Origin of the sequence: Helicobacter sp. MIT 00-7814 (assembly GCF_003364115.1) — a bacterium.
Taxonomy (GTDB): domain Bacteria; phylum Campylobacterota; class Campylobacteria; order Campylobacterales; family Helicobacteraceae; genus Helicobacter_F.
In genome coordinates this window covers 1-82,931 of record NZ_NXLL01000006.1, presented here as the reverse complement: position 1 = coordinate 82,931, position 82,931 = coordinate 1, and the positions used below count along the sequence as shown (strand labels likewise).

Sequence of the window (82,931 nt, the reverse complement as noted above, 5' to 3'; positions counted from 1 at the left end):
CGAAGTCGCTCCCCTTATCCCCCTTACAACCCCCAAACCCCCGACAACGCTAGAAGGTGCGTGCCGCACACTGCATTTGGATTCTGATGAAAAATTTGCTTTGCAAATTTTTAGGGATTTTGGGGTGCAAAATCTCGGTTTGTGTGTTAAAACACTCGCGGTTTGAGCTTATTTGCCTTGCTAAATTCCACGATTTTGCCATGAAATCGCGCGAAAACCTGCGCTAGAGAAATATCAAAGTCATAAGATTCTATCGCGCGCTCCATACCGCTTGCCACAAAGCTTTGCAACTCTTCATAATCGTAAAACTCAAAACCAAGCAATCCCAAAAGCCTTTGCGTGTAGGAATCCACAACCATTTCCTCGCGTTTAAGCGCGTAGTTTAGGATACTAGAGGTGCTCTCCTGCCCTATGCCTTTTTGGGCAAGTAGCCACTCTTTCTCTACCTGCGCGCTGAAGGTTGCAAAGTCCCCAAAATCCGCGATAAGATTACGCGCAAAGAGCGAGATTCTCTGCGCTTTTTGATTGTGAAAGCCTGCCTTGTGGATATATTGCGCCAGCATATCAAGCGGTGTATCAATAAGAATCTCTAAAATCCTATCAGCAAAAACTTCTTGCGAAATATAGGCTAAATGCGGATACTGACACTGCGAAAACTGCGCCATATCAGGCGTAGAGGCATCGCGCGCAATGATTTTATAAAAATACTCATAAAGCGCAAGTTGCGCGCTGTATGCGTTTTCATACTTTGTATTTTGCCCCAAAAAGCTTGCAATGCAATGCTCAAGGCTTGGGGTTTTGCAGTCTCGAGCGCCTTTTAGCTCTATGCCATTTTTTACTTCAAGCGAGCGCAGGCTCGGCCACCACCAGCTGTTTTCATCGCCGACATAAAAATGCGTTTTAAGAATCTTAAACAAATCATAGCCGTTTGTAAGCGTGATGTCTTTTAAAATATCTTGCAAATTGAAAAACTCCTAAATTTTCACAAATTCAAAAAGCCCGGTCGTGCCGTTATTTCGATGCTCCGGGATAGAATCTAGCGCGTTTTTATCGATTTTAAGCTCACCAGATTCATAGCGCATGACATTTTTCACATCAAAACCATCGATATAGCCAAACTCCAAAAGCTGCATAGAATCTAGCGTTTGGATGATAAGATCTGGGTGAAACACACGATGCGCGTTAAAGCACACCTTACTTACTTGCCCCACTGGCACGCTAAAATACAGCCTCCCGCCTTTTTTCAACACGCGCTGAAAGCTTTTGAGCGCCTGTTCCCACGCGTTTGGATTGATAGGATCGCCATAACGCCCTAAGCCAAAATGCTCCACACTGCAAAGGGCTGAGAGCGATTCCACGCTTTCATCAGCGATATTTTCGAGATTTGTCGCATCGGCGCAAATGTATTCAATCCCGCCTTGAATATCTCTGCTATTTTGCCCCCCCCCCCATTTAGAATTCTAGGCTCTTTGAGGAATTTTGTATCAAAGTCGTTGTTCATCTTGCGGACATCAATAAGCACGATTTTTTGCTTCATCCCCAGCAAATGCGCGATAAATCCCGCCACATACGAGCCCACATCATAATGCACGCTTGGCATATTTTCAAACACCTTGCGCGCACCCCAAATATCTTGGATAAAGTATTGATTGTCTAGTTGTCCGTTTGGCGCGTATTTATCAAAGCGACAAATATAGTCATATTTTTTGCCGAGCTTAAAGCGCGTATCGGTATTGAGACGCTCATACATAGCGCGGTCAGATTCTAACTCTTTATTAGACATTGAAGGCTTTATTAAGCGAAAACCTAAGTCTTTTAACATATTGGCAAGCTTTTGATTCATAGAATACTCCTTGTTTTTGTGAAAATTAGTCCGCCATTTTAGCAGATTTTTCCCCTTATGCAAGTGCGCTTGCGCTCATATCCCACATAGGCACAAAGATCCCTAAAGCCAAAAGCAAAATCATTCCGCCCATTAGCAAGCTCAAAAGTGGCTCAAGCAGGTGCAGGAGGATATCGACTTTTTCCTCGTATTCGCGCTTTTTGTTTTGCGCGATTTTGAAAAGAATCTCACCCAAACGCCCGCTTTTCTCGCCAACATTAAGAAGCGCGAGTGAAAGGGAATCTAAAAGCCCTAGATTTGCCAGCGCGCTATTTAGAGGCTGAGACAGCTCGAGCAAAGGAAGCAGTTTTTCATAGCGTTTTTTAAGCGCGCTATTTTGCACGCATTCAATGCTTGGGCGCAACGACTGCCCTAGACTTAGCGCACCTTGCAACATACAAGAAAGCCCAAAGCAAAAATTATAAGATTCTTTGAGCGCGATGAGCTTCCCAAAAAGTGGCAAGCGCAAAAGAAGCGCGTCAATATGTTCTTTTATGTGCGTGGTTTTTTCATACGCTACACGAAGGGTAAAAATCGCGCCCAGCGCAAAAATCGAGCTTATAAGCCCAAAAGATTCAATAAAATTTGCTACCCAAATGAGAATCTTTGTATAAATTGGCAGTTCCACGCGCAGCTCATTAAAAAGCTCCAAAAATGGTGGCATTACAAAATAAATAATCGCCACAAATGCCCCGATGAGCGAAAAAAGAAGCACAGATGGATATAAAAGCGCTTTTTTAGTTTTGGCATTAAGCTCGGCTTTTGCGCTAAATTCAAGTGCGAGCATTGAAGCGATGGCTTGCAAATCGCCACTTTTTTCACCCAGTCCTAAACTCACGCAGGCAAGATTCCCAAATATTTCCCTATGGCGCGCAAATGCCATCTCAAGGCTTAGCCCATCTTGTAGGCGTTCGCAAATATCTTTCATAGCCACTTTTAAGCGCGGACTTTGCACTTGCAATGCGCGCATACACTCCATCAAATCCACACCAGAATCTAGCATCAAAGCCATTTGATAAAACAGCGCGCTAAGCTCCTTGTTTGAGGCTTTTTGCAAGGAAAAAATGCGCGTTTTAAAGTGCGAAAAAAAATCCTGCATATCCTACCCCCAAATGCGATAAAGCTCTTCAACGCTTGAAACGCCCTCTTGCAGCAGCCTTTTCATCGAGCGCTCTTTGTCAAAAATCGTTCCCGCGCACTCTTTCATCTCATAGCTAGGCGCGTGGGGCAAAATCTCATAAAGTATCGTGCGCCCTGCAAATCCTAGATTCTTGCAATACGCGCAACCCTTTTGGCGGTGCATTTTTTTAATCCCCAAACGCGCCACAAACTCCGCATACAGCGCGCTAGATTCATAAAATGCGCTTGAGACCTCCTCTTTGCAATGCGCGCAAAGCTTACGCACGAGGCGCTGGGCGATAATGAGTGAAAGCGCGGAATCTAAAACCTCCATTTTGCCCCCGAGTCCTAAGATTCTCTTCATCGCGCCGCGCGTGTCGTTTGCATGCAAAGTCGCTAGCACCAAATGCCCGGTGAGTGCTGCTTGCAGGGCAAGCTCAAGCGTTTGCTCATCGCGGATTTCACCTATCATCATCACATCGGGATCTTGACGCAAGCACGCGCGCAAGGCATCTTTGAAGCCAAAATTATAATCGCGATTAAGCAAAACTTGCGTGGAAAAATCCAGCTGATATTCGATCGGATCTTCGATGGTGATAATTTTTTTGCTCTCACTTTTTAAGGATTCTAGCATTGCGTGCAAAGTGGTGCTTTTCCCGCACCCTGTAGGTCCCACGAGCAAAATCACACCGCTATTTTTACTAAGGCTTGGCGTGATAAGTTGCAGGGCATTTTCACAAAATCCCAGACTTTCAAGGCTTGTGATTTGAAGATTTTGCTCCAAAATCCTAAGCACGAGCGATTCGCCTTGTAAAGTCGGAATAGAGGAAAGCCGAAAGTCATATTCTTTGCCAGAAAAATTTTTCGAAAAGCGCCCATCAAGGGCTTTGCGCTTTTGTGTCATATCAAGGGCGCATTCAAGCTTTAGGCGTGCAGAGAGAGCATTAAAAAGTATAGATTCTAGGCTAAAAACTTTATGCAAGATTCCATCACAGCGCGCGCGTATAAGGGCATTTGAAGCGTTTTGTTCAAAATGTATATCGCTACTTTTTTCCTCAATGCAAGTTTGCAAAATAAAATCTAAAAGCGCGCAAACTTCTTGGGAATCTTTTGTAGCATTTTGCGTGGCGTGGCTTTGCAATAAGGTAAGTTTTTTAGCGAGATTTTCGCATAATTCAAAAAATCGCGCCATTTTAAGCGCATGCGTGAAATGCACTTCAAAATCACTCAAATTTTTATACGCCACTTTTGCAAATCTTTTTTCTAAAGAAAAGGCGCGCACATGGGAATCTGCAGAATCCTTATGGGCTTTGTCAATGGCGATGAGCGCTTCATTTTTTTCATTCAGCGCAAGGCAAAAGCAGTGGAATTTTTGCATAAAAGCTATCTCTAGCGCACAAAGCGCGTGTTTTTTAAACTCCATCTCCCCTCCTTTTTGCCTTTTACTTTTTAAAATCCTAGATTCACTGCATAAAGTCAATTTCAGTCATATCCTCATCAAATTCCGCTAAAGCGCTTTGCATAGAATCTTGAGCTTTCTCAAAAAGCGCGCTTTGGGCGGGATTTGCATTGAGAGATTGCGTAGAATCTGTAGGATTTATGATATTTGGCGTGATGATAATCACCATTTCTTTGGTGAGCTGGGTATTTTTGTTGTAGCTAAAGAGGTATTTTAGAAGCGGGATATCGCCTAGGATTGGCAGTTTTTTGGTTTGCTTGATTTGAGTTTTGTCAATCAAACCTCCCAAAACAATTTTTTGCCCATTTTCTAGCGCGACGAGAGAAGAGAGCTGCTTTGTGGAAAGATTTGGCGGGGAGGAAAGCGCAGTAGTTTGGTTTTCCACAGCGTTATCTTTGGTTTTGGTGATGGAGGGATTTATCTTTAAAATCACGCGGTTATTTTCAATGCTGGGCGTAACATCAAGCAAAATCCCCGCAAAAACCGAAGGGAAAGATTCCGAAGCATTTTGTATCGAAGTGCCTTGCGTGGTGGTCTGAAAAGTCGTGCTTTGCTGATAGCGCAGGACTGAGCCTACACTTATAATTGCTGGCTGATTATTGAGTGTTAGCACGCGCGGGTTTGAGAGTGATTCCACCTTGCCATAAGTTTGTAAAAATTCCACAATGCGCTCAATACTCACGCCTTGCGAAAAGACATTGATACCATAGGAATTCCCCGCGCTTCCTAGATTTAAAGAGCTTGCATTTTCATTGCCAAGTGGCGCAGTCGCAAAGCTAAAAAGCCCAAAAAACTGCTCCCAATCCACGCCATTTGTCTGCACATCGCTATGCTCGATATTAAAAATATTCACATCAATAAGCACTTGAGAATGGATTTTTTGCTTTAGCGCCTCAAGATAGCGCTCCACACGCTCGATTTGATTTTTGCTCCCTGTGATTGTGAGCAGCCCCGCACCTTTGTTGATGATAATATCCTTGCGCTTAGAATCTTTGGCGTTTTTGGAATCTGGCAAATACCAATCGCCCGGGCGGTAGGCGATATTATAAATTTCATTTTCCAACTCGCCCCAAAAATCCATCTCATCGATTGAATAAATTTTTGTCCCACTTTTGCCATTGCCTAGCGTGTGGCTTGCGGCTTTGTTGAGCGCCATTTTATGCGCTTGCGAGTTATCCTCCCAGCCAAATGCGCCCATTCCTGTGGTGTGGAGATTTTGATACGACATAAGGGAATTTTGAGAATCCTGCGAGAAAAACACATCTGTATTGCTTGAACCCACGCGCGCGGTGGAAATGTAGTTGATACTAAAGGTTTTTGTTTGCAAAGTAGAGATGTATAAAATATTTTCTTTTAAATCATAATGCAAATCACTTTGCGCAAACACCACTTCTAGCGCATTTTGCAAAGGTGCTTGAAGTAGTCGGATTTGCAGTTTTTTAGAATCCAAATGCTTTTTAGAATCTTGCAAATACACAAGGCTTACATTGCATTCCCGCGCGATTTCTTCAAGGATCTGCGAGGGAAGCGCGTAGGCATTAAGCGTGATATTTTCACAAGCAAAAAGAGGTGGGCAAAAGAATAGCGCCTGCGCTAAAATGCACCCTAAAAATTTCTTGCCTTTAGTCTTGTTTCTAAGCTTATTTTTTGGCATTTCCCCTCCTTTAAGTTTGTGGAATTTAAGAATCTCGCAAATACAGCCTTTGAGTTTTCTTGCCTCTTTTTAGTAAGATAGAATCTTGCGTGATTTCAAGCAGTGTGAAGTCCTTGTGTGCGCCTATTTCATACCAGATTCCATTGATAAGCGCCTTTTTGTTGATAATGGCTTCTAAATGCAAAGGATCTAGCTTTTTGCTCTGTGGCTTTGGAGATGGCTGAAGTGACGATGGTGGTGGCATAAAAGGATTATAAAGGGGGTTGTGAGGGGCATTGTGAATATGTTGCGTGGGGCTAGATTTTTGGGAGAAATTTTTTAAAAGCTCTTGCCTTGCTTGCGCGCAATTTATATCGCATGGGATTTGTGCATTTGCTAGGCAAAGTAATGTAAAAAGCGCGATTTGTGGAAGTTTCATTGTGGTAACCGCATATCTTGAAGTAGGGTTTCAAAGGTGATATTCCCTTCGTCTGCGGATTCTAAATGCAAAAAATCTAAGCTTATAAATTGCGGGCGTAGAGATTCTAGCTTATTGATAAACTCCATAACACGCGCAAATTCCCCACTGCCTCTAAGTGTGATAATATGCAAACCATCATCGCTAAGCTTAATCTCATAAATCTGCAAATCCTGCATAAAAACCAAAACAGAATCTAGATTTTCAAAAATCCCAACATGTGCGATTTGAGACATAAGCGCGTGCAAGATGGCGTTTGCAGAGATGAGGTTATTAAGATTTTCTTGCGTGGCGCTAAGATTTGCGCTTTGGGAAAGTTCAAAATCAAGCCCATCTTTTGTATCTTGCAAAAGTTGGTGATGAAGCATTTGAGAATCCCGCAATTGCGCGCGCAAGGGATTGATAACAAATGAAAAGCTTAGGAAAAATGTAATAAATATAAGGCAGATAAAAAGCAGGAGTTTTTCGCGTGGTTGGAGCTTTTGGGAGAGTTTCATGGCGTTGTGCGCGCTGGGTGGGATTTATTTTGAGAATCTAGCGCGCTAGATTCCGCGTTAAAATCTTTTTGCAAAAGAAGCAAAATTTCAGCATTTGCGATAGTGTCTTTGTAATCTATGCGCGAGAGCGTGGCTTGAGTATGCGCGGAGGAGAGGGATTTTAGCAGTTTTGTGATGTCTGTGTGGGCTTTTGCATTTGCTTGCATTTTGAGCGCGAGCATTTTTTCGCCCCTTGCGATGCTAAAGGTATCAATCCACACGCCTTGTTTTTGCAAATGCTCAAAAATATCATGCGTGATGGATTCTAAATGTGGCGCGAAAAGATTTGGGATAAATGCGCTTTTGTAAGCAAGCTCTTTATTTTGCTGTAGCGTCGTATTAAGCGCGCTTTGCAGTTCTTGCAAGGTGGAATTAAGGGCAGAATCATTTGTGCGCGCAAAGAGATTTTCATTTTGCAAGGAGTTGATGTCATTTTGCAAAGAATTTAGCGCAAAGAAAAGCATAAGTGGATATATAGCGCACACACCAAAGCAAAGTGCCACAAGGCTTTTGCGTGCAAGTGCAAATTCTGCTGGAGCAAAGATTCCAAATTTTGAGCACAAAAAATAATGTGTGTTTTTAAGCCTACAAAGATATTCTCTCAATTCGCTAATAATGCTAAAAGAGAGGTTGCAAGGTGCTTTGGCACAAAGCTTTTCCACACAAAAAGGCAAAATAAGCTCTTGCAGAGAATCTAGCTCGTAAAATTCTGCCTCGCCAAAAAGCTGTTTGAGCGCCTCATATTTTTGCTTCGCCTCGCTTTGCTCACATTCTTGTGTGCTTAAAAGTTTGCCATTTTGCACCACGCATAAAATCCCAAACGCGCCCACATACACAAATCCATTTTGCAAAATTTCACCCAAAAGCACAATGTCCGCGCTCACAACTTCAAATTTTTGAGAATCCTTGCTCAAAAACGCGGGCAAAAAATACGCCTCGCATTCATAGAGATTCTCATCATAAAGGTGCTGGTGCAGGGAAAAATAAAGCTTGTATTCACAATTTGCGTGCAACAAGCCCTTTTTTCTTGCTTCTGTGAAAAGCGTGTTGCAAAGTGTGGAATTTAAATTTTGAGAATCTAAAAAGTCTTGCAAAGAGGAATTTTGAGGAAGTGGCATTTCAAGGCGCAGGCGCACTAAATCCGTGAAACTTGCGATAGCGATATTTTTATATTTTCGTGGCAGATTCTCTATCTTTTGCTCATATTGTGTGTGTTGGTAAAGGATATGCAAAACACGCGCCATCGCTTGCCTTTAAGCTAAAATATCAACTTCTATCCCGATAAATCCTCTCTAACAATAAAGCTTTAAACTAAGATTCTAATACTAAATTATAAAAGCTATAAGCCTGCTAAAAAATTTACATCGCCTTAAATGAGCGCTAAAAAATGTATATAATGGTAACATTTCTTAGATTTTATTCCTTTTTGGTTGATTAGGCTTTTTGCATTCTTGTTGCGTTAGGTAAAAATTTAAATTCCACTTTGCCTCGCCGCATTTAGCCAAATATTAAGCGCAAAAACGCAATAATTGCGCGCAGGATTTTAAGAAAACACAAAGGAGCTTGCAAATGAATGTGTATGCAGAGCTGTTTTCCTCGCTTGGCGGGATTTTGAGTAATATCAATGTGATTTTTTATCTTTTGGCGTATGTGTTTGGGGGCATTCCTTTTGGGCTGGTGCTTGTGAAGCTTTTTTACAAAATCGATATCCGCTCGATTGGCTCTGGGAGCATAGGCGCGACGAATGTCTATCGCGCGGTCAAAGAGATCAATCCAAAAAGTGCGAAAATTTTAGGCGCGGTGGTGATTGTGCTTGATGCGTGCAAAGGGACGATTATGATTGCGCTTGCAAAGGGCTTTGGGCTTAGTTTTGAGGCGCAGTGGCTTATCGCGTTGCTTTGCATTTTGGGGCATTGCTATAGCCCATTTTTGGGCTTTAAGGGTGGCAAGGGCGTTTCGACTGCTATTGGCTCGACGATTTTGCTTATCCCAATTGAAGGCGCGCTTGGACTTGTGGTGTGGGGCGTGGTTGGGAAGGTGTTTAAAATCTCATCGCTTTCTTCGCTTCTTGGCGTGCTAAGCGGGATTTTGCTTACTTTTGTCGTGCCTTATATCTTGCCATTGCCAGATTCTATAAATATCCTTTCGCAAGTGCATACACATACGCCCGTGGTGCTTATAGGGTTGCTTATCCTTTATACGCATATCCCAAATATCAAAAAACTTCTAAGCGGACAAGAAAGCAAGGTGCTGTAGGCTTTGCTAGGGGTTTTGGGCGTGGATTCTGATAATTTGTCACACAATACAAAAAATACAAAAGAAGTCAAAAAAGAAGCCACGCTTTTGTGCCTTGAGATTGAGAATCTGCGCCTGCAGGCAATTATTGGCATACTTGACTTTGAGCGCACCACACCACAAGCACTTCTCATTGACGCAAAAATTTTTTATTACTATGATGGGAAATTTCTTGATTACGCGCGCATTGTGGAGTTTATCAAAAATGACTTGGTAAGCGAAAAATATGGCTTGGTTGAGGAATTGCTACTTTCGCTAAGCGCGAAATTAAAGGCAGAATTTAGCGAAATCCACAAACTCCACCTTTGCGCCAAAAAGCCTGATATTTTAGAATCTTGCATCGTGGGTGCGAGCTTGTGGAAAGAGTTTTAGCTAAGGGTTTTTTAAAATAATTTTTGCAGAGATAGATTCTCTATCGCGCTTGCTTTAGCTAGAAATTCTAAGGTTAGAAATTCTAAAAAGTATGCGCTTAAAGCAAAGCCCTTAAACCTTAGCGCACTTTCTCATAAATATATGGCACAGAGTTAATGCCTGCTTGCGTTACTTTGTGATTGATATTCATCACGCCTGAAACATCGAGATTCTCATACTTTTTGGGGAGCTTGTAGCCTCTTTTATACACTTCTTGCAAAAAGGCGATTTTTTCATCGTTAGTTTTAAACTCACCCGCGCGCTCTTTAAGCATTGCCGCCTTTAGCACAGAATCCGCGCCCAAAAATCCCACCGGCAAAACATACACGCTAGCATCTTGCGTGAGTTTTTTAAGCTCTAGCATTTCGCGCTGGCATGAAGGGCAATTCGCATCAGCCACAATATACACAATCTTGCTACTTTTATTTTGAGAATCTAGCACGATAAAATCGCTCGTTTTCAAACTTGCAAAAAGATTTGCAATCGCCTCATTTGCGGGCTTTTGCGCGGAATTTTGCGTTTGCTTGATAAAGTTTGAAATGTTGATTCCATCATTATCATTGCTTGCAAAAAACACATTGCTAGCCCCCAGCACCGCCTCACCATCGCTACTTACAAAAAGTGGCACTTGCAAATCGCCCGCCTTGATGACGACAAATTTCACCTTATCCGTGCTTTGCAAATCCTGGATTACTAGCACTTTGATTTGTTGGGAGGTTTTTTGCGTTAAAAGTTTTGTGATCTTTTGCTCTAAATCGCTATCCGCGCCAAAGGCACTCACGCACGCGACACAACAAAACGCGAGCAAAAATCTAGTAATTTTTAGGGATTTCATGGCTTATTTCCTTTTTAGATTCTATAATTTTGGGCTTGCAATTGTAATTCTTTTTAGCAAACATATAAAGCCGACAATAAGGAAGCGCTAGAATAATGTATATCCACGCAGATTCTCTCTATCCGCGCGCATTTTCAAAGCCACAAAAAGCAAAAAGCAAAAAGCAAAATTTCGTGCTTTTGGGCATTGGTGGGAATAAACCAAAAACTTTGCGCAGCTTTTTTTATCTTTTTAAAAAACTTCGCGCACACCCAAAAATCCGCGCGATTCAAAGCTCGCCGATTTTGCATAATCCTGCCTTTGGTTACATAGAGCAAGCGGATTTTGAAAATGCTTTACTTGCTTTGCATTCGAGTTTGAGTCTTAATGAAATCTATGTGCTTATTTTTTATTTGGAGCGCGTTTTTGGGCGCGGGCGCGTGAGGGAATTTAAAAATGCGCCTAGAATCTTAGATATTGATATCATCTTTTATAACAAAGTGATTTTAAAGCGAGCTTATCTTACAATACCGCATAAAAATTGGAAAGAGCGCGCGAGCGTGTGCATTCCGATGAGTTTTTTAGATATTTCAAAGACAAAAGGCGTGTAAATGGCAAAAAAACTCCATACTTTTGCGGGCGAGACTGCCGCGCATGCGATGCAAAAGGCAAAAGATGCGTATGGTGAGAATCTCCTTATCGTAGAGACAAAAGAAATTAGAAAGCGCACTTTATCCCAGCCCGGGCTTTATGAGCTTGTCGTAGAAGTAGAGGGCGAGGATAATGCAAATACTAGAAATCAAGGCGAAGAGCAAATCTCGCCAAATAAATTGCAACAAAAAATCGATGAAATCGCCCTAAAAGAGCTTGCCAAAAAAAGATCACAAAAAAATAATCCCGGCGTAAGTTTGCAAATAAGCGATGTGGCGCAGATTAAAAGCATGGTTGGCGAGGTGGCAAATATCGTGCAAAATGACTTGCATATCCCGCCTCAAAAGCCACGCGTTGCGCCTAAAAAAGTCATCACGCCCGCAAATCCTTACAAAAGCGCCATTGCAGAATCTAGCGCAGAATCAACTATCAACCAAAAAGAGCTGGATTCTAAAATTGAGGATATGCAAAGAATGCGCATTAACCAAACGCAAGCCGAACGCGTGGAACTACGCGAAATCCGTCAAGAGCTGGATAAAATCAATGACAAAATGAAAATCATCCAAAATATGTTTTGGGAGGAGCGCGCACCTGATGGGCTTTCTATCCCGCAGGAATTTGCTGAAATTTACCGCCTTGCTAAAGCAAGCGGGATGAATAAGGAGCATTTGGATTCTATCATGCGCCTAAGTTTGGAGCTCATGCCTTTAAGGATGCGCGAAAACTCTGTGACAATCAAGCGCTATTTTAGGGAAGTGTTGCGGAAGATGATTTTTTGTCGATCAGAAAATCTACCTTTGGGGCAAAAAAAGATTCTCATGCTTGTAGGTCCCACAGGTGTGGGGAAAACGACGACTTTAGCAAAGCTTGCCGCACGCTATAGCATTATGTTAGAAAAGCGCCATAAGGTCGGAATCATCACGCTTGACACTTATCGCCTTGCTGCGGTGGATCAGCTTATGGCGTATGCGCGTATGATGCGCTTAAGTATTGATACGGTGGTGGAACCTGATGAGTTTGGTAAGGCTATAGATTCTCTGCGCCATTGCGATGTGATTTTGATTGACACAGCTGGGCATTCCCAGCACGATAGGCAAAAGCTAGAGGCATTAAAAAGCTATGTAGATAATGACTATAAAATCGATGTTTCGCTTGTGCTTGCGCTCAATGCCAAATACGAGGATTTGCGCGATACTTACAATGCCTTTGGCGGTATGCTTGATATTGATACGATTATTTTTAGCAAGCTTGATGAGTCAAAGAGCTTTGGGAATATGTTTTCGCTCATTTATGAGACTAAAAAGCCAATTAGCTACCTCTCAATCGGGCAAAGCGTGCCAAATGATTTAATTTTAGCGACAAATGATTATTTGGTGGATTGCTTGCTTGATGGATTCAAAAAGCCAGAGGAAAAAGGACTCCTTTAAAAAGTCATTCTAAGGAAAATTATGCCAAATCCCCCAAAACACCAAGCCGCCGAGCTTGAAACACTTTTCCAAAAAAACGCTAAGCGCAATTTCTCACAAACGCGCTTCATTGCCATCACAAGCGGTAAAGGCGGTGTGGGGAAATCAAGCATTAGCGCAAATCTTTCTTACGCGCTATGGAAGCTAGGCAAAAAAGTCGCGGTTTTTGACGCGGATATTGGTTTGGCAAATTTGGATCTAATCTTTGGCGTGAAAACAAAATATAACATTTTGCATGCGCTTAAAGGCGAGGTAAATTTTAGCGAAGTGCTTCACACGATAGAATCTGGATTGTATCTTGTGCCCGGCGAAAGTGGGGAGGAGATTCTCAAATACGCAAATAGCGGGGTTTTTGAGCGTTTTTTAGAGGATTGCAACATTTTGCAAGATTTGGATTATATGATTATTGATACGGGGGCTGGCATTGGCGGGGGGACGCAGAGGTTTTTAGAAGCAAGGGATATGCTTGTGGGGGGGACGATGCGCGATCCTTCCGCGCTTACTGACGCATACGCGACGATTAAGCTTAATGCAAAAAGCAAAAGCGACATCGCCCTTATTGTCAATATGGCGCAAAATGCCAAAGAAGCACGCGCGACTTATGAGCGCATTAATGGTGTGGCGAAAGAAAAAATTACAAATTTGCATTTGCATTATTTAGGCTATTTAGCCCAAAGCGCGACAATCTCAAAAGCCACGCGCGCAAGAGAGCTTTTTTACAAAGCAGAGCCGCTAAGCCCTTCAAAGATTCAGATTGATAGCATTATTAAGCATTTGCTCAATTTAGAATCTAAACTTTTTGCGCCAAATGCCTCGCGCATTATGGAACAAAATATGCTTTCAGAATCCCAAAGCGCGTTTGGCTCTTTTTTTAAGCGAATGTTGGGCTATTTGTAGGATTTGCTAACACCACAAAAGAGGATTGCAAAAAGGAATGAAACCTGATAATTATATGAGCTTTAGCATTGTTGCTGGGTTTTTTATTGGGCTGGCATTTTCTATTGTGAAGTTTGATGAGCCCGCATTTATGGTGATTTGGACGATTATTACAACAATTGGGATTTATCTCATTGTAGCAATGTCAATCGCGTTGTATTTTTGGTTTTTGGATTATGAGAAATCAAGGGTGAAAAAAGATAAGCTAGAGAAAAATCTCGAATATTATCGCTTAGAATTTGATAGGCGCGAGAAAGAAGCGGCAAAAATCAGCACCTTCTTAAAAAGCATAGAATCCGAGCAAGAAGAAGAGAGTGCAAGCGCATAAAGGAGCGGCAGTGGAAAAAAACGCATATAAACAAAATATCAAATATGCTCAAGATGAGCTAGCTACGCAATATCTCCCTGCTGTGAAAGCGATGGCGTTTCGCCTAAAAGAGCGCCTGCCAAGCTCTATTGATGTGATGGATTTGGTTTCTATCGGCGCAGAGGAACTAGTCAAACTCTCACGCCGCTATGATAGCTCGATTAATGATTCCTTTTGGGGCTATGCCAAAACGCGCGTAAATGGCGCAATGCTTGATTATTTGCGAAGCCTTGATGTGCTCTCACGCTCAAATAGGAAGCTTGTCAAAAGTATAGATTCTGAAATTTCAAAATATTTCAACGAGCATGAAAGCGAGCCAAGCGATGAATATCTTGCAAAAGCGCTCAATGAGGATATACAAAAAATAAAAGAAGCGCGCGTGGCGAGTGATATTTACGCGCTTGTGCCAATTGATGAGCAGTATAATGCCATTGTCGGCGATACGATTTTGGAGGAATTAGCCCAAGAGGAGCTTATTGAAATCATCTCAAAAATCCTTAGCAAACTAAGTCAGCGCGAACAAATGATAATCCAGCTGTATTATTTTGAAGAGTTGAGTTTGAAAGAAATTAGCGAGATTTTGGGCATTACAGAATCTCGCATTTCTCAAATCGCAAAAGAAGTCATTAAAAAAATCCGCACAGGGCTAGGAGAAGGCAGTGGCTGATATTCTAAGTCAAGAAGAGATTGACGCGCTACTTGAAGTAGCCGATGATGGCGCGGACGCCGAAGCGCTAGAGAAAGAAGATGTCCTTCATCAAAAAACGGTTACACTTTATGACTTCAAGCGTCCAAATCGCGTTAGCAAGGAGCAATTGCGCGCGTTTAAAAGCATCCATGACAAAATGACGCGCTCGCTTTCCTCGCAGATTTCAGCGGTGATGCGTTCAATTGTGGAGATTCAGCTTCATAGCGTGGAGCAGATGACTTATGGGGAATTTTTGATGAGTTTGCCAAGCCCAACAAGCTTCAATGTCTTTTCAATGAAACCGCTTGAAGGCAGTGGCGTTTTGGAGATAAATCCTAGCATTGCGTTTCCGATGATTGATAGGCTTTTGGGCGGGAAGGGCGATCCATATGAGAGCTCGCGGGAATTTAGCGATATAGAGTTAAATTTGCTTGATACTATTTTGCGCCAAATGATGCAAAATCTCAAAGAAGCATGGAGCTCTGTAGCAGAAATTTATCCTAGCATTGACGCTAAAGAATCTAGCCCAAATGTCGTGCAAATCGTGGCGCAAAATGAAATTGTCATTATGGTGGTGATGGAGATAATCATCGGGCATAGTAGCGGAATGATGAATATTTGCTATCCTGTGATTGCGCTAGAATCTGTGCTTTCACGCCTTGCGACAAGGGATTTGATGCTAAGTGATACCAGCTCGAAAAAATCGCGCAATAAAGAATTGCAAGCATTGATTGCGGGGGCAAATGTGATTGTGTCAGCTTATATTGGCGATACGACGATTACGCTAAAAGAATTGCTTGATTTAGAAGTGGGAAATATCGTGCGCCTTGATAGGGTGGCAGATGATAGCGTGGTGGTGACAATTGATGAGAGGGAAAAATATATCGCCACCATCGGGCTACAGCGCTATCGCAAAAGCATACAGATTAAAGAAATGATTGTTACTGAAAAAGATCAAGTCAAAGAAGTGCTCGAAGTGCTTGAAGCGCAGAGAAAAAATCGCGTCATTGATGTCGAACAAGAAGAAAGCGAGTAAAAATTATGAAAAAATTCATTGATTTAATCATTACCGAAAGTATCGCTACCATTGAAGGTTTGATGGGTAAAACTGCGAGTATCACGCATACACGCGATGATAATGTGAGCTTAGAATCCTTGCCAAGCTCTTATGCCATCGCCATGCTTGAAGTCAGCGGTGAAGGAAGCGGGACAATCGCTATCGTGGTGCCAACAGATATGGGAAGTGCGCTGGCAGATATGATGCTAGGGGGTGATGGCGCGTCAAAAGATACGCTTGATAGCGATGATTTGGACGCGTTAAAAGAGATCATCTCAAATGTTTTTGGCGCGATTTCTACAAACTTGAGCTCGCAAAAAGACTTGCCAAAGCTTAGTTTCAAATGCACAAATATTGAGTTTGTCTCACAAAGCATGGATTTAAGCAAGTTTCAAAAGGCGTATATTTTTAGCTTTGATTTAGATTCTATTCATTCAGATTTTATTTTGCTTTCTTCAGAATCTTTTGCCAAACTTTTTGATGCGCCTCAACCTAGCGCCCAAAACACGCAAAATACAGAATCCACGCCCGCGCTAAGCCCGACAGAATTTAAAAATATCAATATGATTTTAGATGTGCGCTTAAATGTGCGCGTGCGTATCGGGCAAAAGCGTATGCTTTTGAAAGATGTCATTTCGATGGACATAGGAAGCGTGATTGAGCTTAACCAGCTCGCAAACGATCCGCTTGATATACTTGTCGATGATAAGGTGATTGCGCGCGGGGAAGTAGTGATTGTCGATGGGAACTTTGGAATCCAAATCACAGATATAGGCTCGCGCAAAGAGCGTTTAGAGCAACTTCGAGGAAGCTAAATAGATTTTTCATGCCACATTTTTATGCTACAAAGTCTTTGGATTCTCAAACCCTGCCTTTTCAAAGCGGGGATTTTGAATTTCTCCTTTGCGCCACAGATTGCCTTTTTGAAACAAGCTCGCTTGTTTTGGTGCGCTACAAGGGCAAAGAGGAATTTTTTATTAGAATCTTACTCAAGCAAGAAAATACACCAAAACAAAAAGACGCACCAAAGCAAGAAAGCACAGATTCCAACCCGCGCTATTTGTATAAATGCCATAAGCACACCACGCCAACGCCCATTGGCATTGCAAAAGACGCCTTGCAAGCTCTTAGCGCAAAGCTAGATTCTACAATTTCGCATAATCTCTCGCCAAACACGCTCGCACAAAGCACGCAAAGTGAGTTTTTGCTCACACCCCAGCAGGTTTTTGCCTTTTTACAAGATTCTTATAATTTTGAAAATCTTAGCCTTGAAATTGGCTTTGGCAGTGGCAGGCATTTGCTAAATCTCGCCACAAACGCGCAAAAAGAAAAAAGCAATGCGCGCTTTTTGGGACTTGAGATTTATAAGCCCGCCATCGAGCAAGCCTTGCGTCAAATAAAACTTCTTAATTTAGAAAATCTCTATATCTCAAACCTCGATGCGCGCTTGCTTTTAGAGCTTATGCCACAAGATTCTTTAAATGCGATTTATCTGCATTTCCCTGTGCCATGGGGTAAGAAACCTCATCGCCGCGTATTTAGCAAAACCTTCTTGCACCACGCATTGTGTGCGCTAAAAATAGGCGGATTCTTACATTTACGCACTGATGATGTGGGGTATTTTGAAGATTCTTTACAGATTCTAAAAAACGCGCAGGCTGAATACCGCGTGGAAAAAAACGCAAGCCTTAGCGTGGTGAGCAAGTATGAAGCGCGCTGGAGGAGGCAGAAAAAAGATATTTATGATGTGTTTGTGTATAAAAATACGCCAAGCCAAATACGCGCGCAAACAAGCGGGGATTTTGAGTTTAGCAAAGCCCAGCAAAGCGCGTTTTATAAAAAAGCGCAATTTTTTGCAAAAAATCCACAAAATTTGCCAAAAGTGTTAAAAAAGGATTACTTTTTGCATATCAATAGCATATATAAAAACAAAGACTGCTTTATTGTGAGCGTGAGTTTTGGGGATTTTTACCAGCCTCAAAATAGCTTTATTTTGATTCAAAATCACGCAGCGCGCTATGTTGGCAAGGATTTGCTCCCTACAAATGCTGCTTTGAGCGCGCATAAGCTACTTTGTGAAATCCTAACTTCAAAGGAAGAATTGTGAGCACAATCATCGAAGCAAAGAATCTCAACTTAGGCTACAAAAATGATGAAAATGTCATAAAAAATGCAAGCTTTAGCATTAATGCCAAAGAATTTGTCTTTATCACCGGGGCGAGCGGTAGCGGGAAAAGCACAATTTTAAGCTCGCTTTATGGGCATTTGCCTGTCAAAGGTGGCGCGCTAGAAGTCTATGGCATTAATATGCCTCGCGCTTCAAAGTCAAAGATTCACTATTTGCGCCAAAATATAGGCATTGTCTTTCAAGACTATAAGCTTGTGAAAGAATGGAATATCGAAAAAAATGTCATGCTTCCAATGGTGATAAATGGCTACAAAAAAGAGATTTGTAAATCTCAAGTCGAGCGTCTTTTGGTGCATATCAAGCTTTCGCATAAGGCAAATAAATTCCCCCTAGAGCTTAGCGGTGGGGAACAGCAACGTGTAGCAATGGCGCGCGCACTCGCGCATAATCCAGCCATTATCCTAGCAGATGAGCCAACAGGGAATCTTGATGATTACTCAAGTGAGCTTATTTGGGGACTTTTAAAAGGCGTAAATGAACAGCTTGGTATAACCGTGGTTGTGGTGACGCACCGCCTGCCAGAGCGCTTAAATGTCAATTACAGACGCTTACATATTGAAGAAGGGGTAGTATATGAATTCTCTTAAAAGACATCTTGCCTTAATCATTCCACTGCTTGCGCTACTTTTTGGGTTGGAGAGTATTTTACTTGTCAATCGCGCCATTGCTACGCATGAGCAAAAACTTGCAGAGAGTTATTCTATCGTTATTGCCTCAAAAGAAGTGCTTACCTTGCAAAAAGTGCAAAGTTTCATACGCGAGGCAAGCGAGCTAACGCCTACGGCTACAGATTCTCTAATGAATGATTTGCGCAAGGATTTGAGCAAAGAAAGTGTGGAATCTATCCAAAAAGAATTGCCTTATTTTTATAAACTGCGCCTATCTACTTTCCCAGATCAAGAGCGTTTGGATAAAATCCGCTCGACTTTATTAAAGCTTAATGGCGTGCTAAAGGTTGAGGCGTTTGTAAAATCGCATTCTCAAGTGTATAAACTTTTGCTTATTATCAAAGGTTCAGTAGTGATTTTCTCTGTGCTAATTGCGCTTTTAAGCGCGCTTTTGATGGTGAAGCAAATCGAAGTATGGAAGTTTGAGCATAGCGAGAGAATGGAGATTATGAGCTTTTTAGGCGCACCTTCTTGGATGCGTAATAGCATACTTTTTAAACTTGCCATTATAGATTCTTTTATCGCCACAATTTTAAGCATTGTCGCGCTTATTTATTTCAAAGATAGCGCGCTTGCACTAAGTATTGCCGATGCGTTAGAAGTGACTTCAGAGATTGTAAAAGTGTGGAGCGATTTATTTATTTTACTTTTCTCTTCTATTGTGATTTCGCTCGTGTCCGTGGCATTTGTGATTTTAAAGCAAAAAGATTTGTAATGCGCGCTTTTAGTAGGCTTTTTTTCTGTATTTTTTTTGCGACAAATGCCTTTGCAAATATCGAACAAGACATTTCGCTAAACACCCAAAAACTCGCACAAAATGACAAGGAAAAAACCCAACTTAGCCAAAAACTAGAAGTGCTTGGAAAAAATATTCAAGCTAAAAATAACGAGGTGATAAAGCTAGATTCTCAAATTGAAAGCTTGCAAAAAGAAATCAACCAAAATAAAAATAAATATTCCGCACAAGAGCAAGCTTTGCAGGAAAATCAAAAACGCCACAAACAGCTTTTAGAGCGACAAAGCGCGCTAGAAAATGAGATTATTACGCTTTTTTCGCAAGGGCTGGCATTTTATATGCTTAGCGAACATATAGAATCCCCTGAAGATGTGCTTTCCCGCGAAGCATATATGATACTTTTTGCCAACACAAAAAAGCATATAAAAACACTCAATGCGCAAAAACAAAAGCTAAGTAACGACATTATCGCGGTGTCAAAAAATATCGCGCAGATTCAAAACTCAATCGATGAAGGCACAAAGAAAAAAAGCGAGCTAGAATCTATTAAGATTAAGCAAGAACAGATTCTTTTTTCTATGCAAGGTGAGCTAAAAATTTATAATCAAAAATTGCAAGAAATCAACAATGAGCGAAAGAATCTAGATTCTATTTTAAATAATCTCAAAATCACCCAAGCACAAAATCAGAAAAAAATCGAAGAAAAAATCAAAAAAGAAGAAGAGGATAACGCCAAAAAGCCACAGCCAAAGCGCACAATCACTGCTGATAAAAATATAAAAATCGCTTCAAGCGCGTATAAAGATATCTCTACCATCGCTTATAAAGGCGCAAAGACTATCGCGCCGCTAGATTCTTTTGTGGTGGAGCAGAAGTTTGGTCCGACATTTGATCCAGTGTATAAGATGAAATTTTTTTATGAAAATGTGATTCTTGTGCCAAAAAAGAAAAATGCTGATGTCAAAAGCGTAATGGACGGCAAAGTCGTCTTTGCGAAAGAAAATCCTGTGATTAAAAAAGTCATCATTATCGAGCATGCAAATTCTCTCTACACCGTGTATGCGTATTTGGATAAAATCTCTGCGACAATCAAACCCGGTGTGCATATCAAAAAGGGCTACATTATAGGAAAAGTCAATGAAAAGCTAAGCTTTGAAGTAACCCAAAAAGACAAGCACATCGATCCGCTCCAGCTTATTAAGGTTAATTAAGAAATTTTCAAAACATTTAATTTTAAAAAAGTTTTGTTTAGTCGATACTGCACGCCACAATCCTTCAATTAAGTTTCAAGTTTCAAGGAGGAGGCTAGAGATGAGTATTATTACAAATGATTTGCAGGCAACACAGCATCGTCTTGTTGATATGGTTAAAGCCATGCCTCAAGATTCAAATAAAGAGGTGCATAAGCTACAAAGCGCGCAAGAAATTGTAGATGATCAATCAGCAAAGGAAAGCAAAAAACAGCTAGAAAATGAGCTAGTCGAGCTAAGCAAAAAGCTCAATGACGAAATGAAGCGCATTGGCACGAGCATTAGCTTTGCGTATAATGAGACTTTACCCGGGCTAACGGTTACGGTGAAGGAATATGGCGGGGAAAAGATTATCCGCGAAATCCCTAGCAAAGAGGCAATCGAGCTTATGAAGCGCATGCGGGAAGTGGTTGGCGTTATCTTTGATAAAAAAGGTTAGGCAGGATTCTTAAAATAATATTCTTTTAAAGAAGGCACACAAAGATGGCACTAGGCAAACTTAGCTCTCTAGGCATTGGGAGCAATGTCCTTAATTATGATACGATTGAAAAATTACGCAAAGCCGATGAAGCATCCCAAATCAAGCCGCTTGAAAAAAAGATGGAAAAAAACCTCGAAAAGCAAACCGAGCTTGTGGAGCTTACAAGTGCTGTGCGAGAAATCAAATCTTATACAAGCAAGCTTGCGGATTATTCTACCTATTTGGGGCGCTCAAGCAATGTCGTAGGTGATGCGGTCAAAGCCACAATCACTGCTGGCGTGCCGGTGCAAGATATCAAGCTTGATATAGAATCCATCGCAAAATCCGATATAAACGAAGTTGGCACGAAGTTTGCGGAGAGAGATTCTGTCTTTACGCAAAAAGATGCAACGCTTAATTTTTTCACAAAAGGCAAGTTTTATGAGATTGAGATAAAAGCGGGAATGGCACTTGATGAGGTCGCCCAGCTTATCACTGATAAGACAAATAGCGAAGTGATTGGCACGATTATGAAAACCGGCGGGAGCAATCCTTATCAATTGATGATAAATTCCAAAGAAACCGGCGAATCAAATAGAATCTACTTTGGCGCGCTCATTAATGGCGATACAATCAAAAATGGCGCGCTAGATATCAAAGATGATGACTTTAGCATAACGCTTGCCACGACAAAAGGTGCGAGCAAAACGCTAAATATTAGCCTAAAAACTAGCGCGGATTCTAAAACAAACGACAACGCAAGCGCGCTTAAAGAAGCGATAGTTAAAGCGATAGAGGCAGATTCTGATTTTGAAGGTTTGCTAGAAAATGGGGATCTTAATATTGGGCTTGGGGCGAAGGGAGATTCTCTTATTATCAATGATAGGAGGGGGAATGAAGTTCAAGTAGGTGGCGCAAAGGCAAGGGAGCTAGGCTTTAAATCCACGACAAGCAAAGATAACCTTGAAAATAAAGATCTAGTTACCACAAACCCTATCAAAGCAGGCTTGCTAAAAGGCACAATCACCATTGGCTCTGTCCCGCTTGATCTTTCAACCATTACAAAGAAAAATAACACTTCTTATGACAATGCCAAAGCCATTGCAGCGGCGATTGATAATATCGCGGGCTTGCATTCAAACGCGACACAAGATGGCAAGGTGATTATCAACTCTGACACGGGCGAAGTCTCTATCATACCAGCAAATGACAGCGCGAGCAAAGAAGCGCTAGAATCTTGGGGCGTAAGCAGTGGCTCGACTATGGATTACACAAAAACGCAAAATGATCTTTTTAAGATTAAAAATATTCAAGCCGCGCAAGATGCGGAGTTCAGCTACAACGGCATAAAAATGCGCCGCCCGAGCAATAGCATCGATGATGTGGCAAGCGGGATTACGCTTGAGCTACTTTCTACCACGGAGCCGGGCAAGCCAGCGATTATTAATGTTACGCGCGATGATGAGGCGATTATCGAAAGTCTCACAAAATTTGTAGAATCTTACAACGCGCTAAGCATGAAAGTCGATGAACTCACGCGCTTTGATGAAGATTCTAAAATCGCGGGCGTGTTTAATGGCGATAGCGATGTGAGAATGATACGCCCCACACTTAATAAGATTTTTTCCTACACGATGGGCGGGGGGATTGAGCGACAATCGCTTGTCAAATATGGCATAACTATCAATGAAAAGGGTGTTATGTCGCTTGATACTTCAACCTTGCGTAATGCGCTAAATAGCGATCCAGAGGGCGCAAAAGAGTTTTTTCAGGGCAAAATGACAACGAGGGAATTTAGAGAAATCGAAGTTGATGGCGTTTTCAAAATGCTTGATAAAGAACTTGCAAAATTGGTCGATGGTAGCAACTCGAGATTGAAATTGCTTGAGGAAAGTCTCACAAGAGAAGATAAAAAACTCAAGGAAGATAAAAATAAGGCAAATGCTATGCTTGATACGCGTTATGATTTGATGGCACAGCGTTTTGCAGCTTATGACGGGCAGATTTCAAGAACGAATAATTCTTTTAATAGTGTGCAGATGATGATTGACCAATCTGTGGCAAATAACAAAAAATAAGGGGACACAATGAGAAGCAACAACGCCTATAATCTGTATCAGCAAAGTGCTGTAATGGTAGAATCTCCGGTTAAACTTGTGGAGATGTTGTATGAAGGGATTTTGCGTTTTTGTGCGCAGGCAAAGCGCTATATGGAAGCAGGCGACATTGAGAAAAAAATCTACTACATTAACCGCACGACTGATATTTTCACAGAGTTGCTAAATACCCTTGATTACGAAAAAGGCGGCGATGTGGCTGTGTATCTCACAGGGCTTTACACGCATCAGATTAAACTTCTCACACAAGCAAATGTCACTAATGATACAAGCAAAATTGATATTGTTACAAATGTCGCAAGAGGCTTGCTTGAGGCATGGCGCGAAGTCAATGCGCAAGAGCTTTTGCATATGGATTAATTTTTGAATTTACAAACTACGCGCTGGCTTGATGAGCTCAAAATCGCACTTTTGCAAAAGGACGAAAAGCGCGCGTTTGAACTCTCAATAAATCTCCCAGATGATCTTTCACAAACCCCTTTAGAATCTAAGCTTCAAGCAAGAGAGCTACTTTCTCAAGTTATCAAACTTTTAGAGCAAAAAAAGCAAGAAAGCAAGCACGCAATGGAGCAAATCCGCGCCGCGCAGGCGTTTTTACAAAACTAATATTTACTGCAATTTCCGCGCGTTTAGATTCTAAAAAACGCTTATTAAAGCCTTTTTATCTCATTATCGGCTTATTTTTTTTATCAAATAATTGACTGCCATAAAACATGCACTCCATATTCCCCGCGCTGCTAGTATCCCACATGGTAAGCGGGTGGTTAAATCTATAAGCTTCATAAAACATATATGCAAAAGACTTTACTTTTGAGACATTCCATTTATCTAAAGGCTGATTAAAACTCTTTGCACCTTTAAACATAGAAACCATACTTACCACATTGCTTGTATCCCAATCATTAAGGCATTGATTAAACGCGTGCGTTTCCTTAAACACAGCCTCCATTTTTGTAACCTTGCTTGTATTCCAAGTCCTTATATCGCGGTTAAATGCCTCCGCGCCTTCAAACATAGAGCTTATATTTTTTGCCTTGCTTATGTCCCATTTATAAAGGGCTTGATTGAATTTCTCTGTTTTTTTAAACATCGCTTCAAAGTTTTTTACTTTGCTGACATTCCACCCGCTTATATCTTGGTCAAAGCTCGCCGCAGAGCAAAACATATCGCTCATATCCTCCACATTGCCAACATCCCATTTATCAAGTGGGCTATCAAATCTACTTGCACCATTAAACATACCAGACATATTTTTTACTTTGCTTACATTCCATGAATTTATATCTTGGTTAAACTTCACCGCATTGCAAAATATATTACTCATATCCTCCACATTGCTGACATTCCAGTTATTAAGTGGTCTGTCAAATTTACTTGCACCTTTAAACATGCCAGACATATTTTTGACATTGCTGACATTCCACTCACTTATATCTTGCTTAAACTTCGCCGCATTACAAAACATATTACTCATATCCTCTACACTGCTTGTATCCCAGTTATCAAGTGGGCTATCAAATTTACTTGCACCTTTAAACATGCCAGACATATTTTTTACTTTACTGACATTCCATGAGTTTATATTTCTGTCAAATTTCTTTGAATCCGCAAACATTTTACTCATATTTGTAACATTACTCGTATCCCACGCGCTTATGTTGTGGTTGAAATATTTAGCCCCATAAAACATAGAACTCATATTTGTAACATTACTCACATTCCACTTTTCAATCCCGCTAAAATCATCTTCCCAGCTATTGAAAAAAAGCCCACTCATATCAGTAATAAGGCTAGTGTCAATCTCGCCTAATGGGACTTCTTTATATAGCAAGTCTTTAAGCTCGTATTTATTTTTTGGCGTATATTTACTCATTTTTTCTCCTTAAATTCTATCTTAGCGCGTATTTTGTATGCGAGTGATATACCATTGTGGTAGTTCTTTCATACTGGTGTCTTTAAATGTATCCATTAAGTGCATCCGGGTGCTCGTCTCGCCTAGCTTATCTCCCCAAGTATCAATATTTTGATTAAATTTCTTTGCGCCCTCAAACATTCTTGTTATATTTGTAACTTGAACGAGCTCCCATTTATCTAAAGGCTGGTTAAATTCCTTTGCACGCACAAACATACCTCTTACTTCTTCTACATTGCTGACATCCCAGTCATTAAGCGGTTGATTAAATTCGTATGCACTCAAAAACATTCCCCGCATAGTTTTTACTTTTCTTACATCCCATTTATCAAGCGGTTGGTTAAAATCATACGCACACGAAAACATAGATTCCATATTCTCTACTTTGCTAACATTCCAAGAGTTAAGTGGTTGGTTAAATTTTGATGCGCAGTCAAACATTTCTCTCATATTTGTAACATTGCCAACATCCCAAGTATCTATATTTTGGTTAAAATTTTTTGCAAAATGAAACATCCACACCATATCTTTTACCTTGCCTGTGTTCCATTTACCAAGTGGCTGATTAAATTCTTCTGCATATGAAAACATACTTCCCATATCCTCTACGCTACTGACATCCCAGTCATTGAGCGGTTGGTTAAAAACTTTTGCATGGTGAAACATTCCTCCCATATTTTTTACCTTGCCAACATTCCAAGAGTTAATGGGCTGGTTAAATTTATATGCGTAGTGAAACATGCACCTCATATTTGTAACGCTGCTTGTATCCCATTTATCAAGTGGCTGGTTAAAAGCTTCTGTGAAGGAAAACATGTTCTCCATATTTTCCACCTTGCCGACATTCCAAGAGTTAATGGACTGGTTAAAAACTGGTGTCATATAAAACATTTCAAACATATCTGTAACGCTGCTTGTGTCCCAAGAATCTAATGGTTGGTTAAAAGATTGAGCGTTGCAAAACATAGAACGCATATTTTTTACTTTGCCTACATTCCAAGAGTTAAGCGACTGGTTAAATTTCCTTGCACTGCAAAACATTTCTTTCATATTTTCTACATTGCTAACATCCCACTTATCAAGTGGTTGGTTAAATCTTCTTGCACCCTGAAACATAGATTCCATATTTTTTACTTTGCTGACATTCCATGAGCTTATATTGTGGTTGAAATACACCGCATCATGAAACATATTATGCATATCCTCTACATTGCTCGTATCCCAGCTATTAATGCCCGCAAACTTCTTGCGTCTGCTTTGTCTAAAAAGATTACTCATATCTGTAATAAGACTTGTGTCAATCTCACTTAAATCCAACTCAAAGTCATCTAAAATCACCTGTAGTTCAAATTTGTCCTTTGGCTTATACTTTGGTGGGTTCTTTAGTTTTTGTGTTTTTGTTGCCATTTTTGCTCCTTTTTTGTTTTAGTTTTTATCTTTCCAGCTTGTTTCTTGTAGTATTTTTCGCCATTTTTCATCGATTTGCTTGTCTCTTATTTCATGTTCTCTACACCATGTAGGTTTTTTTGCCTCTGGCATACATGAACATTCAAATATACAATACATATGTTTTACCTTAGATACATTCCATGATTCCAAGTCTTGAGAAAAATCCTTTGTGCCAAAAAACATCCACTCCATATTTTCTACATTGCTAACATCCCATTTATCAAGCGGCTGGTTAAATCTATATGCGTGCTCAAACATATGGCCCATATCTGTAACATTACTCACATCCCATTTATCAAGTGGGTGGTTAAATCTGTATGCACTCTTAAACATACCAGACATATTTTTTACCTTGCTGACATTCCATGAGCTTATATCACGATTGAAGTAATAAGCATTACTAAACATATTATGCATATCCTCTACATTGCTTGTATCCCAACTTTCAATCCCCTTATAAGATCTGCGTCTGCTAGAAGCAAAAATCCCACTCATATCAGTAATAAGGCTCGTATCAATCTCATCTAGCTTTATTTCCTTATCATTTGCAAGATCTTCTAAAGCTGCTTTGCTTTTGGGCTTGTATTTTTCCCCTTTTTTCCTACCTTCCCTTAGCTCTTTTATCTCTTCATCTAGGGATTTTTGGGCTTCTTGTTCTGCTAAGATAATGTTTTTTTCCCTTTCTGTTAGGTTTTCTATTTTTCTATGAAACCATTTTGGGCGCACTTGCCGGCTGTTATCAAACATATTGTTAGTTTTTACATGTGGCTTTACTTCCCAGCTATCAAGATTTTGATTAAAAGAACTTGCGGAAGAAAACATTCCCGTCATATCATTTACCTTGCTAACATTCCATTTATCAAGTGGCTGATTAAAGGATTGCGCTCCTGCAAACATTCGATACATTAGTTTTACATTGCTGACATCCCAGCTATTTAGTGGTTGGTTAAATTGAGTATGCGCAAACATTTCGCCCATGTTTCTAACCTTGCTAACATTCCAATTATTTAGCGGCTGATTAAAATCAGAAGCATGGCAAAACATACCGCACATATCTACAACATTGCTAACATCCCACGCGCTTAAATCCTCATTAAATCCCTCGCAGTAGTAAAACATAAAGCTCATATCTGTAACATTACTCACATCCCAAGTCTCAATGCCTTCAAAACTTTGACGCAATCTCTGCTGAAAAAGCCTACTCATATCAACAATAAGGCTCGTATCAATCTCATCTAGCTTTACTTCTTCATCCTCTAGAATCTCCCATAACTCAAATTTGTCCTGTGGCTGGTATTTTTTTCCCGAATTTGTAGGTTTTGACTGTGCCATTTTTGCTCCTTAAACTTTTCATAAAGGGAGCAATTCTACCATAAGTAGAAAAAAAAAAAAAATAAGCATTTGGGATTTTTTCTAAAAATTTTCTTTCACTAGCCTAAAAGGTAACACAATTTTTTCAAAGTCGCTATTTTCATAAAAAGCCTGCGGGAATAAATATTCCCCAGAAATTATAGGCGCTGAAATTTGCGTGTAAGGCAAAGAGATTGACATATGTTTTGCAATGAGAGTTTCTAAAAAGCTCGTGCAATACAACCTCGAATCGCTTGTATCAAGCACAAAAGCGCGGTGCAAATGCTCTTTAGAATCCATTGCTAGCATTTCTCGCATGCTTTGTGGGGCTTTTAATCTCAAAAGCGCAAAAACCTTGCCTTGCTCCAAAAACTCTTCTAATGGGCTTATGATGACTTGATTTGGGAAGTTTGGATTATCATCAGTGGTAGCGTGGATTATCAAAAATGGATTTGTAGAAACCACCATTCCAATGTGTGAAAAAAGCGAATCGCTTAAACGCGCGATTACCACGCTTTCGGTATTGCGCCCTTTGCGCAAAATAAAATCACCAGATTCTGCATTTTGAGAGAGAATCTCCACTGCTTGAGAAGTAGAAAATGCCGGAAGCTCATCAGTAGTATTTTGAGAGTTTATAGAAGTAGAAAAATAAAGCGCGCCAAAACAGATGAAACAGATTCCCAGCACAAAAAGCCCGATAATCACAGGCTTTTTGAATGAAAATAAGAATCTTAAAAATCCGCGCGCCTTCACTTTGTGAATTTATATATCTAAAGCCTTATTTAAAAACGACTTTCCAGCCATCTTTTGTATATCTAAGACTTGCATGATCTGATTTGACTGTGTCATCTTTAAAAGTCACTTCAAGCATCACACGCGCAGTTTTTGGCTCGCCCTCTGTGATATCTATTTTGGTAGCTTTGATACTTTTCACACCGCCTAATTTATCAGCTTGCTCTTTTGTGCTAGCAGCAAGCATTGTAAATTTCCCATCAAGCATTTGCTTTTCTTCATCGGTTAGCTCTTTGTCAATGTAAATGTAATCCAATGCCTTTTTCGCATCGCCTTTATCATAAAGTGCTTCCATAAAAGCCACCGCTACTTCATCTGCCTTTTTCTCACCACAACCTGCCATAAATAGCATGCCACAAAGCGCACCAAGCGCTAATAAAAACTTGAAACCTTTCACTTGTGATCCTTTCAATTTTTGGAATAAGGCGTGGATTATAAAAGTTTGGCGCTTAAAATTTTGTTAAAATAAGCAATATTCACAAAGCCTACACATTTTGCATTTACAATTCCCTTTGCAGAGTGCAAGCTTTGTAATTTTAACCCTTAAGGAGAAACCATGAAAAAGTTTCTTGCATTAATTGTTTTAGCATTTGTAAGTGTCGCTCTAAGCGCGGATTATAGTAAAAAAAGTGATAAAGAGCTTATCAGCATCGCAGGTAGTATGGAGCCAAAAGATGTGCCAAGCTATTTTCAAGAAATTGAAAAGCGCGTGGAGGAAATGACGCTCAAAGAGGCGAGGGAATTTAAAGAAAAAATCAAAGCCCAAGAGCAAAAAGTTTTTGATTCTATGAAAGTTAAAGACTTCAAAGCGCGCAAAAAAGCCATACACGAAGAGTTTGAAAAACTTTGCAAAGATAAAAAAGAAGGTTGCAAAGCACCGCATGATTTTGCGCCGCATGCTATGCCACCAAAACCACGCGACAAAAAATAACCGCGTGTAACTCTATAAAACAAGGAAGTAAGTTTGACAAAGATTCTACTTTTGGAAGATGACTTTGTGCTTTCTGAGATTCTTTGCGAATTTTTAGAAGAGCAGGGCTTTGAAGTGACTTTGTGCGAGGATGCTTCAAGCGCGCTTGATTTGGCTTATCAAAAGAATTTTGATCTCTGGCTTTTGGATGTCAAAGTGCCTTTGGGGCGAGATTTTGCAAATCTTTGCGAAGAAAGTGAGAAGGTGGAAAATCCCGGATTCTCACTCTTAGAGCTTTTGCGTCAAGCGCGTAAAAATACACCCTGCATTTTTATCACTTCACTTTCAAGTATGCAGGATTTACAAAAAGGCTACAATGTCGGCTGTGATGACTTTTTGAAAAAACCTTTTGAGCTTTTAGAGCTAAATTTACGCATACAAACGCTGCTTAAACGCACATTTTCTCACAAAAAAGAAGAGTTTGAGGATTTGGGCAATGGACTGCGTTTTGAATTTATCTCCAAAAACTTATACAAGCAAGATACGATGATCCCGCTTACGCAAAAAGAGGGCAAGCTTTTAGCGCTTTTGTTGCAAAATGCAAATCACTATGTGCCAAATGAGCGCATTTTTGAGGAATTGTGGGATTTAGGACAAGAGCCTAGCGAGCTAAGCCTTCGCGCGTATATTAAGAATCTGCGTAAGCTTATCGGCAAAGAAAAGATTCTCACGCAATACAACAAAGGCTATTGCTATGTCAGCTAGCTCCAGCACAAAGACGATTGCAAAGATTCTCACGCTTTATCTTGGCACGAGCATTGTGCTTTTGTGCTGGGTGTTTTATTTTTTACACAAGAAAGAAACGCGCAATATTTTTTTGACACAAGTCGCCACCTTGCGCGAAGTCTCCACTGAAATCAATGAGATTCTAAAAAAACATAAATTTGAAGTCCAAAGCGCGCTCCCTGAAATTCTCAAAAATCACGCGGATATGTCGTTTGGGATTTTTGAGCGCGATGGTGAAGTGCTGTATTCAAGCCTTTTGGCAAACCCTGACAAAAAGCAGTTTAATGAAGGCATTTATGATGTCGGCAATAAGGTGATAATGGACCCTGAAGGCTTCCCGCATCGCAATAAACGCGTAAAATACAGAATCTTTATCCAAGATGATAAGGTGGATTCTGAAATTATGCTAAATAATATCAAGCTGGGCGCGTATTTTGTGGCTATTTTGCTTCTTATGGGCGCGGTGGCATTTGTGCTTGTCAAGCTGTTTTTAAAGCCCATAAACGCGCACATCCAGCAACTTGACACTTTCATAAAAGACGCTACGCATGAGATAAACACGCCCCTTAGCATAATTTTAATGAGTATTGAAACGCTAAAAACGCACAACCTCGAGCAAGAGGATAAGAAAAAAATTGCACGCATTAAGCTTGCTTCTTTGCAGCTAGGGCAAGTGTATCAAGCCCTTGTCGCGTCAAACTTCCCGCATAGCATCGAGCAAACGCGCAATATTTTAGAGCTAGATTCTCTATTAAATGAGCGCTTGGAATTTTTCGCGCCATTTTTTAGTCAAAAAAAATTGCAGATTCAAAGCGACATTAAGCCCACACAATTGCGCGCCAGCCGGGAAAAAATCATCACGCTTTTTGACAATCTCTTAAATAACGCCATCAAATACACAAAAAAAAGCGGACTTATCAGCCTCAAGCTAGAATCTGGACTTTTTGAAATCACCAACACAAGCGCAGGGCTTGGCGTGGTGGATACAGAGCGGATTTTTGAACGCTACGAGCGATTTAATCGAGAATCTGGAGGCTTTGGCATAGGCTTAAGCCTTGTTAAGCAGATTTGTGATGAATACAAAATCGCAATTAACGCGCAAGAGCTCATCGCACAAAATAGCGAAATAATGGTGCGCTTTAGCCTACGCTGGGGAAATGAAAGGTAGATTCTAGCTCACCACTTTTCACAAACGCATTTTCATAAATACATTTTTTTGCAAAATACGCTTTTTATCTAATTCTAGCTACAATACCGCCTCAAAAATAAATCATAGATAAACGCCAAGGACGCGCAAATGTATCCTCTAAAAATTTCTGAAGAAGAGCTTAAAAACAAAGTCGCAAGGGACTTTTTTACAGGTTTTAATCACACGCAGATTCTAGGGAGAATCGACTTTTGCATTTCCTATTCTGACAAAACGCTTTTCGAGCATATCAACTTCCTTTGGGCGGAGGCAAAAAAGGGCAAAGACAAGGACATTATAGAATCTTTCGTGCAGTTAATCCTCACCATTGGCAAAGAGCGCAGTTTTGAAGATACGCTCCCGCCACTTTTCCTAGGTGCATTTGATTGTGAGAAAATCGCCTTTATCCCCTACCACGAAGTGATGCATGTTTTTAGTCAAAATGATTTTAATTGGAATGTAACGCCCAGCGATCACACAAGCAAGGAGTTTAAACAGCTTTACACACTTACAAAAGATTTACTAGAATCTAAGCAAATGCGCTTTTATTTTGAATCTGACAGCGTGCATTTACGCGAATTTATCGCCGCAAATTTCACCCTTGAAAACAACGGCTTAAGCAAAATCCAAATCACAAAAAATAATTTTGTGAATATTTATTTGAAGTGGGTAAATGTCGTCAAGCCAGCAATTAGCATTGATTGGGATGCGGAGAGTCCATATATTTTAGATTCTGATTTTTTCTTAGCGGATTTATTGAGCTACAATAACACGACTAAAGATATTTATGAGAATCTCAAAATTCTTTTAATGAGTGATTACTATAAAGTCAAATTGGCGCAAACAACGCAAGGTGGGAAATTTTCCTTTACTGAAGTTAATTTTAACGATAGACAAAAGGCGCACACGCAGTTTTGGAATATTTATGAGCGCCCGCCAAAAGAGGAATTTTGGGATTATATATTAGAGCGACGCGATTTGCTTGTGCCCCAAGATATCCGCGAGTATAAGGGCGCATTTTTCACCCCGCGCGTTTGGGTGGAAAAGTCGCAAAGCTATCTAGCAAAAGCGCTAGGCGAAAACTACCAAGATGAGTATTATATTTGGGATTGCGCGGCTGGCACTGGGAATCTACTAGCAGGGCTAAGTGATAAATATAAAATCTTTGCCTCAACGCTTGATAGCGCGGATATTGATATTTTAAAAGAGCGGATAAAAAACGGCGCGAATTTGCTAGATTCTCATGTATTTCAGTTTGATTTTTTGAATGATAGCTTTTTTGATGAGGTGGATTCTAAGGGCACAGTGAGAAACAAATCCAAACTTCCAAAAGATTTGCAAGAGATTCTAAAAGATGAAGCTAAACGCAAAAAGCTGATAATTTATATCAATCCGCCTTATGCAGAAGCCACGACAAAAAGGACAATCGCAAGCACTGGGAAGAATAAAGATGGCGTGGCTACAACAAATCTAATTTATGAAAAATACAAAGGCATTATGAATGGTGCAAGTAATGAGCTTTTCGCGCAGTTTTTTATGAGAATCTATAAAGAATTAGATAGCTGTGTGCTAGCAAGCTTCGCAACACTAAAATATCTAAATTCCACAAATTTTATAAAATTTAGAAATATTTTCAAGGCAAAATTTTTGAAAGGCTTTATTTGTCCTGCATATACTTTTGATAATGTAAGAGGAAGTTTCTCTATTGGATTTTTGGTGTGGGATACCGCGCAAAAAGTAGAGCTTAAAAAGGTGCGCTTAGATATTTTTGAGACTGGCAATGAAAAAATAGGGGTTAAAAAGATTAATTCCAAACTTCCGCCTAGTATTAATAGGTGGATAAAAAATTATGATAAGGCGCAGAGCGGCATTGTGGGATATATGGGAAATTCTGCACCAGATTTTCAGCACAATGACCAAATTTATATTTCAAACAATAAAGGGAGTGAGCATTTTAATTTTTACAAACTTAATGTGCAAAATATATTTTTTGGCACAATATATTTTGCTGCACGCTACTGTATAAGACAAACTTGGATAAATAACAGAGACCAATTTCTTACGCCCAAAAAAGCATGGAAAAAAGATAAGGAATTTCATAATGATTGTTTGGCTTTTACTATTTTTCACAGCAAAAATCGCATCACTTCACGCGAGGGAACAAATCACTTTATCCCTTTTAGAGAAAAGGAAGTAGATTCTAAAGGCATCTTTGAAAGCCACTTTTTAAGCGATTTTATTGCGGGCAAACTCAAGGCAGATTCTCAAAATGACAATCTCTTTGGCAATGATGAAAATAGCTTTATCCCCACAAGCCCGCTTAATTTTAGCGAGGAAGCAAGCGCGGTTTTTGAAGCAGGTAAGAATCTTTGGCGCTACTACCACGCGCAAGATTTTGGTAAAAATGACATTTGGCACACAGGCGATTTTGCCTATCTCAACGACTACAATGCCAACGCCTCGCTGTATGACATAAAAGCGTATTTTCAAGGGTTTAATGAAAAAGGCAGAATGAATGCGCGAAGTGAAGATTCTCACTATAATGACTTAATCGCAAATTTGCGCTATGCGCTAGAATCTTTGGCATCAAAAATCGCCAAAAAAGTCTATGAATATGAGTTTTTGGAAAGTTAGCTTCGCTTTTTGTAGCTCATTATCGCCCAAAGGTTAAAAAACACAGCAAATATACAAAGAATCGCAAAGTTTAGCCACAGCGCGCTAAAATCGCTTCCTTTTAAAAAAATAAGGCGCAAGGATTCTATAAAATATTTTAGCGGATTGAGCGCGCTTAGAATCTGCGCCCATTGTGGCATGGATTTAGTAGAGGTGAAAAGCCCGCTCATCAAAATCAAAATAAGTATAAAAAACCAACACACAAACATCGCTTGTTGCATGGTGTTTGAATAATTTGAGATCACTAGCCCAAGTCCTGCCACCACCAGCACATACGCCATTCCAAAGGTGAAAATTAGCCCAAAACTCCCGCGTGGCGTCAGCCCATATACCAAAAATGCCAGCAAAAAGCATAAGCTCAAAATAAAAAACCCTATCAGCCAATAAGGAATGAGCTTTGAAAGGATAAAGTGAAATTTTGAAATGGGCGTGACATTGATTTGCTCGATATTCCCGCGCTCCTTTTCACCTACGATATTAAACGCGGGCAAAAACCCGCACACAAGCGTCAAAACCATCACCATAAGGGCAGGAATCATATAGATTTTATAGTTTAGATTCGGATTGAAACGATAGGTGGTGAGAATCTGCGCGCCAAAAGTATTTGAAGTATCAAGCATATTTGAAGCACTAGAAGTGGCGCGCGAGGCGGCAGCAGAGAAAATGGCAGATTCTCTTCCAAGCCCGGCACTTGTGATAATATTTGCCAAATAGCCACTGCCAAGCGCGCCTTTGGTGCTATTTATGGCGTTGGCGTAGATTCCGACATTTGCGTTTGATTCTTTTTGTAAATCTTTTTCTAGCCCATTTGGGATTTCAAGTATGATATCGCATTCCCCGCTTGAAATGCATGCGTGCGCCTCCTCCAAACTAAGCGCGTATAAAGTCGTATCAAAATAGCTAGAGCCTTCAATGGTGGAAAGTAGATTTTTAGAAGTTGCTGTCTTGTCCCAATCAAGCACGGCGAGATTTACGCCTTTTATCTCCATATTTGTAGCCCATGGGATTATCAAAATCACCGCTATGGGGAAGGCAAAAATGAGCTTTGGCAAAAAGGCATTGCGGAAAATCTGCTTAAATTCCTTTTGTATCAAAAACCACATATTTACAGCCTTATTTTAAAAGTTTTTAGGCTCACTATCAGCACCACCGCAAACATACCAAATAAAATCGCAAATTCTTTCACCACCAGCCAAAATCCAAGCCCTTCTATCATAATCTTTTTTATCCCAATGATAAACCACTTCGTAGGCACGATATGTGAGAAATACTGCAAAATAGCAGGCATACTCTCAATGGGAAACATCATGCCAGAAAACATCATAATAGGCATCATAAACACCATTCCACTAACTAGCATTGCCACAAGTTGCGTTTTGGCGAGATTTGAGACAAGAAGCCCAATGCTTAAAGTCAGCACAATATACAGCGCGCAAAAGAGCAAAAGCAAAGCCAAACTTCCAACAATCGCAATATCTAATAATGTCACGCTAATGACTAGAATCACGCCCAAAATCACGCAACTAAGCACAAAATAAGGCACAATCTTTGCGGTGATGATAAAAAGCGGTGGCAGTGGCGTGATAAGCAAAATCTCCATCGAGCCCTGCTCCTTTTCGCGCACGATAGAAATCGAAGTCATCATCGCACAAATTAACATCAAAATCATACCCATAAGCCCGGGCACGAAAGAATACGCACTTTTACCTTGAGGGTTGAAAAGCATGGTGGTAAGGGGCGTTATTTTTGCGTTTTGTGCTTGTGTGGCGCTTGCGTTTGCGTCCGCACTTTGCGTTTGTGTCGCCACCACTTGCATGGAGGGCGCGGAAGGTGTGGAGGGTGCGGACTGCGCGGAAAGAAGATTTTTAGATTCTACCAAAAGGCTTTGTGTGAAAAGATTTTGCGCGTAGAGATTTATCGTGCTTGCGTAGTTTGGATCGCTCGCATCGATGATAAACTGCGCTTTTGCCTGCCCGCGTGCTAAGTTTTGGGAAAAATTTTCATCAAAATTTAGTAGTAAATCCACTTTGTTTGTATCAAAAATGCGTTCAGATTCTGCGCCTTTTTGCACGAATGAGTGAAAGTGAAAGTAAGGATTTTGCGAAAAATGTGCGATGATTTTGCGCGCGGTAGGATCATCGCTCGCACTTGCGCTAAAATTTATGCGATTGACATCCACACTAAGTGCGAAGCCAAAAAGCAAAATCTGCATGATTGGCATCAAAAGCAAAATCATCATCGTGCGCACATCGCGGAAAATATGCAAAAATTCCTTTTTCACAAACGCCCAAAAACTCCGCAAATTGCCATTTTGTGAGAATCTCGCTTTGATTGTGGTGTGGATTCTCGCGTGCCGAAATTTTGCAAAAATAGACTCTCTAAAAGTGGATTCTCTAAAATCTATCATTCTCCGCCCCTTTGTGCGCGCCTAGCAAGGATATAAAACACCTCGCTCATAGAATCCACACCAAACGCGTTTTTAAGCTCCTTTGGCGTGCCAAGTGCTTCGATTTTGCCATCTACCATGATGCTTGCGCGGTGGCAGTATTCCGCCTCGTCCATATAATGCGTGGTGACAAAAATGCAAGTCCCGCGCGCCGCGGCTTTGTGGATGAGCTCCCAAAACTGCCGCCGCGTGATAGGATCGACGCCACCTGTAGGCTCATCCAAAAACACCACTTTTGGCGCATGAAAATTTGCCACGCAAAAAGAGAGCTTTTGCTTCCAACCTAGCGGAAGATCGCCCACAAGGACATTTTTCTTATCCAAAAAATCAAGCTCGCTTAAAAGCGCGTCAATCTTTGGCATAATCTCTTGCTTTTTCATACCATAAATGCGCCCGAACAAATAGAGATTTTCCCACACCTTGAGATCATTATACAGCGCGAATTTTTGACTCATATAGCCTATATTGCGCTTTATCTGCTCGCTTTGCGTGTAGATATTAAATCCCGCCACGCGCACGCTTCCGCCACTTGGCATACTAAGCGCGCAAAGAATCTTCATCGCCGTAGTTTTCCCCGCGCCATTTGCACCCAAAAAGCCAAATATTTCGCCCTCACGCACTTCAAAGCTAATATTATCCACCGCTCTAAAGTCGCCAAAGACTTTTGAGAGATTTTGCACGCTGATGATTGGGGGCTTTGTGGATTCTGTCAAAATGCCAGAATCCGCGGGCTTTAGATTCTCTACATGCGCGCTCATCGCACAAACTCCATAAAGCTATCTTCTATACTAGCGGGGATTTTTTTATATTGTAGATTTGCAAAATCCGCGCTTTTTAGATTCTGTAATGATTCCACAAAATACGCGATTTCAAAGCCCTTTTCAAACGCGATATGATAGCATGTGCCAAAAAGGAAGCAGGATTTTACCGCGCTTTGCGCGCGCAAGGTATCAAGTGCTTTGATTGGGATATTATAAAACTCATACAAATCGAGCGCATAATGCGTACAAATCTCGCTCGGCGTGCCGATATGCAAAATTTTCCCGCTATTTATCAAAGCGATTTTATCACATAGGCTTGCCTCGTCCATGTAAGGCGTAGAGACGATTATCGTCATTTGGGATTTTAGCGCGCGCAAAATCTCCCAAAACTCCTGTCTACTCACCGCATCCACACCAGTGGTCGGCTCATCTAAAAGTAAAATCTTAGGGTTATGAATAAGCGCGCAACAAAGCGCTAGCTTTTGCTTCATACCACCAGAGAGCGCGCCGGCTTTGCGCGATTTGAAAGGCTCTAGCATGTGATAAATATCTTTTATGAGATAGTAGTTTTCCTCGATGCTTGTGTGAAACACACAGGCGAAAAACTCTAGATTCTCTTCTACGCTGAGATCGGCATAAAGGCTGAAGTTTCCGGGCATATAGCCTATGACTTTGCGTAAATGCGCGTATTCCCTCACGCAGTCAAATCCTAGCGCGCGACAATCCCCGCTATCAGGCAATAAAAGCGTGGCGATAATGCGAAAAAGCGTGCTTTTCCCCGCGCCATCAGGTCCGATGATGCCAAAGATTTGGTTCGCGTCAATCTCTAGGTTGATGCAATCCAAAGCGCGCGTTTTGCCATAGCTTTTAGAGATATTTTCTAACGTGATGATGGGGCTTTGCATGGAATAAAACTTTTCAAAAACTTTTAGGGATTTTTAGAATCCGCGCGTTTGGATTCTATATTTTTAGAATCCGCGCCCTTAGATTCTGTATTTAGCAAGCGCACTTCGCCATAACTACCAATTTTTAGCAAGCCATCATTTACCACATCGATTTTGACCGCATAAACGAGATTTTTGCGCTCATCTTTTGTCATTATCGTTTTGGGTGTGAATTCCGCATTTGAGGCAATCCAGCTCACCACGCCTTCATACACGCGGCTACCTTCGCCATAATCGCTCACCACCTCGACTTTATCGCCAAGCTTTATGCGCGTGATGTCTGTGTCGATAAAATACGCCTTGAGCCGCAGCGTAGCGAGATTAGCGATTTTGAAAAGTGGCTTGTTTGGCGTGGCGATTTCCCCGCTAAAAGCGTATTTTTCTAGCACCACGCCATTTTGCGGTGCGCTCACCCGCGCTTTGCTAATCGTATCTTGCAGGATTTGGGCTTGCAGGTTGATTTGCGTGATTTCGCGCTCGATTTGCTTATTTGTCTGCTGCATTGACTGCAGGCTAGAATCTAGCTGTTTTTGCAGCAATGAAACCTGCGCGCTTGTGTCATCGAGTGCCTTTTTGGTGCTGGCATTTTCGCGCACAAGCGATTTGGTGCGCTCTTTTTCGCGGAGCGCGGTTTTTAGCTGGTCGCGCAGGGGTGCAAGTTGCGTGTCTATATCGATTTTTTTAGATTCTAGCGTGGCGATTTGTGCTTGCAAAAGCGAGGCTTGAAGCTCTAGCTGTGTGGTGTCAATGCGCGCTAGCACATCGCTTTTTTTTACTATATCGCCTTCTTTTACCGCGATTTCTAGGATTTTCCCGCCAACTTCAGAAGCTACCAAAACTTCATCGCTTTGGAATATCCCCATCGCATCGGCTTTTTTCTTATCCCCGCAAGCGAGGAAAAACACCGCCAAAAATACCGCAAAAAGCGCGAGGGAAGTTGTTTTAAATATTTTCATTCTTGCTCCTTTTCTAAAGGTTGAGTGATTGTTTGATTTTATAGATTTGCATGATAAGCTCGATTCTTTGGTAATTGTATTCAAGTTGCAATGCATTTAGCTTATTTATGTCTGTCAGCAAGTCATTAGCGCTCAAAGTGCCATTTTGGAAGCGCGATTTGGAGCTTGCTAGAATCTTTTCTTGCAAGTTGATGATTTTTTGGCTTTCTTGCATTTGCGCGTGCAGCGCACTTGCACTTTTTATCTCGCTGGAGAGCTTGATGCGGGCATTTAGTAGAAATTCATCCCTTTGGGCTTTTAGCTGTAGTTCCTGTGCGCGATAGATTTGATTTTGCTGGCGCTTAGAATAGAGGTTGCTAAAATCCCAATTTATCCGCACGCCGGCGATATAGTAGGGCTTAAATTTGTTTTCTAGGATATTTAGGCTCGGATTTGCGTAGCCACCTTGCGCGAAAAGATCAATATAAGGTAGGCTTTTTGTGAGTTCTAGCGATTGTTGGGCTTGTATCTCACTATTTTTATGTAGAAAATAGCGCATTTCTGGGCGCAAGGAGAAGTCAAAATTTTGCAGATTTGCATCAATAGCGCGACTTAGCTCTTTTGCATTTTGAGATTCTATAATGCTTTGAGCGTTTGGGATATTAGCAATTTCTAACAAGTATTTTCGCACATCGTGCGGGATTTGGGGCATTTGGAGCAAAAGGGCGTTTGAGTGAGGATTTTCAAAATTATTAGATTCTGCATTTTGTTTGGAATCTGCATCGCCATTAGAGCTAGAATCTAACCCACTAAGCGCGCTTAGTGTGTGAAGCGCGATGAGATTTTGCGCTTGCAAATACTCTTTGTCGCGCTTAGCTTTTAAAATCTCCATATCGATTTTATCCACATCACTTTGCAAAAGCACGCCATTTTGGTAGCGAGAAAGCGCACTTTGGCGGTTTTTTTCAAGCTCGCTTAGGTGATTGTCTGCTTGCTTTATCTGTTCTTGTGATAAAAGCGCGTTGAAATACGCATTTATCACAGATTCTCGCACGCGATAAAGTTCCGTTTCAAGGCTTGCTTGCGCGCTATTGTAGCTTGCGCGCGTCATTTTTTTGTTTGCGCGCGTAATGCCAGAATCTATGAGCGGCTGGGAAATCTCTAGCATTATTTGATACTGATCGCGTGGCAAGCCTTTGAAGCCATTTGCCTCGGCGAGCTCTGCGATTTGCCCGGGGAAGCGCGTAACATCGCTTTGATAAGTCGCCTTGCCGCTTAGGCGCAAATGCGGCGCGTAGGAAAGGTTGAGCTTAGAAAGATTTAGGCTTAGGGCTTGCTCCAACAGGGCTTTGTTTTTATGTAGCGGATAATGCTTCACACTGCGTGCAATGGCTTCATCAATGCTAAGAATCTGCGCTGTGGCGGGCGTGTTAGCAAAAGTTTGCGCCAAATCTCGCGTGGAAGATTCTTGAGAAATTTGAGAATCCGCAAAGCTAAAGGCTAAAAGCATGAGAAAAATTACACAGGCTTTTTTGTAGGTGGTTGTTTCGCGCAAAATATATCCTTTTTGGTTGGATTCCAAAATAATTTTCATATTATAAAAAAAAAAAAAACTTAAATTTCGCTTAAAATAGGCACAAATTCAATTAATAATTAAAAATTATTATATCTAAAAATGAAATTAAATACAAGTTTTTAAAATTGATTCTTAAAAATAAAAGTGCAAGAGATTACGGAAGTGGCGATTAAGCGGGAACAATCCCGCTTGTATCATTTTGAAGATTTATTTGTGTCTTTTGTGCTTGATCCATTCGCTTAGGCGCGCGAAATAGCTCCAAAAGAGCGGGATAAAGAATGTCGCAATAAAGGTCGCTGCGAGCATTCCACCAATCACACCCGTGCCGATAGCATGCCTACTAGCCGCGCCTGCACCGCTACTAAGCGCAAGTGGCAACACACCGATACTAAAGGCAAGCGAAGTCATCACAATAGGACGGAATCTCAAGCGCGCTGCTTTGATGGCGGCTTCCGCAATGGTTTTGCCTTCATTTTCGCGTATATGCACGGCAAATTCCACAATCAAAATAGCGTTTTTCGCTGCAAGCGCGATAAGCGTCACAAGCCCAACTTGGAAATAAATATCATTGCTTAACCCCCGCAGATAAGTCGCTAGCGCTGCACCAAATACCGCAAAAGGCACCGCTGTAAGCACCGCTAGCGGCATAAGCCATCGCTCATACTGCGCACTTAAGATAAGGAACACAAACACAAGTCCAAAGACAAACGCGAGCGTGCCTGTGCCACTCGCGTTTTTCTCTTGATAAGAAGTGCCGGTATAGGCTATCGTGTAGCCTTCAGGTAAAACCTCTTGCGCCACTTCCTCTAGGGCTTTGAGCGCATCACCGCTAGAAAACCCGGGCTTTGGATCACCCATGAGCTTTGCGCCGGTGAAAAGATTAAACCTATCTATCACATCAACGCCCACAATGCGCTCAAAACTTACAAGCGAGCTAATCGGCACAAGCGCGCCATTTGAAGACTTCACAAAAACTTGACTTAAATCCTCTGGGGATTCTCTAAAATTGCTCTCCGCCTGTACATACACTTTATAAGTGCGCCCATAGAGGTTAAAGTCATTTGCGTAGTAATTCCCAAAAGTGCTTTGCATTGTGGAAAACACATCATCGACATTGACATTAAGCGCCTTTGCCTTGTCTCTATCAAGTGTTATGCGGTATTGCGGGATATTTGCATCAAGCAATGTGCGCGCCATAGAGATTTCTGGGCGCTTGACTAATTCAGAAACAAGCAAATGCGCGTATTTCTCCAAATCCTGTATGCTTCCGCCTGTGCGATCTTGCAAATACGCTTCAAAGCCCCCTGTAAGCGATAATCCCATAATCGCTGGGGGATTTAGCACAAAGCCTATCGCATCAAGCTTTGCATTAAGCGCGCCTGTGAGCATTCCAGCGGTTGTAAAAGAACTATTTGCCTCGCCCTTGCGCTCACTCCAATCCTTAAGCTTTGTAAACATTACCGCGCTACTTGTGCGCTGTGCGGAAGAAAGCATATCATAGCCCGCGATTAGCATAATGGTTTCAACATTTGGATTGCTTCTAATCAAATCCACCGCTTGCATTCCCACATCTGTGGTGCGTGAAAGTGCGCTTGCAGGCGGAAGCTGCAAGAATCCCATAAGCGAGCCTTTATCCTCTGAAGGCACAAGTCCGGTTGGAAGTTTGACTAATAATTCAAAAGTTGCGATTAAAATCGCTGCAAATACGAGCAAATACCACACACCACGCTTGATTGACTTTGCGACATTTTGCGTGAAGTGGTAGCTTAGCCAATCAAAAATTTCATTAAATTTCCTCACAAGAAAAAACGGCTTTGGCTCTTTTGCCTTGAGAATCGATACGCAAAGTGCTGGCGTGAGCGTAAGCGCGACAAAGCCTGAAATCACCACAGAAATAACAATCGTCACAGCAAACTGCTTGTAAATCTCCCCGCTAAAGCCCCCGATAAACGCCACAGGGATAAACACCGAGCTAAGCACAAGCACAATGGCAATCAATGGACTTTGTATCTCATTCATCGCTTCAATTGTGGCTTCTTTCACACTTACCTTTTTTTCATGTAAGATTCTCTCCACATTTTCCACCACGATAATGGCATCATCTACCACAATCCCAATTGCTAAAATAAGCCCAAAGAGCGAAAGAAGGTTGATTGAGAATCCTAGCAAATACATACCCCCAAACGCACCAATGATTGAGACAGGAATTGCAATGACTGGGATAAGTGTCGCGCGGAAATTTTGCAAGAAAAAGTAGATGATAACCACCACAAGCACGATAGCTTCGATGAAAGTTTTTATCACTTCTTTGACAGAGATTGAAATAAACTCCGTTGGATCATACGCCTTTGCAAAATGTAGCCCTTCTGGGAATCTCTTGCTTAGCTCGATCATTTTCTTTTCCACTGCGGTGGAAACTTCTAGCGCATTTGCGCCGGGTTGAGCGAAGATTCCAAAAGCACTTGAGGTTTTGCCATTAAAAGAGGCATTCACACTATAATCTGCCCCGCCTAGCTCAACTCTTGCAATATCTTTCAAACGCAGTGCCGAGCCATCGGGGTTTGAGCGCACAATAATATTTCCAAACTCTTCAGGCTTGATAAAGCGCCCTTGCGTAGTCGCGGAATAAGTAAAGGCGACTTCCTTACGCACCGGCTCTTTACCAAAGCTCCCCACTGCAAATTGCGCGTTTTGCTCTTGGATAACCTTTGTAATTTCTGCTGGGGTAAGGTTGTTTTGTGATAATTTATCCAAATCAAGCCAAACACGCATAGAATAGTCATTTGAGCCAAACGAGCTCACATCTCCAACGCCGGGGATTCTCTTTAAATCATCAACGATATTTATCGACGCATAGTTTGCGATGAAAATCGCATCATGGTTTGGATTATCCGAATACAGCGTATAAACGCCCAAAATTGTAGAGCTACGCTTACGCACGGTAACACCTGTGCGCTGCACTTCTGTAGGAAGTGTCGCAAGCACGCCCTGCACGCGGTTATTGACATTCACCGTTGCCATATCTGGGTTTGTGTCATTGCTAAAAGAAACGCTTATCATCACGCTACCGCTTGAGCTTGAGCTTGATTTGATATAAATCATTCCTTCCACACCATTAATGCTATTTTCTAGCACGTTTGCCACGGTGTTTGCGACGGTTTCTGCGTCTGCGCCATTATAGTTTGCGCTTACCATCACTTCAACAGGCGTGACTTGCGGATATTCCTCTACTGGCAGGGTGAAAATCGAGATAGCACCAACAATTGTGATGATGATAGAAACCACCATCGCAAACACAGGGCGATTGATAAAAAATCGTGAGATCATAATCGCCCTCCTTATAGAGCTTGGCTAGGCTGGGAAGGTTGAGAAGGTAATTGAGTTACATCCATTCCGGGGCGGATTTTGCTTAAGTTTGTTGTGATGATGATATCGCCACTTTTCAAGCCACTAGGGATTAGGATTTCAGCATTCCTAAGAAGCTTGCCTAAAATTACGCTTTGCTTTTTTACTTTGCCATTGTCATAGAGATACACAAAGCTTCCTTCCTTGTCTTGCAAAAGCGCACTTTGTGGAATTGCGATAGAATCTTTGGCTTCAAAACCTTTGAGATTCACACGCACAAGCTCATTTGGCAGAAGTTTAAATTTATCATTTCCTACAATCGCGCGCGCTTTGACTGAAAGCGTTTGAGAATCTAGCACGCTATCGATAAAATCAAGCTTTCCGATTTCCTCATGCACCTTGCCATTTCCTGTCACAACCTCCACGCTTACATTTGCATTATTCAAATCTCTAATGTAATAAAAATCTGTGCTAGGGATTGCAAATTCCGCATAAATGGGGCTTAGCTGGGTTACGGTTGTAAGGACATTGTTATTTCCTTGCCCCACGAGATTCCCAACATCAAGCTGGCGCATTCCTGTCCTGCCTGAAATGCTCGCAACCACATCTGTATAGCCCAAATCCACAAGCGCATCATCGAGGTTTGCCTTTGTGTTTGTGACATTTGCGAGGGCTGCCTGATAGTTATACAATGAAGAATCATAAGTATCCACCGTTATTACACCCTGCTTGTATAAACGCTCTGTGCGCTTCCAATCGCGCGTAGTTTTTGTGAGATTTGCCTCTGCGGCTTGATACTGCGCCTTTGCGCTATTGACTTTGTTTTGATAAGTCGTAGGATCGATTTTAAAGAGCTTATCTCCTTGCTTGACAAAATCTCCTTCTTTGAAGTTTTTTGAAAGCAAGATTCCCTGCACGCGTGCATAAATTTCCACACTTTGGGGGGATTTTAATCTTGCTGGATACTCAAAATTAAGCGCGGTAGTTTGCGCTTGCAAAACCTTTGTCCCCACAGGCAACGCGCCTTTCGCGCCTGCTTGTTGCTTTTCCTCACCACAAGCTAAAAATAACAGCGCAAGCGCGATAACAGCACCTTGTGCCATTCTTAATTTTTTCATTGTCTTACTCCTTAGGTAAAATACTTAAACTTTGTTATCTCTATTAATTTAATTAGGTTGAGATTCTATATTTCCAAAGTAAGGGCGAAGTATAGTATAAAATTGTTACTATAACAATATATTACTATTAAATTTTTGAGATTTTTTCCTTTTCCTAAATTTTAAGGCGCTTTTGCTATACTTGCGCCTTTAAAAGCTTACCTAAAGGATATCAAGTGAGTGCAAATACTATGTTTGAAACCATCATTGGCTTAGAAGTGCATGTACAGCTAAACACGCGCACTAAGATTTTTTGCTCCTGTGCGACGAGCTTTGGCGATGAGCCAAATAAAAATGTCTGCCCAACTTGTTTGGGGCTTCCGGGCGCATTGCCTGTGCTCAATCGCGAAGCAGTGAAAAAGGCAATCTCTTTTGGCACCGCGATAGATGCACAAATCAACCAAAACTCCATATTTGCGCGCAAAAACTACTTCTACCCCGACTTGCCAAAAGCCTACCAAATCAGCCAATACGAAATCCCAATCGTTGGGCGCGGAAACATAGAAATCGAGCTAGAAAATGGCAGTAAAACAATCGGCGTCACGCGCGCACACCTCGAAGAAGACGCGGGCAAAAATATCCATGAGGGCAATGTCTCAAAAGTGGATTTAAACCGCGCTTGCACGCCATTGCTTGAGATTGTCAGCGAGCCGGATATGCGAGATTCTAGCGAGGCGGTGGCGTATCTTAAAAAGTTGCATTCTATCGTGCGCTTTTTGGGAATAAGTGACGCAAATATGCAAGAAGGGAGCTTCCGCTGTGATGCGAATGTCTCTATCCGCCCAAAAGGCGATACTAAGCTTTATACGCGCGTGGAGATAAAGAATCTAAACTCTTTTAAATTTATCCAAAAAGCCATAGAATACGAAGTTGCGCGCCAAATAGAAGCATGGGAAGATGGTAAATATGAGCGCGAAGTCGTGCAGGAAACGCGCCTTTTTGACACTGCAAAAGGTGAGACGCGATCTATGCGTGGCAAGGAAGAGGCGGCGGATTATCGCTATTTCCCGGATCCGGATTTGTTACCGGTGTTTATTGATGAAGCATTGATGAGTGAGGGCAGGCAGATTCCAGAAATGCCAGATGCTAAATGCGCGCGCTATGTGGCGGACTTTGGGCTAAGCGAGGCGCAGGCAAAGGTGCTAATAAGCCAGCTAGAGCTCACGCAGTTTTTTGAAAGCATGCTAGAATTTGGCGCAAGCGCAAAAGGAGCGCAAAATTGGCTTACAAACGAGCTTTTGGGGCGATTAAAGGGTGAAAATACCTTGCAAACTTGCGGGATAGATTCTAAAACCTTAGCCACGCTTGTTTTGCGTGTAGAATCTAGCAAAATAAGTGGCAAAAGTGCTAAGGAAATTTTAGATGTGCTAGTGGAGCAAAAAGGTGGCGATGTGGATTCTCTCATAGAATCTATGGGGCTAGCGCAGGTAAATGATGATGGCGCAATTATTAGCGCGATAGAATCCATCATCGCGGCAAATGCTGATAAAGTCGCGGAATACAAAAGTGGGAAAGACAAGCTTTTTGGATTCTTTGTCGGGCAAGTGATGAAGAGTGCCAAAGGTGCAAATCCCGCGCGTGTAAATGAGCTACTCAAAGAGCGACTATAAATAGATAAAATAGGCAAATCTCTTTAGTTTAGCTTCATTTAGGATTGCAAAGCTACTTGCAATCCTTGCAGTATTTTTTGACTATGCGCTCTATCTCATCGTGGTATTCTTTGGATTCATAAAAGGACAAACACCATGCTAAAAGCGGAGGGGTTTCTAGCATTTCTTTAAGTCGGGCTTCTGTTACGATGTTTTTGTATGATTCTACTGATTTTCTCCTATAATCTATGACATAGTTTTCAACTTCCTCTTTTATCCTTTTTCCTTTATCTGTTGTGATGCAACGATCATCTTTCCATTTTCTAGATTCTATATCTCTTAAATGTTTCTGAAAATAATTCATTTCATCCTCTTTCCTTGAATCCAAATCAAAATATCTAAGACAGACGCCAAACCCATAGTCTTTCATCGTCTTTACCATATGCACTCTAGCAAAATTTAGATCTTGAGAAAACTGCTTGCTACTAAGATATGATGAACTGCTCTTGTCATCATAATCCAAACATTCCTCCGCACATAAGCACATAGAAACCCCCAGCAAAACTAGCAATGCAAGATGCTTCATGCAATCTCCTTTTTTCACTTAGCGTATTTGCCCTTCCTTCGTATCATATCTTCATACTCTTCAGAATTATACATATCCAAACAAGCTACAAAATACCATTTTTCAGGGTAGCGTTCTGGGTGTTTGAAGTTTGGCATATAGCGATCAATATTAGCATGGATAAATTTAGGAATTCTTTCAAAATCATCTGGGTCAGTAAAGTCGATTGAATTAAAAGCCTTAGAAGCGTCTGCTATTTCGCTTGGCAAGTCTTTGTAAAATGTTTTTACACAAAGAGCAAATCCAAGATTTTTCTTATTCATAAAAGTCCTCTCCTTCCAATAATCATCGTCCCAATCATCGCCAAAAAGCAAAGAACAAACCAAAACCGCCAAAATCGCAAGCTTTTTCATAGAATCTCCTTTAGATTTTTATAATCCCATTTTGCCCGGATTTAAAATATTATTTGGATCAAAGGCGCGCTTGAGACTTCTAAAAAGCTCCATTTCCGCTTCGCTAAAAGCTAGGTGCATAAATGGCGCTTTTGAAAGCCCAATGCCATGCTCGCCACTAAGTGTGCCTTCCAGCTCCACTGCGAGCTTAAAAATCTCCGTTATCGCCTCATGTCCTTTTTCTAAATCTTTCAAATCCGCCACCATCACATTTGTATGCACATTGCCATCGCCGGTATGTCCAAAACATGGAATCTTAAAGCCATATTTTTCACTCACTTTTCCTATTCCTTCAAGCAATTCAGGCAATCGCGCGCGCGGAACGGTGATATCTTCGTTTAGCTTTTTTTTGCCATAGATTGTGATACTTTGGCTCACATTACGCCGTGCAAACCACAAGTCCTCTTCTTCTTGCTCGTTTTGAGCGATTTTAAATTCTTTGCAACCATTTTCTTTAAACTTCGATTCTAGCGCGCTTAGTTGATAATTAATCACTTCTGGCAAATCGCCATCAACCTGCGTGATAAGTATCGCACCAGCATTAATAGGCAATCCTTTATGAAATCGCTCCTCCACCGCACGGATACTAAGATTATCCAAAAACTCCATCGCCACCGGGCTAAGCCCGCTTGCCATGCTTTTATACACCGCATTCATCGCGTCATTTATGCTATCAAAAATCCCCATGGCTGAACGCTTAAATTTTGGCTTGGCAATAAGCTTTAAAGTAAGCTCTGTAAGCACCGCTAGCGTGCCTTCGCTGGCAATCAGCGTACCTACTATGTTATAGCCTGCGACATCTTTTATCGTCTTTTTGCCCGCGCGGATTATCTCGCCATTTGGTAACACCGCGCGCAATGCCATTACATAGTCTTTGGTGATTCCATATTTTGCAGCGCGCATACCACCGGCATTTTCGCTTACATTGCCCCCAAGTGTGCTATAGTCTTGACTTGCAGGATCTGGCGGATAGAAAAGCCCGCGTTTTTCGACTTCGTTTTGAAAGAGTTTATTCACCACGCCGGGTTGCACGCGCGCGATAAGGTTTTTTTCATCAATTTCTAGAATCTTATTGAAATATTTTTCCATCGCCAAAATTATCCCGCCATTTGCAGGCAGCGCGCCACCGGTAAAGCCACTTCCCGCACCGCGTGGGATAATGGCGATTTTATGTTCATTGCAATATTTGAGAATCGCGCTTACTTCCTTTTCATCTTGCGGATACACCACCGCATCAGGCTCGTAGCGCTCGCGCGTAGCGTCATAGCAATACGCGATTAAATGCGCCTTGTCATTGTGGCAGTCTTCCTTGCCTACGATATTTTGCAGGGCTGAAAAATGTTTAGATTCTAGCATCGCGCTTCCTTTAGCTAAACTGATTAAAAAAGATATCAAGCCCGTAGCGACGCTTTGAGGTATCGCGCAAGTCCAAATACGCATCAATAAAGCGCAGTTCGTCCTTGCCATGCAGTGCCCTGCGCTCGCGCACTTTATCAATCATTTCTAGTTCTAGCATGACATAAAAAAGCGCGATTTCTGCTTTCTCATCGCTATTTGCAAGATTTTCAAAAAGCTTATACCAAGAATCTGGCTCTAAAATCCCCTTTGCGCTTTTTGCAAGATTGAGATAATCGCTTTGCGTAAAGCCCACTTGTTGCAAGCTTTTTGCCAAAAAATCTGTGCTAAATGCGTCTTTTTCGCGCATAAAAGCTTCGATTAAAGATTCTTTCATGCAAGGCTCTAGCTTGATTTCATAAGAAAATAATTTTTCTAGCTCTTTTTTATCCCCGAGTTTGAGAATCTCCTTAATCGCAAAATCCCTTAACTCCTTTGGTTCAGCCTTTGTAAGCACACTAAAGGCAAATTTTTTATCCTCTTTGATTTTGTTTTTGTTATTTTGTATGCTAAATTTATTTTCCTTATCAAGGCTGTAGGCTTTCAAATCCACATTTTTGCCACTCATCACATTTTTATAATCTTCAAAAAGTTTGTCAATCTTTGGCTCAAAGCATTCCTTAGAATCTAAGCGCGGTTTGAGATAAAAGCGCGCGAGAATCTTAGAAATACTTGCGATATTAGCGTTTTTATAGACTTTGTTTTCAATCGGCTTGTTGAGTGCTTGGGAATTTATCTGTGATAAAAGCTTGTCAAAATCGCTTTTTGTCTGATAAGAGCGCACAAGCTCAAGCGCAAAGCTCGCGCCAAAAAGCACCAGCGTGCAAATAAAGAAAATAAATATAAGCAAAATCAGCCACAGCGCGATTGGCAGGGTGATTTCATTATGAAAATGTGGCACTATAAAGCTATAACTTCCCAAATCTAAGCTATAGGCATAAATGCCAAGCAGAAAGCAAAAAATGGCGCTAAAAGCCATGTAGTATTTAAATTTCATCAAATTCCTTTGTGTTTGAACCCTTCGTTTTTAGATTCTTAAATTTATCCTGCAAATGCTGAGTTTTCTCAAAGTATTCGCGACATTGGATACAATATTTTGCGTGAGGCTTGATTTTTAAACGCTCGATGCTAATCTCCTCATCGCACATCTCGCAGATTCCATAGGTTTTGTTTTTGATTTTTTCTAAGGAATGCTCGATTTCTTGTATCTCTTTTTTCTGCAGCTCCATAATGGAAATCGTCTTATTCCCATGTGCGCTCGCTGCGACTACATCACCATCGTCACTAAAATGCGAATTATTCCACTCACGCAAAATCTCATTTTTTTCAAACAATGAATCCTCAAGCTTTTTCTTTCTTTCTTTCAACAAATTCTCAAAAAACGCGTAATCCATGAAACTTTCCAAACCTCCATTAAAACAAGATGAACGCTACTTATGATAGGGGTGCTTTGCCAAAATGCTAAGTGCGCGATAAATCTGCTCACACAGCACAAGCTTTGCGATTTTATGACTAAGTGTGAGCGGGCTTAAGGAGAGGGTTTTAAGCTTTTGTAAAAAAGCTTCTTCAAAGCCATACGCCCCGCCGATAAAAAAATTTACTTCTTGTTTGTTTTCAAAAGTTTGTGCAAATTGAAAAGAATCTAGCATTTTTGCCTGCGGGTGCAGGGCGATATTTTGCGCGTGGGGTTTGATAAATGGGCTTAGCGCGTTGGTGTAAGATTCCCTTGCTTTTTGCGCGGAGATTTTTTGCGCCTTAGCAATGGCAGGCGTGAAAATATCAATCACGCTAAGTTTTGCGCCAAAGCCTTGAATTTTCATTCCAAAGTCCCTAACCATCGCTTCAATCTCGGAATCTGCCCGACTAATACAATATAGGTTGCACTTCATTTTTTTGCGTCAAAAACTTGCAAAGATCAAAAAGCGTTTTTTTCAAATCCTTGCGCTCTACAACCATATCAATAAGTCCGTGTTCGAGCAAAAATTCCGCTGTTTGGAATCCTTGCGGTAAATCCGCGCCAATAGTTTGCTTAATCACACGCGGTCCAGCAAAGCCGATAATCGCACCCGGCTCCGCGATGATGATATCACCCAAAAATGCAAAACTCGCGCTCACGCCACCAAATGTAGGATCTGAAAGCACAGAGATAAAAGGAAGTTTGGCTTCGCTTAGCTTGTTAAGCGCGGCGGAGGTTTTTGCCATTTGCATAAGAGAGAAGGTGGATTCTTGCATGCGCGCGCCACCGCTTGTAGAGCAGATGATAAGCGGTTGGCGTGAGGTGATGGCGCGATTTATCGCACGCACGATTTTTTCGCCCTCAACTGATCCTAAAGAGCCACCCATAAAATCAAAATCAAACACCACCAACTGCACGCCTAAGCCATTTATAAATGCCTCTCCAGCGATGACTGAACTTGCTCTGCCTGTTTTTGCCTCGCCTTCTTGAATGCGCTTTTTGTAGCTTTTTTTATCGACAAATTCTAGTGGATCAATCGGGCGCAATTCTTTATCAAACTCTTTGAAACTATCGCATAAAAGTCCGATACGCTCGCTTGCAGAGATTCTGAAGTGGTAATTGCATTTGGGGCAGACATGAGATTGTGAAAAAATCTCTTTGTAATACATGAGCGCCCCGCAACTTGGGCATTTTATCCAATGTGATGGCGCATCGGAATTTTGGGCTCGTGGCTCAGTTTTTTTTGTTTTAAAAAAATCGCTAAATGACATTACAAATCCTTACTAAAGCCCTAAAAAGCCTTAAATTTGCTGTTGATTTAAAAGCTGCGTGATAATAGCAAAAGTTTGCTTATCTTTGCTTATAAGTAGAGAATCTTGCGTATGTGAAATATACAAATCTCTACACAAAAACAATCCCGCCTTGCAATCATATTCCCTAATCGTGCCTAAAAACAGCATAAATTTTACCTTATGCGCGAGGCTAAGAGAAAGCGCACTCGCACCTAGCGAGCGGAATTTTAAGCCATTTTCTTTTAACTTTAGCGCAAAAAGTGGATTTGAGTAGGCTTTCTCAAACACGCCACATTTTGGGGATTGTGTATCACATTTAAGAATCTTTTGTGCGCATTCAGGCGCATTTAGCGGGATTTCCCAAGTGGATTCTAAATTACCAAAAAGCATTGTTTGGGTGCAAAAATTTATAATCGCTGCTTCTTTGACTTCTCTTTTTCCATCACAAAGTGCCAAAGATGCGCCATAGTAGGGAATATGTGAAAGAAAATTGTCACTCCCATCAAGGGGATCAAGCACCAAAATATCACTGCTCCCACCTTGCATAAAGCCACTTTCTTCAGAATCTATACTGCATAAAGGCAAAAATGCGCGCTTAAAAATCTCTTCACTCATCAAATCCGCGCCTATGCTAATATCCCCGCCATTGCCCCTTGTGCCTTTGGTGAAAAGTGCCTGCTCTTTTGTATTTAGCTTTGTGATAATTTCTTTGCTAGCATTTATGCAAGATTCAAAAAATGGACTTTGAAATGGACTTTGAATCTGCTTTGGAATCTGGCTTTTTGTGGGCTTTGAAAGATTTTTCATACCAAACCTTGAGAATAAATTTTAGGCATTGTAAAATACTTTTTATAAAATCTTACTTTTTTAAAGGCGCGTATGCAGGGCTATATACTCAAAATCACTCCAGCTAAAAATGAAGATGTGGTGTTAAAGATTCTCACACCTTCGCACCTTAGCAGTTTTTATCGATTCTATGGGGCGCGACATAGCACGATCGCACTTGGTTATAAAATCGACTTCGAGCAAAAAATAGAGGGCGTGTATCTCCCACAAGCGCGCAATATTTTGCATTTGGCGCATTCATGGGAGAGGGAATATGAGCGCGTGTTTATTTGGCAGAAATTTATTCAGCTTTTAGAGCGCCACTTGTATGAAGTCTCTGAAATAGAGGCGTTTTATTATGAGCTTTTGCAAAAAAGTGCAAGAAAGCTTGAGCGACAAAATCCACTGCGCGCGCTTTTAGAATCTTATGCGCAGCTTTTGTCCTTTGAAGGGCGTTTGAGAGAAGAAGATAAATGCTTTGTGTGCGAAGAGGCGCTAGATTCTGAAATTACGCTTGGCAGGGCGTTTTTATTTGCACATACAAAATGCGTGCAGGGCGCTAGGTTTAATAAGCAAAAAATCTTAAGATTTTTGCAGCAAGCAAGCACGATTGAGCTGGAAGATAGCGAGGTGGAAAAACTCTGGCAGATTCTATGTCTTGGGTTTTAATTTTAGCTTCAAAACATTTGGCATTTTTGCGCCATTAGGGCAAATGTGCGCTGTGCTTTTGCCACAAACTCCGTGTTGTCGCTAAAAAGCAAGGTTTCGTAATTGTATTCAAACGCGCTTTTGCTCCAATTTGCCGAGCCTAAAACAAGAAGTCTAGAATCCACAATTGCCATTTTTTGGTGCATTATGCCTTTGTATTTGCCTGCATCAAGCCCTTCTAAAAGGCAGACTGAGATATTTTTGTATTTTGCTAGATAGCCAATTGTAGAGGTTTTGTTTTTAGCATTTGAGTCTTTATCATAAATGATTGCTACCTTTACCCCGCGTGCAGCCGCGTCTTTGAGCGCTTTAGCGATTTCTTTATTTGTGAAGCTATAGATTGAAACTTGTATGCTTTGCTTTGCGCTTTTAAAGCTAGAGAGTAGCGCATTTAGGGCTTGTTTTTGCTCAAAAGGCATGAAAAAAAGTTGCTCGTTATTTTGGGTGCTTGCTATTTTTTTAACTTGCGCTATGTTTTGAGAATCCACCTTTTTAGTAAAATTTACAGCTAAATTTGGCGCGCATACAAAAATCGCGCTAAAAATCACCACTCTAAAAAACTTTCCAAACATTGCGTTCCTTTTTTACTAAAAAATTAAAAGCACTTTAGCTATAATACACAAAATGCTTTAAGAAAAAGGTTAGCCAAATATGAAAATACTCTTCATCAATACCAACCAAATAGTCCAAAAGCTCGTTGAGGTTACCGCACAGAAGGCGAATGTAGAGCTTGTCAGCGTGAGCGAGGCAAAGCAGGTAGGCGATATGGAGCAATATGACTATATTATCGCTGATGATGATTGCTATAATTTGGAAAAAGAGCAGTTTGATGCGCTTATCAAAGGGCGTCGCGCGTGCTTGATTTACTCCAAGCGCGATGGTATGCCAAGTGGTTTTAGCGAGTATATAAAAAAGCCTTTTATCCCAACGCATGTGCTAGATATTATTTTGCAAGAAATAGCGAAATTGCAGACAAAAGAGCATTTCAACGCGCCAAAACAAGAAGCGCAAGAGCAAACGCCACAAGAGCCACAAGAGCAAGAGACATCAAATAAAGAGATGCAAGAAAGTGAAAGCGCACAAACTCAAGAATCTAGCGCGCAAACTCAAGAATCCCAAGAATCTAGCGAGCCTTTAAGCGATCTTTCCGCGCTTTCAAAAGAGCTCAACCTCGAAACCACAGAATCACACGAGTCTAGCGAGGATAACGAGGAGAAAAGCGAAAAAATTGACACGCAGGATTTATTAGGTGATTTGGATTTAGAAGTGCCTGATGACAAGGAGTTGGACGAGCTTAGCTCATTGCAAACCCCAGATCCTGAAACGCCTGAAAAAGATGAGAAAGAAAAAGTCAGCTTAGATTCTATTGATTTTAGCGAAGATGAGCGCCATGAAGGTAGTCCGATGGAGGATTTAGACGCGTTGCTTGCGCATGTAGATGGGCTTGATGAAGTTACGCTTGATAATGAGCAAAGCGCGCAAGAGACACAAAGCGAGCAAGATTCTGCACAAGATGAAGCTAAAGAGGAGAGCAAAGATAAGGCGCAACAAGAAACGCAAGATGAAGCGCAAAATGAAGCAATGGACGCACAAGAAGATTCTAAGGATTTAGAATCTGCGCCAGCACAAGAGGACGCACAAGAGGAAAACACGCAAGCAAGCGCAGAGAGCGTAGAATCTGATGAAATAAATTTAGAGGATTTGGATTTAGGGCTTGATGATATTTTAGAGGATAACAAGGATTTGGGGGATTTGCAAGAGGCGATAAGTTTAGACACGCGAGAAAATGAGCCAGAAAATAATTTAGAAAGCAACTTGGAAGATCATTTAGAAAATAATTTAGAAGCGCCAGAAACTAACGCAACGCAAGAAACAGCGCAACAAGAAAACTCGGATAAAGAGAACTTAGACTTAGAAAACTTAGAAGAGGTAGATTCTGCACCTGCGCAATCGCCGCAAGTGCTAGATTCCGCGCAGTTGAGTGAAGTAAGCGATTTACTCCATGAGATTGAAAGCCCAAGCAAAACAGCGCAGCCACAAGATAGCGCGCAAAGTGATGGCGCAGATGAAAGCCACGAGAGCGTGCAAGAGCCACAAGGCGCGCAAGATGAAAATTTAGAATCTTTGGATCTCGGGTTAGAGGATATTAACCTTGATGATTTGGAAATCCCAACTGACGCGCTTGAGGACAACAAAGAGCTTGATACGCATGAGTTTGGCGATTTGGAATTAGGCGAGGATTTGGGCATGGCAAGCTTAAATGATCTTAAAGCCGAGCTAGAGGATTCTAAAGATCCCAAAGAAGCTAGCGACTTGGCAGAATCTGCAGAATCTAACGAGGCATTTTTCGCACAAGATGAGAATCAAGCGCAATCCACCCAAACAAGTGAAAATGAAGCCGATGAAAATGAGATAAGTGATGGGAGTGATGAGGGCAAAGCTGATGATGAGGGCAAAATAGAATCTTTAGACGAGCAAAGCGCGCAAGATTCTGAAATTTCTGAAATCGATACGACTTCGCTGGGCGATTTGGACACAGCAGAAATCCAATCGCTTGAAAACGAGAATTTAGAGGTGAGCGATGCCCTGCCTGATGAGCTTGCGCCACATTTGGAAAATACCGCGCAAGAGGAGCAACCACACGAGCAAAACGATGATTTAGCGGATTTGGAAAGCTTAGGGGATTTGGATATGCAAAGCGCGCAAGAGGAAAGTAAAGAGGAAGGTAAAGAAGCGTTAGGCGAAAGCCAAGAGACGCCACATGAACAAGAAGCGCAAGAATCTAAGGAAGCTAAAGAGGAAGATTCTAAAGCCTCACAAATTAGCCAAGAGTCTATAGAATCTGCGCCAGAATCCACGCAAGATTTTCAATCTCTAAGCGAAAATGAAGTGCGTCAAGCTTTGGGCGAAGCGATTGATGAAAGCGCAGAGGTGCAAAATTTAGAAAATGCGCAAACAGATTCTAAAGATATGCAAATTGATGAAATCACGCTTCCTAAGGATTTACAAACTCATCAAAATGCACTTCAAGAAATTAGCGATTCTCTTAATAAAACCATCTCTCAAAGCCTGCAAAATATCCAAAGTAGCGAGACTAAAGAGCTTTTAAATGGCTTAGAAGTGACGATAAATATTAGCTTTAAGGACAAGCATAATGACTGATAAAAAAACCACAACGCCCCCACAGCAAGTAAATGGCGCGCTTTTAATCATCTCTGGTCCTAGTGGCTGTGGGAAAAGCACGCTTACAAATGAAATCCTAAAAATGCCAAATGTGTATTTCTCTATCTCCACCACCACACGCCCAAAGCGCGATGGTGAAGTCGATGGCGTGCATTATCACTTCGTGGATAAGGAAGCGTTTTTAGCGCAAGTCAAAGAGGGGAAGTTCTTAGAATGGGCACAGGTGCATAATAACTACTATGGCACGGCGCTAGAGCCTATTATGAATGCGCTAGATTCTGGGAAGTTGGTGATTTTTGATGTCGATGTGCAGGGGCATAGGGATATAAAGCAGTATTTTGGAGGAAGCGCGAAGTCCGTGTTTATCACCACAAAAAATAAGGAGATTCTCAAAAATCGCCTGCAAAAGCGCCAAACTGATGACGCGCAAACGATAGAATTCCGCCTTATGCAGGCGTTTAACGAAATGCAACATTTGCAAAATTTTGATTATCTCATTATTAATGATGACATTAAAAGCGCCACACAAGCCATTGTCAGCATTGCTACAAGCCTTTTGTATCGTAACACAAATCAAAATGATGAGTTATTGAAAAATTGGAATTAAATTGTGGCTTTTTTGTTATAATGGCGCACTTTTAGCAATTTAGCAAGCTCACAAATCACACACAAAGGAGAGGAAATGACACCACCAAGCGTTTGGCAAGTAGTTATAATCTTAGTTATAGTTTTATTACTTTTTGGAGGGAAGAAGATCCCAGAATTAATGAAAGGCTTAGGAAGTGGCGTAAAAAACTTCAAAAAAGCCATCAAAGAAGATGAGGAGCAGGACGCGGTGCAAAATACCACCGAAAAAATCGCTCAAAACGAGCAACAACCAAAACCAACCAAAACCACGACAGAATCTAAAAAAGAAGACTAATGCATCAGCATATCAAGGCGCTTTGTGAGAATCTGCTTTTCACAAAGATTCTCTCCCCGCTCGGGCTTGAGCCTATTTCCTTACCACTTGAACGCCCAAAGCAAAAAAACCTCGGACATTTTGCCACGCCCATTGCCTTTTTGCTTGCAAAACCTTTGCGCAAAGCCCCAAATGCCATCGCTAGCGAACTTATAGAGATTTTTTCACCATGTGAGGAGTTTGGCAAAGTTGAGGCGCTTAATGGCTATATTAATTTTACCTTGAGTGAAAAATTTTTAGATTCTCTTTGTGAAAAGGCGCTTAAAAACGCCTATTTTATCCCGCATGCGCCAAAGACAGAATCTATTTTACTTGAATTTGTTAGCGCTAATCCCACAGGTCCGCTTCACATAGGGCACGCAAGGGGTGCGATTTATGGCGATAGCTTGAAGCGCATTGGGGAGTTTTTGGGCTATAAGATTGTGAGCGAATACTATATAAATGACGCGGGCGCGCAGATTGAGGTGCTGGGGCTTTCTGTGTTTTTGGCTGGAAATGAGCTTTTAGGCAGGGAAGTGAACTACCCAGAGCAGTATTACAAAGGGCTTTATATCGTGGATATTGCAAAGCTAGCACTTGAAAAATTTGGCGCAAGTATTTTTGAAAATAAAGAATCTATTGCGCGCCTAAGCGAGTTTGCTAAGGATTTGATGCTTGAAGAGATTAAAGAAAACTTGCAAGAGCTAAATATAAGTTTTGATAATTTTGTGAGTGAAAAGGCGCTGTTTTCGCGCTGGGATAGCACTTTGCAAAAATTAGTACAAAATGGTGGCGTGGAAGTAAAGGAAGGCAAAACTTGGCTTTTATCCTCGCAAAAAGGCGATGAAAAGGATCGCGTCATCGTGCGTGAGAGTGGCGAGCCTACTTATTTGGCGGGTGATATTATTTATCACAATGATAAATTTGAGCGCAATTTTTCGCGTTATATCAATATTTGGGGCGCGGATCATCACGGCTATATCCCGCGTGTGAAGGCAGCCATCGAGTTTCTGGGTTATGATAGCGCGCGCTTAGAAGTGCTACTTTCGCAAATGGTGGCTTTGAGTAAAAACGGGCAAAATTACAAAATGAGCAAGCGCGCGGGGAATTTTATCTTGCTGAAAGATGTTGTGGCTGACATTGGCGCGGAGGCGTTGCGCTTTGTGTTTTTGACTAAGCGCGTGGATACGCATTTAGAATTTGATGTTGATACGCTTAGTGCGCAGGATTCTAGCAATCCGATTTTTTATATCAATTATGCAAACGCCAGAATCCACACGCTCATCGAAAAAAGCGGGCTTGATAGAAAAGAGATTAGCAGCGCAAAAGGCGCGTATGAATCTTTAGAGCAAAGCTTAAAAGAGGATTTGCTTTTCTTGCAATTCCACGCGCTAGGAATCCATCAAGTGCTAGAATCCGCGTTTAAAGAACGAGAGATTCAAAAAATATGCGAGTATCTTAAGAATCTCGCAAGTGATTTGCATAGTTTTTACAACACACATACGATTTTGCAGCACCCACAAAGCGCGCTTATCCTAAAAACCTTGCTTGTGGTGAGTGAAAGCATTACGCTTGGTTTAGGGCTTATTGGCATACGCGCAAAGACAAAAATGTAAATATCTTTGAAAGAACTTGGATTTCCGCCTTGCAAAGTCGTTGGCAGATTTTTAAAAGTGCTTTTTTGGCGAGCCTGCCTATTATGCTTGGCTATGTGCTTATGGGCGGGGCGTTTGGCATTATGCTTGATGAAAAGGGCTACGGCGCGCTGTGTGCGTTTTTTATGGGCGTGTTTATTTATGCGGGCGTGATGCAGTTTGCTGCAGTTGAGCTTTTGGCACAAGGGCTTGATTTTATTGCGCTTGTGGTGCTGGCATTTGTCATCAATGCGCGCCATATTTTTTATGGTATTAGCATGCTTGGGGCATTTAGCAAATATAAAGGCTTTAAAAAATTTTATATGATTTTTTCACTCACTGATGAAACCTTTGCCTTACTTAATCTTAAAAATCCAAAGCACGCAGATTCTCTCAAAAAACCTCTGCAAACTTTAGAATCTACAAGCCCACAATGCACGCAAGATTTGCAAGATTCTAAAACAGCATTAGAAGATTCACAAACCCCAGCAGATTCTGAAAATGCTCTTTATTGCTTTTTTATCGCGCTACTTAATCAGATTTATTGGATTATTGGCTGTGTGGGCGGGAGCTTGAGCGCGACACTTTTGCATAAAAATGGCATTAGCACGCAAGGCGTGGAGTTTGTGATGAGCGCGGTGTTTCTTGTGATTTTCTTAGAGCAGTTTAAGACGCATAAATGGCTAGGCATGGTTGGCATCGCTATAGGTGCGCTTAGTTTGTGGATTTTTGGGGCGGATTCATTTTTATTGCCAGCGATTTTTATTGGCATTGCTTTGGCGCTAATTTATAAGAATCTACCTAAGAATCTAACGCAAACCTTTTATAAAGCAAAAAGGAAATAAGCATGCAGATTGATAGCCCTTTGGCACTTGGCGCATTTATCTTGGCTTTGGCGCTTGGGACTTTTGCCACGCGCGCATTGCCTTTTGTGCTTTTTGCCAAAAAGATTCCAAATTTCGTGCTTTATCTTGGCAGGCTCGCCCCGCCGATGATTATTGGAATCTTGCTTGTGTTTTGTTTCAAAGACATTCTTACTTTAAGCGCGCTTTCTCACTTGCCACTAAAAGAAATCATCGCAAGTAGCGTTGTCATTGTGCTTTTTTTACTCACCAAATTTTCATTCCTCGCAATCCTCTGTGGCACGGGCGTATATATGTTTTTAACCCAAAGCAAGTTGCTAGAGACAATGATTTCTTAAGCTTCTTTTGCTATATTTTGCATTCTCACATCAAAGGCATCTCTCACGCCTTCACCGATAAATACAAGGATAGAAAGCAAGATTGAAAGTATCACAAATGCGCTGATTCCAAGGTGTGGCGCGGTGAGATTATTTTTGCCCTGTGCTAGGATCTCGCCCAAACTCGCACTTTGCGCACCCACGCCAAAGCCCAAAAAATCAAGACTGCCAAGCGCGATAATCCCGCTCGCGCACACAAAAGGGATATAAGTAATGCTTGAAATCATCGCATTTGGCAAAATATGCTTCCACATAATGCGCCAATCGCTTAGCCCCAGAGTTTTTGCTGCCTTGACATACTCAAGATTGCGCCCTTTTAAAAATTCCGCCCTCACAACGCTTGAAAGGCTGATCCACGAAAACGCCAGCACAATAAGCAGAATCCACCAAAAATTTGGGCTCAAAATATTTGAAATGATAACAATCACAAACAAAATAGGAATGGAGTTCCACACCTCAATAACGCGCTGTCCGAGCAAATCCACAAACCCGCCATAATAGCCCTGCAACGCACCTACAAAAATCCCAACCACCGCGCTAAAAAAGGTTAGAATGAGCCCAAAAGCAATCGAAGTGCGTAGTCCATAGAGGATACGCGCAGCCACATCGCGCGATTTATCATCAGTGCCTAGATAATGCGTAGAATCTGGTGGCGTGGGAAAAGGCTCGTTTAAATCAAAATTAATACTCTCAAAGCTATACGGAATGGGCGCGCGGATAACAAGAGAATCCTTTAGCAAAGTGTCTTTGACATAAGAATCTAAATAATTTGTATAGCTTTCAAAATCCCCGCCAAAGGTGGTTTCTGGATAGTCAAAGAAAAGCGGAAAATAGGCTTTGTGATTGTGATAAATAAAAAGTGGCTTGTCATTTGCTAAAAAAGGCGCAAGGAGACTCACAACAAACAAAAGCCCAAAAATCCACAGCGAAATATACGCCCTTTTGTTGCGTTTAAACTTCTGCCATCGCGTCATCGCCGTCATTGCTATCTCAAATTTGACAAAATCACAAAACCCCGCTTTTGGCAAGTGCGTTTTTGGCAAATTCTAGCGCTTCCTTGCTGATTTCCGCGCCACTAATCATACGCGCGATTTCATTAATGCGCCCCTGCGTATCAAGGAGCTTCACTTCGCTTTTTTCGCCATCTTTATACACAAGGTAATGATTATCCGCAAGCGTTGGCATATGTGGCTGATGAGAGATTGCAAAGATTTGATAAGCGCGTGAAAGGCGTTTGAGGATTTTTGCCACACCTTCACTTTCCTGCCCGCTTAGGTTTGCGTCAATCTCATCAAGCACAAGCACGCCAGCACGCGGACTAATGCTCACATCAATGCACAAAAGCGCCAAACGCAGGCGATTGTATTCCCCTGAGCTCAAAGTCTGAATCTGCGAGTTTCCTAAAGTCGTCATAACTTCATCACTTCCGCTAGAATCTAGGCTTTTTTCCTGCAAATTCATCTCCAGCGGTTTTAAGCGCAATTCCTCGCAAGTGCTTGAAAGCTCTTTGCAAAATTGTGGCAAAGCCTTTGCGCGGTTTTGGTGCAATTGCGTGCTTTGCTCTTGCAGGCGCGTTTGCAGGCTTGCAATTTTAGATTCTAATTCTTTTTTGTCAAAATCCATATTTTCATAAGAATGTAGCTTTTCCTGCTGTTCCTTGCACACCTCAAGCGCGCGCTCTATGCTTCCATAGCGCCGTGTAAGCTCGCTAAGCGCGCTAATGCGCTCCAAAATCTTTTCCGCGTCAAGCTCTTCTAGGCTTTGTAATTGCTGTTGTTTAGAATCTAGCAGCGCTTCAAGCTCATTTAGCCCATCAAAAAACGCCTCGCATTTGCACTCGCTTGCTTGCAAAAAGCTATCCACACAGCTAAGATTTTCTAGCGCTAGGCGCACTTGCTGGATAGAATCTGTGATTTTTTCTTGCTTTGAAAGCGTTTTTTTAAGCTCTAAAAGCTCGTCTAGCTCACCAACTTTTGGCGCGATGGAGGTGATTTTTTCCACTTCAAAGCGCGCGATTTCTTTGAGCGTTTCGATTTGGGACTGATTAGATTCTAATGTAAGAAGGGATTTTTTTGCGCTTTCAAGCGCGCTAAAATCACTTTTCACAGATTCTAAAATTTCACTATGTTTGGGATTTTTTAGCGCGATAAAAGAATCTAAAATCTTTAAAATATTTTGCGCGCTCACATCGCTTTCCCCACGCGCGCTAATATGCTTCCCAAAGCCCGCGACTAGCTCGCTTAGGCGCTTTTTTGAGCTTGATTGATGGTTGATAAAATAACGCACTTTTTCTTTTTTTAAAATGCTTAGCACGATTTGAGAATCTTCTTCCAAAATCCCATAGTCTGCTAAATCAATTTCAAGCGCTTCAAGAGAGAGGTTAATCTCAATCAAATCCGCATTTGAATCTTTAATACCAAACATCGCAAGCAAAGATTCCATAAAAACAGATTTCCCGCTTCCACTCGCCCCACTAAAGACATTAAAGCCCTTAAAAAGGTGCAATTCTAGGAGTTTGAAAGCGGGCGAATTATTAATCAAAATACGCGTAATCATAGCTCGCCCCATTTGAATTTTTCGCGTAAGACTTGAAAATAATTGCGCGCTTTTGGGTAGATGAGATATGCGCACTGCGCGGATTCTTGAATGCAGATTCTATCTTTTGGCAAAATATCGATATTTTCCTGCCCATCGATGATAAGAAGCGCGGATTCTTTAACGCTAAATTCTAAGCGCATAGAGCTATCGATAATAAGCGGGCGTTGCGTGAGGGAATGCGGCGCGACTGGAGTTAGCAAAATATTTTTTGAATACGGATACACCACCGAGCCACCCGCAGAGATATTATACGCAGTTGAGCCTGTAGGCGTGCCGATGATAAGAGAATCGCAAAAGTAGGTATTAAAGCTGTAGTCCTCAATCTTTGCTTCAATGTCAATGAGCCCTGAAAGGCTTTGTTTTGAGATAAGAAACTCATTGAGCGCGTGAAAAGTGCAGTAAGGTGCGCCTTCACGGATAATGCTGCATTCTAGCATCAAATGCTCTTTTATCTCATAGTGTGCGTTTTTGAGCTCTAAAATAAAAGATTCCAACTCATTTGGCATAGTCGCGGTTAAAAATCCCAAACGCCCTGTATTTATCCCAACGCACGCGATATTTTTCCCATGCGCGCGACGCACCATCGCTATGAGCGTGCCATCACCACCGATGGAAAGCAAAATATCACTCCACGCCACCAGTGTGCTAAACTCCACGCCCCTAAAGCCAATCATCGCGCCACTTATGGAATCTAACTTTAGCTCAATATCATGCGCGCCAAATTTTGCCTGCATTTCCTCAAAAGTGCTTTTCAAATCCGGCGTAGATGGGCGCAGAAAAACACCAATTTTTCTGATAGGCTTAGGCGTCATGGGGCTTTTTGACCTTAGCTAATTTTGCGTTATTTTTTGGTAGCGACATAATAGGCTTTGACAACAAAGCCCCTTTTGCTCGGCAATTGCTGTGAAAGCCCCTCAAAAACCGCGACATTTGGTGCAATTTTGCGCGCTAGCAAAATCGCCTCTTTTGCGCGAAAGCTCGCTAAGCCCTCTTGTTTAAGCTCGGCATTATTCCCACTATAGGGGTTTGTATCCACAATGCCAGAAATCTCAATCGCAACGATTTTCTTATCCTCTAGCACTTTTTTGAGGCGCTCGGTGAGGTTGTCTTGACATTGTTTATTAAGATTCCATTTGCCGAGTTTTAGGCTGTGGCATTGACTTACAAGCTCTTCTTTTGGCTTAATTATATAGCCTAAATTTAGCGCCACACTATCTTGTTCTGCTTGCAAGGCTTTGGTTTGCGCTTCTAAGCGTTTAATTTGTGCATCTTTGGCGTCAAGTTCAGATTGAAATTTTGAATATCCACCGCTGTGATTTTCGCCCAAATCCACACTTTGCAAGCCGATGATAATGTAATACACAAGCCCCAAAATAAGCAACAACACAAGCGCACCCAGCGCCAAATACAACCCTAACTTACTTTTTTTCTTTTGTTCCATCAGCGATCCTTTGGTTGGAAATGTTAAGAAAGATTTAGGCGCGATTATAGCTTAGTTTGGATAGATTTTAACTTAGACTTTCTCCACAAAAGAGCTTAAAATAATGCGCTGTGTGCCACCAAAATTGATTTTAAGCGTGGTTTGCGCGCCTTGATTTTTCACTTCCAGCACACGCCCTGTGCCAAAAAGTTTGTGCTTTACTAAGTCATTGACGCAAATTTCCCCACTTATCTGCGCGCTAGATTCTGCATTTTCAAAATCTTTGTCATCATTTTGAGAATCTATAAGCCCAGATTCTCTTAAGAATCTCGAGCGTGGCAGGGAAAACTCCCTTTTGCCCCGATACAGCCTACTTGAAACGCTTGAGAGATAAAGCTTCTTTTTTGCCCTTGTGATTGCCACATAGCCAAGCCTGCGCTCTTCCTCCAAATCGCTATCAGTGTGGATAAGCGGGAAAAATCCCTCCTCCATTCCCACCACAAATACCCTTTCAAACTCTAGCCCCTTAGCACTATGCACGCTCATGCAGCTGACAGAATCTTGCGCGCTTTCATCACTGCTAGAGCTTAGCGCAATGTCGTTTAAAAAATCTTCCAACCCAAGTTCGTCATTATTTTGCGCGAAATCCCGCAATGCGCCGTAAAATTCCGCGATATTTGCCATTTTATCGACATTTTCAACCTTGCTAAATTCCGCACTAAAATCAATCGCGCTTTCAAAAGATTCTAAAAACTCCTCAATCCCACTCTCTAGCTTTTCTCGCAAGTTTGCAATCATTGCAAAAAATTCTTCTAGCGTTTTAATGTTTTTTGCGCCAATAATCGCGCCTAGCTCGTCTTTATGAAGTTTAAAAGCCTTTTCAATTGCCAAGTGTTTAGAATCTGCAAAAGATTCTATGCGCTCTTGCGTAAGCTTGCCAAGTCCGCGCTTTGGTTTATTGAGAATCCGCAAGAGTGAGAAGTTATCATCGCCATTGACGATAAAGCGCAAATAACTTAGCACATCTTTAATCTCCTCGCGCTCATAAAAGCGCAGTGAGCCGATAATCTTAAAAGGCACTTTTGCGCGCAATAGCGCTTCTTCAAGCCCGCGAGAGAGTGCATTAAGCCGAAAAAGTATCGCAAAATCTTCAAACTTCGCGCCCTTTTTGCATTGAGATTTGATAAGCTCTGCAATTATGTTGCCCTCACTTATCTCATCATCAGAATACAAAATGCTAATCTCCTCGCCATCATCATTTTGAGAATCTAGCTCCTTGCCAAGGCGCTTTTTATTTTTTGCAATGAGCGTATTTGCTGCGCGCAGGATTTGTGGCGTAGAGCGGTAGTTGCGCTCAAGCTTGATAATGCGCGCGTTTGCGAAGTTTTTTTGAAATTCCAAAATATTGCTAATATCCGCCCCGCGCCAAGAATAGATACTTTGATCATCATCGCCCACCACGCAAATATTTTGATGTGTCATTGTGAGATGCCTAAGCAAGCGCGCTTGAAGCTCATTTGTATCTTGATATTCATCAACCATAATGTATTGATATTTTTGGCTTGTTTGCTCGCACAGCGCGGGATTAGATTCCAAAATTTTGCAGGTGAGATAAAGCAAATCATCAAAATCAAGCATATTATTTGCTAGCAAAAACGCCTCATACTCGACATACGCCTTTTGCAAGAGCTTGTATTCTGGATTGTTAGAATACGCCTTTGCTTCCTGTGCGCTCAAATAGGCGTTTTTATTGCTTGAAATATAAGAGAGAATGCGTTGTGGCGGGATATTTGGGTTAATCTTTTTTACAATGCGCTTGCAATCAGTGGTATCTAGCAGGCTAAAATTGACACTGCGCCCAAGCAAATGGATATGAAAACGCAAAAAAAGTAGTCCAAAGCGGTGAAAAGTGCAAAGCAGCGGTGGCGTGGCGCTATGGTTTTGCAAAAGATTTAGCGCACGCTCACGCATTTCTTTTGCGGCTTTGTTGGTAAAGGTAAGCGTGAGCGTATTTTGCGCTGGGATTCCCACTTCTTCGATGAGGTAGGCAAGGCGCGTGGTGAGCGTTTTTGTCTTGCCACTTCCTGCGCCCGCTAAAATTAAAAGCGCGCCATCAATGCACTCCACCGCTTCTAACTGCTGGGGATTGAGGCTTTGTAGCATCGCTTGTAATGGCGTTTGTGCGGAAAATTGAGAATCTTGCATAATTTTTTGTCCTTAAAAAGTTGTCTGTCTTAAAGTGGCGCATTATAACAAAAACATACACCCCTAAAGCGCTCGCCCAAAATCTGGGGATCAAGCAAAGCGCGCAGTTTCGCAGCCTCTTTTTGATACAGGCTAAAATCACAGCTTTTCTCAAAGCTTTCCACCACTTCAAAAAGCGCGCATTCTTCTAATAGCACCTTATTTTGCGCTTTGTTAAAGACTTGAAAAAACTCCAGATTTTCAAATAAATGCGCCACAAACTCAAAATCCACATCCGCCGTCATATCCGCAACTTGATAAAACGCGTTAAAGCCAAGATTTTGTATCTCTTCAAAGCTAAAAACTTGATGATTTTTATACGCGCGGATAAAGGAGCTAGGGTTTTGCGCGCCGAGTTTGTCATAATCAAAGGTGAGAAAATACGCACTTTGGCTTTTTTTAGCACATTTGGCGATTTGGGTTAGAAATGGTTTTAGATTTGGCGGATACGCGCCATTTAATTTGAGCTTTTCTAAGCTAGCGCGCAAGTCTTTTTGCGCCCAGCTTAGATCACACTTTTTGCTTTCAACCCACCGCCCGCAGTTTCCATCAACAAAAAACATTGAATCTTGCAAAAAAATATCCACGCAAAAGCTATCAAGCAACTCATTGCTAACAAAAAAAAGACTTTGTGCGTTTGGTGTGAGCGTGGATTCTAAGCTTTGCAGGGAATCATACACGCAAAAATTTGTAAGATCTCTCAAGGTCGCCTTTTGTGCTATTTGCAATTGCGCCAAAGGCTCGATAGTGTAAAAATGAAGTTGAGAAAAAAGAGAATCTTTGCCAAGCGCGCACAAAAAATCCGCAATATCTTTGAGCAAGAAGCCCTTGTGTGCGCCAATTTCGACAATATATAAAGGAAGGCGCAAAGAGCTAGATTCTAAAAGCTTTAAAATGTAGTTTGCAATCCCAGCGCCAAAAAATCTACTCACGCTCACAGAGGTGTAAAAATCGCCCTCTTTCCCCACGCGCGCGGGATTATTGTAGTAGCCATTTTCTCCATAGAGCGAAGATTCTAGCCAAGCGCTAAGGGGAAGCATATTTGAAAACTTATTTGAGTTTGAGCTGAGTTAGGGCTGTTTCTATGCGTTTAAATCCTTCATCAACTTCGCTTTTTGTGATATTTAGTGGCGGGAGGAATCGCAAAACATTTTTCCCGGATTTTAGCACCAGCACACGCGCTTTAAAGCAAGATTCTAAAATCTTTGCATAATTTTGAGAATCTTTCACCTCAAGCCCGCACATAAGCCCTAAGCCGGTTTTTTTGCTAAAAGTTTTTGGGTATTTGGCAAGTAGAGAATCTAAGCGATTGTGGAAATAATTTATTGTGTATTCAAGCTCGGAGCTTTTGCGCATAGATTCTAGCGTTTTTAGCACCTTTAGCCCGGCATTTGTAGCAAGGAAATTCCCCCCAAAAGTGCTTCCATGATCACCTAGCGCAAATACATTAATTTTTTTGCTCATACACGCGCCTATTGGCACGCCACCGCCTAAGCCCTTAGCAGTGGTGATGACATCAGGGGAGATTCCATAAAGTTTTGAAGCAAAAATCTCGCCACTGCGATAAATCCCGCTTTGCACCTCATCAACCATCAAAAGGATATTTTTTTGCTTGCAAAATTTTTCTAATTCTTGCACTTCTTTTTTATCCATCGCGCATACGCCACCTTCGCCCTGCACAAGCTCTAAAAGCACCGCGCAAGTGTGAGAATCTACGACATTTTTAATGTCTTTAATATCCTTTGCGCGCACAAAACCATCAGGATAAGGACCAAAATGTTGATGAAACTTATCCTGCCCTGTGGCTTTAAGAGAAGCTATCGTGCGCCCATGGAAGCTAGAATCTAGCGTAATGATTTTGTATCTGTCCTCGCCATTTGGCGCGCTTTTTTCGCCAAATTTGCGCGCAAGTTTAATGGCGCATTCATTTGCTTCCGCGCCAGAGTTTGCAAAAAACACGCGCATAGGCTCTTTTTTATCCATATCTTTTTGATAATACTTAATGAGGCGCTTTGCGAGCTTTGCTTGCGGGGCAATGTAGTAGAGATTTGAAGTGTGGATAAGCGTTTTTGCACTTTTTTTAAGCGCCTTTGCTAAAACCTTATTCCCATGTCCTAAGCCACACACGCCAATGCCAGAGCCAAAATCAATATATTCGCGCCCTTTTGTATCTTGCAGTTTCGCGCCTTTGCCTTTGATAAAGGCGACTTTTTGACGCGCATAGGTGTTAAAAACATACGCGCTATCCATTTGTATGATTTTTTGCAATTTATGAGAATCCATAACTGCTCCTTAAAAATTTGAAAATTTTGCCAGCAAAAAGGAAAGATTATAGCAGAAATTTGGCGCGATTTTTGCTTTAACTCTCACTTAACCACATCTTTAATTTTGGGAGCAATGCGTGCAGATAACCCCGCTTAATAATTCTTTCACAAATCCTTTGACACAAAAAAGAGAATCTAATACTAAAGAATCTAACTTAGAAGGGCAAGATTCTCTAAATACCAAAAATCCGCAGAATCCGCAGAACTTAGAAGGTTTAGAGAATCCAAACGCGCAAAATGCCACGCAAGATATTTCGCAAAATGCGCGTATAGATTCCACAAAAGAGGCAGATTCTAAGCAAAAAGAAAAAGCACAATATGAGTTTAAAGAACCGCGCATTACTTATGGACTACAGATTTTAGAGCGTATGAGTGATGAGGAATATCGAGCGTTTTTGCGCGCAAGCGAGGGGCTAAGTGAAGGTGAAAAAATGATTATGGCGCAAAGCTTGTATCGCTTTACGGATTTTTATCAAGGGCGCAAGGAGATAGATTCCGCACATAAGGCATTGCAGGATAAATACAAAGCCTTTGGCGTGGATAATGAGAAGGTAGAACAGCAAATCACGCGCTACAAAAATGCGCTCATGCAGATTCAGCGCGAAGCTTACAGCAATGGAATCTAGCTTAATAGCTTATTAAGCAAAGATTTTCTAAAATAGCGCGTGTTTTTCAAAGGCGCAAGATGGTGCAAAATTAAGTCAGGGTAGCTCAGCTGGTTAGAGCGCTGGTCTCATAAGCCGGAGGTCGGGAGTTCAAGTCTCCCCCTTGACACCATTAGCTTTTAAACAGCTTGCAAAATCCTAGCTTACACAAATCCCCAAAATTTCTTACAATAAATTTTGCTCTTCCATTGCCTTTTGCAACACTGCATAATCGCGCAATTCTGTCTCGCCTACGCGTATCCACTCATTTAAGCCTTCCATTTGCATCATTTTTGCAATCAATGGTTCGCTTTTTTTCTCATTTTGACTTAAAAGCATTTCACAAAATGCCTCCTGCGCGTTTGATTCTAAACTTGGCAAAACGCTAAAATTGCAATGACAATATCCGGGCGTGCTCCAAAAACTCTCAATCTCTGGGTAACTTCCTTCGCTTAGGATTCTCACCCATGTGCTTGAGCCGATACTGCCAGCATCTAGCTCGCCTCTTTTTATCGCATCAAGCACATCAAATTCGCTTCTGCCTGTATCACCATGCTTGCCCAAATCGCTATTAAAGCGCACGACAGAAAGGCTTGCGTTATCGCTTTTTGCGCTATTTTTTTCTGTACCACGCCCGCATGCATCAGGTGAGCTAAACTCCACAATATTTGGCGTAATTTTTGCCTGCTGTAGATAATACAAGCCCAAAATCGCCGCCTGCGCAGAATCTAAACTTCCAAGCCCAAAGCGCTTGCCTTTCAAATCCTGCAAATCCTTAATCCCGCTTCCCTTGCGCGTGACAAATTTTGTCGTAAAATTTTTGTCTGTATCGCGCATGATGAGCGCCTTTGCCTTGCCTTGCGTCCTGTGTAATGTCCGAATCCACGCGACATTTGTATTCCACGCGATGTCAATATGCCCTGCAAGAAGGGATTCCACTTGACGCTCATAATTGCTAAAAAGCACATAATCAAGCTTCAAGCCCCACTCATTACTATAATCGCGGATAATATCCCAAATAGGCACGACTTTTGGATCGTATGCCACAGCCCCTAGAAGTAGTGTTTTCATGCTATTCCTTTTTATTGTATCGTCTCCGTGCGAGTAAATCGCACTCCGCCTCCGCTCCGCTTTCAACTTCGCGGAAATAAATTCCGCTTTGTTTTCAGCTCCGCGCACATACTCAACCTTTTTTTGGTTGATGAGAATCCGCAGACTCTCTAAAGCACTTTAGCCTGTAATCGCATCTCCTAGCCACATTTTCAGCACATCTAGGCTCGGTGCCATTACTTGTGAAGCAAGCGCATCGCGCATATAGCGCTCCAGCGGCAATGCCTTATTATACGCCTTGCCTCCGCCTAGCCTTAAAGCAAGCGTGCAAATATCCATCACATTATGCGTTGCGTTAATGCGACACGCAAATATTTTGGGCGCAGCCGCCGCGCCAACTTCATCAAAGCTCTTTGCCGCATCAAGCACGAGCGCGATTGAGCTTTGGGCTTTTGTATAAAGATCTGCGAGGTGGATTCTCACAAGCTCAACATCTTTGAGCGCGCTACCAGAAGTGTATTTGCGCTCCTTTGTGTGCGCAAGCGCACATTCATACGCTGCATTCCCAAGCCCGCTATACACCGCGCCAAGCCCCGCGACAAAATACATCACCACTAAGCCTGCTTGCGTCTCTCCCTCGCCCTCTTTGCCAATGCGCCATTTTTCCTCAAGCTCGACATTATTATACTGCACAGGCATTGAAGCGTTTCCGCGCATACCAAGCCCATTCCAAGTGCTTGTCTCATGCACGAGATTTTGAGAATCTTTACTCACAAGCCAAGTGTTTTTCGCCCCTGCAATTTGGCAGGAATTTGTATAGGTGAGATAGAAATTTGCGTGCTGCGCGGAAGTTACAAAGCTTTTGCGCCCATTTAAAATGCGCTTTGTGCCATTTTGAGATTCTGTAATATCAGGTGCGCCAAAATGCGTCCCCGAGCCACTTTCACTAAATGCAAGTGCAAGGCTCACCTCACCTTTTGCGATTTTTGGCAAAAGCTCATTTTTGAGCTCCTCACTTCCAAATGCCACCAAACACGCTGTGCCGGTATTATGCATCATATAGCAAAGCGCGGTTGTGGCGCAAAACTGCGCGAGGTTGTAGCACACTTGCGCATGCTCGAAATTCCCCCCGCCTAAACCGCCATATTCCTTAGGGACAAGCAATCCCATAAAGCCTTCTTTTTTAAGCGCCTCATACGCCTCTTGTGGGAATCTCCCCTCCTCGTCAGTGCGTTTTGTCAGTGGGGCTATGTGTTTGCGCCCAAATTCTTGTGTGTAGGTTGTAAGATTTTGAAGTGTTAGCATAAATGCTCCTTATGTAGTTTGTGTTTCAATCCAACGGATTGCTTATTAAGGGTTAAGCCCTTAGCAATACTTTAGAATCTTAAAATACTGCTAAAAACTTTTTAGATTCTTACATAAAATTTGGCGTGTGCGCCTTGCTCATTTCATGCGCTAGCTCCGCGTCTATCCCGCATTCTATGAGCCTTTTTGTGCGATTTTTTTGCATTTTTGTTTTAAGATTTTCTAGCTTTTCAAAGCCTCTTTTTATTTGTGCGCTTTGTTCGCCCCCGCCTGCAAATACGCAAAGAGATTCTAAAAGCAAGGTAGATTCTCCACTTAGCTCATCTAAATACTGCTTGCGCTTAAAAACAGCATTTTTAAGAATCTCAACTTTTTGCGGATTACACAAAAGCGCGTTTTTGATGTTATTCATTCCATACGCCACATGGCGCATTTCATCTTTGCGCGCGAGATAGAGAAGCTTTTTTGTGGGCGCATCTTTGGCATGAGATTCCAAAAAATGCAATAAATCCACAAATGTTCCTTCCCCCATAATGTGAAGCAAAAAGCTAGATTTCAAATAATCATCTTCCTTAAAAAGCGTAAAAAGGCTTTGTTGCGTGGTGCGTGTGGAGTATTGAAGCCCAAGCCCTGTGGCATTTGCACGCTTAATAAAAACCTCTATATGCCGCGCCTCATCGCCAATAATAGAGCTAAGCAAAAGCGGCACTTCATAATAATAGGGTGAAATTTTTGACAAAAACTTTGAGGGCACATACAACGCGGAAAACTCATTCTCCACCAAATAAGTCATAATCTGCGCGGTGGCAAACTCAAGTGCTGGGGAATATGATGGAATCTCACTCCATGTAATATCATGCGTGGCGCTCCATTGTGAAAGTTTAGAATCTTCATAGAGCTTTTCTAGCTTCTCACTCCAAATATCTTGCTTTGAAGTGAGTTCAAAATAATAATTTGGGCTAGCGATTTCTGTAATGCTCCCGCGCGCAGCAAGTCCCAAATCATCTGGCGCTAGTGACAAAAGAGAGTTTTGCTGTGGGACTTGAAAATGTGGAAAAGCCGTGTGAGAGCGCTTTTGCAAAAGATAAGTGAAGCAGTGTTTTTGCGCCTTTTTTTCTAAAAACCGCTCGCCTTTAAATTGACACCATGAAAGCAACTCATGCTCTAAATTATCAAGTTTGCTTGTAAGCGCGATGCAGTCGCCCTTTTGCGCGAGTAAAAAGGCATTCTCCAAACGCAAGAAAAAAAGCTTGCCAAGCGGAAGAGAATCTAAAATAAGAGAATGAGTTTGTGGAATATCCATTTTTTGGGCTTTAAAAGCTTAGATTGTTGAAAATCTAAGCGATATGCGCGCTTTTTTATAAGCGCTAGGTTTTCACACGGAAAAGGAAAGATTGTAATAAAAGATATTTAACTTAGCGTCCCTCGACTTCAAAAAGCTTTGTTTTCTTAACTAAAATTAACATAGTGACATAAATCACCGCGCATAGCACAAAAAACACGCTTAAAATCGGCTCAAGCGGGACTTTGAAACTTCTAAAAACATACAACGCAATCATATAATACGCAAAGCCAAGCGAAACTGCCAAGCCAAAAAGCGAGTGGTATTCTCTTTTAAGCATTGATTTCATACTAAAATCAAGCTCGCTTTTTTTATACGCTTTAAAGTTTGGCAAAAAAGCTGGTGTGTTTTTCGCCCAAGCTAAATATTCCTCGCCAAATTTTTGTGTCAAAAACGCCTCTTCAGCATAAATAATACGCTCATAATACAGCCAGAATCCAAGCGCAAACACAAGCGCAAAAAGCCAATTCCCAAGCAAAATGATAGGGGAGAGCATCATCAAAAAATTTCCGAGATACAGCGGATTGCGACAAAGCGAATACATACCTGTGGTGTTTAGCACGCTTGCTTTTTGTTCTTTTGTATTGCGCCCTGAAGTATCGCGCGGGACATAGCCAGCCACGAGGATTCTCACAAATTGCCCTAGCAAGCCAATAAAAAGTGCCAAAAGAATAAGCGTAATGTTATACCCGCTAAACATCGGGCTTACGCCCATAAGCGAAATCGTAAAGCCCTGCATATAAATGAGATTTTGCCCAAAGCTCCAAAGGCAGAGCAAAAACATCGGAATAATCGCCAAAGGCAGGTAACTGCGATAGCGGAATAAAAAATCACCTTCTTTTTTAAATTTCTCTTTTAAAATCATTTTGCCTCCTTAAAATTGCTTGTTAGATTCTGCTTAGAATCCCCAGCTCATACAAGCGCAAGTTCCAAAACCTCTTCGATTGTATCAACGCCTACAATTTCCATATTTTCCTTTACTTCCTGCTCGATCTCATCTAAATCGCGCTCATAGTTTTTGCGCGGGATAAGCACTTTTTTAATACCAGCTTTATGTGCGGCGATGAGCTTTTCTTTCAACCCGCCAATGGGTAAAACCGCGCCTGTAAGTGTTAGCTCGCCTGTCATGGCGATTTGTGCGCGCACCTTTCTTTCGCTCAAAATTGACGCAATCGTGCAAGCCATCGTAATACCTGCACTCGGACCATCTTTTGGCGTGGCGCCCTCTGGGATATGCAAATGTATATCAAAAAGCGTATAAATTTGAGAATCTTTAGGCAATTTTTGCTTTTTATTTTGCAAGAATTTTTTATCAAACAGCGTTTTCACCACAGAATGCGCGATTTTAGCAGATTCTTTCATCACATCGCCCATGCTTCCTGTGAGTGTCAAAGCGCCTTTGCCCTTAATCTTAATCGCCTCGATTTTCAGCACATCGCCACCTACACTCGTCCATGCAAGCCCATTTGTCACGCCGATTTTATCTTTTGCGTCATTTGGGGAGATTTCAAAAACGATTTTTTCCAAAAACTGCCCCACATTGCGCGGAGTAATGCTAATTTTTGTCGCTTCTTTTTTGTTAAGAATTTCCTTTGCGCTTTTGCGCATAATGCTTGCAATCTGTCGGCGCAAGCCACGCACGCCCGCTTCTCTTGTGTATTTTTCGATGATTTCTTTGAGTGCCTCGCTTGAGATTGTTACTTCTGCGCTTTTTAGCGCGTGTTTTTCTAGCTCTTGTGGGATTAGGTATTTGCGCGCGATTTGGAATTTTTCTTGTGGCGTGTAGCTTGAAATCTCTATAAACTCCATTCTATCGCGCAAAGGTGGCGGGATCGTGCCAATGTCATTTGCTGTAGCGATAAAAATTACGCGGGAAAGATCAAGGTTAAAATTTGTGTAATAATCCCTAAATGCGCTATTTTGCTCTGGATCCAAAATCTCTAAAAGCGCGCTTGTGGGATCGCCTCGATAGCTTTTTGCCACTTTGTCAATCTCATCAAGCACGATGACTGGATTCATCTCTTTTGCCTCAATAAGCCCTTGCGTGATTCTACCCGGCATCGCGCCAATGTAGGTGCGTCTATGTCCGCGCAATTCGCTTACATCTTCTAATCCGCCAAGCGCGATTCTCACAAGTGATCGTTTTGTGGCTTTGGCAATGGAGTTTGCAAGGCTTGTTTTCCCAACGCCCGGCGGTCCAAAAAAGCATAAAATCGTGCCTTTAGAATCCTTAGAATCTTTTTTGCGCGCTGAAGTTAGCTCACGCACCGCAAAATATTCAATTATGCGCTCTTTTGGCTTTTTTAGCGCATAATGATCGCTATCTAGCTGTTTTTGGAGGGTGTTAATTGAAATTTTTGTTTTTGAAAGTTTGTCAAATGGGATTTCTAAGCACCATTCCACATAATTTTGCAACAAATTCGCATCCGCGCTATCTTGGTGCATGCGGGAAAGGCGCTCGATTTGCTTTTTTATCTCTTTATACGCATCTTCATTCATCGCAGGGCGCAGGGCTTCTAGCTTTTGTTTGTAGCGCTCGATTTCCTCATCTTTTGGATTTTCACCTAGCTCTTTTTGGATAAGCTTTAGCTGCTCTTTGAGAAAATACTCTTTGTTGATTTGCTCCATTTTATTATGGACTTTGGATTTGATCTCTTTTTGTATGCGCTGGGCTTGGATCTCTTCCATCACATATTCAATAATAAGCTCTAAGCGCGAAAGCACGCTATCTTGCGCGAAAAGCTTATATGCTGGCTCTTTTTTTAAGCGCATGCTAGAGGCGACAAGATCGATGATTCTATTTGGTTCGTGATTGTCTTCAATGGTTTTTAGCAAATCTGGTGGGAAGCGCTGGCTTGTATTTGCGAGAATCTTTACCTTTTCGCGCAAAATTTCAAGCAACGCATTTGCGGTATTTTCCTCATAAGGTTCATAAGAAATCACATCTACAAGCGCTTGCAGTGGATTATCAGAGATGATTTTTACAATTTTTGCACGATAGAGCCCTTGAAAAAGAAGCTTTGTTTTGCCATCAGGCATAGCGACTTTTCGCATTATCGAGCCTAGCACGCCCACATCATACAGCGCCTCGTCACTAGAATCGCTAGATTCACAATCTTTTGGCGAGCTGATTAAAATAAGATCATTGCCTTCCATCGCCTTATCTACAGCCTGCACATTTTCATCATCATTGATATACACCGGCGCTATCATAAAAGGATAGATAAATAAATCATCTTGCACCAAAATTGGCACAATAAGGGGAAATTCAATATTTTCTTTCATACATATTCCTTATAAAATTTTTACCAATTAAACATTCTCACATACCACGGGATATATGAGGGCTTGATTTTTATGCCTTCCAAAATCTCTTGATTGCGTGAGAGATAGTCTTCGCTTGCTTCAATCTTGCCCTTGCGTCTATACACATTTGCAATAGATTCATTAAGTTCATTTTCGCCGAGCTTAAATTTGATATAGATATATTCCACAAATGGCGCATAACGGCTCTTTGGGAAGGTATCCAAATAATCTGCAATCTCATCAATAGAGCGCGCGACAAATTCTTGATCTTTAGCGTAGTTTTTGAATCCATAGTAGTTTGCAAGAATTTTTAAATATCCCAAATAATCTTGATCATTAAAGCTAGAATAGCGCTTCGCATACTCATCAACATAAAAAGTTGCAAGCAAATACTCTTCTTTATCCATATGCGCTTGAGCTAGAATTAACATAGATTCTGGCAAAAGAGGCGAGTTGATATGCTCTGACTGCAAGGAAGAAAAGTAAGAATCCGCGCCTTCTAGATTCCCAAAATTAATTTCTTTCAAAATATTTTCATACCAATAAGTCGCTGGCTTGTTGTATTCCAACTCTTTTTGTGTGCAAGCGCTAAAAAACAACAAAAGCAAAGGAAATAAAAGTGACAAAAAAGACTTCATAATGGGTAATTCCTTCAATCAAAGAAAGTTTTAAGATTTTTAAAAGCTGGTATTATACACAAAGACAATCAAACTTTAGGAAAAAATCCTTGCTTTTTATGGTAGAATCCGCGCTTATTGTCTTTTTGTAGAGATAGCAAATATTTGGAGTTATGTAATGCTTTTTGAGATCAAGTCACCGATTTTGGGTTTTGAGCATGTCAAAGCAATGAGGCTTGAGCGCATTGATGATATTTTCTTGCGTATTACTAATACTGAAGGCAGCGTGCCTTCTTTTACGCTTATCAATCCCTTTGCCTTGCGCGAATATGAGTTTGAAATCCCCACAGCCCTAGAGCTTTTACTTGATTTGAAAAATTGCAAAAATATCCTCGTGGCAAATATTATGGTGCTGCAAAAGCCATTAGAGGATTCTACGATTAATTTTCTTGCGCCATTGGTGTTTAACTTTGATAACAAAACAATGGCGCAAGTGGTGCTTGATAGCCTAGAATATCCGCAATACTCGATTGCTGAGCCTTTCAAAAACTTCTGCGAAGCGCCAAAAGATGAAAGCCAAAATGAAAGCTTAAAGGAAAGCGCAAGCGAAAGTCCAAAGCCACAAGATTCTTAGATTCCAAGTTTTTTAGAGAACTTTTAGAGAATCCCTAGCCTAAAATTTATTTTGTGTAAGGAGCGTTGATGAAGCCTTCAAAACTGCTTGTGTTAGGCTATGGAAATATGGCGCGCGCGATTGTTAAAGGGATTTTAGATTCTGCGCAAGAGTTTGAGCGCATTACTATCGCAGGGCGTGATTTTACAAAAGCGCAGGAGTTTTGCAAAAGCTTTGCCAAGCATAAAAAAGCCTCGATTTTGTGCGCGCAAGGAATCGCTCCAAATGCGACGCTTGAGCTAGAATCTTTTGACAGCATGCTTTTTTGTATAAAGCCTTATGGCATAGATTTTTTTAAATTTTTAGGAAGCGTGGAAATTGCCTACAGCGTGATGGCTGGCATTAATATCGCGCGTATGAAAGGCGTAATTAGCGCGCAAAATTATGTGCGTATCATGCCAAATGTCGGCGCGCATTTTGGAGAATCTGCAAGCTGCGTATTTGCGGAAAATCCACATAATAACGACGCGATAAGGGCATTTGTGGAAAGTTTTGGGAATTGCGTGTTTGTGGATTCTGAAGCGCTCATTGATGCGTCAATCGCTACAAGCGGGAGCTCACCGGCATTTTTAGCACTTGTGGCGCAGAGTCTTATTGATTGTGGCGTGTATCATGGGCTTAGCTTTTCACAGGCGCAAGAGCTTGTGAAACAGACTTTTAAAGGCTTTGCTTCGCTTTTGGAGACAGATTCTGCAGAATCCATCAAGCAATCCGTCACAAGTCCCAATGGCACGACAGCGCGCGGTTTAGCATGTTTAGAAAAACTCGGCGTGCGCGGGGCATTTATCCAAGCAGGGATTAAATCTGTCAATCGCGCGCAAGAATTAGCGAAGAAATAATTTTACTTGTCCCTTAAAGAAATATGCTAAAATCCACGCTTTAAAATAATATTTTACAAACAGCCAAAAGCCCATTTTAGGAGATTCCATGCAAGTTACACTTTTGCACCACACGCCAATTCCTGTCTGCTCGCACGCCATACGCACTTGCTACCAGTCCTTTGAGCGCGGGGATAATGGCGGGGAAAAGGATCTTGCGCTTATCTACAAAGTGGGGAATAAAAACAAGCATGGCTCGACTCTGGAGCATTTGTTTTATAATTTTTATATTCAAGGCATTTCGCGCGCATGCTTGCAAGAGCTCGCACGCCATAGAATCGCAAGCCTAAGCGTGAAATCCACGCGCTACACGCTTAAAGAGCTCAAACACGCGCAGAGTTTTTTGCCTTTAGATTCTATCAATCTCACGCGCGCACAGCAGTTTCTAGTCTTTTGTGAAAATGAGCGCGTCAATGAAGCAAGTGTTTTGGCGTTAGAAAATCTAAGAAAAATTTTGAGCGAAGGCGTGAGTAACGATCTTGCAAAGTTTTGCATGCCAGAATCTTACAAAACCGAGCTTTCATGGAGCATTAATGCAAGGGCGTTGCAAAATTTCTTAGAGCTTAGGAGTAGCAAGCATGCGCTGTGGGAGATTAGGAAGCTTGCTTTTTGCATTTTTGAAGCATTGCCACAAGAGCATAAATTTCTTTTTGAAGAATGCCTAGAAAGCTCTAAAGATGAAAGCCCAAAAGATGGGGACTGCGCGCAATGACTATTTTCACAAAAGCGCACAAGCCTTGAATCCAACGCATATCCTTATCATCGGCTTGCAGACTTTCCACTCGCGCGCACATTTGCGACTTGGTAGAATCTTGCGCCTAGAAAAAGAGCCACAAAATCCCTTTGATGAGTTTGCCATCCGCGCGGAGTTGCCTTATATCGGCATTGTTGGCTATGTGGCAAAAAGGGATTCTCTAAAAATTAGCCTGCGTAGCCAGATAGAGGGTTGCAAGGATGCGCGCGGGATTTATTTTGACTTTGTCACAAGGGCGTATGCGCGCGTTGAGTTTTTGAGCGAAAATTGGGCGATTTGCGCGCTGTGTGAGCCAAAAGCACATTTCAAGACCCCTTAAAGGCGCAAAAACTTGATTTGGCTTGATATTACCGATCCAAAATATGTGCTGTTTTTTCGTGCGCTGTTGCCGTATTTGCAAAGCTTAGATGAGGTGTTTATAACGACGAGAAAATCAAGTGGTTATGATGAATGCGCGCGCCTTTTGGAGCTTTTTAAGATTCCGCATGTTAGCGTGGGTGGCTATGGTGGCGCGCAAAGAATTGAAAAGTTCAAAGCGCGCCTAGAGCGAGAAAATCTCTTGCTAGAGCTCATCGCGCCCAAAAATCCCAAAATTTTTATCACCGGCGTGAGCGTGGAGGGCGCGCAATGTGCGTTTGGGCTTGGGATTCCGGTGGTGCATTTCGCAGATACGCCCATTGCTGGGAATGTGTGCGATGCGCGCTTGCTTAGCATTGTGGCGCGCCTAAGTTTGCCCCTTTCGCGCCTTATTTTTTATCCCTTTGTGCTTCCGAGCGCGGCTTTTACCATGCTAGGGATGGAGTCACGCAATCTTGTGAGTTACCCATTTATCGATATTGCGCTGTGGCTTGAAAATATAGAGGATTTGCGCGCTCAAAGGCTTAAGGACAAAGAGAGTGCGCCGTTTTTGCGTGCGTTAGGCTTTAGGGAGGAGCTTCCGATTATCCTTGTGCGCGAGGAGGAATACAAGGCGCATTATGTTAAAAAGCATGCGCGCATTCTTTATGAAAGCGTGCATTTACTGCACCAGCGCCTGCGCGCAAATATTGTCATCATGCCTCGCTATGAGAGTGCGCCTTTGGTTGCGGAGTTTGGGTATTTAGAGCGGGTGAAAATTTTAGAATCTAAGTTCGCCCCGCAGGAATTTTACCCCTATATTGATGTGCTTTTGGGCGGTGGAGGCAGTATGAATTTGGAGTCTTGCTATCTTGGGATTCCCACGATTTCGGTGCGCTCGCTCTTTTTGTTTCATGATAGTTTTTTGCTTGAAAATGGCTTTATGTCGCATGCAACAAGCGCGCAAGAAGTATTGAGCCTTGCAGAATCTATGCTTGCGCGTGCGCGTAAAAATAATAAAAAAGCCTTTGTCAAAGAGGATTTAGAATCTGCAAAGCACGCTATTATCCAAAGGCTTAGGGAGGAGTTTTATAGTAAAATGTCTTTAAAATCTTTTTGTTTAGCCAAACCTCGCTCAGCGTTTTAAGGTTTTCTTTCTGCAAGGGGGAAGGGGGCTTGAATTACTAAAGAAACGGCGCTTCGCTTGCGCTCGCAATGACAACTTAAAACTAACACACCAATTCCCCGCTAAAAGCTTTATTTAAAAGTGAGGCTTTTAGTTTGCTTAGTTTATCCAAACTATCATTTACAAAATAATCTAGCTTTTCTATGCCTTTAAATTTAGATTCTAAAATCTCTACGATTTGTTTTTGAGTATCTAGGGGCGGTAGGGGGATTTTTAGATTTTCCAACATAGGCTTTGATATATTAGGTTGTGCTCCACCATAAGCGAGGTTTTCTATTTCTTTTTTGATATTCATAAAAAAATAATTTCTAAATTTATCCAGCAAAATATCTTTTTTCAATATCTTAATATTGCCTACACGCTGATTTAAGTAAGAGAAAAATTCATACTGATAAACACCTGTTTTTCCTGTAGTTGCGCCAGACATAGCTATTAATAAATCTCCTTTGTGAATTTCAAATTCACTAGGCAATTTTTCTTGTGTTTTTACAGAATCTGTTATATCTACTTGATTATTTTTTATATCAGAAATTCTAATGATGTTAGTGCCATTGTCTTGGTATTCTTTACTTTTGAAAGCAAAACCATTCTGCACAAACGCCACTTCCCCAAGTGTTTTAACTTCCCAATCTTGTGGTAAATGTGGCAGGGTGGATTCTGTGTTATTTGTGGATTGCTTCGTCGCTGTCGCTTCTTGTGATGACATTTCTAACAAAGTCCCATTAAAAGCAGAGTTAAGCAATGAAGCCTTGAGCTTTACTAAATCCTTTTTAACCAAATTTAGTGCATTTGTAGCATTTTCTATCTTAGCAAACTTAAAGTCCAGAATCTCTACGATTTGTTTTTGAGTTTCAATCGGCGGTAGGGGGATTTTGATTTGTTTAAATCTATCCATATCTATTGTTGGAACAGCACTACCTTTTGTGTATTTACTTAAATTTATATTTTCTATAAAAAAGAACAAAAACATATTATGTGTAAAATTCTTTGGCGTCATAACGCAAGTATTTAAATCTACAACCGAATCTTGATTTAATATTCTTTTTTTATTTGTATAGATAGCACCTCCATTTTTGGGAAAAACTACAGAATTTTTTCTAAAAAACTTATGAGTTATCAAATATGATTTTGTTGTTTGTAAATATAATTCATTATCCTCGTGATTCATGTCCGATACTTTAAAATACGGCTTCCCACTTTTATTTGAATTTAAATCTTGCTTCTTGGGAGTATAGCCACCAAAAATATCACACACTTCCCCAAGTGTTTTAACTTCCCAAGTTTTTGGTAGTTTAGTCATTGTTTTCCTTGAATTTTGCTTTGGTATTGTTGCGAATTTTAACTTAATATAATGAGTATTTGAAGTATTTTGTGGATTGTGAGCGAGGGTGAGGGCGAAGCAATCCATTTTCAGAATCTTTTTGTTAGCTTAATCCCACTTAGATTCTCTATGTTTTCTTTTTGCAAGGGGGACAAGGGGGCTTGAATTGCGAAGTCACCCCCTTATCCCCCTTGCAACCCCCAAACCCCCGACAACGCTTT

Annotated in this window: 81 protein-coding genes and 1 tRNA gene; 36 read left to right on the top strand and 46 right to left on the bottom strand. The window is 41.5% G+C overall.

Annotated elements, in window-relative coordinates:
* Positions 1-146: 146 nt before the first annotated feature.
* From CQA49_RS03135 to CQA49_RS03100, 9 genes are read right to left on the bottom strand one after another with little or no spacing between them, the layout of a single operon-like run.
* Positions 147-962, bottom strand: a complete 816-nt coding sequence (locus CQA49_RS03135) for an endonuclease III (protein WP_115574511.1) — start codon at positions 960-962, stop codon at positions 147-149.
* A gap of 12 nt (positions 963-974) precedes the next feature.
* Complete coding sequence (locus CQA49_RS10435; protein WP_408938903.1) at positions 975-1,373, bottom strand: DUF268 domain-containing protein; 399 nt, start codon at positions 1,371-1,373, stop codon at positions 975-977.
* Complete coding sequence (locus tag CQA49_RS10430; protein ID WP_258864166.1) at positions 1,313-1,843, bottom strand: hypothetical protein; 531 nt, start codon at positions 1,841-1,843, stop codon at positions 1,313-1,315. Before CQA49_RS10430 ends, CQA49_RS10435 begins: the two co-directional genes overlap by 61 nt.
* 55 nt (positions 1,844-1,898) lie before the next feature.
* Positions 1,899-2,981, bottom strand: a complete 1,083-nt coding sequence (locus CQA49_RS03125; RefSeq protein WP_115574510.1) for a type II secretion system F family protein — start codon at positions 2,979-2,981, stop codon at positions 1,899-1,901.
* 3 nt (positions 2,982-2,984) lie between these two features.
* Positions 2,985-4,424 (bottom strand): GspE/PulE family protein, encoded by a 1,440-nt coding sequence (locus CQA49_RS03120; RefSeq protein ID WP_115574509.1) that lies wholly within the window; start codon positions 4,422-4,424, stop codon positions 2,985-2,987.
* A gap of 40 nt (positions 4,425-4,464) precedes the next feature.
* On the bottom strand, positions 4,465-6,114 hold the full coding sequence (mshL, locus tag CQA49_RS03115) for a pilus (MSHA type) biogenesis protein MshL (RefSeq protein ID WP_115574508.1): 1,650 nt from the start codon (positions 6,112-6,114) through the stop codon (positions 4,465-4,467).
* A 25-nt stretch (positions 6,115-6,139) separates the two neighbouring features.
* A complete protein-coding gene (locus tag CQA49_RS03110; RefSeq protein WP_115574507.1) occupies positions 6,140-6,532 on the bottom strand; it encodes a hypothetical protein in 393 nt (130 codons plus the stop codon).
* On the bottom strand, positions 6,529-7,068 hold the full coding sequence (locus CQA49_RS03105) for a hypothetical protein (protein WP_115574506.1): 540 nt from the start codon (positions 7,066-7,068) through the stop codon (positions 6,529-6,531). Before CQA49_RS03105 ends, CQA49_RS03110 begins: the two co-directional genes overlap by 4 nt.
* Positions 7,065-8,351 carry a hypothetical protein gene (locus CQA49_RS03100; protein WP_115574505.1) on the bottom strand — a complete coding sequence of 429 codons (1,287 nt, stop codon included), beginning with the start codon at positions 8,349-8,351 and terminating at the stop codon, positions 7,065-7,067. Before CQA49_RS03100 ends, CQA49_RS03105 begins: the two co-directional genes overlap by 4 nt.
* A 325-nt stretch (positions 8,352-8,676) precedes the next feature.
* Here CQA49_RS03100 and plsY point away from each other — a divergent pair, with 325 nt between their 5' ends.
* Entirely contained in the window at positions 8,677-9,363 is a 687-nt protein-coding gene (plsY, locus tag CQA49_RS03095) for a glycerol-3-phosphate 1-O-acyltransferase PlsY (RefSeq protein ID WP_115574504.1), read from the top strand.
* A 3-nt stretch (positions 9,364-9,366) separates the two neighbouring features.
* Positions 9,367-9,774: a dihydroneopterin aldolase gene (locus CQA49_RS03090; RefSeq protein ID WP_258864165.1), complete on the top strand. Its 408-nt coding sequence runs from the start codon at positions 9,367-9,369 to the stop codon at positions 9,772-9,774.
* Positions 9,775-9,892: 118 nt separating this feature from the next.
* Here CQA49_RS03090 and CQA49_RS03085 read toward each other — a convergent pair whose 3' ends face one another.
* Complete coding sequence (locus CQA49_RS03085) at positions 9,893-10,648, bottom strand: protein-disulfide isomerase (protein WP_115574503.1); 756 nt, start codon at positions 10,646-10,648, stop codon at positions 9,893-9,895.
* 95 nt (positions 10,649-10,743) lie between these two features.
* Between CQA49_RS03085 and folK the strand changes: the two genes are divergently transcribed.
* The 15 genes from folK to CQA49_RS03010 all read left to right on the top strand — a co-directional run bounded on the left by folK (position 10,744) and on the right by CQA49_RS03010 (position 23,817).
* The gene (folK, locus tag CQA49_RS03080; RefSeq protein ID WP_115574502.1) at positions 10,744-11,238 is read left to right on the top strand and encodes a 2-amino-4-hydroxy-6-hydroxymethyldihydropteridine diphosphokinase; all 495 of its coding nucleotides are present in this window, start codon (positions 10,744-10,746) and stop codon (positions 11,236-11,238) included.
* Complete coding sequence (gene flhF, locus CQA49_RS03075; RefSeq protein WP_115574501.1) at positions 11,239-12,705, top strand: flagellar biosynthesis protein FlhF; 1,467 nt, start codon at positions 11,239-11,241, stop codon at positions 12,703-12,705.
* Positions 12,706-12,726: 21 nt separating this feature from the next.
* Positions 12,727-13,641 carry a P-loop NTPase gene (locus tag CQA49_RS03070; RefSeq protein ID WP_115574500.1) on the top strand — a complete coding sequence of 305 codons (915 nt, stop codon included), beginning with the start codon at positions 12,727-12,729 and terminating at the stop codon, positions 13,639-13,641.
* Positions 13,642-13,678: 37 nt separating this feature from the next.
* On the top strand, positions 13,679-14,008 hold the full coding sequence (locus CQA49_RS03065) for a hypothetical protein (RefSeq protein ID WP_115574499.1): 330 nt from the start codon (positions 13,679-13,681) through the stop codon (positions 14,006-14,008).
* Entirely contained in the window at positions 13,995-14,714 is a 720-nt protein-coding gene (locus CQA49_RS03060; protein ID WP_408938902.1) for an RNA polymerase sigma factor FliA, read from the top strand. Before CQA49_RS03065 ends, CQA49_RS03060 begins: the two co-directional genes overlap by 14 nt.
* Positions 14,707-15,771 carry a flagellar motor switch protein FliM gene (gene fliM, locus CQA49_RS03055; protein WP_115574497.1) on the top strand — a complete coding sequence of 355 codons (1,065 nt, stop codon included), beginning with the start codon at positions 14,707-14,709 and terminating at the stop codon, positions 15,769-15,771. The genes CQA49_RS03060 and fliM overlap by 8 nt, the downstream gene beginning before the upstream one ends.
* Positions 15,772-15,776: 5 nt before the next feature.
* Complete coding sequence (gene fliY / locus CQA49_RS03050) at positions 15,777-16,607, top strand: flagellar motor switch protein FliY (protein ID WP_115574496.1); 831 nt, start codon at positions 15,777-15,779, stop codon at positions 16,605-16,607.
* A gap of 11 nt (positions 16,608-16,618) precedes the next feature.
* Positions 16,619-17,899: a tRNA (guanosine(46)-N7)-methyltransferase TrmB gene (gene trmB / locus CQA49_RS03045; RefSeq protein ID WP_115574495.1), complete on the top strand. Its 1,281-nt coding sequence runs from the start codon at positions 16,619-16,621 to the stop codon at positions 17,897-17,899.
* Entirely contained in the window at positions 17,896-18,567 is a 672-nt protein-coding gene (locus CQA49_RS03040; RefSeq protein ID WP_115574494.1) for a cell division ATP-binding protein FtsE, read from the top strand. The genes trmB and CQA49_RS03040 overlap by 4 nt, the downstream gene beginning before the upstream one ends.
* On the top strand, positions 18,554-19,363 hold the full coding sequence (locus tag CQA49_RS03035) for an FtsX-like permease family protein (RefSeq protein WP_115574493.1): 810 nt from the start codon (positions 18,554-18,556) through the stop codon (positions 19,361-19,363). Before CQA49_RS03040 ends, CQA49_RS03035 begins: the two co-directional genes overlap by 14 nt.
* Entirely contained in the window at positions 19,363-20,595 is a 1,233-nt protein-coding gene (locus CQA49_RS03030) for a murein hydrolase activator EnvC (protein WP_115574492.1), read from the top strand. The genes CQA49_RS03035 and CQA49_RS03030 overlap by 1 nt, the downstream gene beginning before the upstream one ends.
* A gap of 100 nt (positions 20,596-20,695) precedes the next feature.
* Entirely contained in the window at positions 20,696-21,073 is a 378-nt protein-coding gene (locus tag CQA49_RS03025) for a FlaG family protein (RefSeq protein ID WP_115574491.1), read from the top strand.
* A gap of 44 nt (positions 21,074-21,117) precedes the next feature.
* On the top strand, positions 21,118-23,172 hold the full coding sequence (gene fliD / locus CQA49_RS03020; RefSeq protein WP_115574490.1) for a flagellar filament capping protein FliD: 2,055 nt from the start codon (positions 21,118-21,120) through the stop codon (positions 23,170-23,172).
* Positions 23,173-23,181: 9 nt separating this feature from the next.
* Entirely contained in the window at positions 23,182-23,571 is a 390-nt protein-coding gene (gene fliS, locus CQA49_RS03015; RefSeq protein WP_115574489.1) for a flagellar export chaperone FliS, read from the top strand.
* A 3-nt stretch (positions 23,572-23,574) separates the two neighbouring features.
* The gene (locus CQA49_RS03010) at positions 23,575-23,817 is read left to right on the top strand and encodes a hypothetical protein (RefSeq protein ID WP_115574488.1); all 243 of its coding nucleotides are present in this window, start codon (positions 23,575-23,577) and stop codon (positions 23,815-23,817) included.
* A gap of 55 nt (positions 23,818-23,872) precedes the next feature.
* Here the strand turns inward: CQA49_RS03010 and CQA49_RS03005 are convergent, their stop codons facing one another.
* The 5 genes from CQA49_RS03005 to CQA49_RS02985 all read right to left on the bottom strand — a co-directional run bounded on the left by CQA49_RS03005 (position 23,873) and on the right by CQA49_RS02985 (position 29,111).
* Complete coding sequence (locus CQA49_RS03005) at positions 23,873-25,084, bottom strand: BspA family leucine-rich repeat surface protein (protein ID WP_115574487.1); 1,212 nt, start codon at positions 25,082-25,084, stop codon at positions 23,873-23,875.
* A 21-nt stretch (positions 25,085-25,105) separates the two neighbouring features.
* Positions 25,106-26,530, bottom strand: coding sequence for a BspA family leucine-rich repeat surface protein (locus tag CQA49_RS03000; protein ID WP_115574486.1), 1,425 nt, complete (start codon positions 26,528-26,530; stop codon positions 25,106-25,108).
* Positions 26,531-26,548: 18 nt separating this feature from the next.
* Positions 26,549-27,904 (bottom strand): BspA family leucine-rich repeat surface protein, encoded by a 1,356-nt coding sequence (locus CQA49_RS02995; RefSeq protein ID WP_115574485.1) that lies wholly within the window; start codon positions 27,902-27,904, stop codon positions 26,549-26,551.
* A gap of 81 nt (positions 27,905-27,985) precedes the next feature.
* Positions 27,986-28,675, bottom strand: a complete 690-nt coding sequence (locus CQA49_RS02990; RefSeq protein WP_181882595.1) for a YiiX/YebB-like N1pC/P60 family cysteine hydrolase — start codon at positions 28,673-28,675, stop codon at positions 27,986-27,988.
* A 25-nt stretch (positions 28,676-28,700) separates the two neighbouring features.
* Entirely contained in the window at positions 28,701-29,111 is a 411-nt protein-coding gene (locus CQA49_RS02985; protein WP_115574483.1) for a DUF4878 domain-containing protein, read from the bottom strand.
* Between the two features lie 159 nt (positions 29,112-29,270).
* Between CQA49_RS02985 and CQA49_RS02980 the strand changes: the two genes are divergently transcribed.
* From CQA49_RS02980 to CQA49_RS02965, 4 genes are all read left to right on the top strand, one after another.
* Positions 29,271-29,645 (top strand): DUF1104 domain-containing protein, encoded by a 375-nt coding sequence (locus CQA49_RS02980; RefSeq protein WP_115574482.1) that lies wholly within the window; start codon positions 29,271-29,273, stop codon positions 29,643-29,645.
* A 33-nt stretch (positions 29,646-29,678) separates the two neighbouring features.
* On the top strand, positions 29,679-30,389 hold the full coding sequence (locus CQA49_RS02975; RefSeq protein WP_115574481.1) for a response regulator transcription factor: 711 nt from the start codon (positions 29,679-29,681) through the stop codon (positions 30,387-30,389).
* On the top strand, positions 30,379-31,578 hold the full coding sequence (locus CQA49_RS02970) for a HAMP domain-containing sensor histidine kinase (RefSeq protein WP_115574480.1): 1,200 nt from the start codon (positions 30,379-30,381) through the stop codon (positions 31,576-31,578). The genes CQA49_RS02975 and CQA49_RS02970 overlap by 11 nt, the downstream gene beginning before the upstream one ends.
* Before the next feature lie 129 nt (positions 31,579-31,707).
* A complete protein-coding gene (locus tag CQA49_RS02965; RefSeq protein WP_115574479.1) occupies positions 31,708-34,230 on the top strand; it encodes a hypothetical protein in 2,523 nt (840 codons plus the stop codon).
* On the opposite strand, the gene CQA49_RS02960 is transcribed toward CQA49_RS02965, so the two are convergent.
* The 8 genes from CQA49_RS02960 to CQA49_RS02925 all read right to left on the bottom strand — a co-directional run bounded on the left by CQA49_RS02960 (position 34,227) and on the right by CQA49_RS02925 (position 45,394).
* Entirely contained in the window at positions 34,227-35,372 is a 1,146-nt protein-coding gene (locus CQA49_RS02960; RefSeq protein ID WP_115574478.1) for an ABC transporter permease, read from the bottom strand. The genes CQA49_RS02965 and CQA49_RS02960 overlap by 4 nt on opposite strands.
* Positions 35,373-35,374: 2 nt before the next feature.
* Positions 35,375-36,676 (bottom strand): ABC transporter permease, encoded by a 1,302-nt coding sequence (locus tag CQA49_RS02955; RefSeq protein ID WP_220271719.1) that lies wholly within the window; start codon positions 36,674-36,676, stop codon positions 35,375-35,377.
* A complete protein-coding gene (locus CQA49_RS02950) occupies positions 36,673-37,473 on the bottom strand; it encodes an ABC transporter ATP-binding protein (protein ID WP_115574477.1) in 801 nt (266 codons plus the stop codon). The genes CQA49_RS02955 and CQA49_RS02950 overlap by 4 nt, the downstream gene beginning before the upstream one ends.
* Positions 37,470-38,381 carry an ABC transporter ATP-binding protein gene (locus CQA49_RS02945; protein ID WP_115574476.1) on the bottom strand — a complete coding sequence of 304 codons (912 nt, stop codon included), beginning with the start codon at positions 38,379-38,381 and terminating at the stop codon, positions 37,470-37,472. Before CQA49_RS02945 ends, CQA49_RS02950 begins: the two co-directional genes overlap by 4 nt.
* Positions 38,382-38,404: 23 nt before the next feature.
* On the bottom strand, positions 38,405-39,376 hold the full coding sequence (locus tag CQA49_RS02940; protein ID WP_181882594.1) for an HlyD family secretion protein: 972 nt from the start codon (positions 39,374-39,376) through the stop codon (positions 38,405-38,407).
* A 13-nt stretch (positions 39,377-39,389) separates the two neighbouring features.
* Positions 39,390-40,910, bottom strand: coding sequence for a TolC family protein (locus CQA49_RS02935; protein ID WP_181882593.1), 1,521 nt, complete (start codon positions 40,908-40,910; stop codon positions 39,390-39,392).
* Positions 40,911-41,138: 228 nt separating this feature from the next.
* Positions 41,139-44,258 carry an efflux RND transporter permease subunit gene (locus tag CQA49_RS02930; protein WP_181882592.1) on the bottom strand — a complete coding sequence of 1,040 codons (3,120 nt, stop codon included), beginning with the start codon at positions 44,256-44,258 and terminating at the stop codon, positions 41,139-41,141.
* An 11-nt stretch (positions 44,259-44,269) separates the two neighbouring features.
* Positions 44,270-45,394, bottom strand: a complete 1,125-nt coding sequence (locus CQA49_RS02925) for an efflux RND transporter periplasmic adaptor subunit (protein WP_115574473.1) — start codon at positions 45,392-45,394, stop codon at positions 44,270-44,272.
* A 230-nt stretch (positions 45,395-45,624) separates the two neighbouring features.
* Between CQA49_RS02925 and gatB the strand changes: the two genes are divergently transcribed.
* Positions 45,625-47,043 carry an Asp-tRNA(Asn)/Glu-tRNA(Gln) amidotransferase subunit GatB gene (gene gatB / locus CQA49_RS02920; protein ID WP_115574514.1) on the top strand — a complete coding sequence of 473 codons (1,419 nt, stop codon included), beginning with the start codon at positions 45,625-45,627 and terminating at the stop codon, positions 47,041-47,043.
* Positions 47,044-47,095: 52 nt separating this feature from the next.
* Here gatB and CQA49_RS02915 read toward each other — a convergent pair whose 3' ends face one another.
* Genes CQA49_RS02915 through CQA49_RS02880 form a run of 8 tightly spaced genes read right to left on the bottom strand, consistent with a single transcriptional unit; the run spans position 47,096 to position 52,989 of the window.
* Positions 47,096-47,608, bottom strand: coding sequence for a hypothetical protein (locus CQA49_RS02915; protein WP_115574472.1), 513 nt, complete (start codon positions 47,606-47,608; stop codon positions 47,096-47,098).
* A gap of 14 nt (positions 47,609-47,622) precedes the next feature.
* Positions 47,623-48,000: a hypothetical protein gene (locus CQA49_RS02910; RefSeq protein ID WP_115574471.1), complete on the bottom strand. Its 378-nt coding sequence runs from the start codon at positions 47,998-48,000 to the stop codon at positions 47,623-47,625.
* A gap of 18 nt (positions 48,001-48,018) precedes the next feature.
* Positions 48,019-49,395 carry an FAD-linked oxidase C-terminal domain-containing protein gene (locus tag CQA49_RS02905; protein WP_115574470.1) on the bottom strand — a complete coding sequence of 459 codons (1,377 nt, stop codon included), beginning with the start codon at positions 49,393-49,395 and terminating at the stop codon, positions 48,019-48,021.
* A gap of 10 nt (positions 49,396-49,405) precedes the next feature.
* Positions 49,406-50,431, bottom strand: coding sequence for a hypothetical protein (locus CQA49_RS02900; RefSeq protein ID WP_115574469.1), 1,026 nt, complete (start codon positions 50,429-50,431; stop codon positions 49,406-49,408).
* Positions 50,421-50,828 (bottom strand): RNA polymerase-binding protein DksA, encoded by a 408-nt coding sequence (dksA, locus tag CQA49_RS02895; protein WP_115574468.1) that lies wholly within the window; start codon positions 50,826-50,828, stop codon positions 50,421-50,423. The genes CQA49_RS02900 and dksA overlap by 11 nt, the downstream gene beginning before the upstream one ends.
* Positions 50,829-50,864: 36 nt before the next feature.
* Entirely contained in the window at positions 50,865-51,272 is a 408-nt protein-coding gene (locus CQA49_RS02890; protein WP_258864168.1) for a 23S rRNA (pseudouridine(1915)-N(3))-methyltransferase RlmH, read from the bottom strand.
* Positions 51,273-51,297: 25 nt separating this feature from the next.
* Positions 51,298-52,161, bottom strand: coding sequence for an acetyl-CoA carboxylase, carboxyltransferase subunit beta (gene accD, locus CQA49_RS02885; protein WP_115574466.1), 864 nt, complete (start codon positions 52,159-52,161; stop codon positions 51,298-51,300).
* A 30-nt stretch (positions 52,162-52,191) separates the two neighbouring features.
* The gene (locus tag CQA49_RS02880) at positions 52,192-52,989 is read right to left on the bottom strand and encodes an inositol monophosphatase family protein (protein ID WP_115574465.1); all 798 of its coding nucleotides are present in this window, start codon (positions 52,987-52,989) and stop codon (positions 52,192-52,194) included.
* Between the two features lie 72 nt (positions 52,990-53,061).
* On the opposite strand from CQA49_RS02880, the gene recO reads away from it, so the two are divergent.
* Positions 53,062-53,676 (top strand): recombination protein RecO, encoded by a 615-nt coding sequence (gene recO, locus CQA49_RS02875; protein ID WP_115574464.1) that lies wholly within the window; start codon positions 53,062-53,064, stop codon positions 53,674-53,676.
* Positions 53,677-53,684: 8 nt separating this feature from the next.
* Here recO and CQA49_RS02870 read toward each other — a convergent pair whose 3' ends face one another.
* Entirely contained in the window at positions 53,685-54,287 is a 603-nt protein-coding gene (locus CQA49_RS02870; RefSeq protein WP_115574463.1) for a phospholipase D-like domain-containing protein, read from the bottom strand.
* 79 nt (positions 54,288-54,366) lie between these two features.
* On the opposite strand from CQA49_RS02870, the gene CQA49_RS02865 reads away from it, so the two are divergent.
* The 6 genes from CQA49_RS02865 (at position 54,367) to CQA49_RS02840 (ending at position 60,673) form a co-directional block, all read left to right on the top strand.
* On the top strand, positions 54,367-56,877 hold the full coding sequence (locus tag CQA49_RS02865) for a hypothetical protein (protein WP_115574462.1): 2,511 nt from the start codon (positions 54,367-54,369) through the stop codon (positions 56,875-56,877).
* Positions 56,870-57,505, top strand: a complete 636-nt coding sequence (gmk, locus tag CQA49_RS02860; protein WP_115574461.1) for a guanylate kinase — start codon at positions 56,870-56,872, stop codon at positions 57,503-57,505. Before CQA49_RS02865 ends, gmk begins: the two co-directional genes overlap by 8 nt.
* A gap of 75 nt (positions 57,506-57,580) precedes the next feature.
* Positions 57,581-57,820 (top strand): twin-arginine translocase TatA/TatE family subunit, encoded by a 240-nt coding sequence (locus CQA49_RS02855; RefSeq protein WP_115574460.1) that lies wholly within the window; start codon positions 57,581-57,583, stop codon positions 57,818-57,820.
* Complete coding sequence (gene argS / locus CQA49_RS02850) at positions 57,820-59,454, top strand: arginine--tRNA ligase (RefSeq protein ID WP_115574459.1); 1,635 nt, start codon at positions 57,820-57,822, stop codon at positions 59,452-59,454. Before CQA49_RS02855 ends, argS begins: the two co-directional genes overlap by 1 nt.
* Before the next feature lie 29 nt (positions 59,455-59,483).
* A complete protein-coding gene (locus CQA49_RS02845; RefSeq protein ID WP_115574458.1) occupies positions 59,484-60,317 on the top strand; it encodes an AzlC family ABC transporter permease in 834 nt (277 codons plus the stop codon).
* Positions 60,318-60,319: 2 nt separating this feature from the next.
* Positions 60,320-60,673 carry a branched-chain amino acid transporter permease gene (locus CQA49_RS02840; protein WP_115574457.1) on the top strand — a complete coding sequence of 118 codons (354 nt, stop codon included), beginning with the start codon at positions 60,320-60,322 and terminating at the stop codon, positions 60,671-60,673.
* On the opposite strand, the gene CQA49_RS02835 is transcribed toward CQA49_RS02840, so the two are convergent.
* The 7 genes from CQA49_RS02835 to CQA49_RS02805 all read right to left on the bottom strand — a co-directional run bounded on the left by CQA49_RS02835 (position 60,670) and on the right by CQA49_RS02805 (position 69,257).
* Entirely contained in the window at positions 60,670-61,695 is a 1,026-nt protein-coding gene (locus tag CQA49_RS02835; protein WP_115574513.1) for an ABC transporter permease, read from the bottom strand. The two genes, CQA49_RS02840 and CQA49_RS02835, sit on opposite strands and share 4 nt — an antisense overlap.
* Before the next feature lie 22 nt (positions 61,696-61,717).
* The gene (locus CQA49_RS02830) at positions 61,718-63,268 is read right to left on the bottom strand and encodes an AAA family ATPase (protein ID WP_115574456.1); all 1,551 of its coding nucleotides are present in this window, start codon (positions 63,266-63,268) and stop codon (positions 61,718-61,720) included.
* Positions 63,265-64,122 carry an NAD(+)/NADH kinase gene (locus tag CQA49_RS02825; RefSeq protein ID WP_115574455.1) on the bottom strand — a complete coding sequence of 286 codons (858 nt, stop codon included), beginning with the start codon at positions 64,120-64,122 and terminating at the stop codon, positions 63,265-63,267. Before CQA49_RS02825 ends, CQA49_RS02830 begins: the two co-directional genes overlap by 4 nt.
* Positions 64,123-64,151: 29 nt before the next feature.
* Positions 64,152-64,751 carry a hypothetical protein gene (locus tag CQA49_RS02820; protein WP_115574454.1) on the bottom strand — a complete coding sequence of 200 codons (600 nt, stop codon included), beginning with the start codon at positions 64,749-64,751 and terminating at the stop codon, positions 64,152-64,154.
* A gap of 72 nt (positions 64,752-64,823) precedes the next feature.
* Positions 64,824-66,935 (bottom strand): ATP-dependent helicase, encoded by a 2,112-nt coding sequence (locus CQA49_RS02815; RefSeq protein WP_181882591.1) that lies wholly within the window; start codon positions 66,933-66,935, stop codon positions 64,824-64,826.
* 29 nt (positions 66,936-66,964) lie between these two features.
* Positions 66,965-68,014 carry an SAM-dependent methyltransferase gene (locus CQA49_RS02810; RefSeq protein ID WP_115574453.1) on the bottom strand — a complete coding sequence of 350 codons (1,050 nt, stop codon included), beginning with the start codon at positions 68,012-68,014 and terminating at the stop codon, positions 66,965-66,967.
* Positions 68,015-68,024: 10 nt separating this feature from the next.
* Positions 68,025-69,257: an aspartate aminotransferase family protein gene (locus CQA49_RS02805; protein ID WP_115574452.1), complete on the bottom strand. Its 1,233-nt coding sequence runs from the start codon at positions 69,255-69,257 to the stop codon at positions 68,025-68,027.
* 118 nt (positions 69,258-69,375) lie between these two features.
* Here CQA49_RS02805 and CQA49_RS02800 point away from each other — a divergent pair, with 118 nt between their 5' ends.
* Positions 69,376-69,924, top strand: coding sequence for a hypothetical protein (locus tag CQA49_RS02800; protein ID WP_115574451.1), 549 nt, complete (start codon positions 69,376-69,378; stop codon positions 69,922-69,924).
* 74 nt (positions 69,925-69,998) lie between these two features.
* Positions 69,999-70,075: transfer RNA gene (locus CQA49_RS02795), tRNA-Met, on the top strand.
* Positions 70,076-70,128: 53 nt separating this feature from the next.
* Here the strand turns inward: CQA49_RS02795 and CQA49_RS02790 are convergent.
* From CQA49_RS02790 to bamD, 6 genes are all read right to left on the bottom strand, one after another.
* Positions 70,129-71,013: a phosphate/phosphite/phosphonate ABC transporter substrate-binding protein gene (locus CQA49_RS02790; protein ID WP_115574450.1), complete on the bottom strand. Its 885-nt coding sequence runs from the start codon at positions 71,011-71,013 to the stop codon at positions 70,129-70,131.
* A 159-nt stretch (positions 71,014-71,172) separates the two neighbouring features.
* Positions 71,173-72,297 carry an acyl-CoA dehydrogenase family protein gene (locus CQA49_RS02785; RefSeq protein ID WP_115574449.1) on the bottom strand — a complete coding sequence of 375 codons (1,125 nt, stop codon included), beginning with the start codon at positions 72,295-72,297 and terminating at the stop codon, positions 71,173-71,175.
* A 109-nt stretch (positions 72,298-72,406) separates the two neighbouring features.
* Positions 72,407-73,600, bottom strand: coding sequence for a ferritin-like domain-containing protein (locus CQA49_RS02780; protein WP_115574448.1), 1,194 nt, complete (start codon positions 73,598-73,600; stop codon positions 72,407-72,409).
* A 112-nt stretch (positions 73,601-73,712) separates the two neighbouring features.
* Positions 73,713-74,504 carry an isoprenylcysteine carboxylmethyltransferase family protein gene (locus CQA49_RS02775; protein ID WP_115574447.1) on the bottom strand — a complete coding sequence of 264 codons (792 nt, stop codon included), beginning with the start codon at positions 74,502-74,504 and terminating at the stop codon, positions 73,713-73,715.
* Between the two features lie 47 nt (positions 74,505-74,551).
* Positions 74,552-76,924: an endopeptidase La gene (gene lon, locus CQA49_RS02770; protein ID WP_115574446.1), complete on the bottom strand. Its 2,373-nt coding sequence runs from the start codon at positions 76,922-76,924 to the stop codon at positions 74,552-74,554.
* Positions 76,925-76,944: 20 nt separating this feature from the next.
* A complete protein-coding gene (gene bamD / locus CQA49_RS02765; protein WP_115574445.1) occupies positions 76,945-77,583 on the bottom strand; it encodes an outer membrane protein assembly factor BamD in 639 nt (212 codons plus the stop codon).
* 157 nt (positions 77,584-77,740) lie between these two features.
* On the opposite strand from bamD, the gene fliW reads away from it, so the two are divergent.
* From fliW to CQA49_RS02740, 5 genes are all read left to right on the top strand, one after another.
* Positions 77,741-78,196: a flagellar assembly protein FliW gene (fliW, locus tag CQA49_RS02760; protein WP_115574444.1), complete on the top strand. Its 456-nt coding sequence runs from the start codon at positions 77,741-77,743 to the stop codon at positions 78,194-78,196.
* Positions 78,197-78,264: 68 nt separating this feature from the next.
* The gene (locus CQA49_RS02755) at positions 78,265-79,074 is read left to right on the top strand and encodes a pyrroline-5-carboxylate reductase (RefSeq protein WP_115574443.1); all 810 of its coding nucleotides are present in this window, start codon (positions 78,265-78,267) and stop codon (positions 79,072-79,074) included.
* 88 nt (positions 79,075-79,162) lie between these two features.
* Positions 79,163-79,825: an FAD-dependent thymidylate synthase gene (gene thyX, locus CQA49_RS02750; RefSeq protein ID WP_115574442.1), complete on the top strand. Its 663-nt coding sequence runs from the start codon at positions 79,163-79,165 to the stop codon at positions 79,823-79,825.
* Positions 79,791-80,186, top strand: a complete 396-nt coding sequence (locus CQA49_RS02745; RefSeq protein WP_115574441.1) for an HIRAN domain-containing protein — start codon at positions 79,791-79,793, stop codon at positions 80,184-80,186. The genes thyX and CQA49_RS02745 overlap by 35 nt, the downstream gene beginning before the upstream one ends.
* A gap of 12 nt (positions 80,187-80,198) precedes the next feature.
* Entirely contained in the window at positions 80,199-81,350 is a 1,152-nt protein-coding gene (locus CQA49_RS02740) for a DUF354 domain-containing protein (RefSeq protein WP_115574440.1), read from the top strand.
* Between the two features lie 82 nt (positions 81,351-81,432).
* Here the strand turns inward: CQA49_RS02740 and CQA49_RS02735 are convergent, their stop codons facing one another.
* Positions 81,433-82,689 carry a restriction endonuclease subunit S gene (locus CQA49_RS02735; RefSeq protein ID WP_181882590.1) on the bottom strand — a complete coding sequence of 419 codons (1,257 nt, stop codon included), beginning with the start codon at positions 82,687-82,689 and terminating at the stop codon, positions 81,433-81,435.
* Positions 82,690-82,931: the final 242 nt, after the last annotated feature.

Bases quoted from the DNA above. Each gene is read 5' to 3' on its own strand.
- CQA49_RS02820 (WP_115574454.1), bottom strand. From the start codon at position 64,751: ATGGAACAAAAGAAAAAAAGTAAGTTAGGGTTGTATTTGGCGCTGGGT.
- CQA49_RS02735 (WP_181882590.1), bottom strand. From the start codon at position 82,689: ATGACTAAACTACCAAAAACTTGGGAAGTTAAAACACTTGGGGAAGTG.
- CQA49_RS02910 (WP_115574471.1), bottom strand. From the start codon at position 48,000: ATGAAAAAGCTTGCGATTTTGGCGGTTTTGGTTTGTTCTTTGCTTTTT.
- CQA49_RS03085 (WP_115574503.1), bottom strand. From the start codon at position 10,648: ATGAAATCCCTAAAAATTACTAGATTTTTGCTCGCGTTTTGTTGTGTC.
- gatB (WP_115574514.1), top strand. From the start codon at position 45,625: ATGTTTGAAACCATCATTGGCTTAGAAGTGCATGTACAGCTAAACACG.
- argS (WP_115574459.1), top strand. From the start codon at position 57,820: ATGCATCAGCATATCAAGGCGCTTTGTGAGAATCTGCTTTTCACAAAG.
- CQA49_RS02915 (WP_115574472.1), bottom strand. From the start codon at position 47,608: ATGAAGCATCTTGCATTGCTAGTTTTGCTGGGGGTTTCTATGTGCTTA.
- recO (WP_115574464.1), top strand. From the start codon at position 53,062: ATGCAGGGCTATATACTCAAAATCACTCCAGCTAAAAATGAAGATGTG.
- CQA49_RS02785 (WP_115574449.1), bottom strand. From the start codon at position 72,297: ATGCTAACACTTCAAAATCTTACAACCTACACACAAGAATTTGGGCGC.
- CQA49_RS03070 (WP_115574500.1), top strand. From the start codon at position 12,727: ATGCCAAATCCCCCAAAACACCAAGCCGCCGAGCTTGAAACACTTTTC.
- fliW (WP_115574444.1), top strand. From the start codon at position 77,741: ATGCTTTTTGAGATCAAGTCACCGATTTTGGGTTTTGAGCATGTCAAA.
- CQA49_RS03100 (WP_115574505.1), bottom strand. From the start codon at position 8,351: ATGGCGCGTGTTTTGCATATCCTTTACCAACACACACAATATGAGCAA.
- CQA49_RS02980 (WP_115574482.1), top strand. From the start codon at position 29,271: ATGAAAAAGTTTCTTGCATTAATTGTTTTAGCATTTGTAAGTGTCGCT.
- CQA49_RS03005 (WP_115574487.1), bottom strand. From the start codon at position 25,084: ATGAGTAAATATACGCCAAAAAATAAATACGAGCTTAAAGACTTGCTA.
- trmB (WP_115574495.1), top strand. From the start codon at position 16,619: ATGCCACATTTTTATGCTACAAAGTCTTTGGATTCTCAAACCCTGCCT.
- CQA49_RS02855 (WP_115574460.1), top strand. From the start codon at position 57,581: ATGACACCACCAAGCGTTTGGCAAGTAGTTATAATCTTAGTTATAGTT.
- dksA (WP_115574468.1), bottom strand. From the start codon at position 50,828: ATGGATTACGCGTTTTTTGAGAATTTGTTGAAAGAAAGAAAGAAAAAG.
- CQA49_RS02970 (WP_115574480.1), top strand. From the start codon at position 30,379: ATGTCAGCTAGCTCCAGCACAAAGACGATTGCAAAGATTCTCACGCTT.
- CQA49_RS03025 (WP_115574491.1), top strand. From the start codon at position 20,696: ATGAGTATTATTACAAATGATTTGCAGGCAACACAGCATCGTCTTGTT.
- CQA49_RS02880 (WP_115574465.1), bottom strand. From the start codon at position 52,989: ATGAAAAATCTTTCAAAGCCCACAAAAAGCCAGATTCCAAAGCAGATT.
- accD (WP_115574466.1), bottom strand. From the start codon at position 52,161: ATGTCATTTAGCGATTTTTTTAAAACAAAAAAAACTGAGCCACGAGCC.
- CQA49_RS02870 (WP_115574463.1), bottom strand. From the start codon at position 54,287: ATGTTTGGAAAGTTTTTTAGAGTGGTGATTTTTAGCGCGATTTTTGTA.
- CQA49_RS02945 (WP_115574476.1), bottom strand. From the start codon at position 38,381: ATGCAAAGCCCCATCATCACGTTAGAAAATATCTCTAAAAGCTATGGC.
- bamD (WP_115574445.1), bottom strand. From the start codon at position 77,583: ATGAAGTCTTTTTTGTCACTTTTATTTCCTTTGCTTTTGTTGTTTTTT.
- CQA49_RS03110 (WP_115574507.1), bottom strand. From the start codon at position 6,532: ATGAAACTTCCACAAATCGCGCTTTTTACATTACTTTGCCTAGCAAAT.
- fliS (WP_115574489.1), top strand. From the start codon at position 23,182: ATGAGAAGCAACAACGCCTATAATCTGTATCAGCAAAGTGCTGTAATG.
- CQA49_RS03030 (WP_115574492.1), top strand. From the start codon at position 19,363: ATGCGCGCTTTTAGTAGGCTTTTTTTCTGTATTTTTTTTGCGACAAAT.
- CQA49_RS02805 (WP_115574452.1), bottom strand. From the start codon at position 69,257: ATGGATTCTCATAAATTGCAAAAAATCATACAAATGGATAGCGCGTAT.
- CQA49_RS02790 (WP_115574450.1), bottom strand. From the start codon at position 71,013: ATGAAAACACTACTTCTAGGGGCTGTGGCATACGATCCAAAAGTCGTG.
- mshL (WP_115574508.1), bottom strand. From the start codon at position 6,114: ATGCCAAAAAATAAGCTTAGAAACAAGACTAAAGGCAAGAAATTTTTA.
- CQA49_RS02960 (WP_115574478.1), bottom strand. From the start codon at position 35,372: ATGTGGTTTTTGATACAAAAGGAATTTAAGCAGATTTTCCGCAATGCC.
- thyX (WP_115574442.1), top strand. From the start codon at position 79,163: ATGCAAGTTACACTTTTGCACCACACGCCAATTCCTGTCTGCTCGCAC.
- CQA49_RS02825 (WP_115574455.1), bottom strand. From the start codon at position 64,122: ATGACGCCTAAGCCTATCAGAAAAATTGGTGTTTTTCTGCGCCCATCT.
- CQA49_RS03035 (WP_115574493.1), top strand. From the start codon at position 18,554: ATGAATTCTCTTAAAAGACATCTTGCCTTAATCATTCCACTGCTTGCG.
- CQA49_RS02955 (WP_220271719.1), bottom strand. From the start codon at position 36,676: ATGATAGATTTTAGAGAATCCACTTTTAGAGAGTCTATTTTTGCAAAA.
- CQA49_RS02840 (WP_115574457.1), top strand. From the start codon at position 60,320: ATGCAGATTGATAGCCCTTTGGCACTTGGCGCATTTATCTTGGCTTTG.
- CQA49_RS02925 (WP_115574473.1), bottom strand. From the start codon at position 45,394: ATGAAAAAATTAAGAATGGCACAAGGTGCTGTTATCGCGCTTGCGCTG.
- CQA49_RS02775 (WP_115574447.1), bottom strand. From the start codon at position 74,504: ATGATTTTAAAAGAGAAATTTAAAAAAGAAGGTGATTTTTTATTCCGC.
- CQA49_RS02810 (WP_115574453.1), bottom strand. From the start codon at position 68,014: ATGCTTCCCCTTAGCGCTTGGCTAGAATCTTCGCTCTATGGAGAAAAT.
- CQA49_RS02755 (WP_115574443.1), top strand. From the start codon at position 78,265: ATGAAGCCTTCAAAACTGCTTGTGTTAGGCTATGGAAATATGGCGCGC.
- CQA49_RS03125 (WP_115574510.1), bottom strand. From the start codon at position 2,981: ATGCAGGATTTTTTTTCGCACTTTAAAACGCGCATTTTTTCCTTGCAA.
- CQA49_RS02930 (WP_181882592.1), bottom strand. From the start codon at position 44,258: ATGATCTCACGATTTTTTATCAATCGCCCTGTGTTTGCGATGGTGGTT.
- flhF (WP_115574501.1), top strand. From the start codon at position 11,239: ATGGCAAAAAAACTCCATACTTTTGCGGGCGAGACTGCCGCGCATGCG.
- fliD (WP_115574490.1), top strand. From the start codon at position 21,118: ATGGCACTAGGCAAACTTAGCTCTCTAGGCATTGGGAGCAATGTCCTT.
- CQA49_RS03105 (WP_115574506.1), bottom strand. From the start codon at position 7,068: ATGAAACTCTCCCAAAAGCTCCAACCACGCGAAAAACTCCTGCTTTTT.
- CQA49_RS02890 (WP_258864168.1), bottom strand. From the start codon at position 51,272: ATGGTTAGGGACTTTGGAATGAAAATTCAAGGCTTTGGCGCAAAACTT.
- CQA49_RS02940 (WP_181882594.1), bottom strand. From the start codon at position 39,376: ATGAAAATATTTAAAACAACTTCCCTCGCGCTTTTTGCGGTATTTTTG.
- CQA49_RS02995 (WP_115574485.1), bottom strand. From the start codon at position 27,904: ATGGCACAGTCAAAACCTACAAATTCGGGAAAAAAATACCAGCCACAG.
- CQA49_RS02815 (WP_181882591.1), bottom strand. From the start codon at position 66,935: ATGCAAGATTCTCAATTTTCCGCACAAACGCCATTACAAGCGATGCTA.
- CQA49_RS03120 (WP_115574509.1), bottom strand. From the start codon at position 4,424: ATGGAGTTTAAAAAACACGCGCTTTGTGCGCTAGAGATAGCTTTTATG.
- CQA49_RS02830 (WP_115574456.1), bottom strand. From the start codon at position 63,268: ATGATTACGCGTATTTTGATTAATAATTCGCCCGCTTTCAAACTCCTA.
- CQA49_RS02950 (WP_115574477.1), bottom strand. From the start codon at position 37,473: ATGAGCGCGCATGTAGAGAATCTAAAGCCCGCGGATTCTGGCATTTTG.
- CQA49_RS03065 (WP_115574499.1), top strand. From the start codon at position 13,679: ATGAAACCTGATAATTATATGAGCTTTAGCATTGTTGCTGGGTTTTTT.
- CQA49_RS02865 (WP_115574462.1), top strand. From the start codon at position 54,367: ATGAAAATACTCTTCATCAATACCAACCAAATAGTCCAAAAGCTCGTT.
- CQA49_RS02835 (WP_115574513.1), bottom strand. From the start codon at position 61,695: ATGACGGCGATGACGCGATGGCAGAAGTTTAAACGCAACAAAAGGGCG.
- CQA49_RS10430 (WP_258864166.1), bottom strand. From the start codon at position 1,843: ATGAATCAAAAGCTTGCCAATATGTTAAAAGACTTAGGTTTTCGCTTA.
- lon (WP_115574446.1), bottom strand. From the start codon at position 76,924: ATGAAAGAAAATATTGAATTTCCCCTTATTGTGCCAATTTTGGTGCAA.
- fliY (WP_115574496.1), top strand. From the start codon at position 15,777: ATGAAAAAATTCATTGATTTAATCATTACCGAAAGTATCGCTACCATT.
- CQA49_RS02745 (WP_115574441.1), top strand. From the start codon at position 79,791: ATGAAAGCCCAAAAGATGGGGACTGCGCGCAATGACTATTTTCACAAA.
- CQA49_RS02900 (WP_115574469.1), bottom strand. From the start codon at position 50,431: ATGAAATTTAAATACTACATGGCTTTTAGCGCCATTTTTTGCTTTCTG.
- CQA49_RS02965 (WP_115574479.1), top strand. From the start codon at position 31,708: ATGTATCCTCTAAAAATTTCTGAAGAAGAGCTTAAAAACAAAGTCGCA.
- CQA49_RS03000 (WP_115574486.1), bottom strand. From the start codon at position 26,530: ATGGCAACAAAAACACAAAAACTAAAGAACCCACCAAAGTATAAGCCA.
- gmk (WP_115574461.1), top strand. From the start codon at position 56,870: ATGACTGATAAAAAAACCACAACGCCCCCACAGCAAGTAAATGGCGCG.
- CQA49_RS02780 (WP_115574448.1), bottom strand. From the start codon at position 73,600: ATGGATATTCCACAAACTCATTCTCTTATTTTAGATTCTCTTCCGCTT.
- folK (WP_115574502.1), top strand. From the start codon at position 10,744: ATGTATATCCACGCAGATTCTCTCTATCCGCGCGCATTTTCAAAGCCA.
- plsY (WP_115574504.1), top strand. From the start codon at position 8,677: ATGAATGTGTATGCAGAGCTGTTTTCCTCGCTTGGCGGGATTTTGAGT.
- CQA49_RS02905 (WP_115574470.1), bottom strand. From the start codon at position 49,395: ATGCTAGAATCTAAACATTTTTCAGCCCTGCAAAATATCGTAGGCAAG.